General features: G+C 72.5%; 103 protein-coding genes and 2 pseudogenes (1 of these 105 cut by a window edge). 55 read left to right on the top strand and 50 right to left on the bottom strand.

Annotation, left to right across the window (positions count from 1 at the left end; all coding sequences use genetic code 11):
• Nucleotides 1–603: the final stretch of a pyridoxal phosphate-dependent decarboxylase family protein gene (locus ABD901_RS39235; RefSeq protein WP_345135248.1), read on the top strand. 792 nt of this gene lie to the left of the window's left edge; only the last 603 of its 1,395 coding nucleotides appear in the window; the start codon falls outside the window, past its left edge; it ends in the stop codon at nt 601–603.
• A 42-nt stretch (nt 604–645) separates the two neighbouring features.
• Here ABD901_RS39235 and ABD901_RS39230 read toward each other — a convergent pair whose 3' ends face one another.
• Entirely contained in the window at nt 646–1,344 is a 699-nt protein-coding gene (locus ABD901_RS39230; RefSeq protein WP_345135246.1) for a helix-turn-helix domain-containing protein, read from the bottom strand.
• Nucleotides 1,345–1,405: 61 nt separating this feature from the next.
• Here ABD901_RS39230 and ABD901_RS39225 point away from each other — a divergent pair, with 61 nt between their 5' ends.
• Complete coding sequence (locus tag ABD901_RS39225) at nt 1,406–1,879, top strand: hypothetical protein (protein ID WP_345135244.1); 474 nt, start codon at nt 1,406–1,408, stop codon at nt 1,877–1,879.
• On the opposite strand, the gene ABD901_RS39220 is transcribed toward ABD901_RS39225, so the two are convergent.
• Nucleotides 1,846–2,769 (bottom strand): NADP-dependent oxidoreductase, encoded by a 924-nt coding sequence (locus ABD901_RS39220; protein ID WP_345135243.1) that lies wholly within the window; start codon nt 2,767–2,769, stop codon nt 1,846–1,848. The two genes, ABD901_RS39225 and ABD901_RS39220, sit on opposite strands and share 34 nt — an antisense overlap.
• A 206-nt stretch (nt 2,770–2,975) precedes the next feature.
• Between ABD901_RS39220 and chvE the strand changes: the two genes are divergently transcribed.
• From chvE to ABD901_RS39200, 4 genes are all read left to right on the top strand, one after another.
• A complete protein-coding gene (gene chvE, locus ABD901_RS39215; protein ID WP_345135241.1) occupies nt 2,976–4,094 on the top strand; it encodes a multiple monosaccharide ABC transporter substrate-binding protein in 1,119 nt (372 codons plus the stop codon).
• Between the two features lie 80 nt (nt 4,095–4,174).
• Complete coding sequence (gene mmsA / locus ABD901_RS39210) at nt 4,175–5,713, top strand: multiple monosaccharide ABC transporter ATP-binding protein (protein ID WP_345135240.1); 1,539 nt, start codon at nt 4,175–4,177, stop codon at nt 5,711–5,713.
• On the top strand, nt 5,710–6,930 hold the full coding sequence (gene mmsB / locus ABD901_RS39205; protein ID WP_345135239.1) for a multiple monosaccharide ABC transporter permease: 1,221 nt from the start codon (nt 5,710–5,712) through the stop codon (nt 6,928–6,930). Before mmsA ends, mmsB begins: the two co-directional genes overlap by 4 nt.
• A gap of 109 nt (nt 6,931–7,039) precedes the next feature.
• Nucleotides 7,040–8,266 carry an endo-1,4-beta-xylanase gene (locus ABD901_RS39200; protein ID WP_345135238.1) on the top strand — a complete coding sequence of 409 codons (1,227 nt, stop codon included), beginning with the start codon at nt 7,040–7,042 and terminating at the stop codon, nt 8,264–8,266.
• A gap of 62 nt (nt 8,267–8,328) precedes the next feature.
• On the opposite strand, the gene ABD901_RS39195 is transcribed toward ABD901_RS39200, so the two are convergent.
• Entirely contained in the window at nt 8,329–9,930 is a 1,602-nt protein-coding gene (locus ABD901_RS39195; protein ID WP_345135236.1) for a CocE/NonD family hydrolase, read from the bottom strand.
• A gap of 125 nt (nt 9,931–10,055) precedes the next feature.
• Here ABD901_RS39195 and ABD901_RS39190 point away from each other — a divergent pair, with 125 nt between their 5' ends.
• Complete coding sequence (locus ABD901_RS39190) at nt 10,056–10,604, top strand: TetR family transcriptional regulator (RefSeq protein ID WP_345135234.1); 549 nt, start codon at nt 10,056–10,058, stop codon at nt 10,602–10,604.
• A gap of 10 nt (nt 10,605–10,614) precedes the next feature.
• Here ABD901_RS39190 and ABD901_RS39185 read toward each other — a convergent pair whose 3' ends face one another.
• Entirely contained in the window at nt 10,615–12,405 is a 1,791-nt protein-coding gene (locus tag ABD901_RS39185) for an EAL domain-containing protein (RefSeq protein WP_345135232.1), read from the bottom strand.
• A 334-nt stretch (nt 12,406–12,739) separates the two neighbouring features.
• On the opposite strand from ABD901_RS39185, the gene ABD901_RS39180 reads away from it, so the two are divergent.
• Entirely contained in the window at nt 12,740–14,158 is a 1,419-nt protein-coding gene (locus ABD901_RS39180) for an MFS transporter (RefSeq protein WP_345135230.1), read from the top strand.
• A gap of 117 nt (nt 14,159–14,275) precedes the next feature.
• On the opposite strand, the gene ABD901_RS39175 is transcribed toward ABD901_RS39180, so the two are convergent.
• The 3 genes from ABD901_RS39175 to ABD901_RS39165 all read right to left on the bottom strand — a co-directional run bounded on the left by ABD901_RS39175 (nt 14,276) and on the right by ABD901_RS39165 (nt 17,599).
• Nucleotides 14,276–15,115 carry a fumarylacetoacetate hydrolase family protein gene (locus ABD901_RS39175; RefSeq protein WP_345135228.1) on the bottom strand — a complete coding sequence of 280 codons (840 nt, stop codon included), beginning with the start codon at nt 15,113–15,115 and terminating at the stop codon, nt 14,276–14,278.
• A 56-nt stretch (nt 15,116–15,171) separates the two neighbouring features.
• Nucleotides 15,172–15,840: a FadR/GntR family transcriptional regulator gene (locus ABD901_RS39170; RefSeq protein WP_345135226.1), complete on the bottom strand. Its 669-nt coding sequence runs from the start codon at nt 15,838–15,840 to the stop codon at nt 15,172–15,174.
• A 76-nt stretch (nt 15,841–15,916) separates the two neighbouring features.
• On the bottom strand, nt 15,917–17,599 hold the full coding sequence (locus tag ABD901_RS39165; protein ID WP_345135224.1) for a GDSL-type esterase/lipase family protein: 1,683 nt from the start codon (nt 17,597–17,599) through the stop codon (nt 15,917–15,919).
• A 350-nt stretch (nt 17,600–17,949) separates the two neighbouring features.
• On the opposite strand from ABD901_RS39165, the gene ABD901_RS39160 reads away from it, so the two are divergent.
• Both ABD901_RS39160 and ABD901_RS39155 read left to right on the top strand, forming a co-directional pair.
• The gene (locus tag ABD901_RS39160) at nt 17,950–18,672 is read left to right on the top strand and encodes a DUF2334 domain-containing protein (RefSeq protein WP_345135222.1); all 723 of its coding nucleotides are present in this window, start codon (nt 17,950–17,952) and stop codon (nt 18,670–18,672) included.
• A complete protein-coding gene (locus tag ABD901_RS39155) occupies nt 18,669–19,781 on the top strand; it encodes a glycosyltransferase (RefSeq protein WP_345135220.1) in 1,113 nt (370 codons plus the stop codon). Before ABD901_RS39160 ends, ABD901_RS39155 begins: the two co-directional genes overlap by 4 nt.
• A gap of 6 nt (nt 19,782–19,787) precedes the next feature.
• Here the strand turns inward: ABD901_RS39155 and ABD901_RS39150 are convergent, their stop codons facing one another.
• On the bottom strand, nt 19,788–20,699 hold the full coding sequence (locus tag ABD901_RS39150; RefSeq protein WP_345135218.1) for a DMT family transporter: 912 nt from the start codon (nt 20,697–20,699) through the stop codon (nt 19,788–19,790).
• 74 nt (nt 20,700–20,773) lie between these two features.
• On the opposite strand from ABD901_RS39150, the gene ABD901_RS39145 reads away from it, so the two are divergent.
• The 4 genes from ABD901_RS39145 (at nt 20,774) to ABD901_RS39130 (ending at nt 23,117) form a co-directional block, all read left to right on the top strand.
• Complete coding sequence (locus ABD901_RS39145) at nt 20,774–21,268, top strand: molybdenum cofactor biosysynthesis protein (RefSeq protein WP_345135215.1); 495 nt, start codon at nt 20,774–20,776, stop codon at nt 21,266–21,268.
• 60 nt (nt 21,269–21,328) lie between these two features.
• Nucleotides 21,329–21,826 carry a GNAT family N-acetyltransferase gene (locus ABD901_RS39140; protein WP_345135213.1) on the top strand — a complete coding sequence of 166 codons (498 nt, stop codon included), beginning with the start codon at nt 21,329–21,331 and terminating at the stop codon, nt 21,824–21,826.
• Between the two features lie 162 nt (nt 21,827–21,988).
• The gene (locus ABD901_RS39135; RefSeq protein WP_345135211.1) at nt 21,989–22,417 is read left to right on the top strand and encodes a hypothetical protein; all 429 of its coding nucleotides are present in this window, start codon (nt 21,989–21,991) and stop codon (nt 22,415–22,417) included.
• Between the two features lies 1 nt (nt 22,418).
• On the top strand, nt 22,419–23,117 hold the full coding sequence (locus ABD901_RS39130; RefSeq protein ID WP_345135209.1) for a hypothetical protein: 699 nt from the start codon (nt 22,419–22,421) through the stop codon (nt 23,115–23,117).
• A 1-nt stretch (nt 23,118) separates the two neighbouring features.
• On the opposite strand, the gene ABD901_RS39125 is transcribed toward ABD901_RS39130, so the two are convergent.
• Nucleotides 23,119–24,609, bottom strand: a complete 1,491-nt coding sequence (locus ABD901_RS39125; protein WP_345135207.1) for a cellulase family glycosylhydrolase — start codon at nt 24,607–24,609, stop codon at nt 23,119–23,121.
• Nucleotides 24,610–24,850: 241 nt separating this feature from the next.
• Between ABD901_RS39125 and ABD901_RS39120 the strand changes: the two genes are divergently transcribed.
• Nucleotides 24,851–25,315 carry a hypothetical protein gene (locus ABD901_RS39120; RefSeq protein ID WP_345135205.1) on the top strand — a complete coding sequence of 155 codons (465 nt, stop codon included), beginning with the start codon at nt 24,851–24,853 and terminating at the stop codon, nt 25,313–25,315.
• 348 nt (nt 25,316–25,663) lie between these two features.
• Here the strand turns inward: ABD901_RS39120 and ABD901_RS39115 are convergent, their stop codons facing one another.
• Nucleotides 25,664–26,251 carry an isochorismatase family protein gene (locus ABD901_RS39115; RefSeq protein ID WP_345135203.1) on the bottom strand — a complete coding sequence of 196 codons (588 nt, stop codon included), beginning with the start codon at nt 26,249–26,251 and terminating at the stop codon, nt 25,664–25,666.
• 195 nt (nt 26,252–26,446) lie between these two features.
• On the opposite strand from ABD901_RS39115, the gene ABD901_RS39110 reads away from it, so the two are divergent.
• The 6 genes from ABD901_RS39110 to ABD901_RS39085 all read left to right on the top strand — a co-directional run bounded on the left by ABD901_RS39110 (nt 26,447) and on the right by ABD901_RS39085 (nt 31,735).
• The gene (locus tag ABD901_RS39110) at nt 26,447–27,376 is read left to right on the top strand and encodes a LysR family transcriptional regulator (protein WP_345135201.1); all 930 of its coding nucleotides are present in this window, start codon (nt 26,447–26,449) and stop codon (nt 27,374–27,376) included.
• A 59-nt stretch (nt 27,377–27,435) separates the two neighbouring features.
• Entirely contained in the window at nt 27,436–27,852 is a 417-nt protein-coding gene (locus ABD901_RS39105) for an ArsR/SmtB family transcription factor (RefSeq protein ID WP_345135199.1), read from the top strand.
• Nucleotides 27,836–28,312, top strand: coding sequence for an SRPBCC domain-containing protein (locus tag ABD901_RS39100; RefSeq protein ID WP_345135197.1), 477 nt, complete (start codon nt 27,836–27,838; stop codon nt 28,310–28,312). The genes ABD901_RS39105 and ABD901_RS39100 overlap by 17 nt, the downstream gene beginning before the upstream one ends.
• Nucleotides 28,309–28,581 carry a YciI family protein gene (locus ABD901_RS39095; protein ID WP_345135195.1) on the top strand — a complete coding sequence of 91 codons (273 nt, stop codon included), beginning with the start codon at nt 28,309–28,311 and terminating at the stop codon, nt 28,579–28,581. Before ABD901_RS39100 ends, ABD901_RS39095 begins: the two co-directional genes overlap by 4 nt.
• Nucleotides 28,582–28,701: 120 nt before the next feature.
• On the top strand, nt 28,702–29,487 hold the full coding sequence (locus ABD901_RS39090) for a DUF4097 family beta strand repeat-containing protein (RefSeq protein WP_345135193.1): 786 nt from the start codon (nt 28,702–28,704) through the stop codon (nt 29,485–29,487).
• Between the two features lie 58 nt (nt 29,488–29,545).
• Entirely contained in the window at nt 29,546–31,735 is a 2,190-nt protein-coding gene (locus ABD901_RS39085; protein ID WP_345135190.1) for a CHAT domain-containing protein, read from the top strand.
• On the opposite strand, the gene ABD901_RS39080 is transcribed toward ABD901_RS39085, so the two are convergent.
• Nucleotides 31,723–32,175: a MarR family winged helix-turn-helix transcriptional regulator gene (locus tag ABD901_RS39080; protein WP_345135189.1), complete on the bottom strand. Its 453-nt coding sequence runs from the start codon at nt 32,173–32,175 to the stop codon at nt 31,723–31,725. The two genes, ABD901_RS39085 and ABD901_RS39080, sit on opposite strands and share 13 nt — an antisense overlap.
• A gap of 47 nt (nt 32,176–32,222) precedes the next feature.
• Here ABD901_RS39080 and ABD901_RS39075 point away from each other — a divergent pair, with 47 nt between their 5' ends.
• Nucleotides 32,223–32,573, top strand: a complete 351-nt coding sequence (locus ABD901_RS39075; protein ID WP_345135184.1) for a nuclear transport factor 2-like protein — start codon at nt 32,223–32,225, stop codon at nt 32,571–32,573.
• Here ABD901_RS39075 and ABD901_RS39070 read toward each other — a convergent pair.
• Nucleotides 32,570–33,103: a hypothetical protein gene (locus ABD901_RS39070; protein WP_345135182.1), complete on the bottom strand. Its 534-nt coding sequence runs from the start codon at nt 33,101–33,103 to the stop codon at nt 32,570–32,572. The genes ABD901_RS39075 and ABD901_RS39070 overlap by 4 nt on opposite strands.
• A 105-nt stretch (nt 33,104–33,208) precedes the next feature.
• Here ABD901_RS39070 and ABD901_RS39065 point away from each other — a divergent pair, with 105 nt between their 5' ends.
• Nucleotides 33,209–34,252: an aldo/keto reductase gene (locus ABD901_RS39065; protein ID WP_345135179.1), complete on the top strand. Its 1,044-nt coding sequence runs from the start codon at nt 33,209–33,211 to the stop codon at nt 34,250–34,252.
• On the opposite strand, the gene ABD901_RS39060 is transcribed toward ABD901_RS39065, so the two are convergent.
• Nucleotides 34,239–34,661: a tetratricopeptide repeat protein gene (locus ABD901_RS39060; protein WP_345135296.1), complete on the bottom strand. Its 423-nt coding sequence runs from the start codon at nt 34,659–34,661 to the stop codon at nt 34,239–34,241. The genes ABD901_RS39065 and ABD901_RS39060 overlap by 14 nt on opposite strands.
• Nucleotides 34,662–34,847: pseudogene (locus ABD901_RS39055) on the bottom strand (tetratricopeptide repeat protein); the annotation flags it as partial.
• A 288-nt stretch (nt 34,848–35,135) separates the two neighbouring features.
• Here ABD901_RS39055 and ABD901_RS39050 point away from each other — a divergent pair.
• The 7 genes from ABD901_RS39050 (at nt 35,136) to ABD901_RS39020 (ending at nt 48,774) form a co-directional block, all read left to right on the top strand.
• Nucleotides 35,136–36,755, top strand: a complete 1,620-nt coding sequence (locus ABD901_RS39050; RefSeq protein WP_345135177.1) for an aminotransferase class V-fold PLP-dependent enzyme — start codon at nt 35,136–35,138, stop codon at nt 36,753–36,755.
• 23 nt (nt 36,756–36,778) lie between these two features.
• Entirely contained in the window at nt 36,779–38,713 is a 1,935-nt protein-coding gene (locus ABD901_RS39045; protein WP_345135176.1) for a protein kinase domain-containing protein, read from the top strand.
• Nucleotides 38,710–39,795: a hypothetical protein gene (locus tag ABD901_RS39040; RefSeq protein ID WP_345135174.1), complete on the top strand. Its 1,086-nt coding sequence runs from the start codon at nt 38,710–38,712 to the stop codon at nt 39,793–39,795. Before ABD901_RS39045 ends, ABD901_RS39040 begins: the two co-directional genes overlap by 4 nt.
• A gap of 34 nt (nt 39,796–39,829) precedes the next feature.
• A complete protein-coding gene (locus tag ABD901_RS39035; protein ID WP_345135172.1) occupies nt 39,830–40,933 on the top strand; it encodes a hypothetical protein in 1,104 nt (367 codons plus the stop codon).
• 10 nt (nt 40,934–40,943) lie between these two features.
• Entirely contained in the window at nt 40,944–42,863 is a 1,920-nt protein-coding gene (locus tag ABD901_RS39030) for a hypothetical protein (protein ID WP_345135170.1), read from the top strand.
• Nucleotides 42,860–44,623 carry an Hsp70 family protein gene (locus tag ABD901_RS39025; RefSeq protein WP_345135168.1) on the top strand — a complete coding sequence of 588 codons (1,764 nt, stop codon included), beginning with the start codon at nt 42,860–42,862 and terminating at the stop codon, nt 44,621–44,623. The genes ABD901_RS39030 and ABD901_RS39025 overlap by 4 nt, the downstream gene beginning before the upstream one ends.
• A gap of 236 nt (nt 44,624–44,859) precedes the next feature.
• Nucleotides 44,860–48,774 (top strand): leucine-rich repeat domain-containing protein, encoded by a 3,915-nt coding sequence (locus ABD901_RS39020; RefSeq protein WP_345135166.1) that lies wholly within the window; start codon nt 44,860–44,862, stop codon nt 48,772–48,774.
• A 74-nt stretch (nt 48,775–48,848) separates the two neighbouring features.
• Here the strand turns inward: ABD901_RS39020 and ABD901_RS39015 are convergent, their stop codons facing one another.
• The 5 genes from ABD901_RS39015 to ABD901_RS38995 form a co-directional block, all read right to left on the bottom strand.
• Entirely contained in the window at nt 48,849–49,517 is a 669-nt protein-coding gene (locus ABD901_RS39015; protein WP_345135164.1) for a response regulator, read from the bottom strand.
• Entirely contained in the window at nt 49,514–50,671 is a 1,158-nt protein-coding gene (locus ABD901_RS39010; protein ID WP_345135162.1) for a sensor histidine kinase, read from the bottom strand. Before ABD901_RS39010 ends, ABD901_RS39015 begins: the two co-directional genes overlap by 4 nt.
• Before the next feature lie 17 nt (nt 50,672–50,688).
• Complete coding sequence (locus tag ABD901_RS39005; RefSeq protein ID WP_345135160.1) at nt 50,689–51,651, bottom strand: ABC transporter permease subunit; 963 nt, start codon at nt 51,649–51,651, stop codon at nt 50,689–50,691.
• Nucleotides 51,648–52,403, bottom strand: coding sequence for an ABC transporter ATP-binding protein (locus tag ABD901_RS39000; RefSeq protein WP_345135158.1), 756 nt, complete (start codon nt 52,401–52,403; stop codon nt 51,648–51,650). The genes ABD901_RS39005 and ABD901_RS39000 overlap by 4 nt, the downstream gene beginning before the upstream one ends.
• A gap of 105 nt (nt 52,404–52,508) precedes the next feature.
• On the bottom strand, nt 52,509–53,546 hold the full coding sequence (locus tag ABD901_RS38995; protein WP_345135156.1) for an NYN domain-containing protein: 1,038 nt from the start codon (nt 53,544–53,546) through the stop codon (nt 52,509–52,511).
• Between the two features lie 57 nt (nt 53,547–53,603).
• Between ABD901_RS38995 and ABD901_RS38990 the strand changes: the two genes are divergently transcribed.
• The gene (locus ABD901_RS38990; protein WP_345135154.1) at nt 53,604–54,536 is read left to right on the top strand and encodes a hypothetical protein; all 933 of its coding nucleotides are present in this window, start codon (nt 53,604–53,606) and stop codon (nt 54,534–54,536) included.
• Here ABD901_RS38990 and ABD901_RS38985 read toward each other — a convergent pair.
• Together ABD901_RS38985 and ABD901_RS38980 are read right to left on the bottom strand one after the other, a co-directional pair.
• Complete coding sequence (locus tag ABD901_RS38985) at nt 54,527–55,393, bottom strand: hypothetical protein (protein WP_345135152.1); 867 nt, start codon at nt 55,391–55,393, stop codon at nt 54,527–54,529. The genes ABD901_RS38990 and ABD901_RS38985 overlap by 10 nt on opposite strands.
• A 91-nt stretch (nt 55,394–55,484) precedes the next feature.
• The gene (locus tag ABD901_RS38980; protein WP_345135150.1) at nt 55,485–56,399 is read right to left on the bottom strand and encodes a GNAT family N-acetyltransferase; all 915 of its coding nucleotides are present in this window, start codon (nt 56,397–56,399) and stop codon (nt 55,485–55,487) included.
• Nucleotides 56,400–56,710: 311 nt separating this feature from the next.
• Here ABD901_RS38980 and ABD901_RS38975 point away from each other — a divergent pair, with 311 nt between their 5' ends.
• The 4 genes from ABD901_RS38975 to ABD901_RS38960 all read left to right on the top strand — a co-directional run bounded on the left by ABD901_RS38975 (nt 56,711) and on the right by ABD901_RS38960 (nt 62,361).
• Complete coding sequence (locus ABD901_RS38975) at nt 56,711–57,643, top strand: ABC transporter ATP-binding protein (RefSeq protein ID WP_345135148.1); 933 nt, start codon at nt 56,711–56,713, stop codon at nt 57,641–57,643.
• Nucleotides 57,640–58,995 carry an ABC transporter permease gene (locus tag ABD901_RS38970; RefSeq protein ID WP_345135146.1) on the top strand — a complete coding sequence of 452 codons (1,356 nt, stop codon included), beginning with the start codon at nt 57,640–57,642 and terminating at the stop codon, nt 58,993–58,995. The genes ABD901_RS38975 and ABD901_RS38970 overlap by 4 nt, the downstream gene beginning before the upstream one ends.
• Before the next feature lie 66 nt (nt 58,996–59,061).
• Nucleotides 59,062–61,737: an alkaline phosphatase family protein gene (locus ABD901_RS38965; RefSeq protein ID WP_345135144.1), complete on the top strand. Its 2,676-nt coding sequence runs from the start codon at nt 59,062–59,064 to the stop codon at nt 61,735–61,737.
• Nucleotides 61,738–61,935: 198 nt separating this feature from the next.
• Nucleotides 61,936–62,361: a nucleoside deaminase gene (locus ABD901_RS38960; RefSeq protein ID WP_345135142.1), complete on the top strand. Its 426-nt coding sequence runs from the start codon at nt 61,936–61,938 to the stop codon at nt 62,359–62,361.
• On the opposite strand, the gene ABD901_RS38955 is transcribed toward ABD901_RS38960, so the two are convergent.
• From ABD901_RS38955 to ABD901_RS38930, 6 genes are all read right to left on the bottom strand, one after another.
• Nucleotides 62,358–63,122: an amino acid ABC transporter ATP-binding protein gene (locus ABD901_RS38955; protein ID WP_345135140.1), complete on the bottom strand. Its 765-nt coding sequence runs from the start codon at nt 63,120–63,122 to the stop codon at nt 62,358–62,360. The genes ABD901_RS38960 and ABD901_RS38955 overlap by 4 nt on opposite strands.
• On the bottom strand, nt 63,119–63,976 hold the full coding sequence (locus tag ABD901_RS38950) for an amino acid ABC transporter permease (RefSeq protein ID WP_345135138.1): 858 nt from the start codon (nt 63,974–63,976) through the stop codon (nt 63,119–63,121). The genes ABD901_RS38955 and ABD901_RS38950 overlap by 4 nt, the downstream gene beginning before the upstream one ends.
• On the bottom strand, nt 63,976–64,854 hold the full coding sequence (locus ABD901_RS38945) for an ABC transporter substrate-binding protein (RefSeq protein WP_345135136.1): 879 nt from the start codon (nt 64,852–64,854) through the stop codon (nt 63,976–63,978). Before ABD901_RS38945 ends, ABD901_RS38950 begins: the two co-directional genes overlap by 1 nt.
• An 82-nt stretch (nt 64,855–64,936) precedes the next feature.
• Nucleotides 64,937–65,728 carry an SDR family NAD(P)-dependent oxidoreductase gene (locus ABD901_RS38940; protein ID WP_345135134.1) on the bottom strand — a complete coding sequence of 264 codons (792 nt, stop codon included), beginning with the start codon at nt 65,726–65,728 and terminating at the stop codon, nt 64,937–64,939.
• Nucleotides 65,729–65,775: 47 nt separating this feature from the next.
• Nucleotides 65,776–66,366 (bottom strand): TetR/AcrR family transcriptional regulator, encoded by a 591-nt coding sequence (locus tag ABD901_RS38935; RefSeq protein ID WP_345135132.1) that lies wholly within the window; start codon nt 66,364–66,366, stop codon nt 65,776–65,778.
• Between the two features lie 23 nt (nt 66,367–66,389).
• Nucleotides 66,390–67,190, bottom strand: a complete 801-nt coding sequence (locus tag ABD901_RS38930) for a DinB family protein (RefSeq protein WP_345135130.1) — start codon at nt 67,188–67,190, stop codon at nt 66,390–66,392.
• A 158-nt stretch (nt 67,191–67,348) separates the two neighbouring features.
• Between ABD901_RS38930 and ABD901_RS38925 the strand changes: the two genes are divergently transcribed.
• Nucleotides 67,349–68,425 carry a cellulose binding domain-containing protein gene (locus ABD901_RS38925; RefSeq protein WP_345135128.1) on the top strand — a complete coding sequence of 359 codons (1,077 nt, stop codon included), beginning with the start codon at nt 67,349–67,351 and terminating at the stop codon, nt 68,423–68,425.
• A 62-nt stretch (nt 68,426–68,487) separates the two neighbouring features.
• Here the strand turns inward: ABD901_RS38925 and ABD901_RS38920 are convergent, their stop codons facing one another.
• The gene (locus ABD901_RS38920) at nt 68,488–69,942 is read right to left on the bottom strand and encodes a multicopper oxidase family protein (protein ID WP_345135126.1); all 1,455 of its coding nucleotides are present in this window, start codon (nt 69,940–69,942) and stop codon (nt 68,488–68,490) included.
• Nucleotides 69,939–70,376 carry a hypothetical protein gene (locus tag ABD901_RS38915; protein WP_345135124.1) on the bottom strand — a complete coding sequence of 146 codons (438 nt, stop codon included), beginning with the start codon at nt 70,374–70,376 and terminating at the stop codon, nt 69,939–69,941. Before ABD901_RS38915 ends, ABD901_RS38920 begins: the two co-directional genes overlap by 4 nt.
• 86 nt (nt 70,377–70,462) lie before the next feature.
• On the opposite strand from ABD901_RS38915, the gene ABD901_RS38910 reads away from it, so the two are divergent.
• Together ABD901_RS38910 and ABD901_RS38905 are read left to right on the top strand one after the other, a co-directional pair.
• On the top strand, nt 70,463–70,912 hold the full coding sequence (locus ABD901_RS38910) for a YidB family protein (protein ID WP_345135122.1): 450 nt from the start codon (nt 70,463–70,465) through the stop codon (nt 70,910–70,912).
• A 97-nt stretch (nt 70,913–71,009) separates the two neighbouring features.
• Nucleotides 71,010–72,224, top strand: a complete 1,215-nt coding sequence (locus ABD901_RS38905; RefSeq protein WP_345135120.1) for a YncE family protein — start codon at nt 71,010–71,012, stop codon at nt 72,222–72,224.
• Between the two features lie 30 nt (nt 72,225–72,254).
• Here the strand turns inward: ABD901_RS38905 and ABD901_RS38900 are convergent, their stop codons facing one another.
• From ABD901_RS38900 to ABD901_RS38850, 11 genes are all read right to left on the bottom strand, one after another.
• Nucleotides 72,255–73,262 carry an NAD(P)-dependent alcohol dehydrogenase gene (locus tag ABD901_RS38900; RefSeq protein ID WP_345135118.1) on the bottom strand — a complete coding sequence of 336 codons (1,008 nt, stop codon included), beginning with the start codon at nt 73,260–73,262 and terminating at the stop codon, nt 72,255–72,257.
• Nucleotides 73,263–73,343: 81 nt separating this feature from the next.
• Nucleotides 73,344–74,468, bottom strand: coding sequence for a sensor histidine kinase (locus ABD901_RS38895; RefSeq protein WP_345135115.1), 1,125 nt, complete (start codon nt 74,466–74,468; stop codon nt 73,344–73,346).
• A gap of 95 nt (nt 74,469–74,563) precedes the next feature.
• Nucleotides 74,564–76,711: a hypothetical protein gene (locus tag ABD901_RS38890; RefSeq protein ID WP_345135113.1), complete on the bottom strand. Its 2,148-nt coding sequence runs from the start codon at nt 76,709–76,711 to the stop codon at nt 74,564–74,566.
• Nucleotides 76,711–78,654 carry a glycoside hydrolase family 31 protein gene (locus ABD901_RS38885; RefSeq protein ID WP_345135111.1) on the bottom strand — a complete coding sequence of 648 codons (1,944 nt, stop codon included), beginning with the start codon at nt 78,652–78,654 and terminating at the stop codon, nt 76,711–76,713. The genes ABD901_RS38890 and ABD901_RS38885 overlap by 1 nt, the downstream gene beginning before the upstream one ends.
• Nucleotides 78,655–78,667: 13 nt before the next feature.
• The gene (locus ABD901_RS38880) at nt 78,668–79,477 is read right to left on the bottom strand and encodes a carbohydrate ABC transporter permease (RefSeq protein ID WP_345135109.1); all 810 of its coding nucleotides are present in this window, start codon (nt 79,475–79,477) and stop codon (nt 78,668–78,670) included.
• Nucleotides 79,474–80,340, bottom strand: coding sequence for a carbohydrate ABC transporter permease (locus ABD901_RS38875; RefSeq protein WP_345135107.1), 867 nt, complete (start codon nt 80,338–80,340; stop codon nt 79,474–79,476). The genes ABD901_RS38880 and ABD901_RS38875 overlap by 4 nt, the downstream gene beginning before the upstream one ends.
• Before the next feature lie 10 nt (nt 80,341–80,350).
• A complete protein-coding gene (locus ABD901_RS38870) occupies nt 80,351–81,556 on the bottom strand; it encodes a sugar ABC transporter substrate-binding protein (RefSeq protein WP_345135105.1) in 1,206 nt (401 codons plus the stop codon).
• A gap of 77 nt (nt 81,557–81,633) precedes the next feature.
• A complete protein-coding gene (locus ABD901_RS38865; RefSeq protein ID WP_345135103.1) occupies nt 81,634–82,611 on the bottom strand; it encodes a LacI family DNA-binding transcriptional regulator in 978 nt (325 codons plus the stop codon).
• Between the two features lie 474 nt (nt 82,612–83,085).
• Nucleotides 83,086–83,304: a hypothetical protein gene (locus ABD901_RS38860; RefSeq protein ID WP_345135101.1), complete on the bottom strand. Its 219-nt coding sequence runs from the start codon at nt 83,302–83,304 to the stop codon at nt 83,086–83,088.
• Nucleotides 83,305–83,389: 85 nt separating this feature from the next.
• Nucleotides 83,390–85,312 (bottom strand): hypothetical protein, encoded by a 1,923-nt coding sequence (locus tag ABD901_RS38855; protein WP_345135099.1) that lies wholly within the window; start codon nt 85,310–85,312, stop codon nt 83,390–83,392.
• A 73-nt stretch (nt 85,313–85,385) separates the two neighbouring features.
• Nucleotides 85,386–86,168: a hypothetical protein gene (locus ABD901_RS38850; protein ID WP_345135097.1), complete on the bottom strand. Its 783-nt coding sequence runs from the start codon at nt 86,166–86,168 to the stop codon at nt 85,386–85,388.
• 179 nt (nt 86,169–86,347) lie between these two features.
• Between ABD901_RS38850 and ABD901_RS38845 the strand changes: the two are divergent.
• Nucleotides 86,348–86,494: pseudogene (locus ABD901_RS38845) on the top strand (RICIN domain-containing protein); the annotation flags it as partial.
• A 76-nt stretch (nt 86,495–86,570) separates the two neighbouring features.
• Here the strand turns inward: ABD901_RS38845 and ABD901_RS38840 are convergent.
• A complete protein-coding gene (locus ABD901_RS38840; RefSeq protein WP_345135094.1) occupies nt 86,571–87,272 on the bottom strand; it encodes an alpha/beta fold hydrolase in 702 nt (233 codons plus the stop codon).
• Nucleotides 87,269–87,778 (bottom strand): pyridoxamine 5'-phosphate oxidase family protein, encoded by a 510-nt coding sequence (locus ABD901_RS38835; RefSeq protein ID WP_345135092.1) that lies wholly within the window; start codon nt 87,776–87,778, stop codon nt 87,269–87,271. Before ABD901_RS38835 ends, ABD901_RS38840 begins: the two co-directional genes overlap by 4 nt.
• Nucleotides 87,779–87,826: 48 nt before the next feature.
• Here ABD901_RS38835 and ABD901_RS38830 point away from each other — a divergent pair, with 48 nt between their 5' ends.
• Nucleotides 87,827–88,495 (top strand): winged helix-turn-helix transcriptional regulator, encoded by a 669-nt coding sequence (locus ABD901_RS38830; RefSeq protein WP_345135090.1) that lies wholly within the window; start codon nt 87,827–87,829, stop codon nt 88,493–88,495.
• A gap of 56 nt (nt 88,496–88,551) precedes the next feature.
• Here the strand turns inward: ABD901_RS38830 and ABD901_RS38825 are convergent, their stop codons facing one another.
• A complete protein-coding gene (locus tag ABD901_RS38825; RefSeq protein WP_345135089.1) occupies nt 88,552–89,061 on the bottom strand; it encodes a hypothetical protein in 510 nt (169 codons plus the stop codon).
• Between the two features lie 136 nt (nt 89,062–89,197).
• Between ABD901_RS38825 and ABD901_RS38820 the strand changes: the two genes are divergently transcribed.
• The 3 genes from ABD901_RS38820 to ABD901_RS38810 all read left to right on the top strand — a co-directional run bounded on the left by ABD901_RS38820 (nt 89,198) and on the right by ABD901_RS38810 (nt 93,546).
• A complete protein-coding gene (locus tag ABD901_RS38820) occupies nt 89,198–89,896 on the top strand; it encodes a GntR family transcriptional regulator (protein ID WP_345135088.1) in 699 nt (232 codons plus the stop codon).
• 510 nt (nt 89,897–90,406) lie between these two features.
• The gene (locus tag ABD901_RS38815) at nt 90,407–91,759 is read left to right on the top strand and encodes an MFS transporter (RefSeq protein ID WP_345135087.1); all 1,353 of its coding nucleotides are present in this window, start codon (nt 90,407–90,409) and stop codon (nt 91,757–91,759) included.
• The gene (locus ABD901_RS38810) at nt 91,756–93,546 is read left to right on the top strand and encodes a substrate-binding domain-containing protein (RefSeq protein WP_345135085.1); all 1,791 of its coding nucleotides are present in this window, start codon (nt 91,756–91,758) and stop codon (nt 93,544–93,546) included. Before ABD901_RS38815 ends, ABD901_RS38810 begins: the two co-directional genes overlap by 4 nt.
• 228 nt (nt 93,547–93,774) lie before the next feature.
• Here ABD901_RS38810 and ABD901_RS38805 read toward each other — a convergent pair whose 3' ends face one another.
• From ABD901_RS38805 to ABD901_RS38780, 6 genes are all read right to left on the bottom strand, one after another.
• Nucleotides 93,775–94,791, bottom strand: a complete 1,017-nt coding sequence (locus tag ABD901_RS38805) for a glycoside hydrolase family 71/99 protein (RefSeq protein ID WP_345135083.1) — start codon at nt 94,789–94,791, stop codon at nt 93,775–93,777.
• Nucleotides 94,792–94,906: 115 nt separating this feature from the next.
• Nucleotides 94,907–96,511, bottom strand: a complete 1,605-nt coding sequence (locus ABD901_RS38800; protein WP_380139621.1) for a sodium:solute symporter family protein — start codon at nt 96,509–96,511, stop codon at nt 94,907–94,909.
• 38 nt (nt 96,512–96,549) lie between these two features.
• The gene (locus ABD901_RS38795; protein WP_345135080.1) at nt 96,550–96,765 is read right to left on the bottom strand and encodes a DUF3311 domain-containing protein; all 216 of its coding nucleotides are present in this window, start codon (nt 96,763–96,765) and stop codon (nt 96,550–96,552) included.
• Between the two features lie 318 nt (nt 96,766–97,083).
• Complete coding sequence (locus ABD901_RS38790) at nt 97,084–97,566, bottom strand: class I SAM-dependent methyltransferase (protein ID WP_345135079.1); 483 nt, start codon at nt 97,564–97,566, stop codon at nt 97,084–97,086.
• Between the two features lie 437 nt (nt 97,567–98,003).
• Nucleotides 98,004–100,193 (bottom strand): catalase/peroxidase HPI, encoded by a 2,190-nt coding sequence (gene katG / locus ABD901_RS38785; RefSeq protein WP_380134819.1) that lies wholly within the window; start codon nt 100,191–100,193, stop codon nt 98,004–98,006.
• Entirely contained in the window at nt 100,186–100,575 is a 390-nt protein-coding gene (locus ABD901_RS38780) for a Fur family transcriptional regulator (protein ID WP_345135294.1), read from the bottom strand. Before ABD901_RS38780 ends, katG begins: the two co-directional genes overlap by 8 nt.
• Before the next feature lie 135 nt (nt 100,576–100,710).
• Between ABD901_RS38780 and ABD901_RS38775 the strand changes: the two genes are divergently transcribed.
• Nucleotides 100,711–101,703, top strand: a complete 993-nt coding sequence (locus ABD901_RS38775; protein ID WP_345135075.1) for a YndJ family protein — start codon at nt 100,711–100,713, stop codon at nt 101,701–101,703.
• 1,337 nt (nt 101,704–103,040) lie between these two features.
• On the top strand, nt 103,041–103,478 hold the full coding sequence (locus ABD901_RS38770; protein WP_345135073.1) for a DUF6158 family protein: 438 nt from the start codon (nt 103,041–103,043) through the stop codon (nt 103,476–103,478).
• On the opposite strand, the gene ABD901_RS38765 is transcribed toward ABD901_RS38770, so the two are convergent.
• Entirely contained in the window at nt 103,463–103,939 is a 477-nt protein-coding gene (locus ABD901_RS38765; RefSeq protein ID WP_345135071.1) for a potassium channel family protein, read from the bottom strand. The two genes, ABD901_RS38770 and ABD901_RS38765, sit on opposite strands and share 16 nt — an antisense overlap.
• 120 nt (nt 103,940–104,059) lie before the next feature.
• Here ABD901_RS38765 and ABD901_RS38760 point away from each other — a divergent pair, with 120 nt between their 5' ends.
• The 10 genes from ABD901_RS38760 (at nt 104,060) to ABD901_RS38715 (ending at nt 113,299) form a co-directional block, all read left to right on the top strand.
• Nucleotides 104,060–106,108: an MMPL family transporter gene (locus ABD901_RS38760; RefSeq protein ID WP_345135069.1), complete on the top strand. Its 2,049-nt coding sequence runs from the start codon at nt 104,060–104,062 to the stop codon at nt 106,106–106,108.
• Nucleotides 106,109–106,262: 154 nt separating this feature from the next.
• Complete coding sequence (locus tag ABD901_RS38755; protein WP_345135067.1) at nt 106,263–107,918, top strand: glycoside hydrolase family 71/99-like protein; 1,656 nt, start codon at nt 106,263–106,265, stop codon at nt 107,916–107,918.
• A gap of 100 nt (nt 107,919–108,018) precedes the next feature.
• A complete protein-coding gene (locus ABD901_RS38750; protein ID WP_345135065.1) occupies nt 108,019–108,432 on the top strand; it encodes a YciI family protein in 414 nt (137 codons plus the stop codon).
• A 75-nt stretch (nt 108,433–108,507) separates the two neighbouring features.
• Nucleotides 108,508–109,737, top strand: coding sequence for an RNA polymerase sigma factor (locus ABD901_RS38745; RefSeq protein WP_345135063.1), 1,230 nt, complete (start codon nt 108,508–108,510; stop codon nt 109,735–109,737).
• Between the two features lie 223 nt (nt 109,738–109,960).
• Complete coding sequence (locus ABD901_RS38740) at nt 109,961–110,650, top strand: hypothetical protein (protein ID WP_345135061.1); 690 nt, start codon at nt 109,961–109,963, stop codon at nt 110,648–110,650.
• Nucleotides 110,651–110,851: 201 nt separating this feature from the next.
• Nucleotides 110,852–110,998: a hypothetical protein gene (locus ABD901_RS38735; RefSeq protein ID WP_345135059.1), complete on the top strand. Its 147-nt coding sequence runs from the start codon at nt 110,852–110,854 to the stop codon at nt 110,996–110,998.
• A 17-nt stretch (nt 110,999–111,015) separates the two neighbouring features.
• Nucleotides 111,016–111,300, top strand: a complete 285-nt coding sequence (locus tag ABD901_RS38730) for a putative quinol monooxygenase (RefSeq protein WP_345135057.1) — start codon at nt 111,016–111,018, stop codon at nt 111,298–111,300.
• A 67-nt stretch (nt 111,301–111,367) separates the two neighbouring features.
• Nucleotides 111,368–112,249, top strand: a complete 882-nt coding sequence (locus ABD901_RS38725; RefSeq protein ID WP_345135056.1) for a UbiA prenyltransferase family protein — start codon at nt 111,368–111,370, stop codon at nt 112,247–112,249.
• 56 nt (nt 112,250–112,305) lie between these two features.
• Nucleotides 112,306–112,659: an ArsR/SmtB family transcription factor gene (locus tag ABD901_RS38720; protein WP_345135055.1), complete on the top strand. Its 354-nt coding sequence runs from the start codon at nt 112,306–112,308 to the stop codon at nt 112,657–112,659.
• 1 nt (nt 112,660) lies between these two features.
• Nucleotides 112,661–113,299, top strand: coding sequence for an SRPBCC family protein (locus ABD901_RS38715; RefSeq protein ID WP_345135054.1), 639 nt, complete (start codon nt 112,661–112,663; stop codon nt 113,297–113,299).
• Nucleotides 113,300–113,422 lie beyond the last annotated feature (123 nt).

The raw sequence follows: 113,422 nt of genomic DNA, 5'->3' as shown, positions 1-113,422 counted from the left end.
TTCGGGCTGTGGGCGGTGGCCGCGCCCGCGCTGCGCCATCACCTGCCGGGCCTAGCGGCCGCCGACTCGTGGGCGACGGACGCGCACAAGACCCTGAACGTGCCGTACGACTGCGGGATCGTGATCGTCGCGGACCCCGGCGCGCTGCGGGCGGCGATGGGGGTGCAGGCCAGCTACCTCATCGAGCCCGCCGGGCCCGGCGGGCCCGCCGACCCGCTCGAGAAGGTCCCGGAGCTGTCGCGCCGGGCGCGCGGCGTGCCCGTGTGGGCGGCGCTGCGCTCGCTCGGGCGCCGCGGCGTGGCGGATCTCGTCGAGGGGCTCGCCGGCCACGCGCGGCGGCTGGCGGACGGCATCGCCGCGATCGACGGCGCCGAGGTGCTCAACGACGTGGTCTTCACCCAGGTGTGCGCCGCGTTCGGCGACGACGAGCGCACCGCGGCGGTGACCCGGGCGCTGCTCGCCGAGGGCACCGCGTGGATGTCCGGCTCGCGCTGGCGCGGGCGTGCCGTGCTGCGCGTGTCCGTCTCCAACTGGTCGACCGATGATGCTGATGTCGAGGCATCGCTGACCGCCCTGCGCCGGGCCGTCGCGTCCGTCGGCTGACCCGCGGACCCGGCGGCCGAGCGCGCGGACCCGGGCGTGGGGTCAGGCGGTGAAACCGCCGTCCACATTGATGGGACGTCCGATGTAAGCCGTCATCGAGTCCAGGAGGCGGGACAGGCCGAAGTCCGGCGGTTGCGGGGCCGGGGCGCGCAAGAATGAGACGTACTCGGGGCAGTCCGCGGCCTCCATGAGTGGCAGGAGCGCGGCGAAGTCCGAGTCCAGCGGGGCCGCAGCCCGGTCGCGGCGCAAGGCCGCCACGTGGCGAGCGTGGCCGTCCAGCAGGAGAGCGAACTCCAGGCGGATGCTGACCGGCAGGCCGGTCGGGCGGGTGGCCTGCAGGAACGCCTCCGTCCAGAGGACCACGTTGCGGGTGAAGGGCGCGCGCAGGCCCACGTCGAGCAGCCACGGGCGGGTGGCGTAGCGGTCGATCAGGGCCTCGGCCCAGGCGCGGGCCGCCGCGCGCCAGTCCGCAGAGTCCAGCGAAGGCGGGGTGCCGCTGCCGGCGTCCGCGATCAGGAGCAGGAGCTCTTCCTTCGAGGAGACGTGGCGGTACAGCGCGTTCTGCGTCACGCCCACCTCCCGCGCCACCCGCGGCATGGAGACGCCGGTCAGGCCCTCGGCATCGGCCAGCGCGACGCCGGCGGCGACGATGCCGGCCAGGTCGACGGTGGGGCGGCGGCCGCGGCCGGTGCTCTGCGCCCCCGAGCCCATGGTCCAGGAAGCCAGAAGGCTGTCGTGCATTGACTCAGTGTGCCATCCGATTTAGTGTAAGCCTTACACAAAACACGGACGGGGGATGTCAATGCGAACAGGGAGGGCGCTCGGCTGCTTCGCCGCGGCCTATGCGATCGTCACCGTGCTGGCCGGGGCGAGCACGCTGATCTACGCCACGATCAACCACACCGAGGACGCCGACGCCCGAGCCGTCAGCCCGGTGCTGTCGCCGTCGTTCACGGCGACCGTGCCGTTCCACGTCCTGATCATGGTTCTGGTCTTCACGCCCTTCGCGTGGCTGTACTGGCGGCGGGCGGACGGGCGCGATCCCGTGCGCGAGACGCTGCGGCTGTCGGTCGTGTGGACCGTGGCCGCGATGGTCGTCGACTTCGTGGGGTTCGTCGTGGTGCACAACCCGTGGTCGCTGACGCCGCACCAGTTCTACGTCGACTACCAGCCGTGGATCACGCTCATCTACGCCGCCATCTTCGTCAGCCCGTGGCTGCGGCTGGCCATAGCGCGAAGCCGTCAGGGGAGCAGGACGATCTTGCCGCGGGTGTGACGGCGGTCTACCTCGCGGTAGGCGTCGGCGACGCGGTCGAGCGGGTAGGTGGCGGCGATCGGGATCTCGATGACGCCGGAGGCGACGAGGTCGGCCATGTGGTGCAGTACCTCCACAGTGGACGCCTGCTCGCTGCCCTCGGCCTTCACGCCCAGCCGGGCCGCGGCCTCGAAGGCGATGATGGTCTCGATCCGGTCGTGCGGGATGCCCAGGGAGACGGCCAGATCCACATACTGCGGGCCGAACAGGTCGATGAACGCGTCGGGGGCCTCGGCGCGAAGGCGGTCCCGCAGGCCGTCGTCGTAGGAGACCTGGACGGCGCCGTGCGCGGCGAGCCAGTCCGCATTGGACGGTGACGCGATGCCGAGCACGCGGGCGCCGAGATGGCGCAGCAGTTGGACCGTCACGGTGCCGACGCCGCCCGCCGCGGCCGACACCGCGACGGTCTCGCCGGGCTTGACGCCGATCGCGCGCACGGCGGCGTAGGCAGTGCACGCCACCACGTAGAGCGCGCCCGCGACCTCCCAGGAAAGCGCTTGCGGCTTGGGGATGAGCTGGGTCACGGGTACCGCGGTGTGCGTCGCGTGGCTCGAACGCGACCACGAGAAGCCCAGCACCTCGTCGCCGATCGCGAAGTCCGTGACGCCGGGAGCGGTCGCGGTCACGACGCCGGCCAGGTCGCTGCCCTGGCCGCTGGGGAGGGTGGTCTTGTAGAGGCGCTCGAGGGCACCGCTGCGGATGCCGCTCTCGCCGGGGTTGACGCCGGCGGCGCGCACCGCCACCACCACCTCGCCGGGGCCGGGCTCGGGCATCGGGATCTCGGTCACGTAGAGCACCTCGGGGCCGCCGAAGCGGTCGAAGCGCACGGCGCGGGCAACGCTGTCGGGCATGGCCGAGCCACCTACCCCGTTTCGCGGGCCTGAACCGCACGCGGATCGTTGCACGATCCGCGGTGTTTCGAAAACCGTTGGGCCGCAAGGGAGCCGACCATGGTGTTACCGATCTGTTACGCACGATCATCCCGTGGGGCAGGTATGTTCGCGGCCATAACAAACCCCTGCGCGACACCCCTCCCGATAGAAAGGAGGCGCCGGGGATGTCCAAGACACTCAGGATCCTGGCCGCCACCGCTTTGGCTGCGCTGCTGGCTACGACCTCGGCATGCAGCAAGACGCGCAACGACGCCGGCGACAGCAACGCCGACAGCGGGCCCGCGCTGGTCGGCATCGCCATGCCGACCCGCAGCCTCGAGCGCTGGAACAACGACGGCTCCCACCTCGAGGACCTGCTGAAGAAGGCCGGCTACAAGACCTCGCTGCAGTACGCCGACAACAAGGTCGACCAGCAGATCACCCAGATCCAGAACATGATCAACGACAAGGCGAAGATCCTGGTCATCGCCTCGATCGACGGCACGGCGCTCGCCCCGGTGCTGCAGACCGCGGCCGACAAGAAGGTCAAGGTCATCGCGTACGACCGGCTGATCAACTCGACGCCGAACGTGGACTACTACGCGACCTTCGACAACTACAAGGTCGGGCAGCTGCAGGGGCAGTTCATCGTCTCCAAGCTCGGGCTCGACCAGGGCAAGGGCCCCTTCAACCTCGAGCCGTTCGCGGGCTCCTCGGACGACAACAACGCCAAGTTCTTCTTCGCCGGCGCCTGGGACGTGCTCAAGCAGTACGTCGACAGCGGCAAGCTGGTGATCCCGTCGGGCAAGAAGCTCGCCAGCAACGACGACTGGAAGACGGTCTCGATCAACGGCTGGAAGACGGAGACGGCCCAGGCCGAGATGGACAACCGGCTCAACTCGTTCTACACCGGCGGCAAGAAGGTCCAGGTCGTGCTCTCCCCGAACGACTCCCTCGCCCTGGGCATCGCCCAGTCGCTGGACTCGCACGGGTACAAGCCCGGCGGCGACTGGCCGCTGCTCACCGGTCAGGACGGCGACCTCGCCAACACGAAGAACATCCTGGCGGGCAAGCAGACCATGACGGTCTGGAAGGACACCCGGACCCTCGGTGACCAGGTCGCCAAGATGGTCGACGCGATCACCAAGAACACCACGGTCGAGACGAACGACACCAAGACCTACAACAACGGCGTCAAGGTCGTTCCCTCGTATCTCCTTCCCCCCGTCGTCGTCACGAAGGACGATGTGAAGTCGAAGCTCGTCGACTCCGGCTTCTTGAAGGCCTCCGACCTGGGGCTGTAATCCCAGCGAGGTAGCCCGGCCGGGTCCGCCGAGAGCGGGCCCGGCCATCGTCGCGAGCGGGCAGAGATCGAGGAGCGCCCATGCCCATTCTTGAGATGGCCGGTATCACCAAGACGTTTCCCGGCGTGAAGGCGCTGCAGGACGTCACCATGAGCGTCGAGGCCGGCGAGGTGCACGCCATCTGCGGCGAGAACGGCGCCGGCAAGAGCACCCTGATGAAGATCCTTTCCGGGGTGTACCCGCACGGCAGCTACGACGGCGAGATCCGGCTCGACGGCGAGCCGTGCCACTTCCGCTCCATCCGCGACTCCGAGCACCGCGGGATCGTGATCATCCACCAGGAGCTGGCGCTCAGCCCGTACCTGTCGATCGCCGAGAACATCTTCCTGGGCAACGAGCGAGCCAGCCGCGGGATCGTCAACTGGCCGCAGACCAACCGGCGGGCCGCGGAGCTGCTCGCGCGGGTCGGGCTGCGCGAGGCGCCCGACACCAAGATCCTCGACATCGGCGTCGGCAAGCAGCAGCTGGTCGAGATCGCCAAGGCGCTGTCGAAGGAGGTGCGCCTGCTTATCCTCGACGAGCCGACCGCCGCGCTCAACGACGCCGACTCCGCGCACCTGCTCGACCTGATCCGCCAGCTCAAGGGGCAGGGGATCACGTCGATCATCATCTCGCACAAGCTCAACGAGATCGCCGCCATCGCCGACACCACGACCGTGATCCGCGACGGTCGTACCGTGGCCACCTTCGACATGCACGGCGCGGAGCCCGTCACGGAGGAACGGATCATCCGGGCCATGGTCGGGCGGGACCTCGCGCACCGCTTCCCCGAGCACACTCCGAAGATCGGCCAGGAGGTACTGCGGATCGAGGACTGGACCGTGCACCACCCGATCGACCGCGGCCGCGTCGTCGTCGACGGCGCGAACCTGCGCGTGCGCTCGGGGGAGATCGTCGGCCTCGCCGGGCTGATGGGCGCCGGGCGTACCGAGTTGGCGATGAGCGTGTTCGGCCACAGCTACGGCACCGGGATCTCGGGCCGGCTGCACCTGCACGGCACGGAGATCCGGGCGCGCAGCGTCGACGAGGCGATCGGCCACGGCATCGCCTACGCGACCGAGGACCGCAAGCGCTACGGCCTCAACCTGATCGAGGACATCAAGCGCAACATCACCGCGGCCAAGCTCGCGGCGGTCTCCCGGCTCGGCATCGTCAGCGCCGGCGCCGAGGTGCACCGGGCCGAGAAGCTGCGCAAGGAGATGCGGGTCAAGGCCGACAGCGTCGCCGTGCTCACCGGCAAGCTCTCCGGCGGCAACCAGCAGAAGGTCGTGCTGAGCAAGTGGCTCTTCACCGAGCCCGAGGTGCTCATCCTCGACGAGCCGACGCGCGGCATCGACGTCGGCGCCAAGTACGAGATCTACGAAATCATCAATGCGCTGGCCGACGCCGGCAAGGCGGTCGTGGTGATCTCCTCCGAGCTGCCGGAGCTGCTCGGGATCTGCGACCGGATCTACGCGATGAGCCAGGGGCGCATCACCGGCGAGGTGGAGCGCGCCGAGGCAACCCAGGAGGGCCTGATGCGGTACATGACCATGGACAAGAGTGGGGTGTCGCGGTGAGCACCCTGGAGGCGACCAAGCAGGAGCCGGCGCCGGCCGAGACGTCGTCGCTGCGCGGCTACCTCGGGCAGAACCTGTGGCAGTACGGCATGCTGACGATCCTCATCGCGATCGTCGTGACCTTCCAGATCCTCACCGACGGCCGGTTGCTGTACCCGGACAACGTCGCGGCGCTGGTCCAGCAGAACGCCTACGTGCTGATCCTCGCCATCGGCATGGTGATGGTCATCGTCGCGCAGCACATCGACCTGTCCGTCGGCTCGATCGTGGCGTTCATCGGCGGGTACTGCGCCCTCATGATCACCGAGTGGCACTGGCCCTGGCCCGTCGCGGTCGCCGCGTCCATCGCCATCGGCGTCGTGGTCGGCTGCTGGCAGGGGTTCTGGATCGCCTACGTCGGGATCCCGGCGTTCATCGTCACCCTGGGCGGCATGCTGCTCTTCCGCGGCCTCGCGGTGCTGGCCGTCAGCCAGACGGTGCCGGTGCAGGACAAGGGCTTCGGCGCGATCGCGGCCAAGTCGCTGCCCAACGCGCTGGGCTTCCTGGGCAACCTCGACGGCATGACGCTGCTCGTCGGCGTCATCGCGATCGGCGGGCTGGTCTTCACGCAGGTGCGCTCCCGGCGCGAGCTGATCCGCTACGACCTGCGCCTGGAGCCCTCGGCCGCGTTCATCGGCAAGCTCGTGGTCTTCGCGGCCCTCACCGCCTACATCACCTACCTGCTCGCCGAGAGCACCGACGGCACCCCCAACGTCCTCATCATCGTGGGCGCGCTCGTGGTGCTGTACACGTACATCATGGGAAACACCGTCTTCGGCCGGCACATTTACGCGATGGGCGGCAATCTCGCGGCGGCGAAACTGTCGGGCGTGAAGACGAAGCGTGTAACTTTCCTGATCTTCGTGAACATGGGCGTTCTCGCGGGCATCGCGGCGGTCGTCACCACCTCCCGCGCCGGCGCCGGCGTGGCGGGCGCGGGCACCAACTACGAATTGGACGCGATCGCCGCGGCGTTCATCGGCGGCACGGCCGTGACCGGCGGTATCGGCAAGATCACCGGGGCCGTGATCGGCGCACTCATCATGGGCGTGCTGAACATGGGCCTTTCGATTCTCGGCGCCGACGCCGCCTGGCAACAGGCCATCAAGGGCCTCGTGCTCATCGCCGCCGTCGCCTTCGACATCGTCAGCAAGCGCCTGGCCAACTCCTCGCAATGATTGGCAATGTTTCGATAACGGCGATTTATTGACGTCGCGTTTCCTGAGCAATAGCGTCAATGTCACGGCGAATCCACCAATTGTTTCGAAACAATCGGGAGCCACGCTCATGACATTACGCAGAATGGCCACGGCCGGCATTTTGGCGGCCGTGGTCGCGGCGACGCTCGGCGCCGTGTCGGCCTCCGCCAACGGGCCGCACGCGCCGTCGCCCAAGGACCAGAGCCTGCGTGGGCTCGCCGCCCGCAACGGCCTCTACGTCGGCACCGCGGTCGACGCGAACGCCTACGCCGACGCGTCCGACCCGCAGTACAAGTCGATGGTGGACAGCCAGTTCTCCACCGTCACCGCCGAGAACGCGATGAAGTGGGAGAGCCTGGAGCCCACCCGCGGCACCTACGACTGGGCCGCCGCCGACGCCCTGGTCGCCGCCGCCGCGCGCAACCACCAGCTGGTGCGCGGCCACGTGCTGACGTGGTACAGCCAGCTGCCGGGCTGGCTCAACGCCGGCATCCAGGACGGCTCGATCGACGGGCCGCAGCTTCGCGAGCTGCTGCACAAGCACATCACCGACGTCGTGACCCACTTCCGCGGCAAGATCTGGCAGTGGGACGTGGTCAACGAGGCCGTCTCCGACCCGTGGGAGACCCCGTCGTCGATCCACCTCGGCGGCAACACCGGCTCGCTCAAGCAGAAGTTCGCCGACCTGCTGGGCCCCGACTACATCGCCGACGCGTTCCGCTGGGCCCGTGCCGCCGACAAGAACGCGCTGCTGTTCTACAACGACTACAACATCGAGGCCTTCGGCGACGGCGGCCCCGGCGACAAGACGCAGTTCGTGTACGACATGGTCAAGCGCCTGCGCGCGCAGGGCGTGCCGATCGACGGCGTCGGCAGCCAGGGCCACCTGAGCACGCAGTACGGCAACTACGACGTCTTCGCCGTCGCCGACGCGCTGGACCGCTTCACCGACCTCGGCGTCGCCGCCGCGCTGACCGAGGTCGACGCGCGCAGCCTCACCAAGAACGCGTCCGACCCGACGGTCGACGCCGCCGGCCAGGACCTCAACGCGCGCGACCAGGCCTCGGCGTACAACTACCACGTCCTGCTGCAGGCCTGCCTGCTCAACCGGCACTGCCTGTCGTTCACGGTGTGGGGCTTCACCGACAAGTACTCGTGGATCCCCAACTGGTTCAAGAACCCGCCCGAGGGCTCGGGCTGCCTGTGGGACGCGAACTACCAGCCGAAGAAGTCACTGCGCACGGTCCAGGGCGACCTGGCCGCGGCCGGCCCCCCGCTGGTCCAGCCGCGCGTCGCGCAGAAACCCCGCCGCTAGAGCTTTCTTCGGGATGGGGATCGGGGCGGGCGCCCGACCGGCGCCCGCCCCTCCATTCGCAGTTATCGCGTCGGTACGTCCACATAGGACCCGCCGGCGATGGTCACCGACCCGCCGGGGGAGTTGGCGTCGTAGTACAACGGGTCGACGGTGTCCACGACGAGGGTCAGGGAATGCCCCGCCGGTACGTCGTACGCCGTCGCCGACAGCGCGACGTCCACGTTGCGGCTGCCGCCCGACGTGCCCAGCCACGTCACCGGGGCGTGCGTGATGAGCTTGGCGGTGCCCAGCGCGTCGAGGTCGTAGAGGTACGCGACCACGGTGCCCGTGGCCGCCGTGCCCGTCAGGTTCAGGTGCACCTGCGGGATGCCGCGGATGCGCAGCGCCGAGCCGGGCCGCTCCGACGCCCACACCCCGGCGCGCAGGCGATCGACGGTCGGCAGCCAGATCTGCGGCTGCTGGCCGGTGAACGCCGACACGCCGTTGGTCAGCAGCACCACGCCGCCGTCGGCGGTCGTGTCGAGCTCGGTCGGGATGGTCTTGCTCCAGCCGGTGCTGGGCGCGCCGCCGAGCAGGCCGGTCCCGTCGAGCCAGCGGATCGAGCCGAGGCCGTAGCGCTTCGTGGACGTGTTCAGCGCCGCCCACGACCCGTACTGCTCGGTCCCGGCGTTGAGCGACTTCACGAGCACGGGCGGTTCGGCGCCGATGCCGGTGTCGACGCCGGCGAGGTACTGGTCGAACCAGCGGTACAGACTCGTCCAGGCGTCGTTGGGCAGGCCCAGGATGCCGGTGAACTCCGCGATCGCGTGGTCGCCGGGGCGCAGCTCCAGCCGCTTCGGGGTGCTGAGCCGCCCGAAGAGGTCGACGAGCTGGTTGGGCGGGAAGAACGAGTCGCCCCACGCGTTGGCGATGAGCACCGCGGGCCGGTTGGCGTTGATCGCGTCGAGGTACGTCGCCGCCGAGCGCACCCGCGCCCACGCCTTGACCTCGTCGACGTTGCGGTTGGCGTTGAAGTCGGCGAGCTTGCCGGACAGGTCGGTGCCGGGGTTGCCCAGCAGGCTCGCCGCGAGGCTCAGCAGCCCGGCGGACTGCTGGTGGCGGGTGTTGTCGCCGTAGAGCGAGTACACCAGGTCGCTCCAGCCGCTCATCATCACCACGGCGCGGATGCGCGGGTCGAACGCCGAGCCGAGCAGGCTGATCCCGGCGCCGTAGGAGACGCCGGCGGCGCCGATGCGGGCCGGGTCGGTGGCGGTGTTCGCGATCGTCCAGTCGATGACCTTCGACAGGTCGGCCATGTCCTTGGGCCCGGCGGTGTCGATCTCGCCGCCGGAGGACCACCACCCGCGCGGCGTGTACGACACCACGACGTACCCGCGCGAGGCGATGGTGCCGGCCTGGGCGATGTACTCGAGGTCGTTGAGCCCCCAGCTGGCCGGGAACACGATCGCCGGGTACGTGCCGGCCGCGGCCGGCGCGACGACGTTGGCCTTCAGGGTCACCCCGGCGCCCGGGATGTCCGCGAACCGCACTCCCGTGGTGGCGAGCGCGGCCTGTTGCGCGACGGCGGCGGCCGGCGATGCGGCGGCCGCGGGCGCGGCGCCGCCGGCAGCGGCGGTGAGGGTCAGGGCGAGCAGGGCGATCAAGGTTGCGCGTGGTCGGGGCATACGCACTCCTCCTGGCGGGGTGGGGCGCTGTCAAGTGGCGGCAGCGTAGGAGCCCGTACCGAGAAAGAGAAGTTCGTGACATTATCATTACCGGCCGGTAACATCTGTCGCTTGAGGAGGTCGCCGTGCTGTACGGAGCCCCGACCCCGCGACGCCGCGACGCGCAGCGCAACCGCACGGCGATCCTGCAGGCGGCCAGCGAGCTGATGATGAGCCACCGCACCGAGGTGCTGATGCCGGAGATCGCCCGGCGCGCGGGCGTCGGCCAGGCCACGCTGTACCGCCACTTCCGCGACCGGCACGCCCTCGCCGCCGCCGTGGTCGCCGACCAGCTGCAGCGCCTCGAGGCCTACATCGCCGCGAACGCCGACCACCCGGCCGCGTTCCGCACGCTCCTCACCGAGGTGCTGCGCACGCACCTGGCGATGCGCCCGCTCGTCACGCTCATCGGCGGCCTGGACCGCGAGACCCGACGCCGCTACACCCACCGCGTCGTGTCGACGCTGACGCCACCGCTGCGCCGCGCCCAGGCCGCCGGCGACGTGCGCGCCGACCTCGCCCCCGAGGACCTGGCGCTGCTCTTCGCGATGCTCTCCGGCGCCGTGGACTCCCAGCCCGCGCCGGCCACCGCCGAGCGCTCGATCGCCCTGCTCCTCGACGGCGTCTTCCGGTAGCCTCGCCCGGCTACAGCCGGTGCCGGCCCACTTCGACGGGCCGGTCCAGCCGCCCCATCGGCACCCTGGCCACGCCCCGCGGCCGCCCCGTGCGCAGCAACGCCGTGAGGTGATCGGCCGGCGCCGGCATGCCGAGGTGGTACCCCTGCGCGTACGGCACCCGCAGCTGCCGCAGCCGCTCCAGCTGGTCGTCCGCCTCGATCCCCTCGGCCGTCACGTCGACGCCGACGCTGCGCCCGAGGTCACCGAGCAGCTTGACCACGGCGTCGTCGTTGCGGTTGTCCAGCATCCCGGCCACGAACGAGCGGTCGATCTTCACCCCGGTGACGGGCAGGACCGACAGGTGCCGCAGCGTCGCCGACCCGGCCCCCATGTCGTCCAGCACGATCCCGACGCCGTTCTCCCGCAGCTCGCGCAGCTGTTCGACGGCGGCCTGCAGCTGCGCCAGGTCGGCCGACTCGGGCAGTTCCACCCGCAGCCGGTCCGGCGCAAGGCCGGTCCTGCGCAGCGCCGCCAGCACCCACTGCGCGAGGCCGGCCCCGCGCAGCGTCTCGACGGTGAGGTTCACGTTGACGCACCGTGGCGCCCGCTCGTCCAGCGCCGCGTCCCAGGCCGCGAGGTCCGCGCACGCCCGCTCGAGCACCCACCGGTCCAGCTCCGGCAGATGCTGCGCCCGCCGCGCGTCGGCCAGGAACTGCCCCGGCGTGAGCAGCCCGTGCCGCGGATGCTGCCAGCGCACCAGCGCCTCGACGAACCAGACCCGCCCGTCGTTGACCCCGAAGATCGGCTGGTAGAACAGCCGAAGCTCGCCGCGCTCGATGGCGTCGCGGACCCCGTCACCGGCCCCCGCCCGCCGCTCGGCCCCCGCACCGACGTCGAGCGCGACGCGCACCGCGCCCCCGCCGGCCTCCTTCGCCCGGTACATCGCCAGATCCGCCTCGCGCAGCAGCGTGTCCGCGTCGACGCCGGGCGCACCCACGGCCACCCCGACGCTGGCGACGCGGTGCGCCTCGGCCGGCAGCTCGGGGTCGGGCGTCGCGATCGCCTGCCGGAACCGCTCGCCCAGCGCCACCGCCGACAGGTCCGACCGCGACCCGCCGGCGACCCGCGTCAGCACCGCGAACTCGTCCCCGCCGAGCCGCGCCACGACGTCCCCTTCCCCGGCGACGGCCGCGAGCCTGCCCGCCGCGGACGCGATGAGCCGATCGCCCACGTTGTGCCCGAGCGAGTCGTTGACCTGCTTCATCCGGTCGAGGTCGACGAACACGACGGCGATGCTGGGCCCCTCCTCCCGGCACGCGACGGTGAGCCGGTTGAGGAACCGCGTCCGGTTGGCGAGCCCGCTGAGCGGGTCCCGGACGGCCTGCTGCGCCATGAGATCGGCCAGCGCCTCGTACAGCCGCGCGGCCGAAACCCGTGCCAGCCGCCCTTCTTCGCGCCGCACGAGCACGTCGTCGTAGCGCCGGACGCGATCCCGCCGCCCGACGAGCTCGCACACGTCGACGATGAGCGCCCCTTGGTCGACGATCGTCGGCGCCGGATCGGCGGTGCGCCCCACCGGCGTCTTCTCCCACAGCGCCCGCCCGTAGCCGAAGGGCCCCGACATCAGCTGCCCGAACCGGTCCCGGCTGATCAGCCCGAGCCCGCCGTCGAGGTACACGACGGCGACGCACGGCAGCCCGGGATCCCCGCGGAACAACAGATCCAGCTCAGTGCAGCGCATGCCGGCATCGACGACCGCGACCGGCCGCGCCAACGGCCCGACGATCTCGGGCGGCTCTCCCGGCGCGACCTGCGACACGCCGTCAATCATCAACGACCGTGCACGCGGCACAAAGTCCCAATCTTCCCGATTACCGGCGCGTAACCCCCCATTCAGCCAAACTGATACGGCCGTCCTCATTGCCGCCGCGCCGGTGACAACCCGCAGCGTCTCCCGTGCCGAGCGTGCATTCCCGGGCATCGGTGTGTGACACCGGCCGGCGGCGAAAGGGGGCGGTCGCCGGCCGCCCCTTCGCCGAAGCCGCGGTGTCTCTACCACCGGTCATGGACAACACGGCAAGGGAGACGCCTGAGATGGGGAAGAAGATCATCGTCACCACAAACTGCTTCCGGTTCGCGGCGCGGCGGCCGGCATGAACAAGGGTTCGATCCTGGCGATCGCGTGTGCGGCGCAGTTCATGGTCGTGCTCGACGTCGCGATCGTGAACGTCGCCCTGCCCTCGATCCAGCACGATCTCGGCCTCGGCCTGCCCACCCTGCAGTGGATCATCATCGCGTACGGCCTCATGCTCGGCGGTTTTCTCCTGCTCGGCGGCCGGATGGCCGACCTTCTGGGGCGCCGGCGCGTCCTGCTGGCGGGGCTGACACTGTTCACGTTCGCCTCGCTGGTCGCGGGCGTGGCGGGTTCCGCGGGGCTGCTGATCGGCGCTCGGGTCCTGCAGGGCTTCGGTGCTGCGCTGATCCCGCCGGCCGCCCTGTCGACCCTCGCCGTGACGTTCCCGGAGGGCGGCGAGCGCAATCGTGCGGTCGGGCTCTACGGCGCGGTCACCGGGGTGTCGGCGTCGGTCGGGGTGATTGCCAGCGGTCTGCTGACCGATGGCGCGGGCTGGCGGTGGGTCTTCCTCATCAACGTGCCGATCGGCGTCGTGCTCACCGCGATGGCGGCCGTCTTCCTGCCCGCCGACGCCGGCGACCATCGCGGGCGCGAACGCTTCGACGTCGCCGGCGCGGTCACCGTGACCGGAGGTCTCCTGCTGCTCGTCTACGCCCTCAGCCGCGGTGCTGACATCGGCTGGGGCACCGCGGCGACGCTCGGGCTGTTCGCCGCCGCCGTCGTGCTGCTGTCCGCGTTCGTGCTGATCGAGCGGCGGTCCCGGGCACCGCTGGTGCCCGGCTCGGCGGTGGGCAACCGCACCCTGGCGGCGGCGAACCTGTCGTCGTTCTTCACGTTCGGCGCGTTCTTCGCCCTGATCTTCCTCGGCTCGCTGCTGATGCAGCAGGTGCTCGGCTACTCGCCGACGCGCACGGGCTTTGCGTGGCTGGCCACCACGGCGGCGTCGTTCGTGGCGGCCGCGATCACGGGCGGGAAGCTCGTCGCGCTGGTGGGCGTGCGGCGCTTGCTCGTCGCGGGCCAGTCGCTCCTCGCGATCTCGGTGCTGCTGCTGACGCGGGTGCAGGCCGGAGCGGACTTCGCCACCGATCTGCTGCCGGCGCTGCTCGTGGCCGGCGTGGCCGGGGGCATTGCGGCCCCGGCCGCCCAGCTCGGTGCGCTGTCCGGAGTCACGCCCGCGATGAGTGGCTTGGCATCCGGCCTCGTCGAGACCACACGCGAGATCGGCGGTGTGGTAGGCGTCGCGGCCGTGTCGACCGTGCTCGTCTCACGGTCCGGGGCGAACGCCTTCCACGCCGCGTTCTGGGTGATCTTCGCCATCGCGGCGCTGGGCGCGCTCACGGCGGCGATCGGCTTTCCGAGGCGCATGGCACGTGAGACCGGGCCCGAGCCGGCACCGCCTCACGTTTCGACCCCGGGGAGACCGATGCGGCAAACGTGACCGCGATGCAGAGCACCCGTCGGGCCGAGACGTTCCTCGGCCCGACGCAGTTCCCGCGGGGTCGCGTGCGGCCGCGCTGACGACCCGGTTCGTGGGCGGCTCTCCTCGCCGGAGGACTCAGACGAAGCGCTGGCGCTGGCGGCCCAGGGAGTCGATCTCCAGCTCGACGACGTCGCCGGTGCGCAGGTACGGCTGGTTCGGCAGGCCCATGGCCACGCCGGCGGGGGTGCCGGTGTTTACGACGTCGCCGGGGTGCAGGACCATGAACTGGCTCAGGTACCAGATCAGGTGGGGCACGCCGAAGATCATGTCGGCGGCGGTCTCGTTCTGGCGGGGCTCGCCGTTGACCCAGGAGCGCAGGCGCAGCGACGGGACGTCCAGGCCCTCCGGGGTGACGAGCCACGGGCCCAGCGGGTTGAAGGTCTCGCAGTTCTTGCCCTTGTCCCACTGGCCGCTGCGCTCCAGCTGGAACTCGCGCTCCGAGACGTCGTTGCTGATGGCGTAGCCGGCGATGTGTGCCGCGGCGTCGTCGGGGGAGTCGAGGTAGCGCGCGGCGGTGCCGATCACGACCGCCAGCTCGACCTCGTAGTCGGTCTTGGTGCTGGCCCGCGGGATGAGCACGTCGTCGTCGGGGCCGACGACCGTGTCCGCGGCCTTCATGAAGACGACGGGCTCGGCGGGGGGTTGCGCGCCGGTCTCCGCGGCGTGGCGGGCGTAGTTGAGGCCGATGCACACGACCTTGCCGATGCGGGCGACCGGCGGGCCGACGCGCATGCCGGCCGGGACGTCCAGGCGGGGGAGGGAGTCCAGCGCCGCCCAGGCGCGGGCCGGGCCGCCGGAGGCGAGGAACGTCCCGTCGATGTCGTCGGTGATGCCGGACAGGTCGAGGTAGGTGCCGTCCTCGGCGACCGCGACGGGTCGCTCCGAGCCGGCCGGGCCGAGGCGCGCGAATCTCATGCCGGCCAACGTAGTAACCGAGAGGCCAAGTGGTCAAGCCAATCGAGCGGAGCCGGCTAGGCCTGGGCCGCGGCCGCGATCCGCGTCAGGTGCGCCGTCATGGCCTCCCGGGCGGCCGCGGCGTCGCGGCGGTCGATGGCGTCCACGATCGCCTGGTGCTCCGCCGCCGTGCGGCGCAACACCCCAGGGCGCGAGGACGTCAGGGCGCGGCTCGCCCGCCCGAGCGTCGACAGGGTCTGCAGCATCGTGGCCAGCAGCGGGTTGCCGGCGGCCTCAGCGATGAGCCGGTGCAGCGTCACGTCCGCCGCGACACGATCCGGCGAGGCCAGCGCCGCACGCATCGCCGCGACGTCGGCCGCGCCGGCCCGCGCCGCGGCCAGGGCCGCCAGGGCCGGCTCGATGACCAGCCGCGCCTCGAACAGCTCCGCCACGGTCCGCTCGTTGAGCGCCATCACGAACTGCAACGGCTCGAGCAACGCGCTGGTGGACAGGGCCGCGACATAGGTGCCCGAACCGTGCCGGCTCTCCAGGATGTTCAGGCTCACCAGCGAGCGGATGGTCTCCCGCAGCGTCGGCCGGCTGATCCCGAGCAGCTCGCTGAGCTCCCGCTCGGCCGGCAGGCGCTGCCCGGGGGCGAGCCGGCCGTCGACGATCATCTCCTGGATGCTGCGCATCGCCTCGCCGGCGGCCGTGGAGCGCCGGACCGGTGTGAACTCGGTGGACATCGAGCGCTCTCCAGGTGACTAGGTGACCTGGCCATCCTAGAAGCCCGGGGCCGGGCCCCGGGCTCCCGAAGCGAGCTCAGCCGTCGACCTCCAGCTCGTAAATGCGCGTGGCGCCGTCGACGTTCTGGGTCGGCGTGGTGACGGTGAGCCGCACGTAGCGCGCGGTCGCCGCCGTGATGCGGTGCGTGGTCACGCCGTCGGCGTTGGTCGTGACGGCGACCGCATTGGTCCAGGCCGCGCCGTCCGTGCTGAGCCCGATGGTGAAGGCCCGGGTGTTGTACCCGATCGCCTCGCCGCCCGCCGCCGCGTGCCGGACCACGAACCGCCGCACGGTGCGCGCCGCGCCCAGGTCCAGCTGCAGGCTCGCCCCGGCGGTGCCGCTGCACCACTTGCTGTTGCCGGTGACGATCCCGTCGGCGGCCTTGGCCGGGGACTCGGCCGCGACGCACGGCGCGGAGCCGGTGACGGCGGCTCCCCGGGCGAGATTGACGCCCGCGTAGGCGCCGCCCTCGTCGGTGATGGCGAGATCGTCGACGTAGCCGCGGAAGGCGCCGGTGCCGGTGGGCCGGTCGAAGCCGACGTCGATGCGCGACACCGTTCGTCCGGCCAGGCCGGCCAGGCTCACCCGCACGAGGTTCCACTGGTTCACGACCAGATGGCCGCCCTCGCCCTGGTACTGCGGATGCGCCCGCACCCCGAACTGGTCCACCGCGCCGGAGTCGCGCAGCGCCGAGCCGTCGGTGAACTGCAGGTCCACGCCGGCGAAGGTGCCGGTCGCCTGCTGCGGGAAGATCCAGTACGACAGCACGCTGGAGGAGCCGAGCGGCACGTCGACGGCATGGATGCGCTGGTAGGAGTACGACTGCGTCGCGGAGTTGTCGGCGCCGGAGTACATCAGCGCGCTCGTCCCGCTGTGCGCGAGCTCGGTGCGCGGCGAGGACTCCGCCGCGGTCAGGCCGCAGCAGTACCCGCCGACGCCGACCGAGGCACCCGCGCTGTCCAGCCACGTCGGTGCGGGGTCGCCGGTCTCGAACGAGGTGCCGAACAGCGGCCAGTCGCGGCCGTCGCCGAGGACCGGTTCGAGGCCGGCGTACCAGCGAACGGCCATCTTCGCGTAGCCGGCGTCGTTGGGGTGCAGGGTGTCATTGAGGTCGGAGCTCGCGAGGCCGGACAGGTCGACCAGCCGGGTGCGGGCCTTGCCGGCCAGCGCCGGCGGGACGGCGGCGTTGAAGGCGTTGATGCGCGCCTGGATCGCCGGGTCGAGCGCGGGCACGATCTTCGCGACCAGGACCGTGGCGGCGGGCCGGTCGGCGAGGATGCGGTCCACGAGCGCGGCGAGGCGCGCCGGCGCGTTGCCCACGTCGTAGTTCTGGTTCATGTCGTTGGTGCCGATGTGCAGCAGCACCACGTCCGGCTGGTACGTGGCCAGCCAGCCGTCGACGTTGGCGGCGATCTCGTCGATGCGCCACCCGGAGTGGCCCTCGTTGTCGGTGTCGGGCAGGGCGCCGGAGCGTTGCGAGCCGACGAAGTCGATCGCGTACCCGGCCTGGACGGCGAGGCGGTTCCACAGGGCGGCGCGGTAGCTGGAGCCGGTCGGGCTGCCGACGCCGTAGGTGATCGAGTCGCCCAGCGGCATGATGCGGATCGGCCGGGTGGCGACGGCGGCGCCGGCGGGCCGGTCGAGCGCGGGCAGTAGCACGGGCAGGAGGACGGCGGCGAGGAGAGCGAGCAGAGCGGTGAACGGGCGGAGTCGGCCCATCGGATACCCCCACATGGCGGATGGCGGCGAGTATCGACAAGGGTCGCTGTCACGCGCTATAACTGTCAAGAGTTGACAAAACTGGCTGAATTGCCGGGTTCACGCCGTCCGTACATGTGCGGTTCATGTCCCTGTCAGCGCACGTTCGTCGATGCGATCGTGACCTGCGCCGCATTCGCCGCGCCGGGCGCCCGAGGCCCCAGGCCGTTGTGTGCCACGTGCTACCGTCCGGCGACAGGTACCCCGACTCGGCAGCTGCTAGCCGCCTTGACCTGGTGTGATGGGCGTTGGTGATGGGTGTGGATCCGTCTTCGGAGGGCTCCGGCGAGACACGAGCACCGTTGATGGTCGTGAGCGTCCACGACGTGGCGCCGGCGACCGCCGACGAGACGGCGCGCTGGTGCGCCGATGCCGACGCGCTGGGCATCCCGGTGTCGCTGTTGGTGATCCCGGGACCGTGGCGCGGGATGTCGCTGACGGAGCACGGCGACTACGCGCAGGTGCTGCGCGAGCGCGCCGCGCACGGCGACGAGCTGGTGCTGCACGGCTGGTGCCACCAGGCCGGCCCGGAGGGCACCGCGGTGCGCCGCGCGGTCGGCCGGGCCGTTGCCCGCGGCGCCGCCGAGTTCGCGGCGCTCGACGAGGAACAGGCGGCCCGCCGCCTCGACGACGCCAAGGCCGTGCTCGACCGGCTCGGGCTGTCCACCACCGGCTTCACGCCGCCGGGCTGGCTCGCCTCCCCGGCCGCGCAACGCGCGCTGGCGGGCGCCGGGTTCCGGTACACCACGGATCATCTCGGCGTGAAGGACCTGCGCTCCGGCCGGTCCCGCCGCGGCTTCGCCCTGTCGCACCGCCCGGGCGGCACCGGCGAGCGGCTCGGCTCGGCGATCCTGCGCGCCGGCGCGTCGTGGGCGGCCCGGCGCCGCCGCGGCCTCGTCCGCGTCGCGCTGCACCCCGACGACCTGCACCGCCCGGCCCTGCGCGACGACACCCTGCGGGCCATCGAGGGCGCGCTGCGGGCCGGCGCGCGCGCCACAACCTACGGCGCCGTCGTCGACGCGGCGGCATCGTGAAGATCGTCCAGCTCGCCAACTTCTACACGCCGGTGTCGGGCGGGCTGCGCACCTGCGTGGAGCAGACCGGCCGCGGGTACATCGCCGCCGGCCACGAGCGCGTGACCCTGGTGCCCGGCACCGAGGACCGCGACATCACGCTGCCCGACGGGCGCCACCTCACCGTGCGCAGCCCCCTGATACCCGGCTCGGGGGGCTACCGGGTGCTCACCGCCCGCACCCGGGTGTGCCGGCTGCTCGACCTGGTCGAGCCGGACGTGATCGAGGCCAACGACAAGCTGAGCATCGGATGGCTGTCGCCGTGGGCGCGGCGCAATGGCGTGCCGCTGGTGCTGGTGTCGCACGAGCGCATCAACGCGATCCTGCGCACCCGCGTGCCGCGCTGGTTCCCGCTGGACGCCGCCGCCACCGCCGCCAACCGCCGCCTGCACCGCCTCGTCGACCACATCGTGCTCACCTCCGCCTTCTCCGCCGCCGAGTTCGCCGCCTTCGAACCGGTCAAGACCCACCGCGTGCCGCTCGGCGTCGACCTGGTCACCTTCCGCCCGGCGCCGCGCACCGGCGGCGAGCAGATCCGCCTCGTGACCGTGACCCGCCTGTCCGCCGAGAAGCACCCCGACCTGTCCGTCGAGGCCCTGCGCGAGCTGCGCCGCCGCGGCATCCCGGCCACCCTCGACGTCATCGGCACCGGCCCGATGCTGCGCCGCCTGCAGCGCGACGCGGAGGGCCTGCCGGTGCGCTTCCTCGGCCACGTCGCCGACCGGCAGCGCCTCGCCGACCTGGTCGCCGGCGCCGACGTGTCGCTGTCGCCGTCGCCGGCCGAGACCTTCGGCCTGGCCACGCTCGAGTCCATGGCGTGCGGCGTGCCGGTCGTGGTGCCGGCCAAGGGCGCGGCCGGCGAGCTGCTGCTGCGCCCCGAGTCCGGGCGCGTCACCGACGGCACCCCGCAGGGCCTGGCCGACGGCGTCGAGTCGCTGCTGGGCGTCCCGGCCGAGCTTCGCCAGTCCGACGCCCGCGCCGTGGCGGAGCAGTTCCCGTGGTCGGCGACGGTCAACGGCCTGCTGGACGTCTTCGCGGCCGCGACCGGACGCCACCAGCCCGTGTCCTGAGTGGCGTCAGGGCGCGCGCTGGGCGACCAGCTCGGCGGCGCCGGGCTCCGCGGCCCGCGCAGCGGCGCGGGCCGCGGCCCGGGACGCGGCCAGCAGGCCCACGCCCGCCACGAGCAGGACCACCACGGCCGCGGCGCTCCAGGGCCACCACAGGGCGCCGCGCCAGCCCGCGTGGAAGACGGTGGCGTCGAACACCGCGCTGCTGACCGGGTCGGCGATGCTGATCGCGGTGAGCGCCGTCGGCAGCGAGCCCGCGGCGAACGCGTCCTGGGTGAGCAGGCCGCTCGCGCTGGTCGAGGCGATCAGCCCCAGCATCGACCAGTCGTGCGCCAGGGCGGGCACGCCGTCGCGGGTGAGGGTGTCGGCGACGAGCACGACGAAGACCGCCGTCAGGCACGTGCACACGCCCGCGGCGACGCCGGCGAGGGCGCCGCGCAGGCGGGCCTCGGTGCGTTTCGGCAGCAGGTGGGCCAGCCCGACGAAGGCGACCATCACCGCGGCGGCGACCCCGACCGCGGGGGCGACGTCGGCCCGGTTGAGCGTCTGCGGTACCGCCGGACGCGCCACGACCAGCAGGGCCAGCCCCGCGCAGACGGCCACGGTGCCCAGCCACGCCCGGGCCGGCGGCCGGCGCAGCGTGAACATGGCGAACAGCAGCTGCGTGACGAGCAGCGCCTGCACCACCGTCAGCGAGCCCAGGTGCAGCGCCACCGCGTGCGCGGCGAACGCGGCGACGTTGAGCACCCAGCCGGCGAGCCACCAGCGGTCGCGCACCAGCCGGCGCACGAGCAGCAGCACCCGCACCGGCAGGGCGCGGTCGTGGACGTCCGGGGCCGCGCGCTGTGCGGCCCGCTGCTGCATCGCCGCGGACACGGCGAACATGGCGGCGGCGAGGACCGCGAGGACGACGGCAGGCATGGTCCGGATGTTGTACCGCAGCAGCATGGCGCCGCGGCGACCAGGGGATGGCCCGCCGGTGTTGAATGGTGGGAGTGGGTCACGGTTCGCACATCCTGGAGCTGCTCGCCTCGCCCCGCCACCGCTTCGAGGGGCGCCCGCAGGACGGCCCCGCGCCGGCGCCCGGCGGCGAGCTCGTCGAGGCGATCGAGCTGCGCGCTGGCCTCGGTGTCGTCGGCGACCGCTACTTCGCCCACCCCGCGCACCGCGACGCGAGCGTCACGCTGATCGCGCGGGAATGGCTGCCGCCCGGCGCCGGCCTCGCCCAGGTGCGCCGCAACGTCCTGGTGGAGGGCATCCCGGTGGACGACCTGGTGGGCGCCGTGCTGACCCTGGACTCCGGCGACGGCCCGGTGCGCCTGCGGGTCAACCGCCGCGCCAACCCGTGCGCCTGGATGGACGTGACGATCGCACCCGGCGCCTGGCGGGCCCTGCGCGGCCACGGCGGGGTGCGCTGCACCCCGCTCGACGACGGGTTGCTCCGTGTGGGTTCCGTCACCTTCACGGTCTTAATTCCAGACTCAGGCTAGCCGCCGCCCGGCGTCTGGGTCTAGCGTTTGGACTCAGCCGGACTCCGGGGGGAGGCACCGATGCTCATCAGACCGTGGCGCGACGGCGACCGGGGGCTCGTGGTCGCCGCGCAGGAGTACCTTTCGCCGCGCACCATCGACCGGCGGTTCCTGGTCGGCAGCGGCGGTCGCCTGCCCAGCTCCTACCTCGCGCACATCGCCGCCGGCCCGCGCCCCGAGTGGGACGCCCAGGTCGCGGTGGACGGCGGGGTGCTGTGCGGCTGGGCGGAGTACGGCCGCATACCGGGCGGCGGCCCGGCGGCCGACCTGGCGGTGCTGGTCGCCGACCCGTGGCAGCGCACCGGCCTGGCCTCGGCGCTGATCCGCGCCCTGGTGCAGCGGATGATCGCCGCCGGCGTCACGACCATCCACGCCGACGTCGCCGGGTCCAACGCGCCGAGCCGCGGCCTGGTGCGCGCGCTGGCGGGATCGGACCCGGGCCCGTCCTACGCCGACGGCCTGCTGCACTATGCCTTCGGTCTGGCCGCGGTACCGGTGGAGTCCCTCGTGCGCAGCTGACCGCGCGATTGCCGGCACTGAGCCCGGGAGGCCCCGGCCGCCGGCGCCGGCCACAGCGGTAGACAGCACACGGCCCGCCGTTCCGCGCCGTACCCGGGCCGGGACCTCCCGAAGAGCGGCGTTCCATCCCGTTCCATGCGGGGCGGCGTTACAGTGATCGGCGTGAGTCGGCGGCGTGTCTCGGTGTGGTCCGCGGTCGTCGTGCTCGCGGTCTCGACGTCGCTGACCGTGGTCGGCGCGACCGCCGCATACGGCCGGATGCGCCCGCCGCTGGAGCCCGAGCAGGACGGCATCCGCTGCTACAGCAAGGCCACCCTCGCCGGCGGCGACCACTTCTACGGCACGGCCGTGCCGTTCAGGCCCGGCGCCGATGCCACGCTCGGCCTCGGCCGCGACGCGGTTGCGCAGTGCACGCCGCTGTGGCGCCTCGGCGTGCTGCGCCGCAACGTGCGCCGCCCCGCCGAGCCCGACGGCCGCGAGCACGAGGTGCCCACCCTCGACGCGTGCGAGCTGCCCGACCACCGCCCCGCCGTGTTCCCCGGGCAGTCGGGCACCTGCCGGCGCCTCGGCCTGCCCAGCCTGGCCTGGTGACGTGCGCCTGCCCGTCCGCGTGCACGACCTCGGCGACCCCGCAGCGCCGCGCGCCGGGGCCGGCCTGCGCCGCATCCTCGTGCCCGCCCGCCCGTTGCGCCACGCGCACCTGACGCACCTGCTCTGGTACCACACCGGCGCCCTCATCGCGTCCCGCGCCGACCTGCTGCGGCTGGGCGCGCTGTTCCGGCTCGCCGCCGTGAGCCCGCACAGCGCCGTCTACCTGCCGCTGCGCGGCAACCCGCCGAGCCCGTCGGCGGAGGCGTGGCGGGACGCGCAGGGCCTCGCCGACCTCGTCGTCGCCCGCCGTGAGGCCGCGCTGCGCCCGTCGGCCTGGCCGGACCTGCGCGCCCGCCTGCGCCGCGGCCGAGGGGTGCGCCCGGCCGGCCCGACCGCGCCGCCGCCCCGCGAGGCACCACCGACCGGCGAGCACCTGAGCGCCGCGGAGCACGGGGCCACAGTGTTCTTCCGCGGTACCGCTGCCGCGCTCTTCGACGCCGGCGACGAGCTCACGCGGTGCGGTGACGAGGTCGCCCGCCACCGCGACGTGCGCCGCTTCGGCGGTCCGGCGCTGCTCAGCCAGTTCGACGGACCCGGCCTGGCGCCCGGGCGGCGCGACGAGAGCTGGGAATGCATGATCCTGGCCGAGGACCCGCTCTTCCAGCGCCGGCCGGTCGGGCCGGCGCTGGAGCCCGCGTGACTCAGGAGGTGGGGAAGTTGTCCGCGGTGCGGATGCGGTTGCGCACGTACGTCCCGGACTCCGACAGCGATGACGAGTTGGTGTAGGACCCGGCGGCGCAGGTGCCCGGCTTGAACGCGGCACTGCTCTCGTTCGCGTCCGAGTACGTCCAGTTCGCGTAGCTGATCTTGTTCTGGTCGAGCAGGTCGAGCCAGGCGCCGGTGCTGGACAGGTCGGTGGCCCCGCCGCCGGTCGCGCTGACCGTGCCGAACTCGGTGACGAACAGCGGCAGCAGCTTCGCGGCCCGGGCGACCGTGGAGCGGTAGTTGTCCTTGTGCGAGGCCGCGTAGAAGTGGAACGCGTACATGATGTTCGTGGCGTTGACCGGGCTGTTCACGATCTCGGTCTCGCTCGAGCCGTCGGACACGCCCAGCGACGACCAGCCGCGGGTGCCCACGATGACCACCGCGTCCGGGTCGGCGGCCCGGATCACCGGGATGACCTGCTCGGCGTAGCTCTTGATGCCCTGCCAGCTGACCCCGTTGGGCTCGTTGGCGATCTCGTAGATGACGTTCTTCTTGGCCGAGTTGCGCTGCGCCACCGAGGCGAAGAACGTCTTGGCCCGGTCGAGGTTGTAGTTCGGGTCGCCCGGCGTCAGCGTGTGGAAGTCGATGATGGCGTACATCCCGCGGGCCTCGGCCAGGTCGACGTAGTTGTTCACCTGCGCGGTGAAGCCGGACGGGTTGGTCTCGTAGCCCTGCTCCTGCACGTACATCGCGATGCGCAGCAGGTCGGCCTTCCAGTCGTTGGCCAGCGCGTCCAGCGACGTCCCGTTGACGCACGAGGCGAACCACTGGATGCCGTGCGTGCTCATGCCGCGCAGCTGGATCGCCTTGTTGTACTGGTTGCACAGGTTGACGCCGCAGACGTGCAGCTGCCCGTTGACGCTCAGCGGCGTCCCGCCCTGCGGCGGCGTGGACGGGCTCGTGCTGGGGCTGCCGCTGGGGCTCCTGCTCGGGCTGGCGCTCGCGCTCGGGCTCTTCGACGGCGACGGGGACTGGGTCGTCGGCGAGGGCGTGGACACCGAGCCGGTGCACGTGACCCCGTTGAGCGTGAAGGTCGACGGCGTCGGGTTGGCGCTCGTCCACGTCCCGTTGAAGCCGATGCTCGTCGAGGCGCCGGTGCCCAGCGCGCCGTTGTAGTCCATGCTCCTGGCGGTGACGCTCGCGCCGCTCTGCGTGTAGGTCGCCGACCAGCCCTGGCCGACCTTCTGCCCGGCGTCGCCGAACGTCCAGCCGAGCGTCCACGACGTCACCGGGTCGCCGAGGTTGGTGATGCCGATGTTCGCGGTGAAGCCGCCGGGCCACTGGTTGGTGGTGTACGTGACGCGGCAGCCGGCCGACGCCGACGCGCTCACCATCGGCGCGAGGATCAGGCCGCCGGCCACGAGGGCACCGACGGCGCCGGCGACCCCGAGAGTGCGGCCGCGCGGCAGGCGTTTGAGCAGCTTCATACGAGGTTCCTCCGGTTGCGGGACCGGCACGGGCGGGCGGGCCCGTGCCAGAGCGGGATCGTCACGTGCGCCGCGGCTCCCGCTCAAATGCCGGCCCGCCCGATGTCCCGGAACAACCGTTCTGACCTGCGTAAACGCTGCAAGGGGCGATGAAATGTACAGTTCGAAACGCTTCGAACACCCGGAATGCGGCATCTGAACGCCGATGGAATGCCGGAACGCGCCGGCACACAATGGCGGCGTGCCCGATCCCGAGCTCACCGCGCTGCGCGAGTCCATCCGCCACCGCGGCCAGGCCGACGTGCCCGGCGCCACGCGCATGGTCGAGGACTACCTGGCGACCGTCCTGCAAGACGCCGGCGCCGCGGGCGACCCGTCCGCCCACCGCTGGGCGCGCGACCGCCTGCGCCTGTTCATGGTGGTGAGCTGGGGCAACTGGTTCGGCGTGCTGGAGCGCCTACCGCAGGAGTACCCGATGCTGCGCGACGAGTGGCGCGCCCTGCTCGCCGACCCGGCCGAGTTCGGCCCCGAGCACCTGGTCGCCTGGTGGTGGCTGCTGCAGCCGTCGATGTTCCAGCCCCTGGTCGCGGGCCAGCTGCGCGAGATGGGCGCCCCGCTGCGCGACGGCGTGGCCGGCATCCTGAAGGAGGGCGGCGCCTTCGACGACCGCATGGTCGACTGGACCGCCTTCGGCGCTGTTCAATAGCGCTGTTCAATAGCTCGCTGCGCTCGCCCGGGGGAGCTCCGCGTCACGGACCCGGCGACCCTGCAGCGCCTGTCCGAGGTTTACCGCATCAGCCACCGGCGCTCCCACCGGGTCTCGCGATCTTCGACAGGACCGGACCCAGCAGCTGGGTCGACTGCTATGCGCTCAACGTCGGCGCCCACCGCACCTGGGCCTACCCCTGCACCGGCTTCCCCCTCGTGGAGATCGACCACGACGGCGTGCGCTGTGTCCGCCGCAACGCGGCGCGCTCCGCCGGCGGCGTCATCGTCGCCGACAGCGACGTCGCCTTCACCGCCGGCCACGGCGGCTTCCTGATCGTTGGCGACGTCAGGTGGTGCGGGCCTTGGCGAGCATTGCGACGATCTCGGTGGTGGAGCCGGTCTGGCCGAGGAGCGGGAAGATCCGCTGCATGCTGTTGCGGTGGGCCTCCAGGTCCAGGTCGGCCATGGCGTCCGTCGCCAGTGTGACGTGGTAACCGTGTTCGTAGGCGGCGCGGGCGGTGGACTCCACGCCGATGCTGGTGGTGAGCCCGGCCAGCACGATCTGTGTGACGCCGCGGCGGCGCAGTTGCAGGTCGAGATCAGTGCCGTGCAGGGCACCCCAGGTGCGCTTGGTCACGGTGATGTCGTCGGGGTGGCCGGCGAGGTCATCGACGATGGCATCCCAGCCTTCGGGCAAGGAGCCGGGCCGGCCGGGGGTCTCGGTGCGGCCTGGGGCGGCATCCGATCCGTCCGCGCGGGTCGTGACCCGGACCAGGACGACCGGGGCACGATGTTCGCGGAAGGCGCGGGCCAGCTCGACCGCCCGGGCCACCACCTCGGGGCCGGAGTAGGGGACCATGGGAGCGCCGACGACCGCGTTCTGCAGATCGATGATGACCAGGGCGCTGGATGGGTCGAGTGCGGTGATGGTCATGAATTGCTCCCTTTTCTGCATCGGCGGCTCGGCCGCGATGCCTCACGTGGGATCGTCTCGCCGCCGAGCCTCACACGTCCCGATGTGAACAACTCGCCGTTGATCGCTGTGATCAAAGCAAGGCTGGAAAGGCGAATCAAACAACCGAATCTCCGGTGAGCCACAACCAGTTGTTGTGCGAGTAGGGTTCGGTGTGTGGATCTCGACGCAGTCCGTACCTTCGTCGCCGCCGCGGATGCAGGCCAGTTCCAGGACGCCGCGGCCGCGCTGTCGATCACTCAGCAGGCCGTGTCCAAGCGCATCGCCGCACTGGAGAAGGATTTGGAGGTGCGGCTGTTCACCCGCACGGCCCGCGGCGCCCAGCTCACGATCGACGGCCAGGCCTTCCTGCCCCACGCCCGGGAACTGCTGCGGGTGGAAGCGCGCGCCGACGCATCCGTGCGCCCCGGCCGGCGCGCCCTCCGCGTTGACGTCCACAGTCGACGGACCGCGCCGGGGGTGCTGCTGCAGGACTTCCACCGCACGCACCCGCGGATCGAGCTGGATGTCGTGACCCTCGACGCCGACGTCCATGCCGCGACCGCCGCTGTCGAGGCGGGGACGATCGACGCCACCTTCCACGCCGTCACCCTCCCCGCGCGCCAACTGCCAGGCGCAATCAGGACCGCCCGCGTGATCGACGAACACCACGAGCTCCTCGTCGGGCCGCGCCATGCGCTCGCCAACGCCCGCGCAGTCACGCCCGCGCAACTCGCCGAACACCGCATCTGGATGCCCGGCATGGCCGCGGGCACCGAGTGGGCCGCCTACTACGACGAACTCGCCGCCGCCTTCGGCCTCACCATCGACCTGGTCGGGCCGGTGTTCGGAAACGAGGCACTGCTGGCCGAGATCGCCGACTCCGCGGAGCTGGCGACGCTGGCCGGCGAACGCACCCGATACCTGTGGCCGGACAGCTACGACCTGCGGCGCATTCCGGTGCGCGACCCGGCGCCGGTCTACCCCATGTCACTGATCTGGCGCGACGACAACCCGCATCCCGCGCTCCGCAAACTTCGCCACCACCTCAGCTCCAGACGAGTGGAGGCGCCCGGCGAGAAGGTGTGGATGCCGAAGTGGGCATAGCTTGCGGCCCGGACTCGGTAAGTGGTAGCTTACGGTTAGCCATGACGAACATATCCGCGATGCTGGTCGCGCTCGGAGACCCCATGCGGCAGTCGATCCTCGATCGGCTGTCGGACGGGCCGATGCCAGTCGGCCGGCTCGCCGAGGTGCTGCCGATCAGCCGCCCGGCCGTCTCGCAGCACCTCCGGGTGCTCAAGGACGTGGGGCTCGTGACGGATCGCCAGGAGGGGACGCGCCGCCTCTACCAGGTCGACCCGGACGGCGTCGCGGCGCTGCGCGCGCACCTCGACGCGATGTGGGCCCGGTCGCTGGGCGCCTTTGCGCAGCGAGTCGAAATCGAAGTCAGCGCACACGAAGTCAGCGCACACGAAGTCAGCACGCACGAAGCCAGCACATACGAAGTCAGCACGCACGAAGGCAGCACACACGAAGGCAGCACGCAAGATAGAGGTGACTCTGATGGTGCAGACAGTTGAGGCCGTGCGGCGCGAGGTCGTCGTCGGCGTAGGCCGCGAGCGGGCGTTCGAGATCTTCACGGCCGAGATGACCTCGTGGTGGCCGAGCGCGCACCACATCGGCTCCGCGCCGATCGAGCGGATCGTCATCGAGCCGCGCACCGGCGGCCGGTGGTTCACGGTGCACCAGGACGGCTCCGAGACCTACACCGGCTTCGTGACCGTCTGGGACCCGCCGGGACGGTTCGTGGTCACCTGGCAGATCGGCAGCGACTGGAAGTACCACGACGACCTCGTGACGACCGTGGACGTCCGGTTCGACGAGGAGGCGCCCGGCCGGACCCGCGTGCGCCTGGAGCACCGCGACCTCGACGCGTTCGGCGCCGACGCGGCCGCGATGCGCGAGACCTTCGAGCAGCCGGGCGCCTGGGACGGCACCCTGTCGGCGTATGCGGCGCGCATCGAGGAGGAGGCCGCGTGAAGGCCGTCGTGCTCTACGCCTCCGCCGACGACTTCGCGACCACGGCGCCGGCGCACTTCCCGGCCCACAAGGTGCGCATCGACGAGTTCCACGCGCGCGGCGACCTGCTGCTCGTCGGCGTCTTCGGCGACCCGCGGACGCAGGGCTCGATGGCGGTCTTCCGCAGCCGCGAGAGCGCTGAGGCGTTCGTGGCCGAGGACCCGTTCGTGCTCAACGGGGTGGTCAAGTCGTACGAGATCCGGGACTGGAACGAGATCCTCACACCTTGACCCGGCAGGGATCCATTATGGCGCCACCGTGGCGCCATAATGGATGCTGCACACCGGCACGCGCCGACCCGCGACGAGGGGGAGAAGGCGCCTGCCAGGCGCAGCGCAGAGAGGATCCCGATGCCCACGTTCGCCACGCCGGAGCCGGTCGCGGTCAAGGTCACGCTCGACACCGGCCGGATCCGGGTCGTCGCGAGCGAGCGCGCCGATACCGTCGTCGAGGTGCTCCCGGCCGGGCCGGCATCCTCGGCGCTCGCCGCCGCCGAGCAGACCCGCGTCGAGCTGGCCGCCGGCGCGCTGAGCGTCACCGCACCGCATCGGGCGTTCCTGCGGCCGGGCGGCGGGATCGAGGTACACCTGCAGCTGCCCGCCGGATCGGGAATCTCCGTCTCCGCCGTGTGGGTCGACGTGCAGGCCGAGGGCCGCCTCGGCGCGTGCCGGTTTTCGACCATGGGCGGCCCGATCCGCCTCGAGCGCACCGGCGCCCTGAGCGTGTCGACGTCCGGCTCCGACGTCGCCGTCGAGCGCGTCGACGGCCCGGCCGACGTGCAGGGTGCCACGTCCTCGGTGCAGATCCGCGAGTGCGCCGAGGACGTCACCGTCGCCACCGCCAACGGCGGCATCGTCGTGTCCCGCCCGGCGTCCGGCGTCACCGCGAAAACCGCCAACGGCGACATCGTCGTCGGCGCGCTCGTGCGCGGCCAGGCCGTGCTGACCACGGCCCGCGGCTCCGTCGAGGTCGGCATCGGCGAGGGCACGGCCGTGCACGTCGACGCGCGCTCGCGGCTGGGCTCGGTGCACAACCTGCTCGAGGTCCGCGACGGGCCGGACGGGTTCGCCGAGCGGGCGAGCGTCTACGCGCGCACGTGGTACGGCGCCATCACCGTCCAGCGCGCCACCCCCTGACAGCCGTCGCGCGCCTTCCTGTCCGTCAGTACGGGGTACGAGGAAGGGAGCGCCGGCCGTGAGCGACCTGGCGGGGGAGGCGGCGCGGATCCTGCGACTGCAGGCCGACCTGGTCCGCGCCTACGAGGACCGCGACCTGGCGGCGATGCTCGCCGGGCCCGGCCGCGTCGAGGAGCTGCGCTCCCGGTTCGGCCCGGACTCCTCGTTCGCCGAGACGCTGACCGGGCTGGCCGTCGCCGCCCGGTTCCTCGCGCGGCTGGCCTCCGGCGACGCCGCCCAGGTCTTCGCCGCCCTCGACGACATCGAGGCGACGATGGCGACGCTGCCGCAGGACAGCCTGACCCGCAAGCGCCTGCAGGACATGGTCCGGGCCCTGGTGCCGATGCGCGGCGCGTACGAGCGGCACGTCCGCCCGACCGGCGACGCCCCGCCGGTGCGCCTGCTCGACCTGGACAAGCTGCGCTACCACGCGCTGTTCGACGACGTGCCGCCGATCGAGCGGGCGGCCCGCTTCGCCCGGCTCGCGCAGATCGTCGGCGCGATGGCGTGGGAGTACCCCGGGATGACCTCGATCGAGATCGGGGACCTGCGCCATGCCGTGGACGCGGCGCCGCCCGACGACGTGCACCTCCCGCTGTACCTGACCCGGCTCGGCGAGGCCCTGGTGCGCCGCGCCGATCTCATCCGTTCCCGCACCGGCCGGCTCCGGCTGATGGAGTCGGGGCTGCGCCCGCCGGAGCGCACCGCCCGCCGCAGCGAGGCCGAGGGCATCGCCACGCTCGAGCGCGCGGTCGAGACGGCCGGCGGCCCGGGCGCGCCGCACTGGGCCATCGCGCACGTCGCGCTCAGCCGCGGCTACCGCCAGGCCGGCCGCCGCGCCGACGCCCGCCGGGCCGGCCTCGAGGGCCTGCGCGGCCACGCTTGGCGGGTGCTACTGCAGTCGCACACGGAGGCTGCGACGGCGGCGCTCAAATACGCCACCACCGACGCGCTCGAGGTCGCCGAGTGGCACATCGAGGACGGCGACGCCGAGGGCGCGGCCGCCGCGCTGGACGCCGGCCGCGGCCTGATCCTGTACGCGGCCACCGAGATGCGCACGATCCCCGACCGCCTGCGCGCGGCGGGCGCCGCCGACCTCGCCGCCCGCTGGCCGGACGGCCCGCTCGACGGCATCCCCGGCGAGCTGCGCAAGGCGGCGCTGCGCGAGCTCTCCGCGCCCGGCGGCCTTCTTGACCCGCCACCGGTGGCCGAGGTCCGCGCCGCCCTGACGGCCGTGGGCGCGGAGGCGCTGGTCTATCTGGTACCCGCGGGAGCCGCCGTCATCGTCCACCGCGACGGCCCGACGGACATCCTGAGGCTGCCCGGCCTCGACGACCCGCCCGTCGAGACGCGCCGCCCGTCGGACTCGACCCGCGAGATCGTCCCGGAGGCACCCGACTCGCTGGCGCAGCTGTGCGACTGGGCCTGGCGGGCCGCGATCGGCCCGGTGCTCGCCGCCGTGCCCGCCGGGCGGATCGTGCTGGTGCCGGTGGGGGAGCTCACCCGCGTACCGTGGCACGCCGCCCGGGGCGAAGGGCGGTACGCCATCGAGACCCACGCGTTCTCGTATGCCGTCTCGGCCCGGATGCTGTGCCGGACGACGAACGTGTCGCTGGACGGCCCGGTGCTGATCGTCGGCGACCCCGACACCGGCGACCCGGCCCGCGACCTGCCGGGCGCCCGCGCCGAGGCCCTGGCCGTGCGCGACATCCACCCGGGCGCGCGCTACCTGGGCCGCCTGGCCGACGGCACCGCGAGCCCCGAGGGCGCCGGCACCCCCGACGAGGTGCTGTCCTGGCCCGGCGGCATCCTCCACCTCGCCTGCCACGGCACCGTGCGCGAGGGCACGGGCGCGCACGACACGTCGTACCTGAAGCTGTCCGGCGGCCGCCTCGCCGCCGAGCGCCTCGTCACCGGCCGCGCCACCACGTCACCGGGCCTGGTCGTCCTTGCGGCGTGCAGCAGCAGCGTGTCGGGCCGCGGCTGGGACGAGGCGTTCAGCATCGGCACCGCGTTCCTGTCCGGCGGCGCCGGCGCGGTCGTGGCCACCCAATGGAGCGTCCCCGACGAGGCGACCGGCCGCCTGATGGTCCGCTTCCACCGCCACCTGCGCACCATGGCACCCGCCGAGGCCCTGCGCCGCGCCCAGCTCGACGCCCTGCCCGAGGCCCCGTCGGCCTGGGCCGGCTTCGTCCACTATGGAGCCTGATCGGCGGCGTCGATCGCGTTCTGTGCGTGTACCAACCGATCCATGAGGGTCATGAGGGTCCGCACCTCGTCGTCGGCCCAGCCCGCGGTGAGCCGCCGCACGACCTCGTTCTGCCAGGCGCGGGCCTGCCGCAGCAGCTCGTCTCCCGCGCCGGTACTCGCGATCGCCGCCGCCCCGCCGACCTTCACGGGCGCTCGCCGCGTCACGAGCCCCTGCCGCTGCGCCCGCGCGATCATCCGGCTCGCACCGGACTGGTCCACGCCGAGCTCCCGCGCCACGTCGTTCACCGAGGTCGGTTTGTTCGCGGCGGACAGTGCGTGGATCGCCTCGAGCACCATGACGTCCCGCCCGCGTTCGGCGTCGACGCCCAGCCCGCCGCCGGTCCACCGCCGCGACCAGAACCGCACGAACGCGAACAACGCCTGCCCGTCAGGTTGCATCGCGCTATTGTATGCGTATCGCATACGGAGCACCCTGGGAGGATGTCATGCTCGAGGACCTGGTCAACGCCTGGCACGACGCCGTCAACCGCCGCGACCTCCCGGCTGCCCGCGCGCTGGTCACCGACCCGGTCGACGTGTCCGGCCCGCGCGGCACCCGGTCCATCTCCGCCGAGGCCTTCACCGAGTGGATCGTGGAGTCCGGCATCCGCCTGCGCCCCGTGTCGGCCCACCCGGTCGACGAGCACACCATGGTCATCGAGCAGGAGGCCACCTGGCCGCAGACCCCCGACCCGTCCGCGGTAGCGACGCTGTTCCGCTCCCGCGACGGGGCAATCTCCACGGTGTACCGCTTCGAGGCCCTCCACGACGCATTGCGTGCCGCCGGCGGCCGTTAGTCGGCGGGCCCGAACGCTTCCTCGAGCATCGCCGCGGTCTCCTCGTCGGTCGCCCCGCGCCACAGCCCGCTCTCGGGATCCTGCAGCAGCCAGGGCTGGTGCAGCCGCCCGTCGACCCACTTGGCGAACCACTCCACGATCGTCATCCCCTGCGGAAACGACCACTCCACGTCGTCCGGCGCCGGGTTGGGATCGGACCCCCACACCTGCCCGTCGCGCAGGTCGAGCTCGCTGGTGATGCCGCACCCCCAGTCGCAGAGGTTGAGAAACCCACCGGCGATCCCTCGGGTCGCTTTGTCCAACCCGAACAGCCCGTACCCCGGGCCGAAACCCCCGTCGCCCACTTCGAGATACAGCCGCCGCAGCAACGGCGGCAGCCCCCGCCCGGCCAGCTCCTCGGCCTGCGCCACCGCGGCGGCCGAGGCGGGTTCCAGCACCGGCAGCCGACTGGCCGGCATGTCGTCGACATACGTGCGTGCGGCGACGCGTTGCACAATCGCGTCGAACACACGATCCTCGAGCCCGGACATGCGCCGTAGCCTATTGCCTCCTCGGGTAGCCCCGGGTGATCGCGACCGAGGGAACCGGCGGCGAACGCGCCCTCGATCGCACGGTGGCGGCCTAGCGTTCGGGTAGTGAACGGGCTGGAGCACTATTTCCTGCTCGGCTCCAGCGGCCTGCGCGTCTCGCCGCTGGGGCTGGGAACGATGACCTTCGGCGGCGGCGGGTGGCACGCGGGTGAGGAGGCGTCGCGCGCGATCTTCCGCCGGTACGTCGAGCGCGGCGGCAACTTCATCGACACCGCCGACGTCTACGGCGGCGGCGCCGCCGAGGAACTCCTGGGCCGGCTCATCCGCGAGACCTCCGCCCGCGACGAGCTCGTCATCGCCACCAAGTTCGGCGGCCCGACCCACCCGTCCGACCCCAACGCCCGCGGCAACGGCCGCAAGCACATCGTCGCCGCGCTCGACGCCTCGCTGCGGCGGCTGAACACCGACCACGTCGACCTGTACTGGCTGCACATGTGGGACCGGGTCACCGACGCCGACGAGGTCGTCGCCACCCTCGACGCGCTCGTCCGCGGCGGCAAGGTCCGCGCCGCCGGCCTCAGCAACGTCCCGGCCTGGTGGGCCACGAAGGCCCAGACCACCGCCCGCCTGCGCGGCTGGGAGCCGGTCGCGGCGCTGCAGATGGAGTACTCCCTCGCCGAGCGCAGCATCGAGTGGGAGCACGTCCCCGCGGCCCTGAACCTCGGCATGGCCATCGTGCCCTGGTCGCCCCTCGCGAACGGCTTCCTCGCCGGCAAGTACCGCCGCGCCGACACCGCTTTCGCCGGCGACGGCCGCCTGGCCCCGGACCGCGGCTGGCCGGTGGAGGTCGCCCTGACCGACCGGCACTGGCGCATCCTGGACGCCCTCGACACGGTGGCCAAGGAGGTCGCCCGGACACCGGCGCAGGTCGCGCTCAACTGGCTCGCCGCAAGACCGGGAGTCGTCGGCAGCCTGATCGGCGCCACGACGCTCGACCAGCTCGACACCAACCTCGCCGCCCTCGACTTCGACCTCTCCGATGCCCAGCGCACCCTGCTGGACACCGAAAGCCACGTGCTCCCGGCGATGACCCCGCACTCGGTCTTCGCGCGGTTCCCCGAGCGCCCGCCGTACATCACTCGCCGCTGAGCAACTCACCGGCAAGATCGTCCAGCATGATCGAGAGAGCCGCGTAGTTTTCCTGGTCGAGGACATCGGCGCAGGCACCGGCGAACGCGGCGTCGCCCATGGTGGTGCGAAGATCGAGCAGGCTGTCAAGGTTGTCGCGGGCATGAGGTGTGCCGATGTCGAGGCGCGCGGCGAAGGCTTGGATGTGGAGCCGGACAGCGTCGTTCGGCCGATCGGTGTCCATGGATAGATCACCGGGCATGGTTTGGCAACGCGCGATACCGGCTCGGTCACCGAGCTCCTCGAAGATGGCGAGAGCCTGCCGGTAGCGTCGTTTGGCCTCGGTGCGGTTGCCGCGGCTGTAGGCGAGATTGCCGAGTTGATGATGGCTGCTGGCAAGTTCCCGCTCGTTGCCAAGTTCTTCGAAGATGCCGAGTGCCTGCAGGTAGCGGCGTTCGGCCTCCGCGTCGTTGCTGCGGTCATGGGCGAGGTCGCCGAGCTCGCGGCGGCTGACGCCGATTTCGAACCGCTTGCCGAGCTGTTCGAAGATGTCGATGGCCTGCTGGCAGCGGCATTCGGCCTCCGCGTAGTTGCCGCGGTCGTGTGCCAGCACGCCGAGGTGGTGGTGGCCGGGCGCCGAGCAGGCGGACCGTCGAGTCCGACACGATCAGCGACACGTCCAGCGGCGTACCTCGCCGGGTCATACCTGGTACTGACGGACAAAACCCCGCGAGTCCGCGGCGAGCCGGGCGGCGATCTGAGCCCTGCGTTGTCGGGGAGCTGTCATTGACGCTCTATTTCGTCGTCCGCGGCGGCCGTGAGTCAGGAACCTGACCGGACGGCGTCGAACGAACCAGCACGCTCGTACGTGACCCGGGTCACAAGAGACTGCTGGGGAGCTGCCATGGTGCAGGAGGAGCCGCCGATCGTCCGGCGGGTTCGGGAGGGCGCGGTCGGCGACGGGGGCGGCCTGCCGGGGCCGTTCGGGGTGCGGCCGTTGGTCTACGCCGACCACACCGCCTCGGGGCGGGTGCTCGGCTTCGTCGAGGACTTCATCCGGGCGCAGGTCATGCCGTGGTACGCCAACACGCACACCGAGGCGTCGGCCACCGGCCGGCGCACCACGGCGCTGCGCGAGCAGGCGCGGCGGCTGGTGCGCGAGGCCGCCGGCGGCGGCGACGAGCACGCCGTCATCTTCTGCGGCTCCGGCTCGACGGCGGCGATCGACAAGCTGCGGCGGATGCTCGCGCCGGCGGTGGTGTTCATCGGGCCGTACGAGCACCACTCGAACGAGCTGCCGTGGCGCGAGTCCGGCGCCGAGGTGGTGCGCGTCGCGCCGGACCGGCTCGAGGCGGCGCTGCGGCACCACCAGGGGCGTGGAGCGCTGGTCGGGTCGTTCTCGGCGGGCTCGAACGTGACCGGGGTGCGCACCGACGTCGACGCGGTCAGCGACCTGCTGCACCGCCACGGCGCGCTCGCCTGCTGGGACTACGCGGCGGCCGGGCCGCACGGCGACCTGCGCATGGCCGGCGACGGGCGCTTCCCGCTCGGGCACCGCGACGCGATCTTCCTGTCCCCGCACAAGTTCCCGGGCGGGCCGGGCACGCCGGGGGTGCTCGTGGTGCGCCGGGACCTCGCCCGCAACGCGGTGCCGACCGTGCCGGGCGGCGGCACGATCGTCTACGTGCACGACGGCGCCGCGTACTACCTCGACGACGTCGAGCACCGCGAGGAGGGCGGCACGCCGGCGATCATCGAGTCGATCCGCGCCGGGCTCGTCATGCAGCTGCACCGGGCCGTCGGCGACGAGGTGATCCGCGAGCGCGAGGACGGCTACGTGCGCCGGGCCCTGGCGTCGTGGCGGCGCAACCGGGCGATCGAGGTGCTCGGCGACCCCGAGGCGGACCGGCTGCCGATCGTGTCGTTCGTCGTGCACGGCCCCGGCGGGCGGCTGCTGCACCACAACTTCGTCGTCGCCCTGCTCAGCGACCTGTTCGGCATCCAGGCCCGCGGCGGGTGCTCGTGCGCCGGGCCCTACGGCCACGAGCTGCTGCGCATCGGGCCCGACCGGGCGCGGCGGCTCGCGGCGCAGGCGGTGGCGGGCCGCCTCGGGGTGAAGCCGGGGTGGGCGCGGGTGAGTTTCGCGTACTACCTGTCCGAGGAGCAGTTCGACTACATCGTGGAGGCGGTTCACCTGATTGCCACCTACGGCGCCCGCATCCAGGGGGAATACCGTTTCGATGTGTACTGCGGGCAGTGGTCGCACCGCGCCGCGCCGGCGCCCGCCGACGGGCTGGCCGGGGTCTCTTATGACGCCACCGGCGTGCTGGTGCATGCCGACGGGCTGCTCGAGGTACCGAATCCGGATCTGGAAGGCCTGCTGCGGGTGGGCCGGGAGATCCTCACGGCCGCGCCGCACGGCGGTGGCCCAGGTCCGTCGCCGGCCGTTCTGCCGGACGCCGCGGAGGACCTGCGCTGGTTCGACCTGCCGGCCGCCTGCCTCGACGGGGTTGCGCCGGGGTAGCACCATAGGGCACGTGAGCAGCGGTGGTTGACCCGTTACGGCGCGACGATCCGCGCCGCCTCGGGCCTTACCGCATCCTCGGGCGGCTCGGCGCCGGCGGGATGGGGCAGGTCTTCCTCGGCCGCGACGGCTCGGGCGCGGTCGCGGCGGTCAAGACCCTGCACGTCGGCTACGGCCACGACGAGGAGCTCGTGCACCGCTTCCGCGGCGAGGTCGACCTCGTCGCCAAGATCCGTTCCGGGCACACGGCGCGGCTGCTCGACGCCGACCCGACCGGCTCGCCGCCGTGGCTGGCCACGGAGTACCTCCCCGGCATCACCCTCGCCGAGGTCGAGGAGATCGCCGGTGCGCTGCCCGAGGAGCTCGTCCGCCGGCTCGGCGCCGGCCTCGCCGACGGGCTCGCCGCGCTGCACGCCGTCCGGGTGGTGCACCGCGACCTCAAGCCCAGCAACGTCCTCGTCCTCGCCGACGGGCTGCGGATCATCGACTTCGGCATCGCCCGGCCCGACGACGCGCCCCGCCTGACCGCGTCGCGTCACTTCCACGGCACCGTCGGTTACATGGCGCCGGAGCGCTTCGCCGGGCAGCCCGGCACCGCCGCCTCCGACGTGTTCGCCCTCGCCGCGATCCTCGTGCGGGCCGCGACCGGCCGGCTGCCGTTCGAGGGCAAGTCCATGGAGCAGTACCTCTACGCCGTGCACTACAGCGCGCCCAACCTCACCGGCGTCCCCGTCGGCATGACCTGGACGCTGCGCAAGTGCCTGGAGGCCGCCCCCGAGGACCGCCCGACCGCCCGGCAGGTCCGCGAGCGCATCGCCACCGGCCTCGCCGACGCCACCGGCCCGTGGCTGCCCGCCGCCGTCCTCGACGTCATCGCCGAGAGGGCCAGGGCGGCGGCCCGGCTGCTGCGCGGCGCCGCCGCGCCCCGGCCCTGGCGGGTCGTGCGCCACGCGATGGCCCGCAGCGAGACCGTCGTCGCCGGCGACGCGGTCGTGGTCAGCGCCGACGACGGCGTGCACGTGCTCGAGGCCGGCGACGGCAGCGAGCGCTGGGCGCACCCGGCGGCGACCGCGCCCGGCTACCGGCCGGTCGTCGCCGCCGACGTCGTGCTGAGCCCCACCCGCACCGGCGTCACCGCGCTGGACCTGCGCACCGGCGACCGCCGCTGGGAGCTGCCGGTGCCGCCGCACGGCGAGCCGCTGCACACCGGCGGGCTCGTCCACGTCCTCGGCCCCGGCCTGCGCAACCTCCACGCCGTCGACGCCGCCACCGGCGAGCCGCGCTGGCGCACCACGTCCGCCGGCGTGCGCCCGGTGCCCGTGCCCGGCGGGGTCGCGCTCGTGCAGGGCCGCACCGTGCTGGCCCGGCTCGCCGACGGCGGCGAGGCCTGGCGCTACGGCGAGCTGCCCGCGCCGGCGAGCGCATTGGCCGCCGCCGGCGACCTCGTGCTGGTCCGCGTCGGCGACGAGCTGCTCGGCATCGACGACCGCACCGGCCGGCTGCGCCTGCGCCGCGCCGGGCTGCCGCCGCGGGCCGAGCCGGCCGCCACCGCCGACATCGTCGTGCAGCCGGCCGCCGGCGAGCTGCTCGGCATCGACCCCGCCGACGGGTCCCTGCGCTGGCGCATGCCCGGCGACGGCACCCCGCACGCCGTGCCCGGCGGCGTCTTCGTGTCCGAGCCCACCGGCCTGACCGCCCTCGACCCCGACGGCCGGCCGCTGTGGCGGGCGCCCGGCGTCGCCGTCTGGCCCGACGTGCGCGTGGGTCCGACACTGGTCTACGTGGTCGACGCCGGTATCCTGCACGCCTACTCGCGGGCCGACGGCAGCGCCCGCTGGTCCGCGCCCGACATCCACGCCACCCGCGCGCCGGTCGTCGGGGACGGCGTGGTGTACCTCGACAACGGCTACACACTGTTCGCCATCAACGCCGACGACGGGGAGCGACTGCCCACATGACGGTGCACATCGAGTTCGATCCGGAGCGCCGCTTCACCGACCAGTTCGAGCTGCAGTGGGGCCGGCTGGCGACGGGCGAGCAGGTGCTGCGCAAGACCGCCCGGGCCGCCGAGGCGAACCGGCTCGTGCACACCGAGGTCAACGCCGGCAACCTGATCTGGGCGCTGGGCGACACGATGTACCCGATGCAGCTGTGCCGGGTCGTCGACCACGACGTCACCGCCGAGCGCCCGCAGGTGACCACCACCTACCGCGGCACGCCCGTCGCGGGGCAGCCGGGCGCCCCCGCGCCGGAGACGCTGCTGACGATCTTCTCCGACCTGCTCGTGGCGATCCGCACCCTCGGCAAGGCCGGCCTGACGCACGGCGCGATCCTGCCCGAGTTCGTGCTGTGGGACGGCGCGCACGCCCAGCTGGTCAACCTCGGCGAGGCGGTCGCGGTCGGGGAGCCGGCCCGCGCCGCGCTCGACCCGCTGTGGCTGCCGCCGCCCGGGCCGGAGGGGCTGCGGCTGGCCGCCGAGGCGCACGACGTGTACCAGGCCGGGATGGTGATGTACTGCATCGCCCTGCAGACCGGGCCGGCCTCCGCGCCCGACGTGCGCGAGGAGCTCGCCCGCGGCGGCGGGTCGGCGCTCTCCGCGCTGCTGGAGGGCGTGTTCGCCGACGACCCGCGGGAGCGCCCCGACCCGCACCGGCTCCTGCGCCGCATCGAGGAGGCCCGCTACGAGCCGGTCTGGCAGAGCGCCGACCCGGCTGACGCCACGACCGCCACGATGCCCATCGCGCCACAGATTCCGCAGCAGTACACCCCGCCGCCCGCCGTCGCCAGAGCCGCCGTTCCCCTCAGCCCCGCACGCGACGAGTTCCGCCGCCTGGTCGAGGCGAAGCGGCTCTACCGCACCGAGCGCGCCGCGCCGCGGGCCGTCGCCTGGCGCTTCGCCCGCCAGACGTTCGACGTGCTGTGGTACAGCCGCGACGAGCTGTCCAGCAAGCTCCTGCTCGGCGCCGGCGCGGTCGTCTTCATCGGCCTGCCACTGCTCCTGGTGATCTACGTGCTCTCGCTGTTGGGAGGGGCCAAATGATCCTGCCCCGTTGTTTGTTCTTGGGAGCGGTCCGATGATCCTGCCCAGTCCGAGCCGGATGCTGGGCCGCGTGATGTGCCCGATCTGCCTGCAGTGGGTGCACTGGAGCAAGGCCCAGCGGGTCGAGCTCGACGTGGAGACCCAGCAGCGCCGGCCGTTCCGCGCGCGCGGCTCCGACGAGACCCGCGAGGCGTTCGCCGAGCGGCGCCTCGGCGCGCAGCGGGCCTGCACCCTCATGCGCGACGGCGTCGCCACCACCCACTACCTGCCCGACCGCTACGGCGACTACGGCGACCCGATCGTCATCGGCCTCGTCGGGCACCGCGCCGCCGGCAAGACGCTGCTCCTGGCCGCGATGGTCGAGGCGCTGCGCAGCAGCCTCGAGCTCGCCGACCTCGGGCTGCGGGTCGAACGGCTCGACGAGGCCATCGAGCACAACTACATGACCCGCTACGTCGAGCCGTTCTGCCACCGGCGCGAGCAGCTGCCGCTGACCCAGATCAGCCCGATCGCGTTCAGTTACGTCGCCAAGGTGTACAGCGCGCACGCCAAGCGCGACTTCGCCGTCGCGTTCTTCGACGTCGCCGGCGAGCAGCTGCGCCGCCGCCGCTCCGGCGACCGGTTCCTCGACACGTCGTTCCTGTCCGCGGTCAACGCGCTCGTCTTCGTCGTCGACCCGGAGAAGGCGCTGCCGACGGTGCTCGGGGAGCCCGCCACCGTCTACGGCGACCCGGCCTTCAACGCCGTCATGGACCGCCTCGTCGAGGTCCGCGGGGAGTCCGGCACCCAGTTCCTGCCGATCCCGGCGGCGATGGTGGTCGCCAAGTCCGACCTGCTCGCCGCCCGCCGGCCCGAGGTGGAGCGCTGGCTGTCGCGCGAGGACACGGGCAACCTCTACACCGTCGCGGAGGAGAGCGAGGAGGTGTACGAGTTCCTCGCCACCAACGGCGCCGAGCGCTTCCTGCCGCCGGTGAACCGGGTCAGCGACGTGAGCCTGCACTTCGCCTCCGCGGCCGGCGTCGCGCCGGTCGACGGGCACTTCCCGGCCGAGGGCTTCGGGCCCCGCCGGGTCCTGCGCCCGCTGCTGTCGCTGTTCGCGATGACCGGGGTGCTCGACCGGTCCCTGCTGGGCAACTGAGGAGGCGGCGATGGATCGGATCGACCAGATCGTGTTCCGCTGGCGCGCCCGGTCGCAGGCCGCCGGCCACGACGGGGTGGGGCCCGACGCCACCTCGCTGCCCGCGTCCGCGGTCTCCTGGTGGGACGAGCGGCTCGCGCTGCGCATCACCCGGGCCGGCGGGCGCAACGAGCGGCCGTCGCTGGCCTACCTGCGCATCGAGGGCGCCGGCGTGGTCCTGCACAAGGTGCCCGCCCGCGACGACAAGAACCGCCCCGGCGCCGCGATCGCGCACGCGCTCATCGGCCCCGAGAACGTCGTCACCGTCCAGCTTGCCCTCGGCCTCGAAGGCTGGCCGGGCTGGGCCGGGTTCAACGCCGCCGAGGCGTACCCGCCCGGCCGCCTCGCCGCCGTCGAGCTGCACGCGCTGCGCGAGCACGCCGAAGCCGCCTACGCCCGGCCGGTGCCCGACCCCGGCCCGCTCTTCGACGAGCTGCTCACCCGGATCATGGACAGCCCCGACTCGCCGCTGAGCGTGGTACAGCCCGACGCGCCCGCCACCGCGCTCGTGCGCGGCCTCGTCGACGTCCTCGGCGACGGCCGCGACCTGACCTTCGCCACCAACGAGGACGACGACACCGACCCGGACCTGCCGCGCGTGGTGTTCCTTGACGCCGTCGCCGGCGGCCCCGGCTACGCCACCACCCGCGTGCGCCTGCACCCGGGCGGCACCCGCCCGTCCGACTTCGCGGCCCAGCTCGCCGACGTGTGGCGCCGGGGCGGTGCCGCCGCCGTCGCGCCGCTGCGCGGCGCCCGCCGCCTCGCCGGCGCCGCCGAGGTCCGGCAGTGGCAGAGCGAGGTCCTCGTCGGCGGCCGCATCCTGCAGACCACCCTCATCGACGCGGTCACCTCCGGGCAGGCCGCCGCCGAGCACCTGGAGCTGCTGCACACCGAGGAGGGGATGCGCCAGGTCGAGGCCGAGCTCGCCAAGCTCAACGACGGTGACCTGCGCACGATGTACCTCGCCTGGCAGCCCGCCGGCCGCCTCGCCGGGCAGCACCCGGGCGCGGCGGCGGTCGTCACGCGGCACACCGTGCAGCGCTGCATGCGCACCTCCGCCAGCAACGCGCTGCGCGAGACCCTGCGCAACTCCGCGTTCGACCCCGCCCTCGTCGACGATCACCTGCGCGCCTGGGCCGCGCACGGGCGCAACTCCGCCGCCGGCCCGGCCGCGATCGTCGAGCTCGCCCAGCGGGCCGTCGCCTTCGGCGTGCCGCCGGCACTGCAGTCGCCCGGCATCCGCGCCCTCATGGACCGCATCTCGCTGCCCGACCTCATCGAGCTGGCCAACCGGCACACAGGCTCCGACGTGCACATCACCGAGCTGCTGCTCAGCGCCGCCGAGAACCGCCGCTTCGACCCCGCACAGCTCGACGTCACCCATACCGCGCTGGAGCGCACCGACTTCCTCGTGCACTGCATCCCGTTCCTGCCCGGCGACGCGCAGCTGGCCCAGGACCGCTGGTTCCGGGTGCTGCAGGCCGCGTTCGGCGCGCAGCTCGGCGCCGAGGACGGGCGCACGCTGCACGACGTGCTGAAGTTCCTCGCCCGCGACGCCATCTCCGAGGTACCGCCGGCGCTGCTCTTCGCTCTTCGGCGCTTCCAGCCGACCCTCGCGGGCAAGGCGCGCGTCGACCAGCTCGCCGCCCGGGACCGCTACCTGGAGGCGGGCCTGTCCGACGTGTGGCCCGAGCGCAACGAGCTGATGCTCGCCGAGCGCCGCACCCGAGTGCGCACCCTGCCGGTGCCCACGGTCACCCGCTCCGAAGGCGCGCCGACCGGCATCGGCCGGCCCACGCCGCGCACGCTCATCGCCGTCGGCGCGATCGCCCTCGTCGTCGTCGCCCTCGTCGCCGTTGTGATCTTCAGCCTGCAGGGGGGTTCCCAGTGAGCGAGTTCCGGCTGAGCATCGACTACGGCACAACGAACACCGTCGCGTACCTCCAGCCGCCCGGCGAGGCCCCGTTCCCGCTGCAGTTCGACGGCCGCCCGCTGCTGCCCTCCGCGGTCTGGGCCGACGAGCACCGCACCCTCGTCACCGGCAACGCCGCCGTGCGCTCGGCCCGCCTCGACCCCGGCCGCTACGAGCCCAACCCGAAGCGGCGCATCGGCGAGCGCCGGGTCCTGCTCGGCGGCGACGAGTTCGACGTCGCGCAGCTGATCGGGGCGACGCTGGCCCAGGTGCACGCCGAGGCCGTCCGCCGCGCCGGCACCGACCGCCTGCGGGTCGTGCTCACCCACCCCGCCGCCTGGAACGCCGACCGCCAGGGCGTCCTGCGCGCCGCCGCCGGCCACGCCGGCCTGCACCAGCCGGCCATGCTCAGCGAGCCCGAGGCCGCCGCCGCGCACCTGCTGGCCAGCGGCGCCACCGTCGCCGACGGCGACCCCCTCGTCGTCTACGACCTCGGCGCCGGCACCTGCGACATCACCGCCGTCCTGCGCACCGGCCGCGAGTTCCAGCAGCTGGCCAAGGCCGGCCTCGACGACGTCGGCGGCCTGGACCTCGACGAGGTCGTCCTGCGCCGCGTCGGCCGCTCGATCGGCGACCGCCACCCCGACGAGTGGGCCCGCCTCATCGAGCCCGAGGGCCCCGATCGCTGGTCGGCGCGCCTGCTGTGGGACGACTGCCGCAACGCGAAGGAGCGCCTGAGCGCCGAGCGCCTCGCTCGCGTCGCGGTACCGCTGATCGAGGAGGACGCCTCGGTCACCCGCGGCGACTTCGAGCGCGACGCCCGCCCGCTGCTGCAGCGCACCGTGCAGATGACCGAGTCGGTCCTGCGCCGGGCGAAGATCGGCCGCGAGGACCGCGCCGAGCTGTTCCTGGTCGGCGGCGCCACCCGCACCCCACTCGTGGCGACCCTGCTGGGCCAGGCCACGGGCCGTTCGCCGCGCCGGGTCGAGCACCCTGAGCTGGTGGTGGCCGAGGGCGCTCTGCAGTACCTGGCGATGGCCGCCAACGAGCCCCCGCCGCGCCCGGCTCGCCCCCGGACCCCGGATCGCCCGCCGACCTTGGTGGACGCCACACCGGCCACGCCGGCCATGCCGGCCACTGTCCGCGAGCCCGTAACAGTCGTCATGCCACCCGCACCCGGTCCCGCCCCCGCTCCCGCACCTGCTTATGGGCGGCCTGACGCAACCTCGATCTTCCCGACGCCGCATCCGCAGGACAAGCGCAAGCTGGTCCCCAACCCGTACCGGATCCACTCGTCGGCCACGTTCCGCTTCGGCGCCCTGATCGTCGCCGGCCTCATCGCGGGCGCCTTCGACGGCACCCTCCTCACGGCCGTGAGCTGGCTGCTGCTCGTGGCGGGCGTGGCGGGCACCGCTTACAAGCTGTTCCACTGGGCGCTGTCCTCCCGCGACACCCGCCCGACCACGATCGACCCCACCGGCATCACCATCACCCAGAACGGCACCGCCGCAACGTTCCCGTGGCCGCAGATGGCGACGGTGTACTTCATGAAGCACCGCTCCAGCCTCTGGCTGGTCTGCACCCCGGGCAGCAACTCGGCCCTCGGCAGCGACCACCTGACGGCCCGTTTCTGGTCCCGCCCGCACAGCGTGTTCTTCCTGACGAGCGTCAGCGGCTTCGGCGACCAGCTGGTCCGCGACGCCCTGGAGACCTACGCCGGCGACCGCTACCACGGCTAGATGTTTCCTGGGCTCGCTGCGCTCGCGGTGGGGGAGCTCCGCTCCACCCACGCCCCCTCAAGACCTGCAGCGGGCGCGCCCGACGACGAGCAGGTTCTCTGCATCACCTGGCGGTGGTCCGAGGCGAACGTTTGACGCCATGAACGACGGAGGGGATTCCGGGTAGCGCGCGATTAGGCTACGTCGCCATGAGTAGCCGGGCTGTTGCCGAGGCTCGACGCCGCTTGGACGCGGCCGTGAACCGGCGCATCGACTTTCGGGGTCTCGGGCTGTCGGCGGGCGATCTTTCCGAGCTGCTCGAGGAACCTGCGGTGTTCACCACTGCGACCAGCATCAACCTGGCCGGCAACCGGCTCACCTCGCTGCCCGAGGCGGTCGCCGAGTGGACCTCGGTGGCCGAGCTGTCGCTGGCCGGCAACCTGCTCAACGAGCTGCCCGATGCGGTAGCCACCTGGGGGTCGCTCACCAGGTTGACGTTGAGCGGCAATCGGATCTCCGCGTTACCCGACGCGGTCGCAGGCTGGACATCGCTCGAGGTGCTGACCCTGCACGGCAACCGGCTCACCGCGCTGCCCGACGCGATCGCAGGCTGGCGGGCGCTCACCACGCTGACGCTGAGCGCCAACGGGCTCACAGCGTTACCCGACGCGGTAGCGCGCTGGACGTCGCTGGCCCGACTGGACCTGGACAACAACGCGCTGAGCGAGTTGCCCGACGCAGTCGCGGGCTGGACGTCGCTGGCCCGGCTGGACCTGGACAACAACCAGCTCACCGGGCTACCTGATGCGGTCACGCAGTGGTCGTCGCTCACCACGCTGTTCCTGAGCGGCAACCAGCTCACCTCGCTGCCCGGTGCGGTCTGCGCGTGGACGGCCCTGACCACGCTGCACCTCAGCGGCAATCGGCTCACCGAGTTGCCCGGCGCGGTATCGGCCTGGACCGCGCTGACCACGATCTACCTGAGCGGCAACCAGCTCACCGCGCTGCCCGGTGCGGTCGCCGGCTGGACATCGCTCAAAGAGTTGACCCTCAACGGCAACAACCTCGAGGTGCTGCCCGATGCGGTTGCCGGTTGGCGCTCGCTCACCGAGCTGACCCTCAACGGCAATCAGCTCACCTCGCTGCCGGAGGCCGTTGCCGGCTGGACTTCACTCACGGCGCTGTACATGAGCCGCAACCGGCTCACGGCGTTGCCCGACGCGGTCGCGGCCTGGACCGCGCTCACGACGCTGACCATGAACGGCAACCAGCTCACCGCGCTGCCCGATGCCGTCGCCGCCTGGACGTCACTCAAGACGCTGGGTGCGGAACGCAATCGGCTCACCACGCTCCCCGATGCGGTGGCGGCCTGGACCTCGCTCGCCGGGCTGACCCTGAGCGGCAATCAGCTCACCGCGCTGCCCGGCGCCGTCGCGGGCTGGACGTCGCTCACCAAGCTGGATCTGGCCGGCAACCGGCTGACGGTGTTGCCCGACGCGATCGGCGACTGGGCATCCCTCGTCCACCTGGTGCTGGACCACAACCAGCTCGCGTCGTTGCCGGGGGCGGTCGAGGGGTGGAGATCCCTGTCGACGCTGTACCTCACCGGCAATCAGCTCGCCGCCCTGCCCCACGCCGTCGCTGCCTGGACGTCGCTCAGCCGGTTGGACGTGACCCGCAACCGGCTTGGTGCGCTGCCGGCCCTGATCGACGCCTGGACCTTGCTGACCGAGCTGACGCTGAACGGCAACGAGCTTACCGAGCTGCCGGATGCGATTGCCGGATTCGCGGACCTCGAGGTGCTGACCGTAGCGGGCAATCCGTTGCCGCCGGAGGTGCTGGCCGCGGAGCTTGAGGGGACTCAGGCGCTGCTGACGTTTCTGCGGGAGCTGGCCACCGACGGGGTCGCGATCGCTGAGGCGAAGCTGGTGTTCGTAGGCGCCGGTGAGGCCGGGAAGAGCTCGCTGCTTGCGGCGCTGCGCGGGGATCCGTGGGTGGCGAAACGGCCGCAGACCCACGGCATGGAGATCAAGCCGGTGACCGTCGGACGTGAGGGTCGATCGATCACGTTGAACGGGTGGGACTTCGGGGGACAGAAGGCGTACCAGCCGGCGCATCAAGTGTTCTTCAGTGCGCCCGCGATCTACGTCGTGGTATGGAAGCCGCGGGCCGGCAGCGCGGCCGGCATGGTCGAGTCCTGGATCGCCACGATCGCGCACCGCGCGCCGGATGCCCGAGTTTTCGTGGTTGCCTCGCACGGTGGGCCGGCCTCGCGGGCCGATGCGATCGACGAGCCTTCGCTGCAGCGGCGCTTCGGCGACCTCATCGCCGGGTTCTTCGAGGTCGACAGCGCCGATCCCGGCGATGCGGGGCTGGCGGCGCTGCGGGCGGCGATCGCGGTCGCCGCGGACGCATTGCCGCACGTGCGGCGGCGGTACCCGGCCCGGTGGCGACGGACCATCGACGCGCTCTCGGCCGGCGGGCGGCAGGTCGTCGACTACCGGGAATACGAGAGCGTCGCCGCCGGCCAGGGGCTGAGCGCCGCCCAGGCGCGGTCGCTGGCCATGAACGCGCACCGGCTCGGGACGTGGATCTACTACGGCAACGACGACGCGCTCGCCGAGTTCGTTATCCTCCAGCCGGACTGGCTCAACGTCGCCATCGCCACCGTGCTGGACAGCCGCGACGCGACCGACTCGGTCGGGCTGGTTGCGCATCGCACGCTCGGGCGGCTCTGGGGCGCGTCACAGCCGGACGGGCGGGCGCCCTACACCCGGGAGCAGCAGCGGCTGTTCCTGGCCCTCATGGAGCGTTTCGAGCTCACCTACCAGGTGTCCCACGACGCCTCGCCCGAGCCGTTGAGCCTGATCGCGCAGCTCGTCCCGGCCGCACAGCCCGGCCTCGGCACGGCATGGAACGAGTTCCGGCCCGACGACCGCGAGTACCTGGAGGTGTGCCGCATCTCCGAGGGGCAGGCCGGGCGGGTCGTGATCCCCGAGGCCTTGATGTACCGGCTGATCGTCCGCCTGCACCAGCAGCGCTACACGGAGCCGGGGTCGCCGCAGGGCGTGCACTGGCAGCACGGCATGGTCACGCAGAGCCGGTACGGCGCCCGCGCGCTGCTGACGGTGCGGACCGGCGTCGGCGTGCAGGTGCAGGTGCGCGGGCCCGACGCCGTCACGTACCTGCGGCAGGTGACCGACGAGATCCGGTACTGCATCGATCGGTTCTGGCCCGGCCTGACCACCGTCGCCCTCGTCGCCTGCCGCGAAGGCTGCGGCCTGCCGACGCCCGGTGCAGGGCTGTTCGACGTCGACAAGCTCATCAAGCTGCGCGACGCGCACGGGCAGTCGGTGGCGCAATGCCCGGTGCCGGGCTGCGACGAGTTTCCCGCCATCGACGCTCTGCTCGGCGGGTCGGCGGCCGGCCGCGATCCGCTGGCCGCGCTGCAGCACGAGATGGCACACGTCGGCGGCAACCTTCACGAGCTGCATCGGCGGATCACCGACCTCAGCGACCACGTGAAGTCCGACCTCGCCGGCGTCAACGCCCGGCTCGCCGCCCTCATGTGGCAGCTCAACGACGAGGCGGCGGACGGGCCGCGGCTGTTCACGCTCGACCCGGTCGGCGCGTCGTTCCGCAACCCGCAATTGACCACGATGAGGATGCGGCTGACGTTGTACTGCGAACACTCGCTCCAACCGATCGACGTCCTCGAACCTGATCGGCCGGGCGCGGGCAGCTACGAGATCGACGTTCCCCGCGAATGGTGGACGAAGGCCGTACCCCTGATCAAGATCACCGCGATGCTGCTCAAGCCGCTGCTGGGCGTGGGCCTGGCCGATCTCAAGCTCAACCTCGACGACCAGCAGTGGAAGGTCGTCGAGGAGCGCGTGTCGGCGGCCGCCGAGACGCTCAAGGCGGCCACGGAAGCGGCCGGCCACCTGTCCGACGACGACGGCAGCGCCGGCCTGGCCGGGCGGGTGAGCGATCGAACCTCGTCGGTGCTCATCGCCGAGGGCGCCGTGCTGCGCACGCTGCACGCGATGCTGCGCGCCCAGGACGTCGCCCTTGCCGACCTGCGCCGGGTGGTACGCCACGACGGCCGTATCCTGTGGGTGCACCGGCGGTTCGAGCGCGAGTACCCCGGCGCACTGCCGACCATCCCGTGACTTGCACTACCGCGCCGAGATTCAGGCGGCGGTACGAGGTCGTCCCTGAACCCCACCCGGCTCGTATGCGGCGGCTAACGGGTGTCGCGGCGGTGACGGGGCGGGGCCAGGCCGGTCCGGTAGGCGGCGATGACGGCCTGGACGCGGTCGCGCAGGCCCAGCTTGGCAAAGACGCGGCCGACGTGGGTCTTCACCGTCGCCTCGCCGAGGAAGAGCCGGCCGGCGATCTCGGCGTTGGACAGGCCCTCGCCGATGAGGGCGAGGACTTCGCGCTCGCGCGCGGTGAGGCCGGTCAGGATTTCGGTCTGCTCGCCGCTGGTTGCCGGGCCGGCGTGCCGGGCCACGAGCCGGGTGGTGATCGTGGGGGCGAGCAGCACGTCGCCGGTGAGAACGTGTCGTACCGCGGAGACGAGCCGCTCCGGCGGGATGTCCTTGAGCAGGAAGCCGCTCGCGCCGGCCCGCAGAGCGGCGTAGACGTAGTCGTCGATGTCGAACGTCGTCAGCATGACGATCTTCCACGGTGCCGGCTCAGCGAGCAGGGCGCGGGCCGCGGTGAGCCCGTCCGTGCCCGGCATTCGCACGTCGAGCAGGACGACGTCGGGGCGTTCCCGGCGGACGGCCTCGACGGCGGCGGCGCCGTCGCCGGCCTCGGCCACGACGGTGAGGTCCGGTGCGGCGTTGAGGATGATGCCGAGGCCCGTGCGCACGAGCGGGTCGTCGTCGGCGATGACCAGCCGGATCACGGCGCCGCTCCCGGTTCGGTGCCGTACGGGATCGGCATGCGCACGGCGATGGCAAACGGGCGGGCCGGGTCGTCGTCGACGGTCACGGTGCCGCTGTAGGACGCCACGCGCTCGCGGATGCCGATCAGCCCGCGCCCGCCGCCGGTGGCCGCGGGCCGGGGTGCCGGCGGCGGCTGGTCGTCGGCGATGAGCAGCGTGAGCGCGTCGGCGCGCAGCTCGACGCTGACCCGGGTGCCGGCGCGGTTGGAGTGCCGCAGCGAGTTGGTCAGCGCTTCCTGGACGATGCGGTACACGGCGAGGTCCAGCCCCGGCGGCAGCCGCCGCGCGCCGGTGACGTGGCACGTCACCGGCAGGCCCGCGGCGGTGACCCCGGCGACGAGGTCGGGCAGCATGGCCAGGCCGGGCTGCGGGTGCATGCCGTTCTCGTCGGCGACGGTGGCCAGCAGGTTGAGCATGCCCCGCAGGTCGCCGAGTGCTTCCCGGCCGCCGGCCTCGATCAGGCGCAGCTGCGCGCCGGCGCGTTCCGGGTCGCTCGGCAACAGGGTCCGGGCCGCCCCTGCGGCGATGACCATGACGCTGACTCTGTGGGTCACCACGTCGTGCAGTTCCCGGGCGATGCGGGCGCGCTCGTCCCGCACCGCGCTGGCGTAGGCGGCGTCGCGTTCCCGGGCGGCCCGATCCGCCTCCGCCCGCCACGCGAGGGCGGTGCGGGCCCGCGACCGTACGGCGACGCCGGCCAGCCAGGCACTGCACAGCACCAGGAACGGCATCGCGACGTCGGGGACGGGCAGCCGGCTGCCGCCGGCGAATGGGGTCACAGCCGCGACGAGCAGCGCCGGTCCGAGCCACGAGTGCCGGGCGTGTACGGCGGCTGCATAGCAGGCCAGGATCAGGCACAGGACGGCGATCACGACGACCGAGTCGGTCACCGGCAGTGGGAAGGTGGCCATCAGGCCGAGCGCGACTACGGCGCACACAACGGTCGGGCTGTTGCGCCGCCACGCGAGCGCGGCGGCGGCGAGCAGCAAACCGTAGGGGAACGGATCGGTGGTCCGGCCGGCGAGGACGGCGGCGCAGATGAGCAGCGCCAGCGCCACCGTCGCGTCCGCCGGCGTCGACCGTGCACGTTGGGGCAGCCACGTCACCCGGCCCATCCCGAAGAGCATACGATTCAGCCGACCCGACGGGTGACCCGCAGCGTGAGCACGACCAGCAGCACCGCGGCGAGCGTGGCGAACACGGTGGCGTCGAGGGCCTGCAGGTGCCAGAACCGGTCGGCCGGGACGTACCAGTCGAGTCGCTGCACGCCGTGGCCGGCGAGGCAGCCGTCCAGTCCGCCCTTGTCCCCGCCGCTCGATCCGGCGCACCACTGGGCGGCCTGCTCCGGGCCGACCGAGCTGCCGGCCCGGTCGACCAGGCCGGTCATGTCGAGCCGCCAGTCCTGTCGTCCGATCCCGGGCGGCCGGGCGGCGTCGAGGGGATAGGTGGCCCGTACCGGAGACGTCAGGCCGTACCGGATCTGCTCCCAGGCGAGCCGGATCGGCACGAAGACGGCCAGGGTGACCACCATCACGGGCAGGTTGCGGCGCACGTAGGTGCCCACGACCGCACCCAGCGCGAACGCGAACAGGGCGTAGCCGGCCGGCGCGACGCCGAACAGTCCGATCCAGTTGCGCTGGACGGGGCTGATCGCGCCGGCCCGGATGTACGGGTCGAGGAACCAGCGGTCGACCACGCCGGCAGCCAGGCCGAACGCCACGCAGCCGGCGACGAGCAGCGCCACCTTGGTCCACAGCCAGCGCTGCCGGCCGACGCCCTGCGTCCAGGCCAGGCGGTGGGTGCCGGCCTCGACCTCGCCGGCGATCAGTGGAGCGCCCCAGAACAACCCGGCCAGTGCCGGCACCAGGTTCAGGTACGGCAGTGCGTCGAGCAGCGCGGGATATTGCGAGCGCAGGCCGCCGATGAGGTCGCCGCAGCCCTCGTTCTGCTGAGCCAGGCATGCGGTGAGTCCGCTGTCGCGAAGGTAGGAGACGAGGGGTCCGCGCATCGCCAGGTACGCCGCCGAGAGAGCCGCGACGGCGGCGGCCGCGGCGAGCAACTGGTTGCGGTGCTGACGCCAGGACAGCCAGATCATGCCGCCGCCTCCGATGCGTGATCGCCGCCGAGGGCGCGCAGCACGAAGTCCTCCAGGCCGTGTCCGGCCGCGATGAGCTCCGCGATCGGACCGGCGTGCACGACAGTGCCGCGGCGGACCACGACGAGGTGGTCGCAGGCGCGGTCGAGCTCGGCGACGTCGTGCGACGAGTGCAGGACCGTGATGCCGCACGCTGCGGTCTCGGCGCGCACGTGGTCGAGGAACGCCCGTCGCGCCAGTGGATCCAGCGCCGCGGCCGGCTCGTCGAGCAGCAACAGCCGCGGCCGCTTCGCCAGGGCGAGCGTCAGCGCCACCTGGGCCTGCTCCCCGCCGGACAGCGAACCGGCCCGCCTGCCCGGGTCGATCCCGAGACCCTCCAGCCGCAGCAGGGCGTAGCGCTGGTCCCACCGCGGATTGAGCCCCGAACCCATGCGCAACAGCTCACCCACCCGAAACCGGCGGTACAACGGCTTGTCCTGCGCGACGAACCCGACGTCGCCCCGGGCGGTCGCGGCCCGCGGCGACCGGCCGAACACCATCAGGTGCCCGGCGTCCGGCGCTGTGAGGCCCACCGCCAGGTGCAGCAGGGTCGTCTTGCCGGCGCCGTTGGGCCCTACCAGGGCGACGACGCCGCCGGTCGGCACCCGTAGAGTCGCGCCCGCCAGCACCCATCGCCGTCCGTACCGCTTCCCCACATCCCAGGTGGCCAGCGCCGGTTCGCCGTCACGCGGCCCAGACTTGTGCAGATCCATGCCGGCTACGCTAGGTATCCGCCGTCCCGACCGCGTCAGACCCGGAACGGAACCGCATCCACCTGGAGTCGGACATCCCAAGCAGTGTCCACCACGGTGCGGTCTTCAGGCGGTGGTGAGCAGGTAGTCGTCCACCTCGGGGCTCCAGCGCAGCTGCACGGCGCCGCTCGTTGCGGCGGCCCGGCAGAACTGCAGGAACGTGCGGTAGCCGAGCTTCTTCTCGCTGAAGTCCGGGCGGACCCGGCGGACCTGGTTCTTCAGGCCGGACAGGGCCACGCCGCCGTCGCCGGCGTTGGCGTCCTGGACGACGGAGCGCAGCAGGGCGAAGGCCACCTCCTTGTCGCCGTGCTCGGGGAGGGCCACCTCGGGGTCGCCCTTCGCGGGGCCCTCGGTCAGCTCGATCACGTTGCGCTCGGCGAGGTGGCGCAGCAGTTCGCCGAAGGCGCGGAAGCCGTAGTCGGACTCGCTGAACGTCGGGTCCTTGCGCAGCAGGGTGCGCTTGAGCAATGACGCGGTGACCTCGCCGGCCGAGCTGCCCTGCAGCCCGGCGACCGTCTGGGCGACCAGGACCGCGAGGGTGTCGGTGTCGCGGGTGACCTCGGCCGGGGGGACCGGCTCGGGCTGGCGCTGTGGCGGCCGGGTTCGGCGGGCCGGGGTGGCCGGGACCTCGACGCCCTCGAGGCGGTCGTAGTACAGGAACTCGTCGCAGGCCGGCGGGAGCAGCGCCGACGTGGACTGTTCGACGCCGACGCCGATGACCCGCTTGTTGAGGCCGCGCAGCTTGTGCACCAGCGGGGTGAAGTCGCTGTCGCCGGTGCAGAGGACGAACGTGGAGATGTACTCGCGTTCGAACGCGAGCTCCATCGCGTCCACGGCCATCTTGATGTCGGCGGCGTTCTTGCGCGACGCGCCCATGCGCTGCGGCATCTCGATCAGCTCGACGTGGGAGCGGGTCAGCATGCGGCGGTCCTCGTCGAAGAAGGACCAGTCGGCGTACGCACGGCGGACCACGACGCGGCCGCGCTCGGCCAGGGCGTCGGCGATGGGGCGGAAATCGAAGGCCATGCCGCCCAGATGGTCGCGCGCGCCCAGCGCGAGGTTCTCGTAGTCGAGGAACAGTGCGATGCGATCTTCCTGGTCCACGACCCACAGACTACGCGTTTGGCTCGCGGAGGCCGCGCGGACGGCTAGGCTGCCCTGGTGAGCGTGGTCGATTGGCTGCTCGACGGTGAGCCGTCCATCCGGTGGCAGGTGCTGCGAGATCTCGTCGGCGCCGCGCCGGAGGAGGTTGCCGCCGAGCGGGCGCGGGTTGAGCGCGAAGGGTGGGGTGCCAGGCTGCTTGCGGCCGAAGGCGCCGACGGGCTGTGGGACGGCGGGGCGTGCTTCCCGGGCGGCTACACCGGCGACGAGCCGGGGCAGCCGTGGACGGCGACGATGCACACCCTGCAGACCCTGCAGATCCTGGGGCTCGAGCCGGACTGTGCGGCGGCGCGGCGGGCGGTGGCGCTCGTCGCCGAGAACGGGCGCTGGGAGCACGAAGGGCAGCGGTACTTCGACGGCGAGGTCGAGCCGTGCATCAACGGGCGGACGATCGACACCGGGGCGTACTTCGGCGTCGACGTCGAGCCGCTCGTGGCGCGCGTGATCGGGGAGCAGCTCGCCGACGGCGGCTGGAACTGCGAGGCCGAGCGCGGGTCCGTGCGCTCCTCGTTCGACACGACGATCAACGTCCTCGAAGGGCTGCTCGAGTTCGAGCGGGCCACCGGCGGGTCCGAGGCCGTGCGGGAGGCGCGCCGCGGCGGGGAGGAGTACCTGCTCGAGCGGGGCCTGTTCCGCCGGCGCACCACCGGCGAGGTCGTCCGGCCCGGATACCTGGACTTCGCGTTCCCGCACTACTGGCACTACGACGTGCTGCGTGCGCTGGACTACTTCCGCCGCGCCGGGGCCGAGCCGGACCCGCGGATGGCCGAGGCCGTCGAGGTCGTGCGGGTCAAGTGCCCGGCGCACGGGTGCTGGCCGCTCGACCGCATCCATCCCGGCCGGGTGCACTTCGCGATCGAGGGCGCGGTCGGCGAGCCCAGCCGCTGGAACACGCTGCGCGCGCTGCGGGTCCTCGCCTGGTATCAGGCCTGACCCAGGGCGGCCGAGGCGCGGCGGATCTCGTCGCGATCGAGGGCGCACGGACCGTCGGGGTTGCGGCCGCTGACCGGGTGGTCGCAGACCCACACGCCGTCGTCGCGCCGCCACCGGGTCGGCTCGGCGCGGGCGAGCGACTCCGCGGCCACACGCACCTGCGGTGCATCCCGGCCCAGGCCGCCGACGACCGACAGCGCCCACGCGAGCGACGCGACGGCGGCGCCGCCGTCGTCGGTGGCGGCGTCGCCGAGGATCGGCGCGAGCAGCAGCAGCCGGCGGGCGGCCGTCCGGTCGGGCGCGCCCCGCACGATCTCGCGCAGCTCGGGCCAGCGCAGCGCGGGCAGGCGAGGGTGGCCCGAGCGGTTCGCCAGGGCCATGCCGCGGCCGTCGGCGGGCACGAGCCAGAAATCCAGCCGGTACTCCCTGTCGGCGACCCACACGCAGTCGGCCTCGAGGGTCATGAACACGTCGGTGCGGTAGACGACGAGCAGCACCCCGCCCGCCGGCAGCGGCACCTCGAACGCCGGCCACGCCTGCTCGCGGTACACCCGCGAATTCCGGAACTCGCGAGCCTCCTGCCACGTCGTGCCGCAGGCGGACGCGAGGTGCGCCCGCGCGGCGACGGCACCGCCGAGGTGCCCGGCCCAGAACGCGGGCTCGTCCAGCAAGGGCGCGCCGTCCACGACGAGGGCCGCCGGCGGCGGCTGCGGTGCGAAGGACAGCCGCTGCTTGATCGCCAGGCGCGCCACCTCGAGGCCGACGCCGAAGTCCGCCGCCAGCCGCTCGGCGGACCAGTCCTCGTCCGCCTCGAGCGCGTCGGCGGGCCGGGGATCGTCATAGCCGTACAACCGCATGGCCCCAACCGTACGGCGATGTTCAGCCAGCGGTATGAGGCCCACAGTGGCCGGCCATGAGCCTCATACCGTTCCTATTACGCCGGTCCCACTAGGCCGGACGGTTCAGGATGATTCGCCGCTGCACCACCGGATACCCGGCTCGGGCGAACGTGGCGGCCATCGGTGTGTTCGTCAGGTCGGTGTCCGCAGCGATGGCCTCCGCGCCCTGCTCAACCAGGATGTGGGTGCCCTCGGCGAGCAGGTCGTAGGCGTAGCCGTGCCCCCGCGCCTCCGGCAGCACCCCGACATAGGCGATGATCGGCGAGGCGTGGTTGCGTGCGGGTATCACGATGCCGGTGAGGTTGCCGGCCGTGTCGCGAGCCAGGCGCCACCAGTCGCGTGGACTCGGCAGCCAGGTCAGGAACTCCAGGTCGTCGGCGATGGCCGCCTCGACGCCTTTGCGCTCGATCGCCTGACGCTGGTGGAAGTCGAGGCTGCCGGTCAGAATGCGGCGCAGCACGTCGTGGAGTACCGCATCGTCCGCGACGGGGTGGTACGTCAGCCGCGCTGGGCGCTCTGGCAGGCCGTCGGCCGGCGTCCACCGGTACCGCAGCCGCTCCAGGACCGGGATGAATCCGGCAGCGCCGGCGGCGGTGATGCGCGACTGGGCCGCGCGGTGCGTCTCAGGAACGTCGCGCCAGTCGGTCGGCAGGATGAGGTGGTAGTCGACGCTGAAACCGGCGGCGCGGAGCAGCTCCCCACCCAGCATCGGGTCGGTGCCGGGATCGAACCAGTCCAGCGCCAGCGGGGCGTTGTCGTCGGGCCCGCCCCACCAGGCGGCCCGCGCAACGACCGTGTCGCCGTCGAGGGCTACCCAGGTCCACTCGGGACGGTACTGGCCGGCGGCCATCGTCTCGGCGAAGTCGCGGCCGAACAGGGCCATGCCAACGGTGGGCGGCTCCGGCATGGATTGGAACAGCGTGTGCTCGCCCGCGCGCAGCGGGCGGATGACCAGGTCGGTCACGGGAACATCCTCTACAGGAGAAGCGGTGTGCTCCCGTGTTTCAGCGGTCGCCCGGACGGGTCGGGAGCACGGACGGACGGAACACCATCGCGCTCACCTCCTTCGTCGCTACGGGCGCGGTGAGGAACCTATCACGCCTGATGCCCGTTGGGTGCCCGACAACCATACATCGGCGATGGACGATTCCCATTTCGCCGGAATTGTGCATCGAAGCCGGTCTCCTCCCGTTTCGGAAACGTTCAGACAGGTGTAGCTGCCTGTGTCGTTCCGCGATCCCTAGTTTCGACTGGAGGTGACGAAAGAAGGTTCCGATGGATAGACGCCGTGCAATCCGGGCTCGCGGGATCACCAAGTGCTTCGGCGAAGTCGTCGCGCTCGACGGTATTGATCTGGATGTGGCGCAAGGGCAGATCCACGGGCTCGTCGGGCCGAACGGGGCCGGGAAGACCACGCTGCTCGGGCTGCTGCTCGGGTTGGCCGTCGCCGACAGAGGGCGGCTGGAGATTCTCGGGACGGCCGTCGGGCGGGCCCTCGCGGCGCCGGACGGGGTGGCCGGGTTCGTGGACGGGCCGGGGCTCTACCCGTCGCTGACCGCCCGGCAGAATCTGGCCGCGCTGGCCGCACTGCGCGGGCAGGACGCGCCGATCGACGAGCTGCTGGATCAGGTGGGGCTCACCGACGTCGCCGACGATCGGGCCAACGGGTTCTCGCTCGGGATGCGCCAGCGGCTCGGGCTGGCCGCCGCACTGCTGACGAAGCCGCGGCTGCTCGTGCTCGACGAGCCGTCCAACGGGCTCGACCCGGCGGGCAAGAAGCATGTCCACGGTGTCCTCACGCGGCTCGCGGCGCAGGGGGCGAGCGTGGTGCTGTCGAGCCACCGCATGGACGACCTGGAGGCGCTGTGCTCCGAGGTCACCATCCTCGCCACCGGGCGGGTCGTGTTCTCCGGGCCGCTGAGCAAGCTGGCGGCCGAGAACCGCGAGCTCGACTACCGGCTGCTCACCTCCGACCCGCCGGCCGCGCGCCGGCTGGCCGGCGAGACGGCCGGGATCGGGGTCGTGGCGGGGCACGACGGCGACGCGCTCGTCGTGCGGGCGCTGGTGCCGGCGCTCGATGCGCTGGTGGTGCGGCTCGTGCAGGCGGGTGTGGCGCTGCGTGAGCTGGCTCCCGTGGTGTCGCCGCTGGAGACCGCGTTTCTCGCGCTGACCGAGGCGCAGCACACCGAGCAGGAGGACGGCGAATGACCGCGACGATCGCCGACGAGAAGGCCCGCAACGTCACGGTGTCCCGGGGCTACCGGTTCGAGGTCGTCAAGCTCGTCTCGCAGTGGCGGATCCGCCTGCTGGTCCTCGCCTGCTGGATCGCCCCGGCGCTCTTCGTCGCCGCCGTCGGCCAGCAGAGCACGCTGCCGGTCGACACCCTCTTCGGCCGCTGGATGCTCGCCACCGGCTGGGCCGGGTCGCTGGTCATGCTCGGCTTCGCGGGCACGTGGGCGCTGCCGCTGCTGACGTCGGTGGTCGCCGGCGACGTGTTCGCGTCCGAGGACCGGCTCGGCACTTGGCGGCACCTGCTCGTGGCGGTCCGCTCGCCGCGGCGGATCTTCGCGGCCAAGGCCCTCGCCAGCCTCAGCGTCATCCTGCTGCTCGTGGCCGGGCTGATGGTCTCCAGTACCGTCGGCGGGCTCGTCACGGTCGGCAACCTGCCGCTCGTCGGACTCGACGGGCACCTGTTGTCACCGGGTGACGCGGCCGGGAAGGTGCTGCTCGCCTGGGTGTGCGCGCTCGCACCGACCCTCGCGCTCGCCGCTATCGGGCTGCTCGGGTCGGTGGCGCTGGGGCGCTCGCCGATGGGGCTGCTGCTGCCGGCCATCGCCGCCCTCGCGATGCAGCTCGCCCAGATGTTGCCGCTGCCCGTCGCCGTGCGGCTCGCCCTGCCCAGCTATGCGTTCATCGCCTGGAACGGGCTGTTCACCAGCCCGGCGCAGCCGGGGCCGCTGCTGATCGGCGTCGCCGTCAGTCTCGCGTGGGCGGCGACCGCGACGGCGCTGGCGTACCGGCTCTTCGTGCGGCGCGACTTCACCAACCTGGCCTACGACGGTGCAGGGCGGCGCGCGGTCACCGCCGGGGCGCTGCCCGTCGCGGGGCTCGTCGCCGTGGCGGTGGTGCTCGTCGCGACGGCGGCGGGGACCGGGTTCACGGGCTCTGGGATCGACCAGGACAAGGTGGAGCGCTCCGTCGCCACCGCGTTCGCCCATCTGTACCGCATCCAAGCCAGGCAACTGAACCGCTCAGACGTCACCGAGGCCCAGCTGGGGGCGACCGCGGCGTGCAACAAGAGCGGCGGCAAAGGGGCCCAGGAGGGGCCGGGCAACGACTGGCGCTGCGCCGTGTCCTGGCACCTCCCCGACGTCGAGGCCACCGGGCAGGCCATCTACCAGCTCGACGTCACCGCGGACGGGCGGTACGTCGCCGACGGCGACGGGCCGAAGGAAGTGAACGGCTACTTCCTGGTGCGCACCCAGACCGGGGACGCACCGAACCCGCTCTGGCAGTTCGACGGCAACGTCGAGCTGCTCCCAACCACCGCGAAGGGATAGCGCATGCAAGTAACACGCCGTCGACGGCGTGTCGAGAAGGCACGCATCAGTCACCGGATTCCAGTGGTGGCCGGTACCACCGCGGTCGCCGTCGTCGCCGGTGGCGTCGGCGTCGCGCACGCCCAGACGCACCAGTTCGGCACCGACCAGGTGGGCCAGCTGACCGACAAGGGGCTCGTCGTCTCCAGCGACCAGTACCTCGACCCGATCGGCGATCGCCTGCAGATCAACAACGGCAAGATCATGTCGTCGTCCGTCAGCCCGGACGGCACCCACCTCGCGGCGTCGGTCGCCGACGGCGGGATGGCACTGGCCATTGTCGAGCTCAAGAGCTGGAAGGTGCAGCAGCTCATCGGCAACAACGCGAACGCCAACCTGCGCATCAGCGGCAACGACGTGGGCCAGGAGGGGCCGACGTACTCACCCGACGGTTCGCAGCTGTGGCTGGGCCAGGCCGACGGCTACCGCAAGTTCACCGTCAACGCCGACGGCACCCTCGCCAACCCGGTGTTCGTCCCGATCGCCGCGGACGGCCCGAAGCGGGCGCTCGTCGGCGAGGCCGTGTTCTCCGCCGACGGCCAGACAGTGTACTCGGCCGTCAACGGCCAGAACCGGGTCGTGTCCATCAACGCGGCCTCCGGCGCGGTCCAGCAGAGCTGGGCGGTCGGCAACGCGCCCCGCGACCTGAAGCTGGTCGGCAACAAGCTTTATGTGAGCAACGAGGGCGGCCGTCCGGCCAAACCCGGCGAGTCGACCATCAACTCGTACAACACCCAGGTGCCGGCCGATCCGGTGACCGCGGCGACCACCACCGGAACGGTCAGCGTCATCGACGTCGCCAACCCGGCGGCGGCCGTCGGCAGCATCGACGTCGGGCTGCACCCGACGGCGCTGTTCGCCAAGAACGGTGCGCTGTTCGTCACCAACACGGCCACCAACGACGTGTCCGTCATCGACACCGCCAAGGACAAGGTGGTGCAGACCATCGCCACCCAGCCGTGGCCGGAGGCGAAGGTCGGATACGAGCCCGACGCGGTGACGCTGACCGACGACGGGCACCTGCTGGTGACGCTGGGCCGGGCCAACGCGGTCGCCGTGTACCGCTACACGAGCCCGAAGCACCCGGTGAGCTTCGTCGGCCTGCTGCCGACGGACTACTTCCCGGCGGAGATCGCCACGGTCGGCAAGGACGTGATGGTCTCCAACACCCGGGGCATCGACGCCCGCCGGCCGAACAACCCGGCCGGGCACGGCACCCACGACACGACGTCGAGCCTGCAGCGGTTCCAGCTGCCGAACGACGGCGTGATCCGGGCGATGACCGTCAAGGTGTTCGCCCAGAACGGCTGGCTCGGCAACTCGGTCGCCCTCGCGGAGGGCAAGAACCACGCGCGGCCGGTGCCGGTCCCGCTGCGGCTCGGCGACCCGTCGACGATCAAGCACGTGTTCCTGATCGTGAAGGAGAACCGGACCTACGACCAGCAGTTCGGCGACGACCCGCGCGGCAACGGCGACCCGGCGCTCGCGCAGTACGGGCTCAACGTGACGCCGAACCAGCACGCGCTGGCGCAGCAGTTCGGGCTGTACGACAACACGTACGACATCGGCACGAACTCGGCCGAGGGGCACAACTGGCTGATGCAGGCCGACGACCCGGAGTACACCGAGTCCTCGGCCGGCGAGTACATCCGCAGCTACGACACCGAGGACGACGCCCTGGGCCACCAGCGCAGCGGCTTCCTCTGGACCGGCGCACAGGCGTCCGGCAAGACCGTGCGCGACTTCGGTGAGTTCCACCAGTTCCTCACCAAGCCCGCCGGCGCGTCGTGGCAGAACCTCTACTGCGACACGAAGAACATGGCCGCGACCGGGCAGGACACCGCTTACCCGCTCGTTTCCTCCTCGCCGATCCCGTCGCTGAACAACGTGTCGGTGCCCGGCTTCCCGAAGTTCGACACCGACGTTCCGGACATCTATCGGTACGAGATCTGGAAGCGGGACTTCGAGAAGAACGGTCCGGCAAACCTGAACATGTTCTGGCTCTCCAGTGACCACACCGGCGGCCCGCCCAACGGCGCCGCCCAGGTCGCGGACAACGACCTCGCGACCGGCAAGATCGTCGACGAGATCTCGCACAGCCCGTACTGGAAGGACTCCGCGATCTTCGTGGTCGAGGACGACTCCCAGGCCGGCCTCGACCACGTCGACGGTCACCGCGCCCCGATCCAGATCATCAGCCCGTGGGCGCAGCACGGCGTCGTCGACAGCCACTACTACACGCAGATCACGATGATCCGTACCATCGAGCAGATCCTCGGCATCCGCCCGATGAACCAGAAGGACACCGCGGCCAGCCCGATGCGCGAGGCGTTCAACTCGCGCCCGGACTACACGCCGTTCACCGCGCTGCCCAACCAGACCTCGCTGACCGCGGGTCTGACCACGCTGCCGACGTGCGGGGCGGACGTTCCGGCGCAGACGAACCCGGCCGCCGCGGCCCCGCCGTCGGCGACGGTGCCGGCCGACAAGCAGGCCGTCGCGGCGAAGTGGGCGCACTGGAAGTCGCAGCAGCGGCTCACCGGTCCCGGCGCGCGGGCCGACTCGTCGAACCCCGCGCAGCTGAACCACTTCGACTGGTACGAGGCGCACGACTGGTCCAAGCCGTATCCGGGCGAGGACAAGATCTACGCGCCGGAGGACGTGCCGGGCGCCTACATCCCGGCGCCGGAGTCCGACGGCTGATCGCCGGCAGTACGAAGGGCCCTGGCCGCCGGCCAGGGCCCTTTTTAACGGACATACCATCCGGCTTATAGCGATGCCGGCTCGCGCCGCGCGGTACGGTCAACGCCGGACACCCGCTGCGGTGCACTGAACCGGTCACCGACCCGCCTGGTGGACGCTCGCGGCCGCGGCCGCCTACCGAACATCCCAGGAGGACCGATGACTCCCGACGACGAGCGATTTCTGCGCCGTGCGATCGAGATCGCCGATGAGGCCGGGGCGTCCGGCGAGCGGCCGTTCGGCTCCCTACTCGTCGGTGCGGACGGCGCCGTCCTGATCGAGGAGCACAACACGGTGGTGTCCGACTCGGACATCACCGCCCACCCGGAACTGAAGCTCGCCCGCTGGGCCGCCCGGGAGCTGGCCCCCGACGTGGCGGCCGTGACCACCATGTTCACCAGCTGCCAGCCCTGCCCGATGTGCGCCACCGCGATCGAGCGCTCCGGCCTCGGCCGAGTGGTGTACGCCCTGTCGGCCGAGCAGTTCGAGCAGGTCAAGCCGGCGACCGCGCCGCTGCCGCCGGTGCGGTACGAGGGGCCGGCGCTGTTCGACGAGGCCCGCCGGCCGATCGCCGACCACTATTAGCCGGTTCCGCTGATCGGGAGGCGCCCGGCCTCGATGATGCGGCGCAGGAACTGGCGGGTGCGGGCCTCCCGCGGCTCACCGAGGACCTGCTCCGGCGGCCCCTGCTCGACCAGGGTGCCGCCGTCGAGGAAGCAGACCCGGTCGGCGACCTGCCGGGCGAAGCCCATCTCGTGCGTCGCCAGGAGCATGGTCATGCCATCGCCGCGCAGCTCCCGGATGAGCGCGAGCACCTCGCCGACGAGCTCCGGGTCCAGGGCCGAGGTGACCTCGTCGAGCAGCAGCAGCCGCGGCGTGTTCATCAGCGCCCGTACGATCGCGACCCGCTGCTGCTGGCCACCGGAGAGCCGGTCCGGGTAGGCCGGGGCCAGCTCGGCCAGGCCGATCCGGGCCAGCAGTGCCATCGCCTTGTCGCGCGCCTCGGCGGCCGGCACGCCGTGCACCCGCCGCGGTGCAAGCGTCACGTTGGCCAGCACCGACATGTGCGGGAACAGGTTGAACGCCTGGAACACCATGCCGATGCGCTGCCGGACCCGGTCCGGGTCGACCCGGGGGTCGGTGATGTCCTCGCCGTCGAGGCCGATCGTGCCGTCGTCGACCGGCTCGAGCAGGTTGATGCAGCGCAGCAGCGTCGACTTGCCGGAGCCACTGGCGCCGATGAGGGCCACCACCTCGTGCTCGGCGACGTCGAGGGAGACGCCGCGCAGCACATGCCGGGCGCCGAACACCTTGTGCACGCCGTCGACGGATAGGACGGTGGTCATAGGCCGAGATCTCCGGACTGCCGACGGGCCGCCCGGACGGTGACCCAGTCGGTCACCGCGACGAGCGGGATCGCCAGCAGCACGAACAGCACGCCGGCGACGATGTAGGGGGTGTAGTTGTACGACACCGACGTCTCGATCTGCGCGGCCCGGATCGCGTCGACCGGCCCGGCCAGCGAGATCAGGCCGACGTCCTTCTGCATCGCGACGAGGTCGTTGAGCAGCGGCGGGGCGACGCGGCGGACCGCCTGCGGCAGCACGACGTGACGCATGGTCTGGCGGTACGTCAGCCCCAGCGACCGCGCCGCGGCCCGCTGCGACGGGTGAACCGACTCGATGCCGGCCCGGAACACCTCGGCGATGTAGGCGCCGTACGTCAGCACGAGCGCGGCACCGCCCAGTACCAGCACCGACGGGGTGCCGCCCAGCCGCAACCCCGGAATGCCGAACGCGAACACATACAGGGTGATGATGAGCGGCGCGCCGCGGAACGTGTAGGTGTACCCGGTTGCGAGCGCCCGCAGCGGGAAGAAGACCGGCCGTCGCAGCGTCCGCAGCGTCGCGATGCCGAGCCCGAGCAGCAGCGCGCCGGCGGCGCAGAACAGCAGCAGCTCGACGTTGAGCCACAGGCCGCGCAGCACCGCCGGCAGCGCCTCCCGGGCCGCGTCGAGGTCGAGGAAGCTCTCCCGGACCCGCCGCCAGCCCGGCGAGCCGGTGATCGCCACGAGCAGCAGCGCGCCGACCACCCCGGTGGACACGGCGGCGATCGCCACCGACAGGAACGTCTGCCGGCGGCGGTACGCCTCGCGCCGCAGTTGGACCGCGGAGCGCTCGAAGGGGACCTGGGTGCTCATCAGCCCAACGTCGGGGCGCCCTGGGTCGCCGACAGCCACTGCTCCTGCAGGCGCTTCAGCGTCCCGTCGGTCCGCAGCGCGTCGACGGCACCGCTCACGCAGCCGGTGAGCGTGGAACCCTTGTCGAGCACCAGGCCGAACTGCTCGGGCGTGCCGGACGTCTGCGGCAGCTGCCCGACGATCACCGCGTCGGTGATCTCGGCCCCGGTGATGTAGAACGCAGTCGGCAGATCCACGACGAGCCCGTCGATCTGGCCGTTCTGCAGCGCCTTCTTGGCGTCGTCGTTGTTGTTGTACACCGAAGGCTGCGCCGTCGGCTTGACGACCTCGGTGATCGAGCGGTAGCTGGTCGTGCCGACCTGCGCGCCGAGCTTCGCGCCCTTGAGGTCGGCGAGGGTCTTCGCGCCGGCGATCTTCGAACTCTTCAGCGCGATCACCGTCTGCGTGACGTCGTAGTACGGCGAGGAGAAGTCGACCGCCTTCCGGCGCTCGTCGGTGATCGAGAACTCGTTGATGTCGAAGTCGAACGTCTTGGGCCCGGGTGCGATCGCGTTGTTGAACGTCACCCGCGTCCAGGCCACCTGGTCCTTGGTGTAGCCGAGCTTCTCGGCCACGGCGTAGGCCACCGCGGCCTCGAAGCCCTGCCCGTTGTCGGGCTTGTTGTCGGAGAACCACGGCGGGTACACCGGGTCGTCGGTGCCGACGGTCAGCTTGCCCGCGGCGACGGTCTTGAGCTGCGCCGGGGCGCAGGCGGCGGCGCTGCCGGTGCCGGCCGGGGCGGCGGGCGCCGCGGTGTCGTCGTCAGTGGGAGCGCAGCCGGCTGCGGCGGCCAGGACGGCGCTGAGCCCGGCCGCGAGGAGGAGGGTCGCGGAACGCATGGCCGCGATCATAGCTACTTTTCCGATAGGAATAATGGCCACGTAATGCCGATCACGCCGTGGAGGTCCCGGGTCGGCCAGGTCAGGCGTGCTTGAGCAGGCCGCCGTCCACGATCAGCTCCGCGCCGTTGATGTTGTTGGGAGCCGCGGCGAAGACGACGAGCCGAGCCACCTCGTCGGGCGTCGAGATCCGGCCCGTCGATGCGCCGAGCGACTGCTGCAGCTGTGCGGCGAACGTCTCGTGGTCGAGCCCCTGCCGGCGCCCGACCCGGCCGATGAACCCGTCGGGGTCCGTCCAGACGGCGGTGCTCACCGGGCCGGGGGAGACCGTGATCGCGCGGACGCCCTGCCCGCCGTACTGCTCGGCGATGACCTTCGTCAGGGCGTTGAGCGCCGCCTTCGCCACGTTGTAGGTCACCGGCCCGGCGGTGACGGCGTGTGCGCCGGCCGACGAGACGTTCACGATCACGCCGCGCCGTTCGACCAGGCTCGGCAGCGCGGCCCGGCTCACGCGCAGGGCGCTGTAGAAGGTCAGCTCGAAGGCGTCGGTCCAGTCGGCGTCGGGCAGCTCGGCCACGGGCCGCACCGCGCCGTCGACGAGCCGCTCCGGGTCGCCGACGCCGACGTTGTTGATGAGCAGGTCGATGCCGCCGAGGTGCGCGCGGGCCCGCTCGACGAGCTCGGCGGCGCCCCGCGCCGTGGCGAGGTCGACCGTTACGGGGACGGCGGCGGTCTGCGCGAGCTCGGGCGTGACGGTGCGCGATCCGGTGACGACGCGGGCGCCCTCGGCGAGCAGGGCGCGCACGACCGCGAGGCCGACGCCCTTGCTGCCCCCGGTCACCACGGCGGTCTTGCCGGCGAGGCTGAGGTCCATGCCCCGACCGTAGCAAAGTAAGGGAACGATCCCTAACATGATGGGCGTCACAGCCCGCGGTCGAGCAGCAGCTCCGCAAGGGCGCGGGCCTGCACCGCCGGTTCGGCGGTGCCGAGGCACTGCGCGGACGCGAGCGCACCCTCGTAGATCACCATCAGCTGGCCGGCGAGCCCGCCGGGATCCCCGGCGCCGCCGTCGCGCAGCAGGCCGGCGAACCGCGCGTGCAGCCACTCCTTGGCCGCCACCGCGGCCCGGCGGGGCGCGCCGTCCGCGTACTCGGCCAGCGTCATCTGGCACACGCACCCGCGGTAGGTGGCCGGATCGAGGTGCGAGCGCAGCCCGTCGAAGACGGCGAGGACCGCCGAGCGCGGGTCGTCCGGCGCCCGGCGGATCGCCGCCTCGATCCACTCCCGGTTCAGCAGATCGGCCCGGTGCACGTACGCCGCGACGAGGTCATCCTTGCTGCCGAAGGCGCGGTACAGCGTGGTCGGCGCCACCTGTGCCGCATCCGCCACCTTGTCGACGCCGGTCGCGTGCAGGCCGCCGCCGTAGAAGAGGTCGTGCGCGACGCGAAGGATGTGTTCGCGGGTGTCCGCGGCGCTGCGCCGCTGCCGCGTCTGCCGGTCGGTGTCCGTCACCCGAACGAGGCTACCCGCGGATGTTAGGGAGCGTACGCTACCGGTTCCCCTGACGGCGTCGGGCCGAGCGCCTCCAGGTCGCGTTCGGCGTACAGCCGGTGCTGGTACTCCTCGTTGAGCACCACCTGCAGGCATTCCCGGACCGGGAACGCATACGGCTCCGGCCAGCCGGGTCCCTCGACCGGCTCGACGGTGCGGTCCAGCGACTCGTCGGTCTGCTGCCAGATCACCGCCCGCACCGTCGCCCGCCGCTCGCCCAGCACCGCGAGGATCTCGTCCAGCGCCGGGCGGGCCTCCCGGTCGCGCGGCACGCCGTCGGCGTCGGGCATCTCGTCCCACGGCAGGCTCAGCGGGTGCCACGGCGCCGGGTCGCCGAGCACCGCGCGCAGCACCCACGCCTCGGAGGCGAACACCAGGTGCCGCAGCGTCTCGATGAACGACCACTCGCCGCCGACGGACTCGTGCAGCCGCTCGGGCGGCAGGCGGCGGGCGCGCGCGACGGTGCCTTCCCACAGCTTCTCGAGGGTCTCCCACGCCAGCCGGAACCCGGCCGCGTCGGCCGGGCGCATGAGCCGCCGCTCGGGCTGGCGCCGGTCGAGCTCGGCCTCGACGTAGGCGCCGACCTCGACGCCGTTGACGGTCAGGCCGCGCACCTCGCCCTCGATGTCGACGTCGATCAGCTCGACCCCGCGCATGACCACCGCGCGCAGCAGGACGCCGCGCAGCTCGGCCTCGCTCATGTCGACGTGGCGGAACTGTGTCCCGCCCAGGTGCACGTTGCGGAACCGGGAACCGCGCAGATCCGCGTCCTGGAACTCGACCATGCGGCGACGCTACCGCCTGCCGGGCGCTCCCGCGCGCCCCCGCGGCCCCGTGCCTGGCCAGGACCGCTTGAAAGTTTCATGCCCAGCTTGCCGAAAAGGTTTTCGGCGCGCACAGTGACCCGCGTCCCATTCGAGGTTGTGAATGAAGGAGGTGGGCGATGCAGCGTCGGCGACTTCGCAGTGCGGTGCTGTTCGCTGCCACGGCCGGGCTCGTCGCGAGCGGGGCCGTCGTCGCCACGACGGCTGGGGCGGCCGCGGCCGGGTGCCGGGTGGTGTACACGGTCACGGCGCAATGGCAGGGCGGCTTCGGCGCCGGCGTGGCGGTCACCAATCTCGGCGACCCGATCAACGGCTGGACGCTGACGTGGACCTTCGCCGGTGGCCAGACCGTCACGCAGGCGTGGAACGCCACGGTGACCCAGAGCGGCTCCGCGGTGACGGCCGTGAACGCGGGTTACAACGGCGCGCTGGGCACGGGGGCGAGCACGTCGTTCGGGTTCAACGGGGCCTGGACCGGCGCCAACCCGGTGCCGACGAGCTTCCGGCTCAACAACGTCGCGTGCACCGGCAGCGTCACTCCGAGCGGGAGTGCCACGCCGAGCGCGACACCGAGCACGACGCCCAGCGGGGGAACCACGCCCGCGGTGAAGACGGTGCGGGTGTTCTGGCTCAAGCCGACGGATGTCGCGTTCAGCCAGCGGTACCCGGACGGTATCGCCGCCGTGATGCGCGAGGCGCAGCGCTACTACCGGCAGGAGCTCGGCAAGACGTTCACGCTCAACACCACGGTCGTGGAGACCGTCAACGGCGAGCACGACGCCGCCTGGTACATCAACACGAACTGCGATCCCAACGGCGACCGGTACTGGTGCGTGGTCAGCAACATGCAGCAGGAGCTGCGGCGCCGGCTCGCGCTGGGCAACCCGGACAGCCGATGGCTGTGCGTCGGCGAGATCAGCGCCGAGGACGTCGGCAAGTCCGGCGGCGGGGCCAGCGTCGGGTGGGTGCTGCTCAGCGGGCACGACGCCGACGGCGCGGCCGGGACCAACGGCGCGATGAACCGGTGGTACGGCGGCATGGTGCACGAGCTCGGGCACGCCTTCGGGCTGCCGGACTCGACGTCCACGGACGGCACGCCGATGTCGGCGTCGTTCTACAGCTACCCGGACACCCACTTCAGCCAGGCGCAGAAGAACTCGATCCTCGCCGGCCCATACGGCGGCTTCCTGAGCTGAGCCACGCGAGAGCGGCGACCGCCCTGCCGGTCGCCGCTCTCGCGCCCGCGGCGCCGGTCGGCTCACTCGGGGTGGTTGTGGCCGTCGCCGCCGATGCGGAACGGCGTCGTGACGCCGGTGTAGGCGAGGTGGGCGAGCAGCCCCTCCGTGGCGTGGGCCAGGTTGTGGCAGTGGTCGACCCACACGCCGGGGTTGTCGGCGACGAACGCGGTCTCGTACGTCTCGCCGTCGGCGACCTCCAGCGAGTCCGTCCACCAGGGGCTGCCGGTCGCCGCGACGCCGTTGCGGCTCAGCACAACCGCGTGGTGGCCGTGCAGGTGCATCGGGTGCGCCTCGCCGCTGTCGTTCGCGATCGTCATGCGCACCACGTCGCCGCGGTCGACCATGAACATCGGCACGTCCGGGTACAGCCGGCCGTTGATCGTCCACCACATCCCCGGTCGGCCGTCGAGGAAGCCGGGCCGCCGCCCGATGCGGTACTCGAAGCGCCGGGTGGCGGCGGCCGGATCGAACCCGAGCGGCGCCGGCGAGCCGTAGGACAACAGGTCGACGGTGGCCCGCGGCTCGGGCGCCGCCGGGGCCGCGGCGGCGCTCGAGCCGACGACCAGCGCCGTTCCCGCGCCGACGTCGACCCGGACCGCGCCGCCCGCCGTCGGCACCGTGACCTCGAGGTCGGCCCGCCCGCCGGCCGCCAGCACGAGCGCGGCCGAGGTCACCGGCGGCGGCGAGGCGACGTCGTGGCCGTCGACGGCCACGACGCGGTAGGGCGCGCCCGACACCCAGGCGCGCATGGTGCCCTGGTCGGTGTTGACCACCCGGACTCGCACGGTCGCGCCCGGCTCGGCCGGCACCGCGGTGACGCCCGGCCGGCCGCCGATGGTGCGCCGCCCGGCGTAGGTGTGCACCAGCGCGAGCGCGTCGGCCGGCGCATCCGCCGGCGTGACGACCAGCGCGCCGAACAGCCCCAGCCGGACCTGCTCGTGCGAGACCTGATGGGAGTGGTACCAGTACGTGCCCGCGTCCGCCGCGACGAACCGGTACACGTGCTCCCGCCCGGGCGCGACGGCGTCCTGGGTCACGCCGGCGACCCCGTCCTCGGCGTTGGGCACGTCGTAGCCGTGCCAGTGCAGGGTGACGCCGCCGGACACGGACTCGTTGACGAGCCGCACCTCGACCAGCTGCCCCTGCCGTGCCCGGATCTCCGGCCCCGGAGAGGCGTGGTTGAGGGTGTACCCCGCCATGGCCCGCCCGTCCGGCAGGGTGATCCGCTCCGCCCGGGCGACGAGGGTGACCGACACGTCGGCCGGCCCCTCCCGCGGCCCGGTGAGCGCGGCCACCGACGCCCCGCCGTGGTGCATGCCCGCGTGGGAGGGGCCGCCGCCGTACTCCGGATGCCCCATGTCCATGATCGAGTACGAGCCGGGCATCAGGCTGTCCTGCCACGCCCAGCCCAGCGGCCCGGCGATCGCCAGGGCCGCCGCCGCGGCCCCGATGACCCGCCACCGCCGCCCGCTCATGCTGCGGCGGCGACCGGCTGCGCCGCGGCGGCGGTCCCGGCCCGCCTCGCGCGGTGTGCGGCGACGAGCGGCACGCCCAGCAGGGCGATCGCGTTGAGCCCGTGCAGCGTGCCGACCACCGGCGCGCTGAAGGCCACGAACGCCAGCGCCACCTGCAGCGCCGTCAGGCCGAACGTGAGGCCGGCCCACCGGACCCCGCCGGGCACGCGGGCGAAGAAGGACACGACGAGGAAGGCGAGCGCGATGAGCGGGATGACCGCCATGCCGGTGATGGCGTGCGTGAGGTGCCCGGGGTTGGGGCCCTCGTTCTTGTCGAAGACGCCGCCCTCGTCGATCTGCTGGATGACGGTGAACCAGGCGTAGGCGACGCTGGCCGCCTGGGCCAGCACCCCGGCCGCGACGAGGTAGGCGAGGACTCGATATGTGGATCGCATGCCCGCAACTTTCAGCGCACCCACTTCACGGCGACTTGACAACGACTTAAGACCGAGTGGGCGCGCCGGGCGGCTACATTGGGAGGATGACCGCGGCGGACCTCCGCAAGCTGTCCATGCTGCTCGATGACCTCGAGGTGCGCGAGCTGCTCTTCGGCTTGGCTCACGTCCGGTCGGGAGGCCGGGCGGTCGAGCCCGGCGCGCCGCGGTTGCGCGCGGTCGTGCTCGACCTGGCCGCCTCGACCACCGCCGAGCAGTACCACAGCTGGCTGTCCGACGACGTGCACAACCGGTCGATGTCGGTCGCCCAGGCACACGCGGCGGTCGGCGATGACGCGATCGACGACCTGGCCAGATTCACCAGCTGCAGCGCCGTGGCCGTCGCCTGGCAGCTGGCCATCGTGCTGCCCGACCTGGTGGACGCGGTCTCTCCGGGAGCGCAGGTCCTCGACGCGGGCGTGCTGGCCCACGACATCGACGAAGCGTGCCTGGACGGCGACCGGTCGGCGGGCGCCTTCGGTTCCCGCGCGCACTGACCGGCCAAGCCGCACGGCTGTCCAGCGCAGCGCGAATATTCATCTCCCGAAAATCGTCGATGATTCCGGGAACGGCTCCGCCGTCCGGTGGCTCGTCATGGACATGAAGCGTCGGGAACTGCTGGGCCTGGGCGGTGTGGTGTTCCTCGCCGGGTGCACGTCGCCCCGCCCTGCCACCAAATCTCAGCCGGGGGGTCAGCCGGGGGAGCTGCTCGCCGTGTCCCTGCCTGACGGGCTGGCGGTGCTGGACTCCGGCACCGCCCGCCGGGTCGCGGGCGGCACGCTGCTGACCGGCAACCGACTGGTCGGCGTTGATACGGACGGCCGCGTCGTGGTCCGCGACGCGACGACCGGCGTCATTGTCACCGCGACCGCGGTGCGCGGCCGGATGCGGCTCGCGGCCGTCGCGCCGGATGCGAGCCTCGTCGCGCTCGTCGACGGCGACCCTGCGGGCCGCACCGAGACGACGATCGTGGTCGGGGGGCCGACCGGGGAGCGGCATCGCCTGACGCTTCCCGGGTTCGTCCAGCCCGAGGCGTTCTCCTCGAGCGGTACCTCGTTGTTCGTCCTCGACATGCTCCCGCCGGAGCATCCGGATCGGTACCGCGTGCGGGTGCTGGACCTCGCCGCCGGCCAGCTCAAGGCGTTGAACCTGCCCGGGGAGAACGCCGGGTTGAAGGTCCTCGTGCCGGAGGGCGCCGAGGAGGAGATGCGCGGCGAGGGCCGCCAGGCGGTGTTCGACCCGGGCCGGGAGCGGCTGTTCACGCTGTACAGCCACCAGCCCGACCACCAGCACGTGCGTGACCTGCTGCACCCGGGCGCCCGCGACGGCAAGCCCGACGTGCACGCGTTTGTGCACACCCTGAGCGTGCGGGACGGCTGGGCGGTCTGCGTGGACCTGCCCGCCGCCTTCGGCACCGGGCCGGTCGAGGGCCTGACCATCGCGCAGAGCGCCGAGGAGGTGTGGGTGGCCGACGCCGGCAAGGGGGTGGCCGCGGTGATCCACGCCGACGCTCTCGCGGTGATGCAGGAGCTGACCTTCGAACCGGTCACCGGTCGCGCCGCGCTCGCGGCCGGCGTCGACAGGATCCATCTCGCCGTGGGTTCGCGGGTCCTGGTCTTCGCCCGGGACACCAAGGCTCACGTGGCGACCTGGACCCTGCCCGCCGACGCACGGGGGATCGCGGTTTCGAGTCAGCATGTGTACGTCGGGCAGCCGGACGCCGTCCTGCGCATCGATCCCGCGACCGGCGCGGTCACCGGGACCGTCGGCGTGGCCGGACTCGGCGGCGTGGAGCGCGTCATCGCGTGACAACACCTGAGAACGAGCGCGCGAGTCCAGCTACGCCACCGAGATGACGACCTTGGCGCGCGCGTGCTCGATCTCGAGGTACCGCACCGCTTCCGCCGCCCGTTCGAGCGGAAAGGTGCGGTCGACGGCCGGCGTGATCTCGCCCGCCTCGAGGTGCTCGCGCAGCGTGGCGAGGCTCTGCGCGCTCGGCGGCACGTTGAGCAGCGGCACGACCCGCCGGTCGCCCATCTTCGCGGCGAGCGTCGCGCGGATCGTCAGCGCCATCGGCCCGAAGTACGACGGCCGCCCGCCGCCGGAGGTCCCGCCGCCGGACATCACGAGCCGCCCGTGCTCGGTCAGGACGCTCCTGAGCTCCCCGAGCGAGCGGTTCGCGACCAGGTCGAGCACGACGTCGTAGCGCCGCCCGCCCCGCGTGAAGTCCTCCCGCGTGTAGTCCACGACGTGGTCGGCGCCCAGCTCCGCGACGAGCTCGGCGTTGCGGGTGCTGCACACGCCGGTGACGGTGGCGCCGTAGGCCTTGGCCAGCTGTACCGCGAACGTGCCGACGCCGCCGGAGGCGCCGTTGATCAGCACGTGCTCCCCGGCCTTGACCTTCCCGGCGTCCCGCAGCGCCGCGAGCGCCGTCGTTGCGGCGAGGGGCACCGCGGCCGCCTGCTCGAACGTGAGCCCGGCGGGCTTGTGCCCGATCCAGGCGACGGGCACGCGGGCGTACTGCGCGAACGCCCCGTCGTCCTCGCGCAGGTCCCCGTACACCTCGTCGCCCGGCTCGTAGCCGGTCACGCCCGCGCCGACGGCCTCGACGACGCCGGCGAAGTCGCTGCCGCGCACCCGCTGCCGGGGACCGCTGCGCCCGAACATGGCGGGCATCGTGTACCGCGCGAGGCGGGGATCCCCGCGCATGATGTGCCAGTCCCGGGCGTTGACCGCGGCAGCGCGGACCCGGACCAGCACCTCCCCGTCGCCGGCCACCGGCCGCTCGATCTCCCGCAGCTCCAGCGTGTCCGCCGACCCGTACCGCTCCTGAACGATCGCCTTCATGCCATCGATGTTCGCCGCGCAGCAAGATCATCCTCATCGGAACATGGACCGCGATGTTCCCGTACTTTCGGCGCCGGCGGGTCAGCTGCGGGGCAGCACGGCGGTGACGGTCCAGCCCCGGCCGGGGCCGGGGCCCGCCTCGCAGGTGCCACCGACCAGGCCGGCGCGCTCGACCATCCCCGCGAGGCCGAAGCCCCCGCTCGACGCGGCGCGGGCCGGTGCCGCCTCGCCGTCGTCGGTGACCCGCAGGCGCACGGAGGAGTCGTCGGCGACCACGCTGACCTCGATGCGGGTGGCGTTGCGGGCGTGGCGGCGGGCGTTGGTGACGGACTCCTGGGCCAGGCGGTACAGCGCGGTTCCCACCGGCGACGGCAGGTCCTCGACGTCTCCCGTCACCGCCACCTCGACGGCGGGGCCGAGCACGTGCCGGCCGGCCAGGCCGTGCAGGTCGGCGACCCGGGGCGCCGGTGCCAGGTCGACCGGCTCGTCGGTGCGCAGCACCTTCACGATCCCGCGCATCTCGGCCAGGGCCCGCGACGCCTCCGCCTCGATGACCCGCAAGGCGTCGGTGGCCGCCGACGGGTCGCTCGCCGCGGTGGCCAGCCCCGCCTGCGCCCGGATGATCATGGCGGACACGTGGTGCGCGACGGTGTCGTGCAGGTCGCGGGCCAGGCGCTCGCGCTCGAGCAGCTTCACCTGGTCCAGCTCGCGCTGGCGGGCGCGCGTGCGGTAGCGCAGCGCCGCGCCGAGCGCCGTGACCGCGAACAGCACGCCGAAGGCGCCGAAGGCGTCGCTCCACGGCATGTACCCCACGAGCAGCGAGAACAGCAGCTTCGCGGCGATGATCGCGCAGCCGGCGAGCACCTCGCGGCCCGATCCCCAGCGCAGCAGCGCGTAGGCGAGGAACAGCACGTACACGAAGGCGTTGAGGCCCAGGTCGCGGCCGGTCACCAGCGGCGCGAGGCCGCACACGACGAACGCGATCGCGACCATCCGCAGCGGGTAGGTCCGCCGCCACAGCAGCGTCGGCAGCACGGCCAGGGCCACGCCGCCGGCGAACCAGCGCCACGGCAGGCCGGGCCGGGCGAGGACCTCGATGACGATCGCGAGCGCGAAGCCGCCGACGAGCACCCAGTCGCGCCACACCCGGGCGGGCGGGGCGGCCGGGCTCGGCTCGTCCCAGACGGAGCGCAGCAGGCCGGGCATCGCCTCCATCGTATGGTCCCGCCGGCCGCCGCGGATCCGACCAAAGTACGACCGGTCCCGGCCGTACGCGAGCACGGCCGGGACCGGGGGAGCGCCTACGGCGTGACGTCGGCGCTGTCGATGGCGATGTTCCAGCCGCTGCTCGCGGCGTTCTTCGTGCCGGTCACCCGGACGCGCAGCGTGTGCGGGCCGGCGGCGAGCACCGGGCTCGTCCACACGACGCCGGAGGCGTTGCGGGCGGCGGCGTAGTTGTCGACCAGGGTCTCCGCGCCGCCGTCCAGCGACAGGGCCATGATCTGCTGGTCGGCGTCGCGGACCGCGTGCAGCGCGACCCTCGTGCCGGTGAAGCTGAACGTCGCCGTCGAACCGGCCGTGAAGCTCCAGTTCGCGGTGCCGTTGAACATGTCCGGCACGCCGGTGGTCAGGCCCCAGCCCGAGCCGTAGGCGAACCTGGCGTCGGTGCCGTCGTACGTGGCGACGGCGGCCTGGGTGACGTCGGCGCGGTCCAGCGCGATGTTGATGCCGGAGCTGGCCGGGTTGCGCTGGCCGGTGTTGACGATCGTGACCGTGTGCGCGCCGGACGGCAGTGTCGCGCTGGTCCACACGACGCCGGAGGCGTTGCGGGTGGCGGCGTAGTTGTCGATCGTCACCGGCGCGCCGCCGTCGACCGCGACCGTCATGCGGCCCTGGTCGACGTCGCGCACAGCGTGCAGCGCGACCTGGGTGCCGGTGAAGCGGAACGTGGCGGTGGCACCGGCGACGTGGCTCCAGTTCGCGGTGCCGTTGAACATGTCGGGCACGCCGGTGGTGCGGCCCCAGTTGGCGTCGTAGGTGAAGTCGGCGCTGTCGGCGTCGACGACGAGCGGGCCGCCGGTGGTGCCGCCGTCCAGCGGCGTGCCCAGCGTGACGGTGTACGCGTCCGAGCCCGACGTCATTGGCACGGCGACGTTCAGCGCACCGCCGGTGACGGTCACGTCGCCGCTGCTGACGATCGCCGGACCGGTCAGCGGCGACTGGTTGGCGATGCGGGCCACGGTGACCCGGGCCTTGCCGTTGGTGACGAGCCACGACGGCACCCCGCGGATGGCGACCGTGGTGGTGCCGGTCTCGCCGGTCTGGTTGCCCAGCAGCGCGACCGCGCGCCCGGCGTTGCGATCGACGCTCGCCGCGACCCCGACGGCCCCCGAACCGGTGGCGGCGACGAGGTTGCCGGTCATCTGGGCGTAGGCGCGGTACGTCCACCACTGCCCGGTCGGCTGCCCGTTCCACAGCACGGAGTCGAGCGTGCCCGCCACGCAGCAGTCCGACCAGATGGCGTGCGCCGCCGCCGTGACGTTGGAGGCGGCCAGGCGGGACAGGAACCAGGCGAGGTACCCCGGCTGCTGTTGCTGCGAGAAGAGGTACTCGTCGATCGTCATCGGCAGCGCCGCGACCCCACGAGCGGACAGGATCGCGGCGGCGTCCGCGGAGTCGGCGAGGGGGTCGTTGCCGAAGTGCCAGTTGAGCACGTTGGGCAGGGTGCCGTCGGCCTTCGTGCGCGCCACCCAGGCGTCCAGCCAGCCGTGGTTGTAGCCGGAGTACGACGGGCCGACGATGACCGCGCCGGGGTCCAGGCGCCGGATCTCGTTCACCGCGGTGTTCCACATCCGGTAGTACTGCTCGCTGTTGACGCCGCGCGGCCAGAAGCCGGTGCCGTCGGGCTCGTTCCAGATGTCGTACTGCACCCGCGCCCCCGACGCCTTCACGTCCGTGACGAGCCGGGTGATGAACGAGCGCCAGTTGGTGCAGTCGCCGTTGTCGCAGGGGTACACCGTGTTCGCCGGCTGTTCGGTGTCGGCGCCCCACACGTCGGAGACGAGCAGGTGGTACGCGGCGTTGTACGGCGCGGCGGTGACCCGCCGGGCCTGCCCGATCGCGGAGTTGAGCCGCACCTGGTAGCCGGACCCGGCGGCGTAGCCGTCGCCGATCCAGCCGTGCCCGGCGATGCGGGCCCCGCCGCCGCGGAACAGCGTCGGGTGCAGCGGCTGCATGAGGGAGTCGGCGGGCCCGGAGCCGTCCTGGTTCAGGCCGTAGAGGAACCCGGAGCCGGCGAAGGTCGGCGCCTTGCCGACGGCGGACAGGTCGACGTTCACGGTGACGTCGGCGGCCTCGGCGGACGGCGTGACCATGAGCGGCACGGCGACCGTGGCGAGGCCGAGGAGCAGGACGGCGATGAGGCGGCCTGGCGGAGCTGCGCGGGACATCATTCCTCCTGAATGGGGAGACGTGCGTCGTCTCGTAGGAACAAGGGGATCTGGGCCAGCGGCGCGTCGACGCTGACGCGCTGCCCGCCCTCGAAGGTGGTGCCGGTGTCGGTGTGCGTCCAGCCGGCGCCGGCCGGGAGGTACACCTCGCGGTGGCGCGCGCCGGGCTCGAGCACGGGCGCGACGAGCAGGTCGCGGCCGAACAGGAAGGCGTCCTCGACGTCCCAGGCGTCCGGGTCGGCGGGGAACTCCAGCAGCAGCGGGCGCAGCAGCGGCAGCCCGCCGCGCAGCTGCTCGTGCAGGTAGGGGCGCAGCCGCTCGCGCAGGCGCAGGAACGCGGCCAGGATCTCGTAGGCCTCCGCGCCGTAGGACCACACCTCGTTCGGGCCGCCGCCGTCGCCGACGCCGGCCCGCTCGGTGCGCGGCTCGCGGTGGCCGTGCAGGCGGAACAGCGGGCAGAAGGCGCCGAACTGGAACCAGCGCACGAGCAGTTCCCGGTACGCCGGGTCGGCCGGGTCCCCGCCGTGGAAGCCCCCGATGTCGGTCGTCCACCACGGGATGCCGCTCATGGCGACGTTGAGCCCCGCCCGCACCGAGGACCGCAGCGCCGGGAACGTCGCCGGGATGTCGCCCGACCACAGCGCCGCGCCGTAGCGCTGCGAGCCGGCCCAGGCCGAGCGCACCAGCGTCAGGATCTCGGTCTCGCCCTGCTGGACCAGGTACTCGAACGCGCCCCGGGCGTGCTCGCGCGGGTAGAGGTTGGCGACCTCGGCGCCCGGCCCGGCCGACAGGCTCAGGTTGTGGAAGTGGCCCGGGCGCATCTCGGGCTCGCAGGCGTCGAGCCAGAACGCGCGGATGCCGTCCTTGCCGTACGACTCGTGCACCCGTGCCCAGAGGAACTCCCGCGCCCGGGGGTCGGTGGCGTCGTAGAACGAGACGCCGAGCGGCGCGTCGGTCTCGCCGTCGGGCCATTCCGCGTGTACGCCGCTGCCGTTGTCGGTCGCCACCAGCAGCCCGGTGTCGCGCATGGCGGCGTGGTTGGCCGACAGCGGGCTGACCGACGGCCACACCGACACCGCGAGCTCGACGCCCAGCGCCCGCAGCTCCTGCGTCATCGCCGCCGCGTCGGGCCAGTTGCCGGTGTCCCAGTCCCAGTCGCCGAGGTGGCGCCAGTGCAGGTAGTCGGCGACGATGACCGACAGGGGCAGGCCGCGGCGACGGTACTCCCGGGCGACCTCGAGCAGCTCGGCCTGGTCGCGGTAGCGCAGCTTGCTCTGCCAGAACCCGGAGGCCCAGGCCGGCAGCTCGGGCGCGGGCCCGGTCGCCTCGCCGTAGCGGCGCAGGATCTCGGCGGGCTCGCCGCAGGTGAGCCAGTAGTCGATCTGCGGCGCCCGGTCGGCGACCCAGCGGGTGCCGTTGGCGGCGAGCTCGACGCGGCCGACCGCCGGGGTGTTCCACAGCAGGCCGTAGCCGCGGCTGGACACGGCGAACGGGATGCTCACCTCGCCGTTGCGCTGCTGCAGCTCCAGCACCATGCCCTTCTGGTCGAAGCGGCCGTGGCCGTGCTGGCCGAGGCCGTAGAAGCGCTCGCCCTCGTAGGCGGCGAAGCGCTGCTCGACGCGGTGGCCCCCGCCGCCGGCGGGCTCGAAGTGGCGCGCGCCCGGCCACCAGAAGTGCGCCGGCGCCTCGCGCAGCAGTTCCTCGCCGGTGTCGGCGCGGCGCGCGGTGAGCAGCCCGGCGGGGCTCACCTCGACCCGCAGCCGCCCGTTGACTAGGGCACCGTCCACGATGGACGCGTCGGTCGGCGGGGGCGCGTCGAGCAGGGCACCGGGCCGGCCGGCGACGATGCGGTGCAGGCCCGCGCGCACCCGGACGCTGTCGGCGCCCCACGGCTCGGCGACGAGCACGTGGTGGCCGTGCCGCCAGGTCAGCTGAGTGGACACAGTGGACGGTCTCCTAATCCTTGACGCTGCCGCTGGTGATGCCGGCCGCGACGTACCGTTGCGCGACGACGAGCAGCGCGGCGACCGGCAGCGAGGCGATGACCCCGGTGGCCATGACGCTGTTCCAGTCGCTGATGTGCGCGCCGATGAAGCGGTAGATGCCGACGGTGATGGGGGCGGCCTCGTCGCGGGTGGTCAGGGTGACCGCGAAGAGGAAGTCCGCCCAGGCGAACAGGAACGAGAACAGCCCCGCGGTGATGACCGCGTTGCGGCTCACCGGCAGGATGACCGACCACAGCGTGCGCAGCGCCGAGGCGCCGTCCAGCTGCGCGGCCTCGCGGATCTGCGCCGGGATGCCGCCCATGAACGCGTGCAGGATCAGCACGGCGAACGGCACGCACAGCGTCGAGTCGGCCAGGATGAGCGCCAGCGGCGTGTCGAGCAGGAACAGCTCGTTGGCCGCGACGTAGAACGCGTTGGCCATCACGATGCCGGGGATCATCTGGGCCACGAGCAGCCCGAACAGCAGCGGCCGGCGCAGCGGCGCGCCGAGCTGGGCCAGGCCGAAGGCGGCCGGCACGGCGACGAGCAGCGTGACGCCGACCGTGCCCAGCGCGATGTACACACTGGTGATCAGATGCCGGCCCTGGCTGGACAGCGCATTGCGGTAGCCGTCGAGGGTGCCGTGGATCGGCAGCCAGGTCGGCGTCGGCTTGATGAGATCCGTCGACGGCAGCAGCGAGGCGTTGACCATCCAGTACAACGGGAACAGCATCACGGCGAGGACGACCACGCCGATGGCCGTGTTGAGCGCCCGCCTCACGACGAGCGCCGTTCCGCGCGCAGGTAGCCGATCGCGAACACCACGGCGACGACGATCAGCAGGTTGCCGACCGCGGCGCCGTGCCCGAACGCGAGCTGCTGGAACGACAGGTCGTAGGAGAAGGTCGTCAGGGTCTGCGAGGAGTCGGCCGGGCCGCCCTGGGTGAGCACCATGATGACGTCGAACACCTTCAGCGTGTAGATCAGCCCGAGCGTGAGCACGACCGACGTGACCGGGCGCAGCAGCGGGAGCGTGATGTGCCGGAAGCGCCGCCACGCGCCGGCGCCGTCGAGCTGTGCGGCCTCGTAGAGCTCGTCCGGGATGGACTGCAGCCCGCCGTACAGGATGACCATGTTGAACGGGATGCCGACCCAGATGTTGACCAGCGTGACGGCGGTGAGCGCCACGCTCGTGCTGGCCAGCCACGGCACCGGCTCGTCGATGAGGTGCAGGCTCAGCAGCGACCGGTTGAGCACGCCCGAGTCGGTCTCGAGGATCCACCGCCACGCCGTGCCGGACACCACCAGCGGCAGCAGCCACGGCACCAGCAGCAGCGAGCGCAGCACGCCGTTCAGCGGGAAGTTGCGCCGGAAGAAGACCGCCAGGGCCAGGCCGATGCCGAACTGGAACAGCAGCGACCCCGCGGTGAACAGCACGGTGTTGGTGACGGTGCCGGCGAACGCCGGGTCGCGGAGCACCTCGCGGTAGTTCCGCAGCCCGGCGAACGGCGCGACGCCCGTGTAGAAGGACGAGACCGTGAAATCCTGGAAGCCCATCCGCACGTTGGTGGCGAGCGGGTACAGGTAGAACACGATCAGGTACAGCCACGCCGGAGCGACGAAGGCCAGTCTGCGCAGGTTCATTGCTCGGAGGTCATCCGGCGGCCGACTGCGCGGCCTTGAGGGCCTCCTCCGGCGACTTGCCGCCGGCCAGGCACGCCTGGATCGCGTTGAACAGCGCCTCGCTGACCTTCGGGTAGGCGGTGCCGAGCTCGGCGGTGCGCGCCTGCGCGGTGGCGACCTCCTCGACGAACGCCGAGAGCTGCGGGTCGCTCTGCGCGAGCTGCTGCGCGGCGGCCTGGTTGCTCGGGATGTAGCCGGCCGCCTTCGACCACTCGAGGCTCTTGTCCTGGCTCAGCAGGCACTTGAGCACCGACAGCGCCTTGGCCTCGCGCTGCGGGTTGCTGTGCCCGACGGTCCACATCTCGCCGCCGAGCGGGGTGACCGGCTTGGCGGTGGGCGAGGGGATCGGGATGGGCACGATGCCGAACTTGAGATCCGCCTTCTTGTTCAGCGTCGGCAGCTGCCACGGCCCGTTGACCATCATCACCGCGTTGCCGGCCATGAACTGGTCGTTGACGTCGGCCTGGGTCCAGGTGACGACGGACTTCGAGGCGGCCTTGGCCTCCACGAGGTCCTTCCATAGGGCGAGGGCCTTGACCGCCTCGGGGGAGTCGAGCTTGGACAGGCTCGCGCCGGCGGTCCAGAAGAACGGCTCGAACTGGAAGCTGCCCTCCTCGGTGCCCACGGCGGAGAAGGCCATGCCGTAGCGGGTGCCCTTGGTGAGGGCCTTCGCGGCGGCGGTCAGCTCGTCCCAGGTCTTCGGCGGCTGCAGGTTCGCCTGGGTGAAGAGGTCCTTGTTGTAGTACAGCGCGAGGCCGTTGACGCCGGGCGCGATGCCGTAGGTGTCGCCCTTGTACTTGCCGGCGGCCACGATCGACGGGTAGAGCCCGTCGGTGGACAGGTCCTTGAGCGGCACGAGGCCGCCGGTGGCCGCGAGCTGCGGCAGGTCGGGGTTGTCGACCAGGGCCAGGTCCGGCAGCGAGCGCGAGGAGGCCTGCTGCAGCAGCTTCGGCATGAACTGGGCCCGCGGGACCTGCTGGTGCTGGACCTTCACGCCGACCTGTGCGCCGCACTCGTCGAGCAGCTTCGGCAGCTGCGTGTTCTGCGGCGCGGCCTCGTAGTAGTCGATCTCGGTCAGGGTGTTGTTGTCGTCCTTGGTACTGCCGGTGCCGTTGCCGCACGCGGCGAGCGCGACGGCGGTGAGGGTGACGGCGAATGCGGCGGCGAGCTTTCTCATCTCGGGGTGCGCCTTTCTGTTTGTCGAACTGATTCGACAAATCACAAGGGGTGTTGGGGCTGGTTTGGCCGGTTTTCTCAGCGAACCTTGAGCACGGGGGCCAGCATCGTGACGGAGGGCTGGACCTCGTTGTTGAGCAGCCCGGCGAGGCGCTGCACCGCGGTGCGGGCGAGCTCCTCCACCGGCAGCGACACCGAGGTGACCGGCGTGGCGAGCCGGTCGACGGCGTCGTCGGGGCAGATGGCGACGATGTCGACGTCGGGCCGGCCGAGCCCGGCGAGCCGGTCGACGACCAGCGGCAGCGCCCACTCGTTGTAGACGACCATCGCGGTGATGTCCGGGTCGCGGCCGAGTAGTTCGCTCAGCGCGTCGACGACCCCGCCGGCCGAGGGCAGGCAGGACGTCCAGGTGGCCTGTGCGCCCTGTTCGCGCAGTGCGTCGAGGGCCCCGTCGCGCGCGTGCGCGGCGTACGCGACGCCGCGCCGGTACGTCTCCGGGTGCTGGCCGAGGAAGCCGACGTGGGCGTGTCCGCGCTCGAGGAGGTGCTCGGCGGCGGCGCGCCCGCAGGCGGCGAAGTCGAAGTCGACGTACGGCAGGCCGTAGGGGTTGTCCGGCGTGCCGACGAGGACGGCGGGGCACTTCAGGGAGCGCAGCAGCTTGGCCCGGGGGTCCTTGTGCTGCACCTCCATCAGCATCACGCCGTCGACGGCCGCGGTGCCGACGGCGTCGCGGATCGCGGACGCGCCGTCGTCGTCGGTGAGCATGAGCAGCTTCAGCCCGGCGTCCTGGGCCGCGGTCAGCGCCGCCCACACGTAGGGCATCTGGACCTGGTTGTGCGGCCCGTGCACGAGCGGCAGCGCCATGGCGATGACGCCGGTGCGCTTGGTGCGGATCGAGCGCGCCCCGGCGTGCGGGCGGAACTGAAGCTCCGCGATGCTCGCCTCGACCCGGGCGATCGTCTCGGCCGAGATGGACCGGTTGCCGCTGAGCACGTAGGAGACCGTGCTGCGCGACACGCCGGCGTGCTTGGCCACGTCCGCGATCGTCACTGCCATTGCCCGAGTCTCCTCCTCCCACTCACCGCTGTCCGCCCCGGGTCTCGCGACCGTTCGCACCCGTACGGTCTGGGGCACTTCGCCTTCGAATCAGTTCGACGATGATGTCGAATCAGTTCGACGCGTGGACCGTAACATCACCGGTGTGCGTGAGCAAGAGGCGCTGGGCGCGAGAGCGGGGCGCGCGAGCGAAGCGCGCCGGGCTGGGCAGTAGCGCCGGGCTGGGGCAGTAGCGCCGGGCTGGGACAGTAGCGCCGGGCTGGGACAGTAACGCCCGGGCACGAGCGAAGCGCTCGGCCCGGCCGCTCGGGCGCCGCCACGGTGGGGCGGCGCCATGTGGTCGGTCGGCTCGTTTGGCGCGCGTCGAGGCCGGCGCCGGCGAGCGCGCTTCGGAATGCGCGCCCAAGCGCCGCGTCCCGAAGCGCCGCATGCCTCGGACAGCGCGGCCTGAAGCGATGCGCGGGCGGTTTCGGGTTACGGGACGGTTTTCTCGATCGCGGCCGGGCCGAGCCGGTCGAGCTCGAGCTGGGCGCGGCGGATGTTCTTCGGTGTCGGGTCGTGGCCCTCGGCCGCGGCGAGATCCTCCGCGGTCCACTCCTGGTCCGCCCCCGTGCGGGCCTCGTGCCGGCCATTGGCGTCCACGGTGCGGGCCGCTGCCGGGACGCCCGAGATGATGGGTGTGTTGTCGTCCATGCCCACCCCCGTACCCACCTGCGACGCGCCTAAGCCCGGCCGGCGCGCAGCCTGCGGCCTCGCGCACGGCCGGATGGCGGAGCGGTCAGGGGCAGGCGGCGGCGAGGGTGTGGAAGCGGTCCTTGGCCCAGCGCGCCGACCCGGCCCGGTTGACGATGAGCAGCTCGTCGGCGACCGGCGCGCCGCCCGGGCAGAGCGCGTCGTCCAGGCGGCGGTGGTGCTCGGGCGCCTGGTAGAACGCCTCGAGGCCGGCGCGGTCGAGGTTGTGCTCGGGGCCGGTCGGCTCGAGGTAGAGCACGGCGGTGGTGGCCGGCCCGGGCGGGGCCTGCGCCGGGTCCGGCAGGATCCGGTAGGCGCGCTGGTTGGTGACGTCCGTCAGCGCCGCGCCCGCGCCGCCGAGCCGGACGTGCGCGGCGGGGTCGGCGCGCAGCAGCGACGCGGTGAGCTCCACCGCGCGGCGCGCATCGCGCTGGCCGAGCCGGGCGGCGAGGTTGGCCGGGTCGTCGAGCCGGCCCGAGGCGACGATCGCCTGCAGGTCGGGCAGCAGCCGGTCGGCGACGAGCCACTCGAGCGCCCCGACCACCTGCGACGGCTCGTCGGCGCCGAGGCTCGTGCGGCCGCGGGTCATGAGGTCGGCGGCGGCCAGCAGCTGCTGCTGCAGCGCCGGGTCGAGCTCGTTGACGACGGGGGACTGCGACGGGTCGACGCCGAGCGCCACCAGGCGCTTGCGGGGCGCGGGGTCGGGGCCGTCCAGCGTCGGGCTGTACACCTGGACGGAATAACGCACCGAACCAGGGTTGGCGAACGTCATCACCGGCGTGGTGGCCCAGGCGCCGGGCTGTAGCGCGCCGAGCGGCACGGTGCGCACCTGCGTGCCGGGCGCGACGCCAGCCAGGACGGTCGCCTCGGCGGTCGCCGTGCCGACGTTGGTCACGGTCACGCTCCAGACGCACTGCGACGACTCGCAGGCGGGCGCGTTGGCCCGGATCGCCCAGCGGGGCGCGGCGGTCACGCCGACCTGGAACTGCGACACGCGCTCGGGTGCCGCCGGCGGCGCGGCCGAGGGGGCCGGCGCACCGGCCGAGGTCAGCCCCGCGGCGGCCGGCGTCAGCAGCTCGGCGACGGCGGCGCGGGCCTGCGCGAGCGCGTCGCCGTCGGGCTCGGCGAGCGCGATGGCGACCTGCTGCCCGCCGCCGGACCGGCCGGCCGGCTGCAGCGGGCCGTTGTCGGTGAGCGGGCCGCCGAGCCAGACCACCGACGGCGGGGAGGTCTTCGTGACGGCGACGGTCCAGTCGTGGTACTGCACGATGTCCGCCGCCCGCCCGCGCCAGTCGACGGCGCCGATCGTCTTCGGATCGACCCCGGACACGGCCGAGTCGATCGACCCGGCGAGGGCCCGCGGGGTGAGCGCGAGGCCGATGCCGATCGGCAGCGCCACGCCCGGCTCGGGCTCGATCCACCGACCGGCGAGCCCCGACAGCTTCTCCGGCGCCCGGCGCGACCACCAGGCGGCGTCCGCCCGCACGTACGTGTGCAGGCCGCTGTTGCGCACCTCGGCCCGCCCGCCGCCGGGGTCGGTGATCGTGCCGCTGCCGGTGCCGTCGGAGGTGAACGTGAGGTCGGCGTCGACGGCCTCGCCGTCCGGGCCCGCGAAGGTCAGCTGCAGGCCGACCCCCGGCGCCGCGGCGAGGGCGCGCACGGCGTCCTCGACGGCCTGTGCCGCCGGGCCGCCGCGGTCGCGGACGGCGAGCGCGACGCCCACGCCGACCACGGCGATCATGATGAGGGCCGCCGCGAGCAGCCCGATCAGCACGCTGCGGCGCTCCGAGTGCGGCGGCGGGGCGGCCGGCGGCTCGGGCTCGCGGTGCGGCTCCGGCTCGTCCGGCGGTTCCTGCGGCCGTTGCGCCTCCGGGCTCGGCCGGGGGTCCGCCCAGGGCGACGGTGCGCCGAAGGGGTCGTCGGGCCGCCGCGATGGCCGGTAGACGGGCGCCGCCCAGTCTTCGGTCATCGCGGCTCCCCCTATGACGTTACGGACGGTCGTCGATCGACGACCGTCCGATCGTACGTCACCCGGTTGGGGCTCAGGCGGTGGCGAACATCGCGTAGAGCGCGGCCGGCGCGTTGACCGCCCCGGCCGGCTTGGTGATCGCCTTGACCGAGTCGAAGCCGCTGATCACCAGGTCGACGGTGAGGCCGGGGTCGATGCCGGTGCCGTCGAGCTTGAGGGCGGTCAGGCGCCCCTGCTCGTCGATGGTGGCCGTGAACGGCACGGCCTTGGCCTTGTCGCCGACCTTCTTGACGAGCTCCGCGTCGGGCGCCACCAGGCTCTCGGTCGCAGTGACGTCGACCACGCCGCTGAAGTGGGTGGCGTCGGCCTGCTTCACGTCGGAGGCGCCCTGCAGCATGCCGGCGGTGCCGATGGCCGGGTTGCCCTCGGTGTCGATCGGCAGCTGGGTCTTGTCCTCGACCTTGGTCGTGTCGATGTGCATCCACTTCGTCTTGGTGATGCTGAGCTGCTTGTTCGCCGCCGCGCCGAGGTCGGCCTTGAGCCACACGTCGGGCGCGATCACGGTGTACGCGAGCGAGATGGTCTGCCCCTCCACCTTGCCGCTGAGCTCGACCAGCGCCGCCTTGGTCTTCGCGTCGACCCGCCCGCCGCCGGACATGCCGGCCTGCTTGATCGTGAAGTTGAACGAGGCGGTGTCCAGCGTCTGGACCGCCTTGAGCAACACGTCCTTCGGGGCGGGCGCGGTGGAGACCGCGGCGCCGGGCGCACCGGTGCCCTCGGCCGGGTCCTCGCCGCCGCACGCGGCCACGCCGCTCGTCGCCAGCACGGCGATGAGCAGGACGCGCAGGTACTTCATGCTGCCTCCCTGGTAGCGGCGCACCGCACTCGCCTGGCGGCGCAGCCTGTGGGAGGCTACCGGTCCGCCCTTCGGGCCCGTTGCGCCCGCCCACCCGCTGGACTCGCGGAACGCCTCCGCCGTTCGGCTGTCCCGGGGCGCCGGGTAGGTTTCACGGCCTCCGGGGTCCGCACCGGGTCGTCAACGCCGGCGGCACGATCGTCAACCCGAACTCGGGCAAGTGCCTCGACGCGTCGGGCCGCGGCACCGCCAACGACACGCAGCTGCAGACCTGGGACTGCTACGTCGGCGGTACCCAGTCCAACCAGGTGTGGACCATACGCTGAGGTTCGCGGGGTTGTGGGCCTACGCGCCGGTCGCCGGCGCAGGGCCCGCGCTGAGCCCGCACACCGGCGTCGTGGCTCACGACCGAGGACGGGCGGGTGCGCCGGCACGCGCGGTGAGGTGGGCCACGAGGTCGTCGGGCCGGCTCAGCGCACCGAGGTGCCCGCCCGGGATCGGCTCGGCCGGCAGGCCCAGGCGCTCGCGTGCGAGGCGCGTCTGGTACTCCAGCGGGAACAGCCGGTCCTCGCGCCCGCTCAGCACCCGGGTCGGCACGTCCGGCCAGGCGTCGAGGGGCCACGGCTCGCCGAACGGCGTGCCCGACTGCGCCGGCTCGTGGCGCATCGCCTCAGCGGTCACGTCCGCCGGCACGTCGTGGAAGAAGTGCACCAGCAGGTCGAACTCCGCATCCGGGCCGCGGCCCTCGCGCACGTCGAGGGCCCGCCGGGCGGCATCCTGGCCGGTGTTGGCCCAGTAGTCGCCGGGCGTCTCACCCGGGACCGGGATCATGGCGTTGACGAGCACGATCGCCGACACCGGCAGCCGGTCGCAGGCCAGCGGCGCGCTCATCCCGCCCATCGACTGCGCGACCAGCACCACGTCGTCGCGGTCACCGGCGGCGGCGACGATGGCGTCGGCATACTGCGCCAGGCCCGCCGTGTCGTCCGCGGCCGGCAGCTCGACCGCGACCGCGTCGTGGCCGAGGCCGCGCAGCAGCGGCACGACCCGGTGCCAGTACCACGCCTGGCCGCCCGCGCCCGGCACCAGCACGAACGCCGTCATGACCGCGCACCGGACGCGGCGGCCCGCAGCGGCCCGGGCACACGCGTGGTGAAGTCGAGCACGCCCACCCACGACGGGCGCAGCGCGATGCGGGCCATCCGGGTGCCCGGGTGGTCCACGGCGGCCACGTTGGCCGCGCCCTGTTCCGGCCCGTAGTAGCGCCGGTGCGCCAGCACGTACTCCGGCACGATCCCTTCGACGTCGGTGACCTCGGCATCGCCGCGCAGCAGCAGCACCTCGGGCGGGGGCCCCGCCGCGTCGATCGTCACCGCGACCGCCGGCCGGGCCCGAAGCGCGGCGATCTTCCCCGCCCCGGCGAACGTCGACATGACCAGCTCCTCGCCGGTCCAGTGGAACATCATCGGCATCACCCGGGGCGTGCCGTCGCCGGCCACGTAGGCGAGCCGGGCGAGCTCGCTCGACGCGAGCAGCCGGACCGCGACCTCGTGCTCCAGCAGCCCTAGCGATCCTTGCGGAAGTCCCGTCATCGCTGCATCTCCGGTCATCAGTGCGATTTTAGTACCGTTAGGTGCGATGCTAGTACACTCGTGTCCGTGGCGCGAACCTATGACGACCCCTGCGGGCTGGCCCGGGCCCTCAACCTCGTCGGCGACCGCTGGGCGCTGCTGGTCGTGCGGGAGCTGCTGCTCGGCCCGAAGCGCTTCGGCCAGCTGCGCCGCGGGCTGCCTGGGGCGAGCCAGAGCATGCTGACCAGCCGCCTGACCGAGCTCGAGGAGGCGGGCGTGCTGCGCCGTTCCTACTTCGGGCCGCCGACGGGCGCGTGGGCGTACGAGCTGACGGGGGTGGGCCGTGACCTCGAGCCGGCGCTGCTCGCGCTGGCGCGGTGGGGCAGCCGCACGGAACTGTCCTCGACGACCGAGCTGAGCGTCGACGCTCTCGCCCTGGCGATGCGCACGACGTTCGCCGCCGCGCCGGCGGCCGGCCTGACGACCCGCGTGGCGCTGGTCCTGGACGGCGACCCGCTGCTGTGCGAGATCGCCGGCGGCGCGCTGCGGATCACCCGCGCCGAGGCGCCCGCCGCGATGCTCGACGCGGACGCGACGGTCGAGACGACGGCCGCGACCTGGCGCTCGCTGATCTTCGCCGGCGCGTCGCTGCCGGCGGCGGAGCACGACGGTTCGATCGAGGTGCGCGGCGACCGCAGGATGGTCGCCGACATGGTGACCCTGTTCCCGCGCCCGGCACCGCACGCGGTCGTGTGACGGACGCAGAACGGCCCCGGCCGGGATGGCCGGGGCCGTAGTGCTTCAGCCGATCGTCACCCCTTGATCGCCGGGCAGTACTTCGCCGCGTCCTCGCCCGCCGCGTCGAGCTTCTGCTCGTAGTCCGGGTCGTCGACGGCCTCGAGGGTGAGCAGCTTCGAGACGGTCGCGACGAACCCGTCGATCGCCGCCCGCGCCTTCGGGTCGGCGGCCTTGGCGGTCTCAGCGCCGACCGCCTTGGTGAGCCGCGCAATGAACGCGTCGGCCTCGGTCCTGGCCTTCGCCTTCTCGGCCTCGTCGTTGTCCATGTTCGCCGTGGCCAGCCTGAAGCCGATGTTGGCGAGGTTCATCTTCTCGTTGTCGAGGATGGCGACGACCTTCGTGCACATCTCCTCGGTGCTGACGCCGTCGCCGTTGCCGGCCGCGCCCGGCGTGCCGGTGCCGCCGGCCGCCGCGGACGCCCCGCCGCTGGTCCCCGCCGAGGCGGCCGAGCCGCCCGCCTTCTTCTCATCCGCGTCGTCCGCGCCGCACGCCGCGCTCAGCCCCGCCATCACGGAAAGGGTCATGATCGTCAAGATCCGTCGAACCAGCATGGAGCTCCCCATTCTCCTGGTGGTCAAGGTCAACAGAGCATAGACGCAGAGGATCGTGCGCGGGTGGCCGGATTGTTCAACGATCCTGCATTGTGCGATGCTGCTGTGCGTGACGCGAGCTGCCGCTGCGGATGACTGGACCCTCAGGCTGGCCGACGACCGCGCGCAGCTGGACCGCGGCGGCTACGGCGAGCGGGTCGCGGAGGTGCTGCGCGACCGCATCACCGAGGGTGTCTTCCCGCCCGGCACCAGGCTCAGCGAGGAGGCCCTGCGCGAGGCCCTGGGCGTCTCCCGCAACACCCTGCGCGAGGCCTTCCGCCTGCTGTCGCACGAGGGACTGCTGACACACGAGTTCAACCGCGGCGTGTTCGTGCGGGAGCTGACCGCCGAGGACGTGCGCGACCTCTACGCGATCCGCCGCATCCTGGAGGGCGCCGCGGTGCGCGGCGTCGCCTCCGCCCCGCCGGGCGCGGTCGATCGCATCCGCGAGGCGGTCGAGTCGGCCGAGGAGGCCGCCCGGCGCGGCGCGTGGGTGGAGGTCGGCACCGCGAACATGCGCTTCCACCAGGCAGTGGCCGGCCTGGCGGGCAGCCGCCGCGTCAGCGAGACGGTACGCCGCCTGCTCGCCGAACTGCGCCTGGTCTTCCTCGTGATGTCGGCCCCGCGCGAGTTCCACGAGCCGTACCTGCGCACGAACCGTGCGATCTACGAGATGCTGGCCGCGGGTAAGGCGGCTGAGGCCGACGAGGCGCTGGCGGATTACCTCGATGCTGCCGAGGAGCAGTTGCTGGCCGTTTTTGATCGATGAGGGCGGCTGCTCGCGCTGGCTGGGCCTTCTTGTGGGCGCTTCGCGCGGTGGTTGCGCGCTCTTGTGGGCGCTTCGCGCGGTGGGTGCGCGCTCTTGAGGGCGCTTCGCGCGGTGGTTGCGGTCTCCTGAGGGCGCTTCGCGCGGTGGGTGCGGTTTCTTGTGGGCGCTTCGCGCCTTAGTCGCGGTTTTTCTTCTTGCCTGGCGCTCGCTTCGCTCGGGGCGCGCGTGGGGGCTTCGCCACCCCACACCCCCCATGGCCGCTGCGCGGCCACTTTCTTCCGCGCTTCGCGCCCGTGGCCTCCTGGTTGCGGTCTTTTGTGGGCGCTTCGCGCAACAGGGGTCTCCTGTGGCGCTTGCGTGCTGCTGGCTGTTTGTGTCCGAGAAAGATCGCGGGCGCTGGCGACTGCGCGCGGGGTGGCATAGATGGTCTTGGGTTTGCCTATTGCTGGATCGTTGAACAATCCTCTACCTTCGTGTGAAGTAGCTCTCACGATCCGTTAGGGGCCCACCATGGCAAAGCGGACAATCGAGGCATCACGCAATGCGGCGGCGCCGAAGCGTGTTGTGCTGGCGGCGCTCGTGGGGACGTCGCTGGAGTGGTACGACTTCTTTCTGTACGGGTCGGCCGCGGCGTTGGTGTTCGGCAAGTTGTTCTTTCCCTCGTTCGCCTCTGTGACCGCCACGCTGCTGGCCTTCGCCACCTACGCGGTCGGGTTCGTGGCGCGGCCGCTCGGGGGCATCGTGTTCGGGCACTTCGGCGACCGTGTCGGGCGCAAGGGCGTGCTCGTCGTGACGCTGGTGCTCATGGGGGGCGCGACGTTCGCCATCGGGCTGCTGCCGACGTATGCGACCTGGGGAGCCGCGGCGCCGATGCTGCTGGTCGCGCTGCGGTTCCTGCAAGGGCTCGGGCTCGGCGGCGAGTGGGGCGGGGCCGTGGTGATGACGATGGAGCACGGCGGCGAGGCCAAGCGTGGGCTCAACGCGTCGTGGCCGCAGGTTGGGGTACCGGCGGGAAACCTGCTCGCGGCCGGAGTGCTGTGGGTGCTCAACGCGACGCTGTCCGACGCGACGTTCCTGTCGTGGGGGTGGCGCGTGCCGTTCCTGCTGTCCGGGGTGCTCGTCGGCGTCGGGCTGTGGATTCGCGTCGCGGTCGCCGAGTCGCCGCGGTTCGCCGAGGTCGAGGGGGTCTCGGCGACCGCGCGGATGCCGCTGGTCGAGGTGCTCGCCCGGCATCCGCGCAGCCTGCTCGTGGCCATGGCCGCGCGGGTCGGCACCGACGTGGCGTTCTATACGTTCACCTTGTACGTGCTGACGTACGTGACCGGGACCGTGAAGCTGCCGCGCGACTACGCGCTCTCGGCGGTGCTGGTCGGCTCGGCCGTGCAGCTGGGGCTCATCCCGCTCTTCGGCGCGCTGTCCGACCGGGTCGGGCGCCGGCCGGTGTACGCCGCCGGCGCGGTCGTGGCCGCGCTGTGGGCGTTTGCGTTCTTCCCGCTGCTCGACACCGGCAACCGGGGCGCGATCGTGCTGGCCGTCGTCGTGGCGCTCGTCGCGCACGCGGCCATGTACGGGCCGCAGGCCGCCTTCGTGGCCGAGCAGTTCTCGACGCGGTTGCGCTACTCGGGCGCGTCGATGGGGTACCAGATCGCGGGCATCTTCGGCGGCGCCCTCGCGCCCATCATCGCCGTCAAGCTCGTCGCGGCCACCGGCAGCGCGCTGTCCGTGTCCGTCTACGTGCTGGTCGCGCTGCTGGTGACCGGCGTCGGGCTGGCGTTCGCCCGGCCCGGGCCCGGGCCCGAGCCCCAGGAGCAGGAGCAGGCGGTCGCGGAACCGGGCCGGGCGGTCGCCGGGGCCACTCCATGACCCGCGGGCGCGTTGCGGTCGCGGGCGTGCTCGCCCTGGCCGCGGTCGCCGGCGCCTACGTGTGGCTGCGCCCGGGGCGGGCCGACGGCAACCTCGGCCGTGACGACTGCGTGCAGATCGAGGTGAGCTCCTCGACCGAGAAGGCCGACCTGCTCGCCGAGCTGGCCGCGCGGTACAACACGGCCGGGCGCACCTTCGGCGGGCGCTGCGCCGGCGTCTCGGTGCACAAGAAGACCTCGGGCGCGGCCATGGAGGCGCTCGCCGCGGGCTGGGACCCGGCCCGCGACGGCGGCCCGGTGCCGCAGGTGTGGGCGCCGTCGTCGTCGCTGTGGCTCGGGCTGCTGCGCGAGCGCGGCGTCGATGGGGCGGCGCCGCTCGCGGAGGACGCGGACGAGGCCGGCGAGGTGCCCTCGATCGCGCAGAGCCCGCTGACGATCGGCATGCCGCAGCCGATGGCCGAGGCCCTCGGCTGGCCCGAGCGGCGGCTCGGCTGGGCCGACGTGCTCGCCCTCGCCGGCGACCCGCGCGGCTGGGGCGCCTACGGGCACCCGGAGTGGGGGCGCTTCACCCTCGGCAAGGACAACCCGCACCTGTCGACGTCGGGCCTGGCGGCCACCGTCGCGGCGTACTACGCGGCCAGCGGCAAGTCCAGCGACCTCACCGTCGATGACCTGCGCCGGCCCGCGGTCGCCGACTTCGTGCGCGGCGTCGAGGCGAGCGTCGTGCACTACGCCGACGACGCCGTGCGGTTCCTCGGCAACCTCGCCGAGGCCGATGCGCAGGGGCGCTCCACGTCCTACGTCAGCGCCGTCGCCATGCAGGAGCAGCTGCTGTTCCTGTACGACGAGGGCGCGCCGGACGGCGACCCGGCGCAGATCGGCAAGGGGCGCCGGCCGCGCGTGCCGCTCGTCGCCGTGCACCCGCGCGACGGCACCCTGATGTTCGACCACCCCTACGTCACGCTCGCCTCCGCCACGCCCGACCAGCGGGCCGCGGCCGGCGACTTCCTGCAGTTCCTGCGCCAGCCCGCGCAGCAGGAGCGCTTCGCCGCCACCGGGTTCCGCGACTACCAGGGCCGGGCCGGCGCCGCGCTGTCGGCGGCCATCGGGCTGCCCGGCGGCCAGCCCGACCTGTCGCTCATCGACCCGCCGGCGCCGACGGTGCTGTCGCAGATGCTGGCCGGGTGGGACGACCTGCGCAAGAAGGCCCGGGTGCTGCTCGTCATCGACGTGTCCGGCTCGATGGACGAGCCGGCCGGCGGGGGGCGGAGCCGGCTCGAGGCGGCCAAGCAGGCGGCGATACAGGGCCTCGCGCGGCTGCATGCGGACGACGAGGTCTCGCTGTGGAAGTTCTCCACGGCGGAGAACGGGGCCAGGCAGCCGTACGACGAGATCGTGCCGTTCGAGCCGATGCGCGCCGGCCAGGAGCGGCTGCAGGCCGCGATCGGCGCGCTGCACCCGGAGGGCGGCACGGCGCTGTACACGACCGTCCGTGCGGCACAGCAGAGCATGGTCGCGCAGTACCGGCCGGACCGGATCAACGCGGTGGTGATCCTGACCGACGGCAAGAACGAGTACCCCCGGGACAACGACCTCGCCGCCCTGCTCCGCGACGTCAACGCGGACGACATGGAGCACTCGGTGCGGGTCTTCGCCATCGCCTTCGGCGACAAGTCCGACCTCAAGACCCTGTCGGCCATCGCGAAGGCGTCGCGGGCGGCGGCGTACGACGCCCGGAACCCGTCCAGCATCAACGACGTGTTCGTGTCGGTGCTCAGCAACTTCTGATGGCATTCGGAAACGCTTGACACCGGCGGTGTATCGACGTAGAACAATGCGAGAGCGCTCTCTCGTGCACGCCCGGGCCGGCCGCCACCGGTCCGGGCGCGCGGTTTCGCCGCGTCAGGCGGCGGCGTAAGGGTTCGCCGTGTAGGTCCGCGACAGGTTGCCGGGCACGGTGAAGTAGGCCGCGGCCACGTGCGCCGGGTCGGTCGCGAGCCCGCGGGTCCGTTGCGCTCAACGTGGATGAGCGGTGAACACCTCGTGGAGGATGTCGACGTACACGCCGTGCCCGGACGCGCTCGGCCAGTCCGTCGTGGACTCCACCGACGTGCCCTCGCCCCACTCGTTGTACGTCGTCACGAGCTGGAACGAGGCCTTCGACGTGGCGACGGTGGTCGCGTCGCGGCGGAAGCGCTGCGGGTCGCGGGCCAGCAGCGGGGTGCCGGTGTCGTTCTTCCAGAAGCCCGGCGAGCACACCGCGGAGTACCCGTTCTGCACGTCCAGCCCGCCGCCGGGCGCGTACTGGTGCCAGCCGTCGGGCTGGTTGCGGCAGTCGCGGTACCCGCCGAAGACCTTCAGCACCACGTAGAAGCCGGCGGTGTTCGCGGCCTTCCAGCGGTCCACCATCGAGCAGCCGTCGGTGCCGTCGCCATAGGCGAAGATGACCGGCCTGCCGTTCACGTGGAGAAAAGCCGGGCTCGAGGTGTACTTCCCGAGGTAGGCCAGGTCGGCGGCGAGCGTGGCCGAGGACGGGTCGCCGAAGCCCTCGTTCTCGTAGTAGACCGTCCACGCGAAGTGCAGCCGCTCGGCCTCCTTGAGCAGCACGGCGAAGCGGCGGTCCTCGCGCTTGCCGGCGCCCCACCACGAGGCGATCCCGGCCTGCAGCCCCGCGTACTGCATGTCCGCGATCTGCCGGTCCACCACCTTGGCGTCGTCGCCGTTGTACTGCCCGGCGCTGGGCGTGTAGTGGCTGCCGTTGTTGGCAAAGTTCTCCGGGTACCACGGGTAGTAGAACGTCGCCCGCAGCGGCAGCGAGACGCTCGCCGCCTTCGCGCTCGCCGACGGCGACGCCTTGTGCAGCCCCGCGTTCGTCGACGGTTCGGACCCGCCGAGCCCGGCGAAGGTGTCGGCGTCGATCGAGCCGCTCGCGGACGCCCCGGCGTCGGGCGGGGCCCCGGTGGCCTTGGCGGAGCAGGCGGCGAGCCCGAGGAGCGCGGCGAGGATCGCGGCGGCCCGGAAGATGCGCGTCACGGCCGGGAGGTTAGCTGCCGCACCCGGCGGCGGGCCTTAACACCGATTGAAATCCGGCTTTGGTCACATCGGGGAGGCGGGGCCCGGGGCCGCCGCAGCCCCGGGCCCGTCCCGTTCAGTACGGGTAGCGCTGCCCGCGGCCGGCCGCGTGCACGCCCGCCGGGTTGCTCGGCAGCCCGTCGAGCAGGGTCTCGAGCCGCTTCACCATCGGGTCGTCGGCGTCCGCGTCGTAGTCGTCGGGGCGGGTCGCGTCCCGGCCGGTGCGCACTCCCAGCAGCCGCAGCACGATCGTGCCGAACACGACGACCGCGAGGTTGACGAGGAGGGCCACGATGCCGACGTACACCGGGATCCCGTCGATCGTCGTGATCGATCCGCCGAAGTGCGCCTTGACCACGATCCCGCCGGCGCCGAGCTGCGGGATGTCGTAGAGCTGCACGAGGCCCACCCCGAGCCCGGCGACCATGCCGGCGATGAGCGCGAGGCGGTGGAACCAGCCCGTCATCAGCCCGAGGAACGCCGCCGGGACGGTCTGCAGGATGATGACGCCGCCGATGAGCTGCATGTCCACGGAGAACGCCGGGTCGAGCAGCAGGATGCAGCCCACCGCGCCGAGCTTCACGACCAGCGACGTCCACCGGCTGACCCGGGCCTCCTGGGCGGGGGTGGCCGCCGGGTGCAGGTAGGCGCGGTAGATCGAGCGGGTGAACGCGTTCGCCGCCGCGATCGACATGACCGCGGCCGGGATGAGCGCGGCGATGCCGAATGCGGCCAGCGCGATCCCGGCCGACCACGCCGGGAACAGCTGCTGGAACATCTGCGGCATGATCGTGTTGAGGTCCCGGCCGACCGGCGCGACGCCCTGCGACAGCGCGAAGAAGCCGAGCATCGCCATGAGCCCCAGCACCATGCAGTAGATCGGCAGGGCGGCCGCGTTGCGCTGCACCGTCGCCCGGTCCTTCGCGGCGAGCATGGTCGTGAGCGCGTGCGGGTAGGCGAAGATCGACAGCGCCGAGCCGATGACGAGGGTGAGGTACGCCGTCTGCCCCATCGAGCCGCCCAGCAGCAGCCCGTCGGTCTTCGACGGCGTCGCCGCGAAGTGCTCGCCGGCCTTGCGGAACGTCTCGCCCCAGCCGCCGGACATCGCCACGACCAGCAGCGCGGCGACGACGACCCAGCCCAGCAGCACGTCCTTGGCGATGGACAGCAGCGCCGGCGCGCGCAGGCCGGAGCGGAACGTGCTCAGCGAGATGACGGTGACGGCGGCCAGCAGCGGCCACTCGCCCGGCATGCCGACGGTCTGCAGCACGGCGCGCAGCGAGGCGAGTTGGACGGCGATGTACGGCATCGTGGCGACGATGCCGGTGACCGCGACCGCAGCGCCCAGGGCCCGCGAGCCGAAGCGGGCGGCGGAGAACTCGCCGGGCGACAGGAAGCCGTGCCGGTGCGCGACCGACCAGGCCCGGGTGGAGTAGACGAACGACAGCGGCGTGGTGATGGTCGCGAACGACACGGCGAAGAACCCTAGCGCCCCGACGCCGTAGGTCAGCGCCGGGACCGCGACGAACGTGTAGGCGCTGTACATGCTGCCGCCGAGGAGGAACCAGGTCGTCCAGTTGCCGAACGCGCGGCCGCCGACGCCCCACTCCTCGAGGTTGTGGATGTCCTGCGGCCGCCGCCAGCGCGAGGCGACGATGCCCAGCAGCAGCATCACGCCCATCAGCGCGACGAAGACGGCGGTCTCGACCCCCGTCCCGGTCACCGCCCGAGCCCCCGCGAGCGCTGGTTGGCAACGTGGACGCCGGAGATGATCACGATCGCGAGGACGATGCAGGCCATCTGGTACCAGTAGAAGAACGGGATGCCCCACAGCATCGGCGTGGCGCGGTCGTACAGGGGCGTGAGCAGCGGTGCGAGCGTCGGAATGGCCAGTAGCCAGTAGCCGGAGCGGGCGCGACGAGCGGGCGGTGCCATCGGTTCCTCCTCCTTGCTTCATGCATGTTCCGTGCATGTTTCTGCTGTTGCGCATGGTGTGTTTGCCGGGCCGGCCGGCATCGCCGGAGGGGTGTCGACCCAGCAGTGGTGCAGATCGTACTGGCGAGTAGGGGTTACGGAGAGTCTCGATTCGGCCGCGAAAAAAAATTCTGGAACGAGTGCGTTCCAGAATTTTGTACCCTGGGCCGGGTGGATGGTCGTCGATGAGACCCGCCCGGTGCGCGGCGCCGGCGGCTTCGCGCCGGTCCGATCCGCCTGCTCATCGGCATCGGCATGGCAGCTGCCGGCGGCCTGCTGTCAGTGGGCTACTGTGCCGATGACGCAAGTGAGCAGACGCTCTCGGCCGTGCGGCACGATCCTTCGCACGGTGTCGAACCCGTGTGCCTGGAGCACGCGTTCGGTTGCCGCGAGGTTCGCCATGGTGCTTGCCGACCGGGGGCGTTCGCCGAATACGAAGAGTTCGCCGCCCGGCTTCAGGATGCTACGCATTCGATCGATCTGCGGCGTCGCGGCATCCAGCCAGAACAGGTTGACGTTCACCGCGAATATCTTGGTGAGGTGATCGGCCGGAAATTCGGCGGACTCGAACCCGGTGCATCGGACTTCGACCCTGCCGGCGCGGATGTGACGTTCATTGTGCTCGGACGTGATTCGCGCCATCGTCGCCGACCGGTCAATCGCGAAGATCTTGCCGGTAGTGAGGCGTTCGGCGACGAGCGAGACGGCCACTCCTCGACCGCTCCCGATTTCCAGCACCAGATCGCCGGGTGCGATGTCCATCGTCTCTACCACCCACCGCTGCCGGCGTGTGGCCGAATTCCACTGCGTCGGTCGATGCCGCGGTGGCCCGCTACCAACGTCGGCAAGACTCGTATCCCGCATCGGCGATACGCATCTCATATCGTCACCGAGCCGGTCCGATGCCGCCGGGGAATTTTCCCTTCGAGGCCGGTGATCAACCAGGTCCCCATGAGCGTCCCTCCTGCAACTCGAGCCGCACTTCGTCGGCACAGGCACCAGAACGTGACATCTCCATCACACTGCGATGATCTCCGCCTCATCGCGCGCCCATTCGGCGAACTGGGTGTACCCGATCCGTCGGCAGAACGCGTCGAACCGTCCGAGGTTCATCCCGCCCGCACACACCATCGCCGTAGAAGACGGCACCGTGCGGTCCCCGGGGAGGGACCGCACGGTGCCGGGTGGTGTCGGGACGGTCAGGCCACGTCGAAGCGGTCCAGGTCCATGACCTTCGTCCACGCCGCCACGAAGTCCGTCACGAACTTCTCCTGGGCGTCGTCCGAGGCGTAGACCTCGGCCAGGGCGCGCAGGATCGAGTTGGAGCCGAAGACCAGGTCGGCGCGGGTGCCGGTCCAGCGGACCGTGCCGGCCGCGTCGCGGGACTCGAACGTCTCCTGGTCCTCCGACGTCGACTTCCACGCGCTGGCGAAGTCGAGGAGGTTGACGAAGAAGTCGTTCGTCAGGACGCCGGGGCGGGCGGTCAGCACGCCGTGGGTGGAGCCCTGCGCGTTCGCGCCGAGGACCCGCAGGCCGCCGACGAGGACGGTCAGCTCGGGGGCCGTGAGCGTGAGGAGCTGCGCCTTGTCGATGAGCAGCTGCTCGGTCGGGCGGGTCTGGCCCTTGCCGACGTAGTTGCGGAAACCGTCGGCGGTGGGCTCGAGGACGGCGAACGACTCCTCGTCGGTCTGGTCCTGCGCCGCGTCGGTACGGCCCGGCGTGAACGGCACGGTGACCGTCACGCCGCCGGCCGCGGCGGCCTGCTCGACCGCGGCGGCGCCGCCGAGGACGATCAGGTCGGCGAGGGAGACCTGCTTCGCGCCGGCCGAGGCGTTGAACTCCTGCTGGATGGACTCGAGCGCCGCCAGCACCTTGCGCAGCTGGTCGGGCTCGTTGACCTCCCACTGGTTCTGCGGCGCGAGGCGGATGCGGGCGCCGTTGGCGCCGCCGCGCTTGTCGGTGCCGCGGAACGTGGACGCCGAGGCCCAGGCCGTCGAGACGAGCTCGGCGGTGGTCAGGCCGGAGGCGAGGATGCGGGCCTTGAGGGCCGCGACGTCCTCAGCGCCGATGAGCTCGTGGGTGACCAGCGGCAGCGGGTCCTGCCAGATCTGCGGCTCGGCGGGGACCAGCGGGCCGAGGTACCGCGCGACCGGGCCCATGTCGCGGTGCGTGAGCTTGAACCAGGCCTTGGCGAACGCGTCCGCGAACTCCTGCGGGTTCTCGTAGAAGCGGCGCGAGATCTGCTCGTAGATCGGGTCCACGCGCAGGGCGAGGTCGGTCGTGAGCATCATCGGGGCGTGGCGCTTCGCCGGGTCGTGCGCGTCGGGGACCAGGTCGGCGGCGGCCGGGTCGGTCGGCTTCCACTGCTTCGCGCCGGCCGGGCTCTCGGTCTGGGTCCACTCGAAGCTGAACAGCGTCTCGAAGAACGTGTTGTCCCACTTGGTCGGGGTCGGCGTCCAGGCGCCCTCGAGGCCGCTGGTGATGGCGTCGCCGCCCTTGCCGGTGCCGTGGGTGCTCTTCCAGCCCAGGCCCTGCTCCTCGAGCGTGGCGCCCTCGGGCTCGGCGCCGACGTTGGCGGCCGGGCCGGCGCCGTGCGCCTTGCCGAAGGTGTGGCCGCCGGCGATGAGCGCGACGGTCTCCTCGTCGTTCATCGCCATGCGCCCGAAGGTCTCGCGGATGTCGCGGGCGGCGGCGAGGGCGTCCGGGTTGCCGTTCGGGCCCTCGGGGTTGACGTAGATGAGGCCCATCTGGACCGCGGCGAGCGGGTTGGAGAGCTTGCGGTCGCCGCTGTAGCGCTCGTCGCCGAGCCAGGTGCCCTCGCTGCCCCAGTTGACGACCTCCGGCTCCCAGACGTCCTCGCGGCCGCCGGCGAAGCCGTAGGTGCTGAAGCCCATGTCCTCGAGCGCGACGTTGCCGGCGAGGATCATGAGGTCGGCCCACGAGATCTTCTTGCCGTACTTCTTCTTGACCGGCCACAGCACCCGGCGGGCCTTGTCGAGGTTGCCGTTGTCCGGCCAGCTGTTGAGCGGGGCGAAGCGCTGCTGGCCGGCGCCGCCACCGCCGCGGCCGTCGCTGGTGCGGTAGGTGCCGGCGCTGTGCCAGGCCATGCGGATGAACAGCGGGCCGTAGTGGCCGTAGTCGGCCGGCCAGAAGTCCTGCGAGGTCGTCATGACCGCGGTGATGTCGGCCTTGACGGCGTCGAGGTCGAGGGTGTTGAACTCGGCGGCGTAGTCGAACCCGGCGCCCATGGGGTCGCCCTTGGGCGAGTTGTGGTGCAGGACGGAGACGTCCAGCTGGTTCGGCCACCAGTCCCGGTTCGACCGGGCGGCGTTCTCACTCACGTTTGCTCTCCTCGGGAAGGTTCCAACGGACCGGAAAGAGTCAGGCACAGGTGGGGCAGACGCCCCAGTACACGACCTCGGCCTCGTCGATGACGTAGCCGTGGTCGTGCGAGGCGATGAGGCAGGGCGCGTCGCCGACGGCGCACTCGACGTCGGCGATGTCCCCGCAGCGGCGGCACACCACGTGGTGGTGGTTGTCGCCGACGCGGGTCTCGTATCGGGTGGGGGAGCCGGCGGGCTCGATGCGCCGCAGCAGGCCGGCGTTGCTCAGCGCGCGGAGCACGTCGTACACCGCCTGGGTGGACACCTCGCCGAGCTCCGCGCGCACGTGCCGCGCGATCGTGTCGGCGTCGGCGTGCGGGTGCCCGTGCACCGCGGCGAGGACCGCCAGCCGGGGCCGCGTGACTCGCAGGGCGGCCCCGCGCAGCATGGGTTCCGCATCGAACGTAGCGCGCACGGGGAAGAGTCTGTCCCCCTTTTCTGGAGTAAGTCAAGAAAATCTTCTGGAGTCACTCAAAATTAATCTGCCACTTGAACGCGTTCAAGTTGCTAGCTTACGCTCGACTTGAACACGTTCAAGGAGGGGTGGAGCATGCGGCTCGCGGACTGGGCGCACGTGCTGCTCAACGCGCTGATCGGCGTTGGGATGCTGCTCGTGGTACCACTGGGACTGGATCTTGTGGATGGTGCCTGGACGGCCCGGCGCCGCCTGGCCTGGCTCGCGGCGGCCACGGCCGGAGCGTTGTCGCTGTGGCTACCCCGCGGCGGCCCGGCGGTCGCGCTGGCGGCGGCCTACCTGCTCGCGGCCGGGTGGCTGGCCGCCGGCATCCCGGCCCGCCTGTGGCCGCCGCGCCGGATCACCCCGGCCGGCCTCGCGGTCTGCACCGCGCTCGCCTCACCGTCGATCGCGGCGAGCGCGCTGGTCGCCGAGCGGGCCGGCTACCGGCTCTTCGGCTTCCCCCTCGACGTGCTCGGCCTGACCGTCGCCCACTTCCACTACGCCGGGTTCACCGCCGCGCTGGTCGCCGGCCTGGTCTGCCGCCTGGACCCGGCCCGCCGCGCCGGACAGCTGGCCGCCCTCGCGGTCCCGGCCGGCACCGCGCTGGTCCTGGCCGGCTTCTTCGCGGGGGACTGGGTGCAGCTGGCGGGTGCCGCGGTGCTCACAGCCGGCATGTGGATCACCGGCTGGCTGACCCTGCGCGAGGCCGCGCCCGCGGCGGCCGGCCGCATGACCCGGGCGCTGCTGGTCACCTCGGCGCTGGTGCTCGTCGCGACGATGCTGCTCGCCCTCGACTGGGCCGCCGGCCGCGCGACCGGCCTGCCGCACCTGTCCGCTTCCTGGATGGTGGCCACGCACGGCGCCGCCAACGCGCTGGGCTTCGCGCTCACCGCCGTCCTGGCCTGGCGGACCCTAGCGGCCCAGGGCCCGGCCCGCGCCGGCGACGACGGTGGTCGCCAGGATCCAGCCCGCCGCCATGACGAGGACGGCGACCGCCTTGTCCGCGCCCACCGGATCCCAGGCGCGCTCGTGCCCGAGGTCCACCAGCGGCACGAGTAGGTCCAGCGTGTACAGGATCGGGTCCCACGTCGGCGCCTCGCCCACCTTCACCGCGCGCAGCGGCCCGCTCCACGCGAACCACCCGCTGCCCGCGCCGAGCACGCCGACCAGCCACAGCAACGCCCGCGCCGGCCGATACCCGAAGCCGATCGTCGCGTCCTGCACCGCGCCCCACACCGCGCCGAGGCGCCCCATCGCGCGGTGGCGCAGCCGCTCGCGCACCCGCAGCACCTCGCGGGCCTCCTGTTCCCGGCCGTCGCGCCGCAGCGCGGCGGCCAGCTGGTCGTAGGCGCCGGGCGCGAACCCCGTGCCGTAGCGGGCCATCCACGCCAGGCGCTCGCGGGCCGTCCAGGCGGTGGTGTCGCCCGAGCGGCGGCTGATCCGGTCGTACGCCAGCCCGGCCAGCTCCACCGTGCCGCCCTCCGGCCACCCGGCGGGGTCGTCGACGAAGCGGCCGACGTGCGCGTCGCGCAGCGAGACGATGCCCGCCGACGAGGGGTCCAGGCGCAGGGTCAGCATCGCGGTCTGCGCCTCGATGAGCAGCAGCGCGTACCCGTCCGGGTGCCGCAGCCGGCTGCGCGACAGCGTGATCGCGGCCTCGGCCCGCACGCCGATGAGCATGACGGTGCCCTCGGCGTCGAGCTCGTGCAACCACAGCCCGCCGCCGACCGTGACGCCGTTCGCCCCGATCGCCGGGCCGTCGCCCGATGCGCGGACGGTGGCCTGCGCGATGTTGAGGTCGCCGCTGATGCGGGCGCCGTCGAGGCGCACCCCGGCGGCGTACGAGGCGCCGTGCCCGAGCTTCGCGTCGCCCTCGACCACGGCCCGCTGCAGGTTGACCGCGGCCCCGAACGCCGTGCCGGTGACGTCGAAGCCGCCGCCGGCACGGGCATGGTGGAACCACGCCTCGCCGGCCACCCGGGCGCCGCGCAGGCCGAAGAACCGCCGTGCGTGCAGCGACTCGGCATCCAGGGCCGGCAGCTCGCTGCCGTCCAGGTTCACCGAGCCGAGCTCGGCGTGGTCGAGCACCAGCGGCTCCGCGAAGACGCACCGGCGCAGCCGCAGCGGGGCGTCCAGGCGGGCGCCGGTGAGGTCGAGCCGGCCGGTGACGCGGGCCCCGGCGAGGTCGACGCGGGCGATGCGGCCGGGCCGCGGCGGCGGTCCGGCGAGCAGCAGCTCGGCGATCACCGCGGCACGCACCGGGGCGCCGGCCAGGTCGAGGGGCGCACCGGAGCGGAACGCGGCCCGCAGCGCCCGCTCGGCCCGGCTCAACATACGGCGATCTATACCATGAAATCGCGCGTGTCGCGGGGCCGCCACGGGGTACCCGGACACTTATGCGCGACATCGAGGGGCTGCTGGACGACGTGTACGCCGGCCAGGGCCGGGTCAGCCGCAGCGAGATCTACCGCCGGGCGGTCGCGATGAACCTGCCGGCCGAGGTGGTGACGGTCCTGGAGTCGCTGCCCGAGGGCGAGTACGCGCAGGAGGAGGCCGGCGAGGCCCTTGCACAGCTGCGCGAACGCCGCGTGGTGCCGGCCGACGAGGCGATGGGGGTGCCGGCCACCTCGCTGTCGAGTGCGGACCTGAGCCGCGAGCTGCGCCACCTGCACGCCACCCGCGACGACGCGCTGCGCCACGCGTCGTCGCGCGCCCTGGCCACCCACGACGAGCGCACGGCGGAGCTGGAGGCGGAGTACCTGCGCCGCTTCCCGGACCGCGAGGTCGACCCGCGCCGCCTGCGCCCGGGTGCCCGCGCTCAGTCGGCGGTGTGAGGCCCGGCCCGCCGGGCGGCGGCCACGAGGAGGCGGGCGAACAGGCCGACGTACAGCACGTCGGCCAGCATCTGCGTGAGCACCATCAGCTGGGCGGGCTCCGTCCTGGGAGCGATGTCGCCGAAGCCGACGGTGGTGAAGACCGTCATCGCGAAGTACAGCCCGGCGACGTGCGTCAGCGACTGGTGGAAGTGCTCCGGGCTGCGGTTGGCCAGCCACACGTAGGCGCCGGCGAACGGCAGGATCAGCATGGGGAACGAGCTGATCAGGATGCCCAGGGCCCGCAGCCGCGGGTGCTCGGCCCCCATCAGCGCCCGTAGCTCCCACATCACCAGCACGAGCACCAGCAGCACCGCCGCCATCAGCACGAGCAGGCCGCCGGTGGACAGCGGGTTGTCCAGCGGGGCGGCGAGGTACAGGGCGAGCAGGCCGGCGTCGACGAGTATCGGCACCAGGAGCACGCCGCCACTGTGCCTGGCGGCGGGGGTGGGCCGCCTCACTCTCAGGAGGTAGGGGTCCTCGGGGTTTCCCCGCTCCTGTCGGCGATGTGCGCGCGGGTGCCGCGCCGAGAGCATCGATGCATGTTGCGACTTCTCACACATGTGGCGCTGCGCAGGCCGGTGCTCGTCATCGTCTTCTGGGTCGCCGTCGTCGGGCTCGGGTTCGGCTTCGGCGGCGGGGTGTTCGCGAAACTGACCGCGCAGGTGGCCACGGTGCCCGGCAGCGAGAACGAGCGCGCGCTCGCGCTGCGCGACGCCGCCGCCGGCCCGCAGGGCGGCCACCTCACCGTGGTGGGCGTCGGCGCGACGGTCCTCGGCCCGGCCCTCGCCCAGGCCCGCACCATGCCCGGCGTCGCCGAGATCGGCGAGCCGCTGCGCAGCGACGACGGCGCCGCCGTCCTCGTCGACATCACCCTCGCGCCCGGTGCGAGCGACGAGCAGGCCGGCGCCGTCGCCCGGCACATCCGCGCGGCAGGCGCCGGGGTGAGCGTGGCCGGCGGGCCGCTCACCGACCTGGAGTTCGGCATGCAGGCCCAGTCCGACGTGCAGCGCGCCGAGATGGTCACGCTGCCGGTGGTGCTCGTGCTGCTCGTGGTGGTGTTCGGCGGCCTCGTGGCGGGCGTGATGCCGCTGATCGTGGCGGTCGCCGGCACCGGGGCGACGTTCGGCATCCTGTACCTCGGCAGCTTCGCCACCGACATCAGCGTCTACGCCATCCAGGTCGCCACCATGCTGAGCATGGGCCTGGCGGTTGACTACGGGCTGCTGCTCATCAGCCGGTACCGCACCGAGCTCGCGGAGACCGGCGAGCGCGACGAGGCGCTGCGCCGGGCGGTGGCGCGGGCCGCGCGCACGATCGCCGTCACCGGCCTGACCGTCGCCGCGAGCCTGCTCGGCCTGACCGTGTTCCCCGACGCGTTCCTGCGCTCGATGGGCCTGGCCGGCGCCGGTGTGGTGGTCGTCGACATGCTCGCCGTGCTCACCCTGCTGCCGGCGGTGCTGCGCCTGGCCGGCCGGCGGATCAAGCCGGCTCCGGCCCGCGCCGTGAACGCCGGCGTCTTTGCCCGCCTGGCGTGGGCGGTGCAGCGCCGCCCGCTGCTCACCACCGTCGTCACTGCGGCCGCCGTCCTGGTCCTGGCGATTCCGTCGGTACACCTGCGGCTGGCCAACAGCGACGCCCGCGCCCTGCCAGGTTCGACGGAGACCCGCCGCCAGTACGACGCCCTCGCCGCGCACTTCCCGCAGCTGGTCGGCCCGGACGTGATCGCCGCCGTCGTGCGCTCGGGCGCCGCCGATCCGCGGACCGCGGCCTTCGCCGAGCGGGTGCGCGCGGTGCCGGGCGTGTCGGCCGTCGAGGTCGTGCCGGTCTCGGACGCCGTCAGCGTCGTGCGCGCCACGCCGGTGCACGAGCCGTGGACCGCGGCCGGGCGGGACACCCTGCAGGCGGTCCGGGACGTGCCGGCGCCGTTCGAGGTGCTCGTGGCCGGCGACGCGGCGCGGCTGGTCGACTACCGGGCGATGCTGCAGCGGTACGGGCCGTGGGCGGCGCTGGTCGTGCTCGTGGCGACGTTCGTGCTGCTGGCCGCGTTCACCCGCTCGGTGCTGCTGCCGGTCAAGGCGGTGCTCACCAGCCTGCTGAGCATCGCCGCGGCGTTCGGCGCGGTGGTGTGGGTGTTCCAGGACGGCCACCTCGCCGGCTGGTTCGGCAGCCGGGCCCTCGGCGCCGTCGACCTGACCGTCCCGGTGCTCGTCGCCGCGATCGCGTTCGGGCTGTCCGTGGACTACGAGGTGTTCCTGCTGGCCCGCATCCGGGAGCGGTACCTGCAGACCGGCGACGCCCGGGCCGCGGTCGCGGTCGGCCTGCAGCAGACGGGCCGGATCGTCACCTCGGCGGCGCTGCTGCTCGTGGTCGTGTTCGCCGGGTTCCTGGTCGGCGGGTTCGCACCCATCAAGGAGATCGGCCTGGGCCTGGTCGTCGCGATCGTGCTGGACGCCACCGTGGTGCGGATGCTGCTCGTGCCGGCGACGATGACGCTGCTCGGCCGCGCGAACTGGTGGCCCTCCCGGCCGCCCGTGATCACCGCCGGGGACGAGCAGATCCGATCTCTGGCCCCCGTATCGGCGCCTTAACGGGTCATTATTTCTTTGTTCGGTACCGAATCATCGGATGAAAAATGTTGACAAGACGCATCGACGTCGGCGAAATTCGTGAGGCAGACGACTTGCAGGTGCGATCGGCGCGCTCCTGTCCCGCCGCAACAAGGGATCCGCCGAAAGGAACCTCATGAGTCTCACCAGACGTCAGGTGCTTGCATCCGGGCTCGCCGCCACGGGCCTGGGTGCGGTCGGCTACCTCACCGTGGGCACGGCCGAGGCGGCCAGTGCCCCCGGTGACGTGGTCGGCAAGATCACTGTCGGGTATCAGGGCTGGTTCGCCTGCCCGGGCGACGGTGCGCCGATCAACCAGTGGTGGCACTGGAGCCAGAACGGTGGCCAGGCCCCGTCGCCGTCCAACACGACGATCGTGTCGTGGCCGGACGTGCGGGAGTTCACGAAGAAGTACACGACCGCCTACGCCAACCTCGGCAACGGCCAGCCCGCGCAGCTGTTCTCCTCCTACGACCAGCAGACCGTCGACACCCACTTCAAGTGGATGCGCGACTACGGCTGCGACACCGCCGCGCTGCAGCGGTTCAACCCGTTCGGCGGCGAGGGCCCGACCCGCGACGCCATGGCCGCGAAGGTCCGCTCCGCCGCGGAGACCTACGGGCGCAAGTTCTACATCATGTACGACGTCACCAGCTGGACGAACATGCAGTCGGAGCTCAAGACCGACTGGACCACCAAGATGTCGGCGTACACGTCCTCACCCGCCTACGCCCGCCAGAACGGCAAGCCCGTCGTATGCATCTGGGGCTTCGGCTTCAACGACCCGGGCCGCCCGTTCGCCCCGGCGCCGTGCCTGGACGTGATCAACTGGTTCAAGGCGCAGGGCTGCTACGTCATCGGCGGGGTGCCCACCTGGTGGCGCACCGGCGTGAACGACTCGCGGGCCGGGTTCCTGGACGTGTACCACGCCTTCAACATGATCTCGCCGTGGATGGTCGGGCGGACCGGGGACATCGCCGGCCTCGACTCCTACTACAACAACGTCAACGTCGGTGACCAGGCCGACTGCAACGCCCGGGGCATCGACTACCAGCCGTGCGTGATGCCCGGCGACCTGTCGGCCGGCGCCCGCGCGCACGGCGACTTCTACTGGCACCACATCTACAACATGACCCGGCTGGGCGCGCAGGGCTTGTACGTGTCGATGTTCGACGAGTTCAACGAGGGCAACCAGATCGCCAAGACCGCCGAGAACGCCTCCCAGCAGCCGACGAACTTCGGCCGCCCGGCGCTGGACGCCGACGGCGTCGCGTGCTCGTCCGACTACTACCTGCGCATCACCGCCGACGGCGGCAAGATGTTCAAGAAGCAGACCGCGCTGACCGCGACCCGCCCGACCCAGCCGATGGGCGGCACGACCTCGCCGCCGCCGCCGACCGGCGCGGTCTCGCTGCGCTCGCGGGCCAACAACCTGTTCGTCTCGGCCCGCGACGCAGGCGCCTCCTCGCTGCAGGCCTCCGGCGCCTCCGCCGGCGCGTGGGAGCTGTTCGACCGCGTCGACCTCGGCGGCGGCAACATCGCCCTGCGCGCCCGGATCAACAACCGCTACGTGTGCGCGGAGAACGCCGGCGCCGCCGCGCTCATCGCCAACCGCACCGCCGCCGGCCCGTGGGAGACGTTCCGGATCGTCAACAACGCCGACGGCACCGTCAGCCTCCTCGCGACCGTCAACAACCGCTACGTCTGCGCGGAGAACGCCGGCGCCGCACCGCTCATCGCCAACCGCACCGCCATCGGCCAGTGGGAGAAGTTCGACCTGGTCACGTCCTGACCCAAATTTTTGTTCGGCGCGGATGTCCGGACCCCACCCCGGGCACCGTCCACGGGTTGCGTGCGCCAAGCTGGGCGTAGCGAGACCGAGGAGCCGAGCCATGACGAAGTACCTGCTGTCGATCGACTACAACCCCGGCGTGATCGAGTCGCCGATGGAGGAGTGGAAGCCCGAGGACGTCAAGGCGCACATGGACTACTACGGCGCGCTCATCCAGGACCTGATCGACCGCGGCGAGCACGTCGACGGCATCGCCCTGACCAGCCCCGACGTGGCCAAGGTGGTGACCGCCGGCGCGGGCGCGCCGGTCGTGACGGACGGCCCGTTCGCCGAGTTCAAGGAGATGCTGGCCGGGTTCCAGATCGTCGACGTGGACAGCGAGGACCGGGCCGTGGAGATCGCCGTGGCACTGTCGCGGGTGCCCGGCCCCGGCGGCGTGCCGCAGGAGCAGCCGGTCAGCGTGCGTCGCATCATGACCGACGCCGACTTCGAGCTGCTCGTGCCCGGCCAGTGACGCCCGCTCCCCGGCCGCCGTGCGTCTGCGTAGCGTCGTGACCGACGCGGGCTCCGAGCGCCCCGTGCCCGGCCGATGACGGCTGCTCGTCCGGTCGAGGACCTGCTGCGCGAGCTGGCGCCGCAGGTCCTCGGGGCGCTCGTGCGCCGCTACGGCGACTTCACCGCCGCCGAGGACGCGGTCCAGGAGGCGCTGCTGGCCGCCGCTGTGCACTGGCCGGCCGGCGGCGTGCCCGACAACCCGCGCGGCTGGCTCGTCGTCACCGCCTCCCGCAAGCTCGTCGACCAGGCCCGCAGCGACCAGGCCCGCCGCCGGCGCGAGACCCTGGCCGCGGCGCAGGACGAGCCGCTGCACAAGGGCGTACTCTTCGGCGGCAGCCTGCCCATGGACCGCGACGACACGCTCACGCTGCTGTTCCTGTGCTGCCACCCGTCGCTCAGCCCAGCCTCGGCGATCGCACTGACCCTGCGCGCCGTCGGCGGCCTGAGCACCGCCGAGATCGCGCGCGCGTTCCTGGTCCCCGAGGCAACCATGACGCGGCGCATCACCAGGGCCAAGCAGACGATCAAGGACTCGTCGGCGCCGTTCCGCATGCCCGGCCCCGAAGAGCGACCGGCCCGTCTGCGGTCGGTGCTGCACGTGTTGTACCTCATGTTCAACGAGGGCTACGCGGCCAGCGGAGGCGCGGACGTCCACCGCGCCGACCTTTCCGGCGAGGCCATCCGCATCGCCCGGATGCTCAACGGCCTGACCCCCACCGACCCGGAGACCGCGGGCCTGCTGGCACTCATGCTGCTCACCGACGCCCGCCGTCCGGCCCGCGCCGGGCCCGACGGCCGGCTGGTGCCGCTCGACGAGCAGGACCGCACCCGCTGGGACAGGACCCTCATCGCCGACGGCACCGCGTTGCTGGACGCGGCGGTGCGAAGCGGTGCCATGGGCGAGTACCAGCTGCAGGCGGCGATCGCGGCCCTGCACGACCGCGCCGCCCGCGTCGAGGACACCGACTGGCCGCAGATCCTCGCCCTCTACGGCCTGCTCGAGCGCATGACCGGCAGCCCGGTCGTCGCGCTCAACCGGGCCGTGGCCGCGGCGATGGCGCACGGCCCGGAGGAGGGCCTGCGCCTGCTCGAGCCGGTCGCCGAGCGCCTCGGCGACCACCACCGCCTGCACGCGGTGCGCGCGCACCTGCTCGAGATGTCCGGCGACGCCGCGGGGGCCGCCGAGCACTACCGGGCCGCCGCCGCGCGCACCGCGAGCCTGCCCGAGAAGCGCTACCTCATCGAGCGCGCCGCCCGTTTGTAGTTTCCCCCGAGCTACCGCGACGCCCGCCGTGGTCCGGACCGTGACTCCCGGGCCACGCCATGCCCGCGGATAGTCGCGCTCAGCCTGGCGGCCTCACCTTCATGACTTTCGATCGACCCGGATTGCGCGCGACCTGACGTTGCGGGACAGCGGCGCGGCGCACACCCCGGTACGGTGGTCGCCGCATGAGCCGAGGAGCGTTCCGCGTGATCCAGGGGGATCGATGACCAACTCCAGCCAGACGGTCCCGGCGGGCAGCAAGCGCACACCATTGAGCAGGTGGCTCACGTTCGGCTCGGCGGCCGCCGGGATCGGGCTGCTGTTCCTCTGCTGCGGGTTCCAGGTCAGCGTGATCTCGCTCGTCCTGCTGCCCCTGGGCGCCGGCGCCCTCACCGTCGGAATCCTTGCCTCGCAGGGGAAACTCCGAGGAGCGGCGCCACTACGAATCGCGCTCGCCGGCCTTGCCGCGCTCGGCGCGATGCTGGTGCCGACGAGCATCGCCGGGTTCGTCATCCGTCACCTCGACCGCGGCGACTACCTGCGCTGGTACGGGACGCACGTGGAGGCGACCGTCGATACCAGGAAATGCGAATGGATCAACAAAGGCCGGCACGGAAACACCGACACCATGGGGTGCCGGGGTGTCACCTGGATCATCGACGGCCGTCAGCAGACCGGCTCGATGGAGATCAAGGGTGAGGACCACCCCGCGGCCGCCGGTGTTCCCGACGTCGTCAAGGTCACCGGGTACGCGCTGGACGACGCCGCGGTGACCGACCGGGACATCCGGACCGGATACCAGGCCGGGCGGCTCGGCGCCGTCCCGCTCTGGGCCGGCGGTGCCGGGCTGCTCCTGCTCGCCGCCGGATACGGTGGCGTTTCCGCCCTCGCCAAGCGCTCGACCGCACGCTAGGCCGTGTCTCGTGGATCAATGAACCGGAATGAGCCGTAGCGTCCTGTTGTTGGTCCGGGAGGCTGTGGCTGCCCGATTTGAGCTCACCAGCGCGCCGGGACGGGCCGCACCGGCCAGGACTGGGCCGCCGCGGGCGCCTCGGGCAAGTGCGGCCTCACCGGTACGCTCACGTCCTGCCTGGCCGAGATCAGCACCCCGCCGGTGGGCGGCGGCTGCGCGGACCTGCGCGCCACCGTCCAGGCCTGCGCGCCGCTGGCGCCCGTGCCCGGCAACCCGAACGCGGTCCGCGAGGCCGGGGCGGGCACCGCGCCGCAGCGGGCCGGCCTGCCCTTCTCCGGCGGTGCCTGACCTGGCAGAATAGGCCGGTGATCATCATCGCCGGCCGGCTCGACGTCGACCCGGCCGACCGCGACAGATACCTGGCCGCGGTCGCCGACGTCGCCGGCCTGGCCCGATCCGCCGCCGGCTGCCTCGACTTCGTCCAGGCCGCCGACCCGATCGAGCCGGGCCGGATCAACGTCTACGAGCGCTGGGAGTCCGACGAGGACCTGGCCCGCTTCCGCGCCTCCGGCGGGCCGATGCCCGACCTGCCGCCGCTGCGATCGGCCGCGGTCCAGCGCTTTAGCATCGCCGCCGTCGAGAGTTTGTGAGTCGACGCCGTCCCGTGTGTGGCGGCTCTCAGTGCGTGCACAGCGACGGCGGACGATGATGCAAAGTATGACGGGGGTGCTCGAACGTCCCACCGCATTGCTGATCGCCGTGTCCCGCCCGTGGTTCTGGCCGGTGTCGTGGGTCCCGGCCTACATGGGCACCGTCCTGGCCGGCCACGCCTGGCTCCCGGCCGCCGAGGACGCACCGCGCGCCGTGGTGGCGCTGCTGATCCTCGGCCCCCTGATCTGGGGCGCCGTGCTGGCCCAGAACGACCTGTACGACCTGCCGAGCGACCGCGACAACCCGCGCAAGGCCACCGCACCGCTCGTCACGGGTGCGGTCTCGGCAAAGCGCCTCCGCCTCTGGTACCGCCTGATCTCCCTGTCCGCCGTGGCGTTCGCGGTCTACGTGGGGCCGCTGTTCGTCCTCGGCGTGGCCGGCGTGCTGGCGCTCGGCTGGGCCTACAGCGTCCCGCCGCTGCGCCTGAAGACCCGCCCCGGCTGGGACGTCGCCGTCAACGCCCTGGTCGTCGGCGTGGTGTCCCCGGCCGCGGGCTGGGCGATCACGAGCCCGCCGTGGGACTTCCCGTGGGTGTTCGCGCTGATCGGCGTGCTCTTCGCCGCCGCGTTGTACGTCCCGACGACGGTCACGGACCTGGCGGCCGACGCCCTCGCGGGCTACACGACGTTCGCGGTCCGCTTCGGCCCACGGTTCGCACACCGCCTGGGCGTCGGGTTGTGGGCCGCCGCCCTGGCCGTCTCCGTCGCCTGCGCCGCCGCGGACTACCTGGTCCCGCGCTCGACGCTCGTCCCGCAGCTCATCATGGTCCCGGTCCTGCTCGCGTCGTACGCGGTGCTCACCCGCCGCCCGACCATCACGAGGATGGCCGTCGTGTCGATCCTGTTCGGCATCCCCACCATCGGCTTCGCCCTGGCGTACATCGGCTGACACCCCGGCTTATTTCAGCCTTGACTTATATAAGCCGACGGTGACATTCTCCTGGGGTGCACGCCTTTGACGTGCTCGGGGACCCCGTTCGACGGCGGATCCTCGAGCTGCTCGCCGATGGGGAGCTGACCGCGGGGGCCATCAGTGAGGTCGTCCGCGGGGAGTTCGGGATCTCCCAGCCGGCGGTCTCGCAGCACCTGCGGGTGCTGCGCGAGGCCGGGTTCACCACCGTCCGCGCCGACGGGACGCGGCGGCTCTACGCCGTCGACGCCTCGCCGCTGCAGGAGGTCGACGCGTGGCTGGAGCGGTTCCGCGGGTTCTGGGAGCAGCGGCTGGACGCCCTGGCGACCGAGCTCGCCCGCGGGCGGCGTGCACGGGACCAACGCCAACAGGATTCCGCGGGAGGATGACGTGATCGACATTGTCCGGGAACTCAACGCCGCCCATCGCGAGGTCGGCAACGCGCCAGTCGGTGGCGGGGACGGCCGGTCGCTGCTGCTGCGGCGCACCTACGACGCCCACATCGAGGACGTCTGGAGCGCCTGCACCGACGGCGAGCGGATCGCGCGGTGGCTGGCGCCGATCGAGGGGGACCTCCGGCTGGGCGGGCGATACCAGCTCAAGGGCAACGCCGGCGGCGAGATCCTCAAGTGTGAGCCGCCGCGGCTGCTCAAGGTGACGTGGGCCATGGGGGAGGGGATGGTCACCGAGGTCGAGGTGCGCCTGCGCAGCGACGGGGAGGAGCGGACCGTGCTCGAGCTCGAGCACGCCTCGCCCGCCGAGGTCGTCGACGAGCTGGTGCGCTCCTACGGTCCCGGCGGGACGATCGGGATCGGGTGCGGCTGGGACCTGGCGCTGCTCGGGCTCGAGCTCCACGTGCGCGGCGTCGAGGGCGACGTCGAGACGTGGCAGGACGCCCCCGACGTTCGCCGGTTCGCCACGCAGGCCTGCCACGCCTGGGGCGCCGTGGTGCAGCGCGCCTGGGGAACCAGCGATGCGGACATCGAGGCCGCGATCGCGTTCGCGGTCCAGCACTTCGACCCGCACTAGGGCATGTCTCCTGGATCTTGGTGGGATGATCCATACCATCCGGATTGTTACCCGCACGCCATGACTGCCCGATTCGAACTCACGGACGCCGAGTGGGACCTGCTGCGCCCGTTGCTGCCCGCT

Source organism: Dactylosporangium darangshiense (genome assembly GCF_039537565.1).
Lineage (GTDB): Bacteria > Actinomycetota > Actinomycetes > Mycobacteriales > Micromonosporaceae > Dactylosporangium > Dactylosporangium darangshiense.
The sequence above is the reverse complement of the archived record's forward strand: the minus strand, read 5'-3'. Positions and strand labels throughout refer to the sequence as shown.

Excerpts from the sequence above, each read along its gene's own strand:
- ABD901_RS39105 (WP_345135199.1), top strand. The coding sequence starts at position 27,436 with ATGCTGGTCGCGCTCGGAGACCCCATGCGGCAGTCGATCCTCGATCGG.
- ABD901_RS38840 (WP_345135094.1), bottom strand. The coding sequence starts at position 87,272 with ATGACGGCGTTCGTGCTGGTGCCGGGCGCGGGCGGCCAGGCGTGGTAC.
- ABD901_RS39150 (WP_345135218.1), bottom strand. The coding sequence starts at position 20,699 with ATGCCTGCCGTCGTCCTCGCGGTCCTCGCCGCCGCCATGTTCGCCGTG.
- ABD901_RS39070 (WP_345135182.1), bottom strand. The coding sequence starts at position 33,103 with ATGTCCGGGCTCGAGGATCGTGTGTTCGACGCGATTGTGCAACGCGTC.
- ABD901_RS38925 (WP_345135128.1), top strand. The coding sequence starts at position 67,349 with ATGCAGCGTCGGCGACTTCGCAGTGCGGTGCTGTTCGCTGCCACGGCC.
- ABD901_RS39140 (WP_345135213.1), top strand. The coding sequence starts at position 21,329 with ATGCTCATCAGACCGTGGCGCGACGGCGACCGGGGGCTCGTGGTCGCC.
- ABD901_RS38890 (WP_345135113.1), bottom strand. The coding sequence starts at position 76,711 with ATGTCCCGCGCAGCTCCGCCAGGCCGCCTCATCGCCGTCCTGCTCCTC.
- ABD901_RS39200 (WP_345135238.1), top strand. The coding sequence starts at position 7,040 with ATGACATTACGCAGAATGGCCACGGCCGGCATTTTGGCGGCCGTGGTC.
- ABD901_RS39125 (WP_345135207.1), bottom strand. The coding sequence starts at position 24,609 with ATGAAGCTGCTCAAACGCCTGCCGCGCGGCCGCACTCTCGGGGTCGCC.
- ABD901_RS38745 (WP_345135063.1), top strand. The coding sequence starts at position 108,508 with ATGACGGCTGCTCGTCCGGTCGAGGACCTGCTGCGCGAGCTGGCGCCG.
- ABD901_RS38800 (WP_380139621.1), bottom strand. The coding sequence starts at position 96,511 with ATGGGCGTGATGCTGCTGCTGGGCATCGTCGCCTCGCGCTGGCGGCGG.
- ABD901_RS38725 (WP_345135056.1), top strand. The coding sequence starts at position 111,368 with ATGACGGGGGTGCTCGAACGTCCCACCGCATTGCTGATCGCCGTGTCC.
- ABD901_RS39195 (WP_345135236.1), bottom strand. The coding sequence starts at position 9,930 with ATGCCCCGACCACGCGCAACCTTGATCGCCCTGCTCGCCCTGACCCTC.
- chvE (WP_345135241.1), top strand. The coding sequence starts at position 2,976 with ATGTCCAAGACACTCAGGATCCTGGCCGCCACCGCTTTGGCTGCGCTG.
- ABD901_RS39175 (WP_345135228.1), bottom strand. The coding sequence starts at position 15,115 with ATGAGATTCGCGCGCCTCGGCCCGGCCGGCTCGGAGCGACCCGTCGCG.
- ABD901_RS38915 (WP_345135124.1), bottom strand. The coding sequence starts at position 70,376 with ATGCGATCCACATATCGAGTCCTCGCCTACCTCGTCGCGGCCGGGGTG.
- ABD901_RS38760 (WP_345135069.1), top strand. The coding sequence starts at position 104,060 with ATGTTGCGACTTCTCACACATGTGGCGCTGCGCAGGCCGGTGCTCGTC.
- ABD901_RS38755 (WP_345135067.1), top strand. The coding sequence starts at position 106,263 with ATGAGTCTCACCAGACGTCAGGTGCTTGCATCCGGGCTCGCCGCCACG.
- ABD901_RS38790 (WP_345135079.1), bottom strand. The coding sequence starts at position 97,566 with ATGGACATCGCACCCGGCGATCTGGTGCTGGAAATCGGGAGCGGTCGA.
- ABD901_RS38900 (WP_345135118.1), bottom strand. The coding sequence starts at position 73,262 with ATGAAGGCGATCGTTCAGGAGCGGTACGGGTCGGCGGACACGCTGGAG.
- ABD901_RS38780 (WP_345135294.1), bottom strand. The coding sequence starts at position 100,575 with ATGCTGCGCGGGGCCGCCCTGCGAGTCACGCGGCCCCGGCTGGCGGTC.
- ABD901_RS39090 (WP_345135193.1), top strand. The coding sequence starts at position 28,702 with ATGCCCACGTTCGCCACGCCGGAGCCGGTCGCGGTCAAGGTCACGCTC.
- ABD901_RS38835 (WP_345135092.1), bottom strand. The coding sequence starts at position 87,778 with ATGACCGGAGATGCAGCGATGACGGGACTTCCGCAAGGATCGCTAGGG.
- ABD901_RS39180 (WP_345135230.1), top strand. The coding sequence starts at position 12,740 with ATGAACAAGGGTTCGATCCTGGCGATCGCGTGTGCGGCGCAGTTCATG.
- ABD901_RS38985 (WP_345135152.1), bottom strand. The coding sequence starts at position 55,393 with ATGCGGTTGTACGGCTATGACGATCCCCGGCCCGCCGACGCGCTCGAG.
- ABD901_RS38920 (WP_345135126.1), bottom strand. The coding sequence starts at position 69,942 with ATGAGCGGGCGGCGGTGGCGGGTCATCGGGGCCGCGGCGGCGGCCCTG.
- ABD901_RS39225 (WP_345135244.1), top strand. The coding sequence starts at position 1,406 with ATGCGAACAGGGAGGGCGCTCGGCTGCTTCGCCGCGGCCTATGCGATC.
- ABD901_RS38740 (WP_345135061.1), top strand. The coding sequence starts at position 109,961 with ATGACCAACTCCAGCCAGACGGTCCCGGCGGGCAGCAAGCGCACACCA.
- ABD901_RS39230 (WP_345135246.1), bottom strand. The coding sequence starts at position 1,344 with ATGCACGACAGCCTTCTGGCTTCCTGGACCATGGGCTCGGGGGCGCAG.
- ABD901_RS39035 (WP_345135172.1), top strand. The coding sequence starts at position 39,830 with ATGATCCTGCCCAGTCCGAGCCGGATGCTGGGCCGCGTGATGTGCCCG.
- ABD901_RS38850 (WP_345135097.1), bottom strand. The coding sequence starts at position 86,168 with ATGAAGTACCTGCGCGTCCTGCTCATCGCCGTGCTGGCGACGAGCGGC.
- ABD901_RS39080 (WP_345135189.1), bottom strand. The coding sequence starts at position 32,175 with ATGCAACCTGACGGGCAGGCGTTGTTCGCGTTCGTGCGGTTCTGGTCG.
- ABD901_RS39170 (WP_345135226.1), bottom strand. The coding sequence starts at position 15,840 with ATGTCCACCGAGTTCACACCGGTCCGGCGCTCCACGGCCGCCGGCGAG.
- ABD901_RS38960 (WP_345135142.1), top strand. The coding sequence starts at position 61,936 with ATGACTCCCGACGACGAGCGATTTCTGCGCCGTGCGATCGAGATCGCC.
- ABD901_RS38865 (WP_345135103.1), bottom strand. The coding sequence starts at position 82,611 with ATGGCAGTGACGATCGCGGACGTGGCCAAGCACGCCGGCGTGTCGCGC.
- ABD901_RS38810 (WP_345135085.1), top strand. The coding sequence starts at position 91,756 with ATGACCCGCGGGCGCGTTGCGGTCGCGGGCGTGCTCGCCCTGGCCGCG.
- ABD901_RS39165 (WP_345135224.1), bottom strand. The coding sequence starts at position 17,599 with ATGGGCCGACTCCGCCCGTTCACCGCTCTGCTCGCTCTCCTCGCCGCC.
- ABD901_RS38855 (WP_345135099.1), bottom strand. The coding sequence starts at position 85,312 with ATGACCGAAGACTGGGCGGCGCCCGTCTACCGGCCATCGCGGCGGCCC.
- ABD901_RS38940 (WP_345135134.1), bottom strand. The coding sequence starts at position 65,728 with ATGGACCTCAGCCTCGCCGGCAAGACCGCCGTGGTGACCGGGGGCAGC.
- ABD901_RS38860 (WP_345135101.1), bottom strand. The coding sequence starts at position 83,304 with ATGGACGACAACACACCCATCATCTCGGGCGTCCCGGCAGCGGCCCGC.
- ABD901_RS39100 (WP_345135197.1), top strand. The coding sequence starts at position 27,836 with ATGGTGCAGACAGTTGAGGCCGTGCGGCGCGAGGTCGTCGTCGGCGTA.
- ABD901_RS39220 (WP_345135243.1), bottom strand. The coding sequence starts at position 2,769 with ATGCCCGACAGCGTTGCCCGCGCCGTGCGCTTCGACCGCTTCGGCGGC.
- ABD901_RS39040 (WP_345135174.1), top strand. The coding sequence starts at position 38,710 with ATGACGGTGCACATCGAGTTCGATCCGGAGCGCCGCTTCACCGACCAG.
- ABD901_RS38905 (WP_345135120.1), top strand. The coding sequence starts at position 71,010 with ATGGACATGAAGCGTCGGGAACTGCTGGGCCTGGGCGGTGTGGTGTTC.
- ABD901_RS38950 (WP_345135138.1), bottom strand. The coding sequence starts at position 63,976 with ATGAGCACCCAGGTCCCCTTCGAGCGCTCCGCGGTCCAACTGCGGCGC.
- ABD901_RS39010 (WP_345135162.1), bottom strand. The coding sequence starts at position 50,671 with ATGGGCCGGGTGACGTGGCTGCCCCAACGTGCACGGTCGACGCCGGCG.
- ABD901_RS38750 (WP_345135065.1), top strand. The coding sequence starts at position 108,019 with ATGACGAAGTACCTGCTGTCGATCGACTACAACCCCGGCGTGATCGAG.
- mmsA (WP_345135240.1), top strand. The coding sequence starts at position 4,175 with ATGCCCATTCTTGAGATGGCCGGTATCACCAAGACGTTTCCCGGCGTG.
- ABD901_RS38930 (WP_345135130.1), bottom strand. The coding sequence starts at position 67,190 with ATGGTCGAGTTCCAGGACGCGGATCTGCGCGGTTCCCGGTTCCGCAAC.
- ABD901_RS38895 (WP_345135115.1), bottom strand. The coding sequence starts at position 74,468 with ATGCCCGGCCTGCTGCGCTCCGTCTGGGACGAGCCGAGCCCGGCCGCC.
- ABD901_RS39005 (WP_345135160.1), bottom strand. The coding sequence starts at position 51,651 with ATGATCTGGCTGTCCTGGCGTCAGCACCGCAACCAGTTGCTCGCCGCG.
- ABD901_RS38945 (WP_345135136.1), bottom strand. The coding sequence starts at position 64,854 with ATGCGTTCCGCGACCCTCCTCCTCGCGGCCGGGCTCAGCGCCGTCCTG.
- ABD901_RS39075 (WP_345135184.1), top strand. The coding sequence starts at position 32,223 with ATGCTCGAGGACCTGGTCAACGCCTGGCACGACGCCGTCAACCGCCGC.
- ABD901_RS39050 (WP_345135177.1), top strand. The coding sequence starts at position 35,136 with ATGGTGCAGGAGGAGCCGCCGATCGTCCGGCGGGTTCGGGAGGGCGCG.
- ABD901_RS39115 (WP_345135203.1), bottom strand. The coding sequence starts at position 26,251 with ATGACCATCACCGCACTCGACCCATCCAGCGCCCTGGTCATCATCGAT.
- ABD901_RS38825 (WP_345135089.1), bottom strand. The coding sequence starts at position 89,061 with ATGACCCTTTCCGTGATGGCGGGGCTGAGCGCGGCGTGCGGCGCGGAC.
- ABD901_RS38870 (WP_345135105.1), bottom strand. The coding sequence starts at position 81,556 with ATGAGAAAGCTCGCCGCCGCATTCGCCGTCACCCTCACCGCCGTCGCG.
- ABD901_RS38955 (WP_345135140.1), bottom strand. The coding sequence starts at position 63,122 with ATGACCACCGTCCTATCCGTCGACGGCGTGCACAAGGTGTTCGGCGCC.
- ABD901_RS38875 (WP_345135107.1), bottom strand. The coding sequence starts at position 80,340 with ATGAACCTGCGCAGACTGGCCTTCGTCGCTCCGGCGTGGCTGTACCTG.
- ABD901_RS38910 (WP_345135122.1), top strand. The coding sequence starts at position 70,463 with ATGACCGCGGCGGACCTCCGCAAGCTGTCCATGCTGCTCGATGACCTC.
- ABD901_RS39000 (WP_345135158.1), bottom strand. The coding sequence starts at position 52,403 with ATGGATCTGCACAAGTCTGGGCCGCGTGACGGCGAACCGGCGCTGGCC.
- ABD901_RS38970 (WP_345135146.1), top strand. The coding sequence starts at position 57,640 with ATGACCGCGACGATCGCCGACGAGAAGGCCCGCAACGTCACGGTGTCC.
- ABD901_RS38815 (WP_345135087.1), top strand. The coding sequence starts at position 90,407 with ATGGCAAAGCGGACAATCGAGGCATCACGCAATGCGGCGGCGCCGAAG.
- ABD901_RS38975 (WP_345135148.1), top strand. The coding sequence starts at position 56,711 with ATGGATAGACGCCGTGCAATCCGGGCTCGCGGGATCACCAAGTGCTTC.
- ABD901_RS39030 (WP_345135170.1), top strand. The coding sequence starts at position 40,944 with ATGGATCGGATCGACCAGATCGTGTTCCGCTGGCGCGCCCGGTCGCAG.
- ABD901_RS38770 (WP_345135073.1), top strand. The coding sequence starts at position 103,041 with ATGCGCGACATCGAGGGGCTGCTGGACGACGTGTACGCCGGCCAGGGC.
- ABD901_RS38795 (WP_345135080.1), bottom strand. The coding sequence starts at position 96,765 with ATGGCACCGCCCGCTCGTCGCGCCCGCTCCGGCTACTGGCTACTGGCC.